Source organism: Novosphingobium piscinae, from assembly GCF_014230355.1.
Taxonomy (GTDB): domain Bacteria; phylum Pseudomonadota; class Alphaproteobacteria; order Sphingomonadales; family Sphingomonadaceae; genus Novosphingobium; species Novosphingobium piscinae.
In genome coordinates this window covers 1-81,428 of sequence record NZ_JACLAX010000015.1, presented here as the reverse complement: position 1 = coordinate 81,428, position 81,428 = coordinate 1, and the positions used below count along the sequence as shown (strand labels likewise).

The following is an 81,428-nucleotide window of genomic DNA, read 5'->3' as shown; positions in this document are numbered from 1 at the left end:
AGCGGGCGCCGCAGCTGCGCGCGGGGCGGCGGCCGGAGCGGCCGGGGCCTCGGTCCGGACCGGTTCGGCGCGCGGCGCGGGCGCGGGCTTGGCCGCCGCCTCGGGCTTGGGCGCCTTGGGGGCCGGGGCAGGGGCGGGCTCCTTCTCGTTCGGCTTGACCGGTGAGGGGCGGGCCTTGAGCCCGAGGCGGTGCGCCTTGCCGATCACCGCGTTGCGGCTGACGCCGCCCAGCTCTTCAGCGATCTGGCTGGCAGTAGCGCCGCCTTCCCACATCTTGGTCAGCTTCTCGATGCGTTCGTCGGTCCAGCTCATTCCAGCCTGTTCTTTCCGTGCCGCGCGCCGATCGGTCGCGCCGACGCTTGCCAATGCCAAAGGGTGCCGATAGTCGCCGCGCTATGGCCGATCAACCCCAGGATACGTTCGCCCCCGCTTCCGCCTCCGGGATCGCTCCCGCACGCCGTTCGCAACGGGCTTTCTCGGAGCCGGGCGTACCACTGATCCACCAGATCAACGGGCTCGGCTTGTGGACCCTCTATATCAAGGAGGTGCGCCGCTTTTTCAAGGTTCAGACCCAGACGATCTGGGCCCCGGCGGTGACCACGCTGCTGTACCTGATGATCTTCACCCTGGCGCTGGGCGGCGGCAGCCGGACGGTGCTGGGCGTGTCCTTCGCCACCTTCGTCGCGCCGGGCCTGATCGCCATGGGCATGATGAACAATGCCTTCGCCAATTCGAGCTTCAGTTTTCTCGCCGGCAAGATCCAGGGCACGATCATCGACTATCTGATGCCCCCCTTCTCCGAGATCGAGCTGATGCTGGCGCTGATCGGCGCAGCGGTGACCCGCGCGGTTCTGGTCGGGCTGGCCCTGGCCGGCGCAATCATGCTGTGGCCGGACGTGCAGCTGGCCGCGCCGCATGCCTGGGCGATCGTGTGGTTCGGGTTGATGGGCTCGATCATGCTCGCCTTCATCGGCCTGCTGACCTCGCTGTGGGCCGAGAAGTTCGACCACAACGCGGCGGTGACCAACTTCGTCATCACCCCGCTGACCATGCTTTCGGGCACGTTCTACGTGATCGACAATCTCGCTCCCGCATTCCAGACCGCCAGCCGGCTGAACCCGTTCTTCTACGTGATTTCGGGCTTCCGGTTCGGTTTCCTGGGGCGCAGCGACATCGGCGATACCAACCTGCACGTGCTGCAGGGGGCGATCGGGCTGGGCGTGCTCAACCTCGTGCTGGGCATCGTGACCTACGTGCTGCTGCGCTCGGGCTGGAAGCTCAAGAGCTGACCGGCGGCGCCGGCCATGGCGCCTGGCCTCAGTGGGTCATCCCGTTGCGCAGGCGGTAACGGCCGCCGGCAAAGCCCTCGAACAGGTCGGCCACGGCCGGATGCTCGACCGGCCCGCCATCGGCGTCACCCACCAGGTTCTGCTGGCTGACATAGGCGACGTAGCTGTTCTCACCGTTCTCGGCGAGCAGGTGATAGTAGGGCTGCTCGCGCTCGGGCCGGATTTCCTGCGGGATCGCCTCGTACCATTCCTCGGTGTTGGCGAAGACCGGATCGATGTCGAACACCACGCCGCGGAAGTCGAAATGACGGTGGCGGACCACGTCGCCGATGCCGAAACGGGCATGGGCATGGCGGGGGGCCTCGATCAGCCGACCGGCCTGAGGCGAGAAGAAGCTGGCGCGCTCGAACGGTTCCATAGCCCGAATATAGGTTGTTGCGGGTGCGAAACAACCCGGCCGCGGCGGACCGGGCGCGATTTCCGCAGCCGCCCGCCACGCAGGGGCTTGGCAACCGCGGCCCCATCCGCTAACGGCGCCGTTCCTCGACCGGACGGCCCGCGCGGCCGCTCCCGACACTTCGCGGAGAGGTGGCAGAGTGGTCGAATGCGCCGCACTCGAAATGCGGTGTACGGGCAACCGTACCGTGGGTTCGAATCCCACCCTCTCCGCCAGGTGACTGCCAGGGGCAGCCAGAGACACTCGGGAAACTTGCGCCGCCCAGGCGTTGACAGGCGGCTGCCCGCAGGGGGGAGTTCACCCCGGCACGGCCATGTCCGGCGCGAGCCGCTGCGGGCCGGGTCGGGTTTCCGGTATCGGGCACCTTCCTGGTGCTGCCGTGTGGCCACGGCGAGCCGCGCGGTGCGGGGACTGCGGTTGCGGGGACTGCGGTGCGGGACGTCCGCAGGGCTCCGCCTTGGGGGCACCGTCGGGCGCTGTCAGCACGGGCCAAGTCCGGCAAGCTGGCATCGCCAGGGTTGCACCGGCTGAGCGTAGACGAACGGGACAAGCAGCGCGAACCCGGCCAGCAGCGCCGCCTGAAGCAGCATGACCACCCCCTCCGGGGGGGCTTTCAGCCGGAGCGCCTGACCGCCCAGAGCATAGCCGCAAATCAGCGGGATGAAGTGATGATAGGCGTAAAGCACGCGGGTGTGTTGCAGCACCACCATGCTGGCCAGACTGGACAGCCAGATGACGACCAGCGCCAGCGGGATGGCCTCCATCCTGCGCGGCAACCTGGCGAGTGATACCAGGACGCCCAGCAAGGAAAGGCACCAGGCCACCCGGTTGGGGACCAGCGCGACATAGGATCGTCCCTCCGGGGACGAGGTCCAGCGGTAGGCGATCGCACCGCCGCCCGCCAGCCACTGGAGCGGGGTCGATCCGTTGGGGTCGTGGCGCGGGACACCGGCCAGATCGGCGGCGATGAACCTCGCATGGTCGGCCACCAGCGCGCCGTAGGCCGGCAGCGTCCACCTGCCGCTCTCGAGGGCGGCGCGATGTGTTGGCGACAGGAAGGCCGCATCCTTTCGCCCCGCGTCGGTCGCCAGATCCGGCGGTCGGGCGGACAGGGCTGCGCAGGTGAGCGCAATGGCCACAAGTCCGGTCGCTCCGCCAGCCAGGCCGGCCGCGGCATGTCCCGCGCTCCTCCGCCACCCCAGCGCCGGCAGCCGGTAGAGCACGACTGCGGCGCCGCCGAGCCCGATCAGGAGACCGTTGGCCCTGACCAGTGCCGCCAGCATGACACACAGGCCGAAGCCGAACCACGCCAACCAGTGCGGGCGGCGCACCGCGGCGATCAGGCTGTGCAGCGCGAGCAACAGAAAGCAGACCTGGAACGAATCGAGCTGTGCGGCGCGGAACTGGACCAGCATGGCCGGGTCGAACAGCATCAGGCCGGTCGCCAGCAAGCCGGTGGACAGGCTTCCGCTCAGCCTGAGCATGAGCAGGAAGAACAGGACCATGTCGAGGCAACCGACCAGGGCCGAGGCCAGCCTCACGCCGACATAGCTGTAGTTGGCCGGGAGCTGCTCGGCCCTGATCGTCTTGGTGGCGGCCACCGCCGTCTGATCGACATGGCGGTTTGTCCCCCAGGCCGTGTCGCCGGCCATGATCAGGATCAGCCCGAGCGGAGGATGCGACGCGAACTGGGCCGTCCCTGCCTGATACCGCGCGGTTGCCGTCAGGTAATAGGCCTCGTCCCAGATCGGGGCGCGCGGCTCGCCCAGCCGGAACAGCAGCAGGAAGGCCGCGACCAGCGCAACGGCCACGGCGCCCTGCGCGATCTGCCGGTGCTCCGACGCTGGCGCGGGACGGCCCGCACGGGCGGGTCGGGCCAGACTGTGTTCCGCAGACCCGACCACGCTCTCTGCCCTATCAGGCCAGACCGACCGTGACCGTGCCGGAATAGCCGGCGCTCGTGCTGCCGGTCAGGCTTGGCGTTTGCTGGGCAATCTGGGCCGAACTGTTGTCGCCGAAGATGTTGTCGCTCGACAGCGTGATCGAATTGTAGGGGTTGACCGAACTGGCATAGGCGCTGGTGGCGTAAACGGCCGTGTTCACGGCGGCAGGCATGCACAGCTGCCCGATGAGCGATGCGGTGCGACCCGTGCTCGAGGTGGTCAGTCCGCTGCGGAACACCTCGAAGTGGATGTGCGGATAGCGCCCCTGATAGCAGCCCGGATAGACTGTGGTGAAGGTGACTTCGCCGTTGGCGTCGGTGATCTGCACGCCTCGCAGCCAGCTCTCGGTCGTCGCGCCGGACGAGTAGAGCGAGTAGAGGCCGGCTGCATTGCAGTGCCACAGGTAGATCGCCGCGCCGACGATCGGCGTGCATCCGCCCGAGACGCTGACCAGACGGATCTTGAGGGTCAACAAGACACCGGAGGTGGTCGAGGTGGACGAGATGAAGCTCGAGCGGATGTCGCTTCGCACAACCCCGCTGGTGGTCAGCACGTTGGAGGTCGCACCGCTGGAGGTGTTGGTGCCGTCGGCCGGGTAGGGCCCGTTGGTTTCGGTGGGATCGGCCAGGCAGGTCCCGCTTGAGGACGAGGAGGAGCTCGAAGACGAACTTGAAGAAGACGAGCTCGACGAGCTGGAGCTGGACGAACTGGAGGTCGACGAAGAGCTGCTCGAACTCCCGCTGCCTTCGCCGCAGGCGGCCAGGGCTGTGGCGGTTCCCGCACTGGCCAGGAACGCCAGGGCCCGGCGCCGTGCCAGGAACCGCGCGTCCATGACGGCGAGATCGTGCATCAGGCCCCGTTCGGTTTCGGAATCGTCGTGGGAATCGTGGGAGTGGCTCATTGCTGCTGTCTCCAGTGGCTGGATCCGACAGGACTGCCGGAACCTTCGCCACCAGGTGTCGGGGTGCCAGTTTGCCAGGCGATTTCGGCCACTTTGCGGGAATGTTGCACCCGCCGGGACAGGTCCGGATCAACCGGCTGGCGACACCTGCGCGGTGAAGAGGTAGCCTTCGTTGCGGACCGTGCGGATCAGGTCATGGCCACTGTGCGCGCTTGCCTCGGCCAACTTCTTGCGCAGGCGCGAGAGCTGGACGTCGATCGCCCGATCGAAGTTCTCGCTCGTCTCGCCGCGCGACCAATCGAGCAACTGGTCGCGCGTCAGCACCCGGCGCGGGTGCTCGACGAAAGCGCGCAGCAGACGGAACTCCCCGTCGGAGAGAGCCACCAACTGGTCAGAAGGATCCAGCAGCAGCCGTGAGCCCAGATCCATGCGCCAGCCGGCGAATGTCAGAACGGTCCGATCCGGCGACCCATCGGGCGCCTTGGGTGCCGCTGGCGCAGCTGGTGTCGCGGGCTGTGCGGGCGCTGTGGCGTTCTGCGCTTGCGGTTCCGCAAGGCCGCCTGCGGCTGCGCCGGCCCGGCGCAGCACCGTGCGGATCCGGGCCAGCAACTCGCGCGGGTTGCAAGGCTTGGCCAGGTAATCCTGCGCGCCCATCTCGAGCCCGACAATCCGATCGATATCGCTGCCCACCGCGCTCAGCATGATGACCGGAGGTCCCGCACTGGCCAGTCCGCGCAGGGCCGTCAGGCCATCCTCGCGGGGCATCATCACATCCAGGACGATCAGGTCGTACCGGTCCTCGTCCAGCCGGCGGCGCATCTCGCTCGTGTCCGCGGCGGTCCGGGTCACGAAGCCGTGCTTGGTCAGAAACTCGGAGATCAGGGTCCGGATACCCTCATCGTCATCAACGATCAGGATGCGGCTCGAATAGTCCATGGGGCATAGTGTGGCGTGCATCGGCGCAACTTGCCACTCCATTTTCGCCGCCGGATTTCACCCGTGTTGCCGTTGGCGCGGCCTGTGCGGGGATGCAAACTTGGCGCAATGCCAGCGAAATTCCGGCGCAATGCGGCAGCCGGATGATACGGCCATGATCCGATGCGCCCTTCCTTCTGCCCACCCGTTGGCCTCCCGCCTGTTCCTGATCGCTGCAGTCGCTGCGGGCATGGTCCCGGCCGTGGCGGCGCGCGGCCAGGTCGTCGAGATCGACAGCCGGGGCCGCGTATTCGTTCCGCGGGGCACGGCTGCCGGGCTGTGGGCTGGCGAACCGCCTGCGGCTGACCAGCCCGCTGCCGCCGGGACAACCGGCCCGGCCCCGGCATCCGACGGGCTGCCGGCCGCGGCCGTGACGATCCTTGGTGCCACTCCCGCTCCGTCCGTGTACCGCGAGGCGCTCGACCGGGCGGCGAACCATGCGGCGATCAGTCCGGATCTGCTGGCCACCCTGGTCTGGCAGGAAAGCCGCTGGAACAGCCGTGCCCGCTCGCCCGCCGGAGCCATCGGGCTGGGTCAGCTGATGCCGGGAACGGCACGCCAGCTGGGCGTCAACCCCCATGATCCGGCGCAGAACCTGATCGGCGCCGCTACCTATCTGCGCCAGCAGCTCGACCGGTTCGACAACAATATCGAGCTTGCGCTGGCTGCCTACAACGCGGGTCCGCGGCGGGTCAGCCGCGCCGGTACCGTGCCCGCAATTGCCGAAACCCGCACCTATGTCGCCAGCATCACCGGACGGCTTGCCGCCCGGGCGCAGGGCGATTGATCCAGACCTGAGGAGATCCAAGATGAAACGCCTTCCTGTCATCGCCCTGGGACTCATGGCGACCGCGATCCCCAGCCCCGCCGCAGCCCAGGGTGCTGGCGGTCCGGCCGGTTCGGGACCGATTGTCTCGGCACTGGCATGGCTGCAGCAGACCCTGCTGGGTCAGGTGGCGACGACCGTCGCGGTCATCGCGGTCGCCATGGTCGGGTTCATGATGCTGACCGGCCGGCTCAACTGGCGGTTCGGGGCCACCGTGATCGTGGGCTGCTTCATCCTGTTCGGTTCCGCCGCGATCGTCGCGGGCATCCAGTCGGCCGCGGGCCTCGCGGGCTGAACCGCCATGTCGATTCCCGGTCAAACCCCCGTGTTCCGCGCCCTGACCCGCCCGCAGATGTTCGGGGGCGTGACCTTCAGCTTCTTCGTGGTCAACATTGCCGTGACCACCGAGGCCTTCCTGGTCACGCGCAGCTTTCTGGCCGTGCCCCTCGCGCTGGTGGTCCATGCGGCCGGCTATCTGGCCTGCCTGCGCGAACCACGGGTGTTCGACCTGTGGCTGACCCGGGTCAGCCGCTGCCCCCGGCTGCGCAACTGGGCACGCTGGGGCTGCAATTCCTATGCCCCATGACGGGAGACGACCGATGAGCCGCTGGAAAGGTCCTGCTGCGTGGAGCCGCCGGGAAGGGCGGGCCGGGGATCGCCTGCCTTATGCGCGGCAGGTGGACGAGGCGACCCTGGCGCTGCGCGACGGTTCGCTGTTGCAGATGCTCCGGATCGCCGGACTGCCGTTCGAGACCGAGGAGAGCGCCCAGCTCGACCATATGCTGGCCGTCCGCGAGACCCTGCTGCGCAGCGTCCTCGATGCGCGCTTCGTGGTCTACCATCATGTGGTCCGGCGCCGCGTGTTCATCGACTTTCCCGCCGAGTTTCCCGACCCGTTCAGCGCCGGACTCGAGACGGTCCGCGCCGAGCAGTTGGCGCGCACGCCGCTGTTCGTGAACGAGCAGTTCCTCACCCTGCTGCGCCGCCCGGCCCGGGGCAAGGCCGGGTGGGCCGAGCGGCTGTCCGGTCGTTTCGGGCGCGGCGACGGTGCCGATCCGGCGATGCATCGCGAGCTTGAGGCCGCCGTGGCGAACCTGCTGGCCGGGCTGGAACCCTATGGTGCGAGCAGGATGACGGTGCGGCAGGGCTCGTCCGAGCCGCTGGAACTGCTCTCCGCCATCTACAACGGGGAATGGCGCCCAGTTTCCCCTGCTGCCGGGGATGCCGACCTGGGGCATTATCTGCCCTATTCGCGGGTGTCGTTCGGGCTGGAAGCGATCGAAACCCGGCGCGCCGGCGAACGCAGCTTCGCCGCGATCATCGGGCTGAAGGAGTACCCCGGGGCCACCCGTGCCGGCATGCTCGACGGATTGCTGCGGCTGCCCTACGAGCTGGTCCTGGCCGAGACCTTTGCCCCGGCCGACCGCCAGATCGCCCGTGAGCGGATCGACCTGGCGGTGCGGCGCCTGAAATCCGCCGATGACGAGGCCCTGGCGGAACGTTCGCAGATGCTGGCGGCACGCGATGCCCTGGGGGCAGGGGAGGCGGCCTTTGGCGATCACCACCTGTCCGTCATGGTCCGCACGCCCGATCTGGCCATGCTTGACGGCGCGGCCGCGGCCGTGGCCGGAACCCTGGCCGATCTCGGGATCATCGCCGTGCGCGAGGATACCAATCTCGAGCCAGCGTTCTGGGCCCAGTTCCCCGGCAATGAAAGCTATGCCGTGCGCCGTGCCCTGGTCTCGAGCGGCAATGCCGCCGGGTTCCTGTCGCTGCACGGTTTTCCGCTTGGCCGCCCGACCGGCAACCACTGGGGCGATGCGGTGACGCCGTTCGAGACCACCAGTGCGACGCCCTACTTCTTCAACTTCCACCAGGGCGATCTTGGCCACTTCACGGTCATCGGACCTTCTGGGTCGGGCAAGACCGTCGTGCTCAACTATCTGGTCGCCCAGGCCCAGAAGTTCGCCCCCCGCACGGTCCTGTTCGACAAGGACCGGGGAGCGGAAATCTTCCTGCGGGCGATGGGGGCTCCCTATCTGCGGCTGGTCCCGGGTGTGCCGTCCGGGCTCAATCCGCTCGCGTTGCCGGATTCGGCCGCGACCCGCGCGTTTCTCCGGCAATGGCTGGCCAGATTGCTCGATGCCCGGGACGCGGCCGAGGAGGCGACGATCGCCGATGCGGTCGACGCGCTCTATGAGCACGACCCCGCGTTCCGCAGGCTGCGTTATCTGCGCGAGCTGCTCGCCGGCGGGCGGCGGCCGGAAACGGACGACCTTGCCAGCCGCCTCGCGCCGTGGGTCAACGACGGGCCGCAAGCCTGGCTCTTCGACAATGGCGATGACTGGCTCGCCTGCGATGCGCGGGTGATTGGCTGCGACATGACCGCCCTGCTCGAGGACCCGGTCCTGCGGACGCCCGCGCTGATGTACCTGTTCCATCGCATCGACGAGCGGCTGGATGGCACACCGGCGATGATCCTGATCGACGAGGGGTGGAAGGCGCTCGACGACGAGGTGTTCTCGGCGCGCCTGCGCGACTGGCTCAAGACCCTGCGCAAGCGAAACGCGATTGTTGGCTTTGCCACCCAATCCGCGGCCGATGCGCTGGAAAGCCGGATCGCCTCGGCCATTGTCGAACAGACCGCGACGATGATCTTCATGCCGAACTCGCGTGCGCGCGCCGAGGACTATTGCCAGGGCTTCGGATTGACCGAGCATGAACTGGGTCTGATCCGCGCGCTGCCGGCCAACAGCCGCTGCTTCCTTGTCCGCCGCGCCAACGAATCGATCGTGGTCCGGCTCGATCTTGCCGATGCGCCCGGGATCCTGACCGTCCTGTCCGGGCGTGAGGCGACGGTTCGCCGGCTGGACCGGATCCGCGCCGAGGTGGGCGAGGATCCACGGGACTGGCTGCCCCTGCTGACCGGGGTGGAATGGGACGGGTTCGACGAGGGGGCCGAGCGCGATCCCCTGCGTGAGGCGGCAGAGTGATCTGCCCGGCCTTCTCGGGGACTGGCCCGACGCTCATTTCCGGAGCGTTGCAGGCTGTCGACTGCCGCGCCGGCATGGCCACCCAGGCTGCCTTCACGCGGCTGTTCGGCGGTGACGGCCAGCTGACCGTCGCCTTGTCGCTGGCACTGACGCTGTATGTTGCGCTGTTTGCCCTCCGCCTCCTGACCGGGCAGGGCCGGCTGGGCCTCGCCGCGCTCACGCCGCGCATGATGGGACTGGGGCTGGCACTGACCTTCGCCACCTCATGGGTGGCCTATTCCACGGTGATCTGGTCCTTGCTGGCCGCTGGCCCCGATTGGATCGCGGCCAGCCTGCTGGGCATCCGGGGATCGGCGACCGAGGCATTCGCGGTGCGGCTCGACGGGCTGTTCGCCGCCGTCGCGAGTGCCGCCGAACAGGCTCAGGTGGCGGTCGGCGAGGCCAAGGGGACGACCCCGGCCGATCTCCTGTCCTATGCCGCGCTGCTGTTGCTGCTGGGCACGGTGGGGGTGCTGGTGACCAGCCGGATCGCCCTTGCGACCCTGCTGGCGCTGGGGCCGATCTTCCTGATCCTCGCGATCTTCCCCGGGACCCGGGGCCTGTTTGCCGGCTGGGTTCGCACCGCCGTGCTCTTTGCCCTGGCCCCGATGTTCGCAACGCTGATCGGGGTTGGCTCGGTGGCCATGCTCGACCCGGTGGTCGCCGGTCTGGAGGGCGGCGACATCGGCTTGGCACAGGCGGCTGCCGTCTTCGTGGCGGCCGCTGTCCACTGCATGCTGATGGCGCTGGCGCTCAAGCTGGTTGGCGCCCTGACGGCCGGCTGGAATCCCGCCCCGGGCCAAGCGGAGGGTCTTTGGCCCGCGCATCGGGCCGGGACCGCTGATCTGACCATCGCGGCTCCGGGACAGCCCTGGCCGGGCGCTGCGGCGATCCAGCCGCCTGCACCCGGAGCGGATTCCCGCTACCGCGACATCACGGCGGCGGTCGGCCGGGTGGGTTTGCCCGGATCGGCCGAGACCATGCCAAACGTGATCCGGCTGCCTGGCCTGCCTTTCACCACCTTGCCGCCGCTTGCGCCGGTCCGGCCGGTGACGGCCAGTCGCCGGCCGGCGCTCGGCCCCCGGCGCCCGGCGCCGAAGCCTGTTTCCCCTGCGAAGGAGCCCCTGAAATGAGACCGTTCACGGCACCCGGCTGGACCTTGGCCGCTCTTGCCGCCCTGACCGCAACGGTGGCCCAGGCCCGCGAAGAGCATGTGACGACGCGGACCTATGTCGCCGACCGGGTCGAGCGCTTTGTCGGCCGCCCGGGGTTCCAGTCGACGATCGCCTTCGCCCCGGCCGAGCGGATCGAGAACATCGCGGTGGGCGATGGCTCCGGCTGGCAGATCACCCCGAATCGTGCGGCCAATCTGCTGTTCGTCAAGCCGACCGGCAGTTCCGCGCGGTTGACCAACATGACCGTCGTGACCGACCGGCGAACCTACCTGTTCGAGCTCCGGAACGATCCCCGCGCCGTTCCTGCCTATCTGATCCGGTTCAGCTACCCGGCCGCCGAGGCCGAGCCATCCCCGGCTCCCGCGCCGGCCGTGATCGCGGCAGCGGAAACGGTGGTCGCCCCATCGGCGCTCCCGCTGGACCGGATGAACTTCGGCTGGACCATGCGGGGCGAGAAGCGGCTGTTTCCTGACCGGGTGTTCGATGATGGCGAAGCGGTTTACCTGGCCTGGTCGCCCGACCGGGCCTTGCCGGCGATTCTCGCGCCCGCACCTGATGGCCGCTCTGAAGGTCCGGTGAACTTCACCGCGCGCGGGCAGTTCCTGGTGGTCGAAGGCCGCCATGCCCGGCTGGTGCTGCGCTCCGGTCGCGACATGGCCGTGCTGGAAGGAGCTGCCGCACCCGGGGAGCCACCCGCCACACCCGCCCGCGTGGCGGCGGCACGGTAAGCCGCCATGGGAGATCTCAGCCACGAGCGCTTCCCGCTGTTTGACGTCGATCCGCGCACCGGATTGACCGATGAGGCCCTGGACAAAGCCAGCCGCAATGCCTTTCCCGTCGTCGCGGGCGATGCCCGGCGCAAGGATCGCGGAGGTCTGCTGCTGGGCGTGACGATCGCTGCGCTGCTCGGGGCGGTGACCTTCACCGGCTTGCGCAGCGCCCCCGCGCCGCGCAGCGGGGCCGGCGCGCCGGACCGGTCCTCGGGCACGGCGGCGACAGCTCAACCCACCGACCCGGAGCAGCCCGACCGCGGTCAGGCCGAGCCGGCCCTCGCGGTCCAGGCCATGCCCCCCACACCCGCACAGGCGGCCGTACTCGCCCAGCCGCCGGGCCAGGCCGCCGGCTTCCCGGCGCCGGCCGTCGCCCCGGTGATGGTCTACGATACGTCATCCCTCGCCGAACCGGCCGGACCCAGCGCGGCGGTCCGGGCGGCGGCCGGCCCCGCACCGGGGCAGGCCGGGCCCCTCAGCGAGAACGAGGCCTTCGGTTCACGGCTCGCGACCACGGGGGGCGAGATCGCCAGTGCGACGCGTATGGCCGACCCGACCAACACCGTCACCCAGGGCACGCTGATCCCGGCGATCCTCGAGACCGCGATCGATTCGGACCTGCCCGGCTATGTCCGCGCAGTGGTCAGCGTGGACGTGAAATCGTTCGATGGCCGCCGCGTGCTGGTACCGCGCTCGTCCCGGTTGATCGGGCAGTACAAGAGCGGCCTCGCTGCCGGGCAGACCCGGGCCTATGTGATCTGGACGCGGCTGATCCGGCCGGACGGGGTTTCGGTGGCGCTGGCCTCACCTGCGGTCGAGTTTTCCGGTCGGTCCGGGCTGTCGGGTGAGGTTTCCGGTCACTTCTTCAAGCGTTTCGGGGCCGCGTCCCTCCTCTCGGTCATCGGCGGTCTGGGCGCCATCGCCAGCGGCGGGGCGGCCGGGCTGCTGATCACCAGCAACAGCCAGAGCGCCGCAAGCGTGGCGGCCCAGCGCGATGCGCAGATCCCGCCCACCATCCGGGTCGCCCAGGGCCAGCCGGTCCGCGTCTTCACGGCCCGGGACCTCGACTTCTCCGGGGTCGCGCCGTGAGGCTTGCCGCGACCGCGGACCCGCTCGGCAGCGACGTGTTCCTGTCGGCCTATCTGGCCCCGCTGCGCCGGTTTCTCGAGCCGCCCGATGTCTGCGAGGTGCTGGTCAACCGCGCCGGCGAGGTCTGGGTGGAGACGGCTGGAGCGGGCCGGATGTCGTGCCACGAGGCTCCGGACATCGACGATCGGCTGCTGCGCCGGTTGGCCGAGCAGGTGGCGCGGGTGACCTGCCAGGGCATTACCCGCGAACAGCCCCTGCTGGCTGCCACCCTGCCGGACGGCGCACGCGTGCAGTTCGTCGCGCCGCCGGCGACCCGGGCGGGCTGGGCGCTGGCCATCCGTCGCCATCGCGCCGTCGACGTACCGCTCGAGGCATGGCGGCCCCGGCTCGGACAGGGACGCGGCCCGCTGGTCCTTCCCGCCGGAGACCTGGCCGATCCGCTGGTCTGGCTGACCCAGCAGGTGAAGGAACGCCGGACCATTCTGGTGGCGGGAGGGACCTCGAGCGGCAAGACCACCTTCATCAATGCCCTGCTGCGCGCCGTGGATCCGGCGGAGCGGCTGGTGGTGGTGGAGGATACGCCCGAAATCCGTCTGTCCCAGCCCAATGCGCTGGGTCTCGTCGCGGTCAAGGGCATGCTGGGGGAAGCGCAGGTCAGTGCCGACGATCTCCTGCAAGCCAGCCTCCGGCTCCGCCCGGACCGCATCGTCCTGGGGGAACTGCGCGGGGCCGAGGCCATCACCTTCCTGCGTGCGGTCAACACGGGCCATCCCGGATCGCTCTCCACGGTCCATGCCAACACCTGCCGCGGCGCGCTTGATCAGCTGGCCCTCATGGCCATGCAGGCCGGTCTCGGCCTCTCGCGCGGCGAGACGCTGCACTATGCGGCCAGCGTGATAGATCTGGTGGTCCAGCTGGAACGCAGTGGTGGCGAACGCAGCATCGTCGATATCCGCAGTGCCCGCGAACTGGTTGACTGACCCGGCCAATCAGCGATGGAAGCAGTCAGGTGACAGAGCACGGGATTTCAGGAATGGCTCGACAACGACCGTGGCGACGCGTCAGCCTGCCTCTCGGGCTGCAACTGATGATCCTGATCGCGCTGGTTCTGCTGGTGGCGCAGGTCGTCACTCTCGCTCTGACCGTCATCATCCCTCCGGCGCCGCAACAGCGCTGGGACCTGGGCGAGGTCGCCTCGGTCCTCGCGAGCGGATCGGGCTCCGACCGGCTCGAGATCACCACGATGGCGGGGCCGCCTGACCTGTCGGGATCGGGCTGGCTGGTCTCCCCGAGTTCGCGCGATGCGCTGGCGCGTCGTTTGGGCCGTCGCCCCGACGAGGTGATCCTCGCGTTCTACACCCTGCTTCCCGTGGGGGGCGTGGCCGGTCCGGACAGTGCCCCCCGGTTGCCCGCTCCGAAGCGGTCGGAGGCAGTGGGCTGGCTGGTTCCGCGCGCCGAGGCTCAGGTTATCCCGGGTGGGCCACCGCCGGGTGGCATTCCGCCCGGGATCGGACCGGGCGGGGGGTTCCCGCCAGGTGGCGGCTTCCCTGGTGGAGGTGGTCCGGGCGGCGGGTTTCCGGGTGGCGGGTTTCCGGGGGGACGCAGTCCCGAGGCCCGCATGCCCGGGGCGGCGGCGCCCCAGACCCCGGGATCGCGTCCGTCCGGCGGGCCCGATGCCCGGCCGGCGAGCGGACCGGCGGGTCCGGTCGTCCAGACCGCTGGAGCGCGGGCCGAGGGGGCGGGGCCGGGCGCCGCTGGCATCCCGGGGGCACCTCGAGCGCCCGCGGGCATAGGGTTTATGGCCGGATCGCAGCCGTTGATCCGGACGCCCGGATTGTCTCCGGAGGCCCTTGCCTTGCCTGACCTCGCCCGGCCGGTCCAGTCTGTCCCGGCGCCTGCCGGCAAGGCGCGGTCGAACCCGGTGGCCGAGGATGCCATCCCCCTTCGCAGCGACGTCGATCCGGCAGCCATCCCGGTCGTCCAGCCGCCGCCACTGGGGGGCGCGGTGCGCAGCGCGAACGCCACCGCCCGGCCCGCCACGCCGCCGCGCGGCCGTCCGCAGGCGCTGCCCTTCCGGCGTGCGAACGGATGGTTCGCCTTCACCACACCGCCCTTCATCGAAGGCGATTTCGTTGCCGCCGTGCGCAACCCCGACGGGACCTGGGCCGCCGTGGCACCCCGGGCGGAATCCTTTCCCACCACGTGGCAGCGGCGCGTGTTCGCCTGGTTCCTGCTGTCGCTCGCGCTGGTCGGTCCTGCAGCCTGGATTTTCGTGCGTCGCATCATTGGTCCGCTGGAGGGGTTCGTCCAGGCGGCCGAGGCGCTGGGGCGCGATCCGTCAGCGACCATCGGTCCGCTGTCTGGACCCGCTGAAATCGGCCGTGCCGCCCATGCCTTCAACCTGATGCGCAACCGTCTGCGCGCCTTCGTCGATGATCGCACCGCCATGGTCGGGGCGATCAGCCACGATCTCAGGACTCCGCTGACGCGCCTGCGCTTCCGGATCGAAAACGTCCCCGAGGACCAGCAGGATGGTCTGCGTCGGGAGGTCGAGGACATGGAGATGCTGATCAGCCAGGTCATTACCTTCATCCGCGATGCCTCGACCCCCGGGCCGCGTGAGCCGCGTGACCTGACCGAGCTGATCCGGCATTCGGTCGAAGGCGTGTCGGTCCTGGGCGGCACGGTCGAATTCGTCGCCACAGGTCCGGTCCCGGTGGAGGTTGATCCGGTCGGGATGCACCGGCTGCTGGTGAACCTGCTGGAAAACGCCATCAAGTATGGTGGTGGCGCCAAGGTGCGGATCCGCCAGGACGTGGATCACGCCATCGCGGAAATCGTCGATCAGGGGCCCGGTATCGACCAGGCCGAGCAGGAACGGGTGTTCGAGCCCTTTTACCGAAGCCCGGCTGCGGTGCGCTCGGGGTTGCCGGGAAGTGGCATCGGCCTGGCGGTCTGCCGGTCGATTGCGCGGGCCCACGGCGGGGATATCGATTTTGAGCAGCGCGCCGACGGCTTCACCACCCGGCTGGTGCTGCCACGCGGGTTCGAGCCGGCCCTGCGGTCGGCCGCATGATGCGTCGACTGGCAGCCGTACCGGCGCTGCTGATCGCCAGCCCGGTCGCCGCGCAGGACGCCGCGCAGGACGCCGCGTCCGCCGCGTCCACCTCGTTCGAGGAGGTTGCCGGGGTGGCCACGCCGATCCAGCCGCGCGCCGCAGTGGCCTGGCTTGCCGGGGCTGCTGCAGGTTACATCGTGCGGCAGGACCTGCCAGACAGCCCCTATGCCACTGTCTCCGTCACCCGCTACCAGAACGACTGGTATCTGCGTGGCGGGCTCACCTTCTACAAGAGCGCGATCCAGCAGGTCGATGCGGCGCTGCCTTCCACCTTCACGATCGCATCGCTCGGCGCGGGCCGGGTCTGGGGCGACTGGTTCGCCGATCTGTACCTTTCGGGGGGGCAGCAACGGTTCGGAATGGTCACCACGCCCGCGGGTTCGCGGCCAAGCATGGTCGGCAACGGCACCGGCTATCTTGCCTTCGGTGCGCGGGGCGGTCGACGCCTGTGGTTGAGCGACCGTACCGCGCTGCTGGGTACCGCCTTTGTCGGCTATGCCGCGACCCGCAGTCTCCGGCATGCGCTGGTTCGTGGTGCGCCCCGGGACCTGCTGGTGGCAGAGCGCGCCGTGACCGGAAGCGGCGCCATCCGGCTTGAGCAGACGCTGGGTCGGACGGGGCGGTCGCAGATCGCGATCAATGTCGAACACTTCCGGTCAAGCAACAGCGGCACAAGGCTGATGACTGTCCCCGGCATGACCCCGGGACCGCCGGGCCAAGGATCGGACGGTGGCCTGCTCGGCCTCCGGACGCCCGACGGGTGGAGCGAAGTGGGCCTGACCGGGACCTTCGGGATCGCGCGTCATTGGTGGCTCGATGCCGAGGTCAGGCGCACCAGCGGCGCGCTTGGCGGCGACGCGACGACGGCGTCCCTGGGTTTGCGGATCAGGCTGTAGCCCTGCGTAGGCGTCAGGTGGCCGCCCGCGATCCCGCCGCGTTGCAGGCACGTTCAGCGTGGCAGAAAGCCCCGGGCAAGAGTTGTGACGAGTTGGCGGGCGATGTCGTTCGGGGCCAGCGCTCCGGTTGGCTCATGCCAGTGTCCGATCCAGTTGAGCGCGCCGGCGAGGGCGAAGCCGAGCAGCTTGGGATCGCCCGGGGCGAGCGAGCCGTCGGCCATGCCATCGGCGATCAGACCGCGTAGCTGGTCGTCGATCTGCCGCTTCAGCGCGCGGAACTTCGTGCGGCTGTCGGGTTCGAGCGCCTCGTCGCGGGTGCGCACCACACAGCGGCCGAAATCGTCCATGTTGATCTCGGCATAGCGGGTCAGGAAGGTCACCAGCCGGTCCGCGCCGGTCCCCGGCAGCGCGCGCGAGGCCGCAGCAGCATCAAGCAGCTGCGTCAGGCCCAGCTTGACGCACTCGAGTAGGACCTGATCCTTGTTGCCCAGATAGTGGTAGATCGTCGGCTTGGATACGCCCAGCCGCGCCGCCACATCATCGAGCGAGGTCTGGTGGAAGCCGCGCTCGTTGAACATCCGCACCGCGGCGCGCAGCACCGCTTCGCGCTTCGCCGCGCGCTCGCGGCTGCGCTGGCGGGCGGTGGGGAAGGGGGAGTCCAGATCGTTCAAGGTCGCTCCGGTGGCCGGCTGGTCCGCTGTTGACATGCGACGCTGTGGAATACAAGTTACTCGTGAGTATAGTCTTTACGCATGGGTTGCGGTCGGCGCACCACGCGCGACACTGCGCCGGTAGCAGCCGCCAACCCCAACCTGCCACAAGGGGACACGTTCATGAGCACCGCCTACATCGTCGAGGCCGTCCGCACCGCCGGGGGCAAACGCAAGGGCGCACTGGCCGGCTGGCATCCCGCCGACATGGCGGGCGAGGTGCTCAACGCGCTGGTCGATCGCAGCGGGATCGATCCGGCGGCGATCGAGGACGTGGTGCTCGGCTGCGTCACCCAGGCCGGCGAGCAGGGCTTCGCCTTTGCCCGCAACGCGGTGCTGGCCTCGAAGCTGCCCGACAGCGTGCCCGCGGTCACGGTTGACCGGCAGTGCGGATCCAGCCAGCAGTGCCTCCAGTTCGCCGCCCAGGCGGTGATGAGCGGCACCCAGGACATGGTTGTCGCGGCGGGCGCCGAGAGCATGACCCGGGTGCCGATGTTCTCGAACATCACCTTCCACGCGGCCGAAGGGGTCGGCATCGGCCCGTTCTCGCCGCGCATCCTGCAGCGCTACGGGGTCAGCGGTTTCAGCCAGTTCGAGGGCGCCGAGATGCTCGCGCGCAAGTACGGACTCGATCGCGAGACGCTCGACAGCTTTGCCCTGCAAAGCCACCAGCGGGCCGCAGCCGCGACTGCGGCCGGGGCCTTCGCGCAAGAGATCGTGCCGCTGGCCGTGGGAGGCGGGATGCACAGCCGCGACGAGGGGATCCGCGCCGATGCCACGCTGGAATCGATCGCCGCGGTCAAGCTGCTGAGCGAGGACGGAGTGATCTCGGCCGCCAATGCCAGCCAGATCTGTGATGGCGCCAGCGCCGTGCTGGTGGTCAGCGAGGCTGCGCTCAAGGCCCATGGCCTGACCCCGATGGCCCGGATCGTCGCGATGGGGGTGACCGCGGGCGATCCGGTGATCATGCTGGAAGAGCCGATCAACGCCACCCGCAAGGTCCTGGCCCGCGCCGGGATGACCCTTGACGACATCGACCTGTTCGAGGTGAACGAGGCCTTCGCCTCGGTCCCGCTCGCCTGGCTCAAGGCGCTGGGGGCCGATCCGGCCCGGCTCAATGTCAACGGTGGGGCCATCGCCCTGGGCCATCCGCTGGGCGCGACCGGGACCAAGCTGATGACCACGCTGGTCCATGCGCTGCGGGCACGCGGCCAGCGCTTTGGCCTGCAGGCGGTGTGCGAGGGCGGGGGAATCGCCAACGTGACGATCGTCGAGGCGCTGTAGCCCGCCGGCACGGCGTGCCGCGGCGGGCGCGACCGCCCGTCCGGCTGCCAGTTTTCCTACTATCCCCCGCAGACAAGGCATCTTGCATGCGGCGCGCGGCGTGGCACCTTTCCTGACCGGCCGGGCAGGGGTGTGCCCGGTAGCCCCCCCCCGCTCAGCCTGCCGGAAGGAGCCCGTCATGTCTGCAACCGCCAATCCCGCGACGCCGGCCCCGCCGCGGCGCGCCAGTTTCGGGCTCAGGGTGCTGATCGGCATCGGCGCCGGGCTGGTGCTGGGGCTGACGGCCGGGGCGATCGGCCCGGCTGCCGACGGCAGCCCCAACGCCATCGCGCAGCTGCTCGCGCTGGTCGGCAGCAGTTTCGTGCAACTGCTCAAGGTGCTGGTGCCGCCGCTGATCTTCGCGGCGATCGTCGCCAGCATCGCCCGGCTCCGGACCTTGAACAACGCGGCGCGGCTGGCCGGGCAGACCCTGCTGTGGTTCGCGCTGACCGCGCTGCTGGCGGTGCTCACGGGGATCGCGCTGGGCCTCGCACTCGAGCCCGGGGTTCACGCCGGCGTCTCGGCGGCGAGCGCCACGGCGCCCAAGAGCGTCGGCACCTGGCTCGACTTTACCCGCAGCCTGGTTCCGGCCAACTTCCTTGGCCTCAGTGCGAGCAGCAAGCTGACCGAGGGCGCCGTATCGACCGGGCTTGAATTCAATGTGCTGCAGATCGTGGTCATGGCGATCGCCCTCGGTTTCGCCGCGCTGCGCTCCGGCGAGGCGGGCGAGCGGCTGCTCGACGGGGTCGGCCAGGTCCTGGTGGTGCTGCGCCGCCTCCTCGGCTGGCTGGTCCAGCTGGCGCCTTACGGTTCGGCCGGGCTGATCGGCAATGCCGTGGTCAAGTATGGCTGGGACACGCTGGGCTCGATCGCCCAGTTCGCGCTGGCGGTCTACCTCGGCCTCGGGATCGTGCTGTTCGTGATCTACCCGCTGCTGCTCAAGGCGCATGGCCTCAGCCCGCTGCGCTTCTTTGCCAAGGCGTGGCCGGCGATCGAGCTGGCCTTCGTGACGCGCTCGTCGGTGGCGGCGCTGCCGGTCGCCGAGGCCATCACCACCCAGCGCCTCGGCGTGCCCGAGGCCTATGCCGCCTTTGCCGTGCCGGTCGGGGCGACCACCAAGATGGACGGATGCGCCGCGATCTATCCGGCCGTCGCGGCGATCTTCATTGCGCAGTTCTATGGCCTGACGCTGGACCCGGCGCAGTACCTGCTGATCGTGCTGGTCTCGGTGCTCGGCTCTGCGGCGACCGCGGGGGTGACCGGGGCGCTGGTGATGCTCACGCTGACGCTCACCACGCTGGGCCTGCCGCTCGAGGGCGCCGGCCTGCTGCTGGCGATCGACCCGATCCTCGACATGGGCCGCACCGCGGTGAACGTAGCCGGGCAGATCCTGATCCCGGTGATCGTGGCGCGCCGCGAAGGCTTGCTCGACCGCGCCGCCTATGACGCGGACGCGACCGGCGAACTGGCCATTGGCTGAGCCGGTCGATCCGGGGGGACGATGCCTATCCACCAAACGGGCTTGTCGCCGGGTCTGTGTCCTGACAACAGCGGGACGGCCGGGCGGCGCGCGAGGAGGCGCGCCGGGCGCCGGTGGACGTGACAGGTGAGGGCATGACGCAGGACCATGTGACCTATATCCGCCGCGAGACGCTCGTCTCGGTGGTGATCAACACCGTGCTGTCGGCCGCGGCCTTCTGGCTGGTGTTTCGCGGGCAGGACCCGGTGCAGGTCTGGGGGCTGGGCTACTGGGTGTTCGATTTCATCCCGCAAAGCTTCATGATCGCGTTGATGAGCACCCTGGTGCCTGGCGCCATCGCGGGGCGCGCGGTGCGGGCGGGGCGGATCCGGCCCGCGGGTGCGCCGGGGCGGCTGCCGGGCAATCTGGTCGTGCGGGCGCTGCTGATGGCGGTGCTGGGCGTGGTCCTGGGCACGGCTGCGGTGGCGGGGCTGGCGGGGCTGGCCGGGCTCTCCGCCCTGTCCCCGAGCGCTGCCCTGGCGCTGAAGATGGTCTATGGAGCGCTGCTCGCGCTGATCGTGACGCCGCTCGGCCTGCGCCGCGCGCTCAGCCGTTAGGCGCGCGGCGCAGGCCGCGATCGCAGGATGCCGCGGACCGCACGTGCAGCGTTACGCTGCAGCGCGATTCCGGCAATGCAAAGTTACTTGGCAGCAGACGCGGTTGGAGGCGATAAGCGAGGCGACGAAGCGGGGGTGGTCAGCCCTGCGCTGCACACCCATATCAGCCAGATGGACGCTCCCGTGTACGAACAACAGTTTGCCGTAACCCGCCTCATGCTGGTCGAGGACGATGGTCCGCTGCGGACGCTGATCACGCGCAATCTGCGCGAGCACGGTTTCGAGATCGCCGCTGTGGCGACCGCCGCCGAGCTGTGGCTGGTGCTGGAGAAGGAGAGCTTCGACCTCATCATCCTCGATATCATGCTGCCGGGGATGAACGGGCTCGACGTGCTGCGGCGCCTGCGCCGCACCCTCGACACCCCGGTGATCTTCCTCAGCGCGCGCGGCAGCGAGGAGGACCGGATCGTCGGACTGGAGCTGGGTGCCGACGATTTCCTGCCCAAGCCGTTCAACACCCGCGAGCTGGTCGCCCGGATCGGTGCGGTGCTGCGGCGGCGGTCGGGCGAGGTCCTGTCCGAGCCGCGCGCGGCTGCCGGCGACATCGTCTTCAGCGGCTGGACCCTGGCCCGGGCAAGCCGCGAGCTGCGTTCGCCGAGCGGGATGCTGGTCGATCTGACCACCGCCGAGTTCGACCTGCTCAACGCCTTTGTCAGCTATCCGCAGCGGGCGATCGGGCGCGAGAAGCTGATCGAGCTGTCGCGCACCCGCCTGGGCGATTCCTCCGACCGCAGCGTCGACGTGCTGGTCAGCCGGCTGCGGCGCAAGCTGGCGGGGCCTGATGGCAGCGCGCCGATCAAGACGGTGCGCGGTGTCGGCTACATGTTCACCGTCCCCGTCACGCGGCAATGAGCGTCTCGGCCACGCTGCGGCGCTGGTATGAACGGATCAGCCTGAGCCTGGCAGCGCGGCTGCTGGCGATCATGCTGGTGATCCTGGTCGCCGACTTCGTCGCCAACTCGCTGATGTTCGAGCGGGCGCGGACCTTCGTGGTCAATTCGGAGGAGGTGGCCCGCGCCGCCGAACACCTCGTCGTGGCCCGTCGGGTGCTGGCCGATGCACCGCGCCACTCGCGCCCGCTGGTGGCGCACCAGCTCTCGACCAGCCGCTTCCACATCGACTGGCGCGCCCGCCGGCCGGCCGAGAACGATTTTGCCGCGCTGCCCTCGCTCAAGGACGAGATCGTCCAGGCCCAGCGCGAACTGGCCAGCGCCGATCTGCAACTGGTGCTGGTGCCGCTGTCGCGCGGGGGTGGGATGGCCGGATCGGCGCTGCTCCCCGACGGGTCCGAGCTGGTGTTCCGGTCCAAGCGGCTGGTGTCGTGGTCGCTCAACTGGGATCTGCTGCTGCGCTTCTCGCTGCCCTCGCTGCTGTTCTTCCTGGTCGCCTGGTGGCTGGTGCGCACCAGCGTGGCCCCGCTCCAGCGGCTGGTCACGGCGATGCGCCAGGTCGGCACCGATGACATGGAACTGCTGCCCGAGGCCGGCCAGAGCGAGGTGCGCCAGCTGATCCGGGCGTTCAATCGCATGAACGAGCGGATCCACCAGCTGCTGACCAGCCGCACCCAGACCCTGCTGGCGGTGGGCCATGACCTGCGCACACCGCTCGCGCGGCTGCAGCTGCGGGTTGATGGCGCCCCGATCGACGAGGCGACCCGCGGGGAGATGGACGAGGACATCTCGGAGATGTCCGAACTGCTCGCCTCGTTGCAGGCCTTCGTCGAGTCCGGTCAGGACAGCGGGCCGGCGCGGGCCATCGATCTGGCCGCGATGGTCCGCTCGCAGATCGACGGGGCCGCCGATGCCGGGCTCGAGGTGACCTACGAAGGTCCGGATTCGCTCGAGATCCGGGCCCATCCGGCCGGGCTGCGCCGGGCCATCGCCAACCTGCTGCAGAACGCCCACCGCTATGCCGGCACCGCCGAGGTGAGCCTGCGTCCCGGCGATGAGTGGGTCGAGCTGGCCGTGGCCGACCGCGGGCCAGGCATCCCCGAGGAACGGCTCGACGATGTGCGCCAGCCGTTCACCCGGCTGGACGATGCACGGGCGCGCAACACCCGCGGCATGGGGCTGGGACTGGCCATCGTCGACCGCGTGATTCAGGCCGAAGGAGGGCGGCTGGACCTGGCCAACCGTCCCGGAGGCGGGTTGGTGGCGACGCTTCTGCTGCCCCGCACAACCACAGAGGCATGACCCTGACAGCTCGTTCAGCAACAAATTGTTACAAAACTGCAATCGACGAGCCGGTTTTCAGCCGATAAACGGAAAAGGTCCCGAGGTACGGTGTACCCGCCAAGCCTGTCCCGGCAGGCTTGGAGGAGAAAACGGCGTCGGTCTCGGGGCGCAGGAGGAACAACCCAAAAACATGAGGGATTGTTCCATGAAGACTATCTTTGCTGTTGCCGCCGCCGCTTGTGCGCTGTGCAGTGCTGCTCCTGCCTTGGCCCAAGAGGCCGATGCCCCCAAGGATATCACGATTTCCGGTTCGGCCACCCTGGCCAGCGACTACCGTTTCCGCGGCGTTTCGCAGTCGAACGGCGGCATGGCGATCCAGGGCGGTGTGACCGCCAAGCACAAGAGCGGCGTCTATGCCGGCTTCTGGGCGTCGAACCTGTCGGGCTGGGGCACTTTCGGCGGCCCGAACCTCGAGCTTGACCTGATCGCCGGTGTGGCCATTCCGGCCGGTGCGCTGACCGTCGATGCCGGTGCGACCTGGTACAACTATCCGGGCGGCGCCGATCGCACGTCTTTCGTCGAGCCCTACGTGAAGGTCAGCGGCGCGGCCGGTCCGCTCAACGTGCTCGCCGGTGTGGCCTATGCGCCCAAGCAGATCGCGCTTGGCAACTTCTCGAACACCACGATCAGCCGCGGCCAGAAGCAGGACAACCTCTATCTCTGGGGTGACACCAGCGCTGCCGTGCCGGGTACCCCGGTCACGCTGAAGGCCCACGCCGGCTGGTCGAAGGGCAACCCCGGCCTCGGCCCGAACGGCACCAGCGTCGCGCCGACCGGCAAGTACTGGGACTGGGCGCTGGGCGCGGACATCGCCGTGGCCGGCCTGACCGTCAACGTGTCGTACATCGACACCGACATCACCGACCGCGAGGCCGCCTACCTGCAGCCCAACTTCTCGTCGACCAAGGACGGCAAGTCGATCGCGGGCAGCACCGTGGTCGTCTCGCTCACCGCGGCGTTCTGAGCCGGGCCTGAGCACACCACCCCGGCTGGCGCCGCCACGGCGCCGGCCGGCTCGGCCTCGCCCCATTGCGGGCCAGGGCCAACAAAGATGGGGAGCCGCGCGGCGGCTCCCCAGTTTGCGACTGAAACGTGGGTGGGACGTTCAGTCAGGGGCTGAGCCCTTGCGTCTGGGCAGTCAGAGGGCGTCAGCCAAAGCCGCATGCTTGCGTGCCTGTCCACCCGGCAAGGACCGGGTTCGGACCTCGGGGAACGGGGCCGGTCTGGCCATCGTCACCAGATGCCGCAGCTGCCATGAGCAACCTTCGCCAGGTCGCTCGCTCCACCCCGGGGACGGAAACGGGGTGTACAGCGCACTGCAGTGGGCATTTCGGACTCCGAAAACTGCGGTGCACGGGATCTACCAGCGGGCGTGTGCGTGATCCGCTCAGCTTCGTAACGTTGTATGTCTGGGCTCGAGCTGCCGGTTGGGGCACGCCACCGGGCGAAAATCGTGCTCCGCGCGGTGCGCCGTGCCATCCACCCGACAAATCGCCTTTTCGCAATGATTTGTAACAATTAGATGGGTGTCGGGAAATGACGGCGTTCGTACTTTGGTGCGATGCAGCAAGGGTGCTGCGTGTCATGGCCCTGTGGAGGTAAGCTCGCCCGATGATCTCAGACCTGGCATTGACCGGTGGATGCGCCACCGTTGCCGGCCACGGTCGAAGCAGCGCGCGCGCGTCACAAACCTTTGCTATAGGAGCCTGAGCCGGCCGCTTCGCAAAGGTCCGCCGGACCGGATCGAGCCGCGATCACCCCCCGTCGCCGACAGGCGTCTTTGAACGATTGAGCAGGAGAGCCGCAGATCATGGCACAGCACAGCGCAGGGCTGCGCGAAGTGGCGGGGTGGATCCGATTGATCCTCGGCCCCGATGCCGTGTTCGTCAAATTCGCCCTCGTCTATGGCGGCGCGATCTCGCTGCTGTCGTTGGCCACCCCGATCTCGGTCCAGCTGCTGATCAACTCGGTTGCCAACGTGGCGCTGAGCGCGCCGTTGTTCACCCTGGCCGGCATCCTGTTCGGCCTGCTGCTGATGGTCGGGCTGCTCAGCGCCCTGCGGGTCCGCCTGATGTCGCTGTTCGAGCGGCGCCTGTTCGCCCGGATGGTCGCGGAAATCACCCTGCGTGCGGTCCACGCCAAGAACCCGTTCTTCGCCGACGCCGGCAACGGTCACCTGTTCAACCGCTTCTTCGATCTGATGACGGTCCAGAAGGCGCTGCCCAGCCTGCTGGTGGGCGGTTTCACGATCCTGCTGCAGAGCGCGGTCGGGCTGATCGTGACCAGTTTCTACCATCCGTTCTTTCTGGCGTTCAACCTGGTGCTGGTGATCGTGCTGATCGTGATCTGGCGGGTCTGGACCCGCAGCGGCATCACCACGGCGATCACCAAGAGCCATGCCAAGCACGCCACGGCCTACTGGCTCGAAAGCGTCGGTGGTTCGAACGGCTTCTACCAGTCGATCCGCCATCTCGACTATGCGATCGACCGCTCGGAGCAGGTCACCAAGACCTACGTGCAGGCTCATGAGCGCCACTTCCGCACGACTTTCGCGCAGACCGTCTGCCTGCTCTTCACCTACGCGCTCGCCAGCGCCAGCCTACTGGCGCTGGGCGGCTGGCTGATCATCCAGGGCCAGCTGTCGATCGGCCAGCTGGTCGCCGCCGAGCTGATCCTGTCGGGCGTGTTCTACGGCGTCGCGCAGCTCGGCAGCTATCTGGAATCGTTCTACGACCTGGTCGCCGGGCTCGAGGAGCTGTCGCTGTTCTGGGATATTCCGCAGCAGACGCCGAAGGGCGACGGCAATGGCCCGGCCGACGGGACGCTGCGCATGAACACGGTGCGCACCGGTCGTTTCCGGTTCGATTTCGCGCTCGACAGCGGCGAGCAAGTGGCGGTGGTCGGCCCACCCGAGGTCCAGCAGGCCTTCATCCTGCTGCTCAAGCGGCACGAAACCGCGGCGCAGGGGCTGGTGGTGATCGGCGGCCAGGACATCTCGGCCTTCGACATGTACCGCCTGCGCGGCGATATCCGCGTGCTCGACCGTCCGACCTTCGTCGAAATGTCGATCCGCGACTATCTCCAGCTTGCAGCGGGCGAGCGCGAGGCCGACATCATGGGTGCGCTCGAGGCGGTCGGGTTGACCAGCCGCCTGATCCACCTGCCCGGTGGTCTCGACGCGATCATCTCGACCTCGGGCTGGCCCCTGTCGGTGGGCGATCTGATGGCCCTGAAGCTGGCCGCGGCGCTGCTGGCGCAGCCCAAGGTGCTGGTGCTTTCGCCGCTGTACGATCTGCTGCCGCCCGACTGCCTCGACGGCGCCCTCGCGCGGTTCCGGCAGCTGGGCACGACGGTGCTGCAGTTCACCCGCCGGCCCGAAGGCGTGCAGCGAGACCGCTACATGTGGTTCGGTCGCAGCGAGCAGCACTTCTGTGCGAGCGTCGAGGAATTGAGCGCGGTGGCCGCGCAGGAGGAGAGCAACGATGTCCGCACGGCCTGATCACATGCGTCGCTTCGCGACGCTGGCCGCGCTGGAGCCGCCGCGGCTGGCTCGGGTCCTGTCGACGATGATCCTGTTCGGCGCCGCGGTGGTGGTGGTGATCCTTTTCGCCGTACCCTGGGTCCAGACCACCTCGGGTTACGGCACGGTGGTGGCGCTCCACCCCGAGGACCGGGTCCAGTCGGTCACCGCGCTGGTGCCCGGCCGGGTCGAGCGCTGGTTCGTGCGCGACGGCGAAACGGTCCGCAAGGGCGATCCGATCGCCCAGGTGGTCGACAACGATCCCGGCCTGCTCGCCCGGCTCGCCGCCGAGCGGGCCCAGGTCGAGGCCGAGATCGAAGCGGCCCAGCAGGCCATGGCCGTAGCCCAGATCGATGTCGGCCGGTCACGCCAGCTGCTCTCCGAGGGCCTCGTCGCGCGGCGCGAATACGAGGCGAGCATGATCAAGGTGGCGGACCACCGGGCCAAGCTGGCGGAATCGCGGGCCAAGCTCAACCGCGTCGACGTGGCGTTGACCCGCCAGTCAGCGCAGATCGTGCGGGCGCCGCGCGATGGCCGTATCCAGTCGATCAACGCCGCCGCCGGGGCCACGCTGGTCAGCGCGGGCGATGTGCTCGCCACGCTGGCCCCCAGCGAGCCGGTGCGGGTGATCGAACTGCTGATCGACGGGCGCGACATCGCGCTGGTGCACTCCGGTCGCTCGGTCCGGATCGAGTTCGAGGGCTGGCCGGCGATCCAGTTCAGTGGCTGGCCGTCGGTCGCCTATGGCATGTTCGATGCCCGGGTCCGCTCGGTCGATCCCTCGGCGCGCACCGACGGCCTGTTCCGCGTGCTGGTTGAGCCTGCCCCGGGCGCACGTCCCTGGCCGGCGGCCGAGCAGATCCGCCTGGGCGCCAAGGTGCGCGGCTGGGTCCGGCTCGACACGGTTACGGTGGGCTACGAACTGTGGCGGCAGCTCAACAACTTCCCGCCCGAGTTCGGCTCGATCCGGCAGGCCGCCGAGGCTGCCGACAGCAAGGGCAACGGCGCCAAGGCCAAGGCCAAGCCGGCCGAGGGCGACAGCGGCAAGGACGGTGGCAAGTGATCCGACGGCTGCTGGCCTGCCTGATCCTGCTGACCCTTGCCGGGGTGGCCCGGGCCGCGACCCCGCTCACCCTCGCGGAGGTGCTGCGTGCCTCGGCGCAGCATTCGCCGGCGATCGTCGAGGCCATGGCGCGCGAGCGCGCGGCGTCCGGCCGCGAGCTGTCGGCCAACGGCGCCTTCGACCTGGTGTTCGATGCCGAGGCGCAGGTCCAGCCGTTCGGCTATTATGACGGCTCGACCTTCGAGACCAAGGTGACCAGCCCGCTGCGCGACAACGGCGGCAACCTCTATGGCAGCTACCGGGTCTCGCGCGGGAACTTTCCCGGCTATGAGGCCAAGGGCTACACCAACCAGCTCGGCGAGGTGAAGGTCGGGGCGCTGTTCGCACTGCTGCGCGACCGGGTGATCGACGAACGGCGGACCACGCTGGGTCTGGCCGCGGCCGACGTCGAACTGGCGCGGCTCGATCGCGAACTGGTGGCGGTGGGCGTCCAGCGCCGGGCCATGGCAGCCTATCAGCAGTGGGTCGCGGCGGGCAACCGCGTGGCGATCTATCGCGAGCTGCTGGCTCTGGCGACCGAGCGCCAGACCTCGATCGATCGCCTGATCGCGCTGGGTGCGCGGCCGGCGATCCTTGGCGTCGAGAACCGCCAGAACATCGTGCGCCGCAATTCGCTGCTGGTCCGGTCGGAGCAGGAGCTGGCGGTGGCCGCGAACGCGCTGTCATTCTTCTGGCGCAACGAGCTGGGCGAACCACAGGTCCCCGGGCCCGAGCGCTTGCCGAACGAGCTGCCGCGGCTCGAGCCGGTGTCGCTCGATCCGGCCTCGCTGATCCGCCCCGACCGTCCCGACCTTTCAGCCCTGATCACCCGGCTCGACCAGCTCGAAGCCCGCCGGCGGCTGGCCGAGAACCAGCTTGATCCGCGGCTTGACCTGCGGGTCGAAGCTTCGAAGGACATCGGGGCGGTCGGGCTGGGCGGGCCGACCCGGACCCCGGCCGAGGGCTTCGTCGGTCTGCGCTTCTCGGTCCCGCTGCAGCGCCGCCAGGCCAAGGGCCGCGTGGCCGAGGTCCAGGCCGAGCAGGAGGCGCTGCAGGCGCGGCGGCGGCTGCTCGAGGACCAGATCCAGGTCGAGGTGCGCGGGCTGACCGTGCAGGTCGACGCGGCGGCCAAGCTGGTCACCCTGGCCGAGGACGAGACCCGCCTCTCGGCCAACATGGCCGATGCGGAACGCCGCCGCTTCACCCTCGGCGCCAGCGACTTCATCCTGGTCAACCTGCGCGAAGAGGCCGCGGCCGATGCCCGGCTGCGGCTGGTCGATGCCCAGCTGCGCGAATCCACCGCCAATGCCGAATTGATCGCCGCCACCATCGACGTGCGCCAGCTCGGACTCTGACCGCGCCCCTTTCTCTCCACCGCGGATTTGCCTAGGCTCGTGCCGCTGATCAGGAGGACCGGATGGCTGGACGGGTGCTGGTGGTGGAGGACGACGATCGGCTCGCCGAGTACATCTCGCGCGGGCTGCTCGAGCAGAACTTCACCGTCGACCGCGCCGCCACCGGGCGCGACGGGCTGTTCCTCGCCACGGACGCGCAGCATGACGTGGTGATCCTCGACCGGATGCTGCCGGGAATGGATGGCATGGCCGTGCTGAAGGCGATGCGCGCCGCCGGAGTGCGCACGCCGGTGATCATCCTGTCGGCCCTGGCCGATACCAACGACCGGATCGAGGGCCTGACCGCCGGCGCCGACGACTATCTCGGCAAGCCGTTCTCCTTTGCCGAGCTGCTGGCGCGGGTCCAGGCCCTGCTGCGCCGCGACAAGGGCGGACCGGCCCAGGCCGAAGCCGCCGTGCTGCGCTGCGGCGAGCTCGAGCTGGACCGGCTGACCCGGCAGGTGCGGCGCGGCAGCCGCAAGATCCCGATGCAACCGCGCGAGTTTCGCCTGCTCGAGTACCTGCTGCTCCATGCCGGCCAGGTGGTGACCCGCACCATGCTGCTCGAGGCGGTGTGGGACTATCACTTCGATCCCGGCACCAATGTCATCGACGTCCACATCAGCCGTCTGCGCCGCAAGATCGACGATGGCGAGCCCGAGGCGCTGCTGCGCACGGTGCGCGGCGCCGGCTACATGATCGCGGCCGGGTAGCGTTCGGCCCGCCATGCTGCGGCGCCTTGCCTCGTCCACCGTCGCGCGGCTGATCGCGGCGATCTTCGTGCTGCAGGTGATTTCCGGCGGCGCGGCGATCGGGCTGCTGCGCGCCAAGATGCTGCAGGTCATCGATCTCGACCGCACGCGGCAGATTGTTGATCTGCGCAACGAGCTGCTCGGCGCCTTCTATGCGGGCGGTTACCGCGAACTGGCCAGCGCCGTTGCCGAGCGGCGCGGCAGCGTCAGCGATCCGTTGCTGTTCGTAGCGGTTTCGGGCCACGGCAAGCCGGTGCTCAGTCACCTCGCCGCGGTGCCGCAGGTGGCGGCGGGCGATCGTCCCGTGCGCATCCGGGCCTACCATGCCAGCGGTGGCCCTCCGGCGGAGGCGCTCGCCTTGGCGGCGGACCTGGCCGATGGCACCCATCTCGTTGTCGGGATCCTGACCACGCCCGATCGGCACTTCGATCTTGCCTTCGTCGAGGCGCTCGCGCTGGTGATCGTGCTCACGGCCGGGTTGGCGCTGGGCGGGGCGATGCTGACCGGCCTGGTCGTCAGCCGCCGCGCCCATGCCATTGCCGAGACGGCCGAGGCGCTGGCCGCGGGCAACTTTGCGGCGCGGGTGGAGAGCAGCGGGTTCGGCGACGGGTTCGACCACCTCGGTCGCCAGATCAACCTGATGGCCGAGCGGATCGACGGGCTGGTGAGCGAGTTGCAGTCGGTTGCCGGCGGGCTGGCGCACGATCTGCGCTCGCCCGTCGCGCGGTTGCGCGCGGCGATCGAGACCGCGCAGGCGGCCGTGCCCGAGGGAGCGGCGCAGGACGCGTTGCAGCTGGCGCTGTCCGACGCCGAGGTGCTCGAGGCGATGCTGGCGGCGGCGCTCGAACTGGCCCGGCTGGAAAGCGGAGCCATGGCTGACCGGCGCGCCCCGCTTGAGGTGCGCGCGCTGGTGCTCGACCTGGCCGAGCTCTATGAGCCGCTCGCCGAACAGACCGGCGTCGAACTTGTCGCAAGCGGGGTCCCGGCCACCGTGCTGGGCGACCGCGAGCTGCTGTCGCGTGCGCTCGCCAACCTCATCGACAATGCGCTCAAGTACGGCGGCGGCCGGATCATGGTGCGGACAGTACCCGCCGAGGAGGCCGTGGTGATCGAGGTCGAGGACGACGGCCGCGGCATCCCCGCTGCCGACCGCGAGCGGGCGCTCGAACGCTTCACCCGGCTCGACAACGCCCGGACACGGCCCGGTGCGGGGCTCGGGCTGGCCACGGTCGCGGCGATCGCGCGCCTGCATGGCGGCAGCTTCTCGCTCGGTTCAGGCGACGGGGGGCGGGTTGGGGACGCTGGCGGGGGACAGGCGGGGGGGCTGGTCGCGCGGCTGCGCCTCCCTCTGGTCTAGCGGGCCGGCCACGGCGCGGTCGCTGACCCGACCCGATCGTTCGAGCTTGCCCCAGCCGATCGCACGGCCCGCCCAGGCTGCGGCCACGGCGCGGATCACCACGACATACATCAGCTGCCGGTAGACGAACCGCTGCGCCAGCAGCAGCAGCGGCCGGAAGCGTTCCCGGCGCACGTCCAGCCGGAAGGCGACGAATCCGCACAGCAGGTCCACCACGGTAAAAGCCAGCCAATAGGCACCCATGCGCAGCACGTCGGTCTGGGTCTGGGCCCAGCCATGCTGCAGCACCCGCAGTGCGGTGCCGCCGATCGATACCGCCAACGCCAGGTCGATCAGTGGCGAGACCAGCGCGAAGGCGATCTGGAACAGCCAGGCCTGCGGCATGCCGACCGTGGCCAGCCCGCCGGGCTGGCGCCGCGCCAGCACCGCGCGATGCTTCCACAGGCACTGCAGCGTGCCAAACGACCAGCGGAAGCGCTGGCGCGACAGGGCGGCGAAGCTTTCGGGCGCCTCGGTCCAGGCCACGGCCTCTTCGTCATAGACCACGGTCCAGCCGGCCCGCTGCACCGCGATGGTCAGATCCTGGTCCTCGGCGAGGGTGTCTTCGGGATAGCCGCCCACCGCATCGAGCGCCGCGCGCCGCCAGGCCCCGACCGCACCGGGCACCACCATGATGGCGTCGAACCGGGCCAGCGCGCGCCGCTCGATGGTCTGGGCCGTGACATATTCGACCGCCTGCCAGCGGGTGACGAGGTTGACCCGGTTCCCCACCTTGGCATGGCCCGCCACGGCCCCGATCGCCGAATCGGCGAACCAGCGCACGAGCCGCCCGATGCAGGCCGGTTCGAACTGGGTATCGGCGTCGAGCGCGACGATTACCTCGCCGTGGGCCTCGGCCAGCGCGCGGTTGAGCGCCGCCGCCTTGCCGCCGTTGGCCAGGGTGAGCAGCCGCATGCGCGGCTCGCTGCCGAAGGTAGCCGCGACGATTGCGCTGGTGCGGTCGCGTGATCCGTCGTCGGCGACGATCAGCTCGATATCGGGATAGTCGCTGTCCAGCACGCGCCGCACCGCGGCGGCGATCACCCGCTCCTCGTTGTAGGCCGGGATGATGACCGTCACGGTCGGCCGGAACGGGACGGCGCAGGCGCGCGGGCGGATCCGCCCTGGCAGGAGCGCAAGCCCGGTGAGCAGCACGGCCCGACCCAGCCCGAGCGCGATGGCGAAGAAGAACAGCCAGTTCAGCCCGGTCAGTCCCGCGCCGATCGCACCGAACAGGAACACATCCGCGCGCACCGCGGCGAGATCGATCCCCTCGACCCGCGGCATGACCTGATCATGCCCCAGCCCCGCCAGGGTCGAGACCGGAACGAGGCGGTAGCCATCATGTTCCAGCCGGGCGATGATCAGCGGCAGGGCGGCCAGGGTCTGGGCACGGTCGCCCCCGCCGTCGTGAAGCAGCACCACGTTACCCGAACGGCCCGGCGCGGGATGCTCGACCCCGGCGATGGTCCGGGCGACGATCGCCGCCGTGCCCGGGCGCTGCCAGTCGCCGGGATCGACGTGCAGGCCGACCACGGTGTAGCCGCGGCGCTGGGCGACCAGCGCGGGTTGCAGCTCGTCGGCGGTGGTCGGCTCGGCATCGCCGAAATAGGGCGCGCGGAACAGCCGGGTGGAGCGGCCGGTATAGGCTTCGATCAGGCGCTGCGTGGCATTGAGCTCGAGCCCGATCCCGGCCGGCGCCTCCTCGGCCATGTTCGGGTGGGTATAGCTGTGGTTGCCGATCTCGTCTCCGTCCTCGGCGATCCGGCGCAGCAGTCCGCGCTGGGCCACGCCGTTCTCGCCCACGATGAAAAAGGTTGCCGGGACATGGAACCGCTCAAGGACGTCGAGGATCCGCGGGGTCCAGGTCGGGTCGGGACCGTCATCGAAGGTCAGGGCGACCAGCCGGGGCCGGTTCCCGGTGCGCTGCACCTCGAAAGGCGTGGGCAGGGCGAGGAAACGCTCGTCGACGATGCGCTCACCGCGGGGTGCATAGGTCAGCTGGCGCCGGCCCGCCTGGGGCGTGGCCGCGATCCGCAAGATCTCGCCGCTGCCCGCGACATCGACCGTCTGCGGCGGGGCGATGGTGGTCAGGGTCGGCCGACCCGCGCCGCTGCGCCAGCGCGCCAGCACGGACCAGAAGCCGGGGTCCTCCGAACCCAGCCGCCACAGCGCGACATTGGCGAGGCCGAGCTGGCGCAGCACGTGCAACTCATTCCAGCTGGCGGCCGCATCGAGCAGCCACACGTCGTGGCGCACCCCGCCATCGGCATAGGAGAAGGCGGCATTGCCCAGTGCGTTAACGAAGCGGGGCCGGGCCTCGCTGTCGCGCGCGGTCAGCCAGGCCTCAGCCACGGTCAGGGCCTCGGCCTGGCCGGCGTGCCAGTCATAGGCATAGTTGCCCAAGGCGACGATCACCCGGTCGGCCGGCAGGCCCGCCACGGTCGCGGCCAGCCGGGCGGCGAACCATGGCTCCGACGCGATCGGACCGGGGGTGCCGCCCTCCCAGTGCTCGTCATAGGCCATCAGCACCAGCTTGTCGGCGGCGCGGGCCAGTGCCCGGGCCGGCCAGGCCGGAGCGTCGATCGGCATGGTCACCGCCACCAGCCGGCCGGCCGGGGCCAGCCGCGCGCGGGTTTCGGCCACCAGCCGCACCAGGTCGGGCAGCGCGGCATCCGGCAGGTTTTCGAGGTCGAACAGGATCCCCGCATCGCCGCTCGCAGCGAGATGCGCGGCGATGTCCAGCTCCAGCCGGCGCCGTTGCCCCGCATCATGCAGCATGCGCGCGGCGGTGGCGCCGCTCCACTCGCCATCCTGCAGGTTCTGGAGCACGGGGATCACCAGCGGACGGTGCAGCGATCCACCGATCACCTGGCGCAGCGCCGGATCGTCGCGAACCTCTAGCCGTCCCGCAGCGGACAGGCCGAGCAGGGTCGGGGCGATCCAGTCGAGCTGGCCGATATGGCGCCGCAGCGAGGGCACGCCGTCCTCGGCCTCGGGGGTGTAGAAGCCCAGCGTCAGCGGGTGGCCGTGGGGCGGGGCGGCACGCACCCCGGCCGGCAGCAGCGCGCTCACCCGGTGGCGCAGGTGGCTCAGCTGGGCAGGCAGGGGTAGGGGCGTCAACCGTTCGTAGCCGATCGGCAGCGGGGCCTGGGTGGGCACGTCGAGCACGGTGGTGGCGAAGACCGCGCAGGCCACGCTCAACAGGGCCAGCAGCGCCAGCAGGATCCGGCGTGCCCGCACCCGGCGCCGGCCGGACGGATCGAAGAACACCGGTCGGATCAAGGCGGAGATCCTGCTGCTGGGCCGGGGCGGGGGTGACGGCCGGGCCTTGCCGCGCCGGGGCTGGTGCGAGGAAGACGCCGTGCCGTCGCCCCGGTCTATGGGCCTGCCAGGACGACCGGACCGTGGGGAGACCATTACGGATTGGCAATGTACCGACCGGCGGGGTGGGGGCGGACCGGCCGTCGCGCTTGCCTGAACCGCGGTTTCTTGGCACCTGCACGTATATGCACGTAAGATTGGGACGAGCACTGCTGCGGTTCTGGGCGTTTGTGACCCTGCTGATCGCCGGCGCCGGCACCGCCCAGGCGGCCAACTGCAACTATGCCACGGCGCAGGGCGCCACCGGACCGTCCAGCTGGCAGACCTACTGCTGGATCGATTTCGCCACCTACAACGATGTCCAGGCCCGCTCGACCGGCGGGCAGAGCTATTCGCTGACCCTGCAGGACGGCAGCGTGATGAGCTTCGTGATGCGCGTCTCGGGCGCGGCGATCACCGCCGTGGCGACGCCCACCTGGACCGGTGGGGCCGTGGGCAACACCGCCTTCCTCGGCATCCCGGGGCGGCCGGCGCTCTACCAGTCGGCGGCCGGCACCACCACGGTGACGATCTCGAACATCGTCATCACCCCGCCGCCCGGCGCCGGTGCGGTATCGAACTTCATGTTCGTCGCGGCCGATGCGGAATCGAGCAATGATGGCGAATCGCTCTCGTTCCAGAGCAACGGTGGCGGCTGGGTGCTGCTCGATCAGGTGGGCCCGATCAGCGGCGCTACCTATCCCGGCGCGACCGGCACCGGCTCGGCCACCTTCACCACCACCGGCGTGCCAGGCACGGTGGGCGCCTATATCGTCGGTTCGACCATCCCGACCACGGTCACCACGACGATCGTCGGCGGCGGCCTGCAGGGTGCGATGTTCGCCGTGCGCTTCGCCTCGATCCGGCTGACCACCCAGATCAGCGGCGCCCGCGCCGCCGCGTCAGACCAGTTCACCTTCTCGATCAATGCCGGGTCCAGCGGCACGGTCCTCGCCACCGGCACCAGCACCGGCACCGGGCTGGGGCCCTTCACCGCGGCGGCGCTGTCGGTCACCTCGTCACTGCCGGTCACGCTCAACCAGGCGATGGCCAGCGGCAGCGCCAGCACGCTGGCCCGCTACCGGTCGACGCTGACCTGCACCAACAGCAACGGCGCCTCGGCCACGCCGCTGCCCAGCGGTGTGGTGACCACCTCCTATGCCTTTCCGGCGCTGCAGTTCGGTGATGCGGTGCAATGCGCCTTCACCGCGACGCCGTTCCCGCAGCTGACCCTGCGCAAGGCGCTGGGTGCCACCGGGCGGCAGTTCGCCAGTGACCAGTTCGTCCTGTCGATCAGTCAGGGCAGCACGGTGATGGCCACCACGACCACGACCGGGACCGGGGCCACCGTCGGCAATGCCGCCACGCCGCAGTTCCAGGCGACCGCCGGCACCCCCTATAGCCTGGCCGAAAGCGGGGCCGGTGTCACCAGCCTGAACCAGTACAATGCCACGATGGCCTGCACCAACGCCGCCAGCGGGACCGGCACAGCGCTGCCCACCACCGTCGGCGGGACGATCACCCCGACGATGGGCGACGTGGTGACCTGCACGATCACCAACACCCGGATCGCCGCCAATGCCCGGCTGACCATCGCCAAGGATGCGGTGCCGCTGTCGGATCCGGTCAACGGCACGACCAACCCGAAGTACATCCCCGGGGCGATCGTGCGCTACACCTTCACCGTCAGCAACACCGGGCCTCGTGCGGTCGACACCAATACGGTCTGGCTGATCGACACCCTGCCGAGCCAGCTCAGCGTCGGCACGGCGGCCAGTCCGGTGTTTACCCAGGGTTCGCCCACCAGCGGCCTGACCTTCAACGCGGCGACCGACATCCGCTATTCCAACGCCGCCGTGGCCCCGACCAGCTTCGCCGGCTGCTCCTATACCCCGGTTTCGGCCTATGATCCGGCGGTGCGGTTCGTCTGCCTCAATCCCAAGGGGGCGATGGCCGGGTCGACCGGCACGCCGCCCAGCTTCACCCTCAGCATCCAGGCGCTGGTCCGCTAGCGCGGGAAGATCCCTCAGCGCCGGCCAAGCCCAAGGAAGCCAAGGCTGTCGCCATCCAGCTTGAGCCGCAGCGTGGCGAAGACCCCCTGGCGGGTGGTGCGTGCCTCGGCAAAATCGCGGTCGCGGTAGCCGGCGAAGGTGTAGCCCAGGCTCAGCACGGTATTCTTCGCCGGGACCACCTGCACCTGCGGGCCATAGGCGACCTGGGTGGTGCCGTCGGCCAGGTTGCTGCGCAGCGTGGCGCTGCCGCCGATCGCCACACGCGGGGTCAGGCCGATGCGCAGGTCCAGCCCGGTCAGCAGGGTGGTCCCGGCAATGCGCTGGTCGTCGAAGCCGTCGAGCTTGGCGCGAACCGCGCCGAACAGGCCCAGCTCGAGCCGCTGCACCGCGGTGTCGTCCTGGCGGGCCCACGGGGTCCAGTTGCCCGACAGGCTGGCGATCACCCGGCGCGACCGGCCCGCGGTGCCAGCGGCGAACAGATCGCCCAGGGCGAGGCGGTCGGTGGTCGTGGTTGCCGCGCCAAGCGTGGCGGTATCGGCACGCAGCTCGAGCTTGGAGAGCAGGGCCATGGTCGCACCGGCCGGCCGCCAGGCCAGGGCCACCGCCCCGTCGAGCAGTTCGCTGCGGCTGCCGTCGGCGCCGGTGGCGCGGGTCCAGGTGGCCCCGGCGCCGAGCATGCGGCCCTCGCCGAGCTGGCGGATCGCGCCGAGGGTCAGGCCGTGGCGATCGGCCAGCTCGCCCTGGCGCCATTCGGCCCGGGCGGTGATCGACCAGCGTTCGGTCCGCCAGCCCGCGCCCAGCGTCAGCGCGGTGAAGCCTTCGACCAGCGTGCCGTTGCCGCCCAGGTGGCCGCCGCTGGCCAGCGGCTGGGCCGGGTTGACCGGGCGCGCCGCGGGCGAGCCGGCAAGGATGCGGTTGGCGTCCAGCGTGGCATCGAGGCTGAGCCGGCTGTCGACCTGCCAGGCCTGGGACAGACCGAAGGCGGCGAAGCTGCGCCGCCCCTCTTCGCCCTGACCAGCCCCGCCCTGGCGCTGCCGGCCGAGCGCGGTGGTGACGCGTCCGCCGCGCCACGGCTGCAGCTCGAACCCGGCGCGCGCGGTGCTGGCCTCGACCGCGCCCACCGCGATCTCGTAGGTGCCCAGCAGCTTGAGCCACGAGGTCACCGCATAGCTCGCCGAGACCTGGTGGCGCGCCGGCAGATCAGCCGCAGTGGTGCCGCCCAGGCCGACGCTGGTCGCGGCATCGACCTGCAGCTTGCCGCCCAGGAAGCGGCGCCCGATCCCGGCTTCGAGCAGCACCGAGGACGGCGCGCTGCCATCGGCGAAATGGTCCTGCATCGCACTCGCTCCGATCCAGGCGTCGGCCGGGCGGGTGCGATACTCGCCGCGCACACGCAGCGCCTCGCGGCGCGAGCCGTCGGTCAGGCTGCGATCGGTCCAGGCGCTGGCGCTGACCGCCAGGGCGCTGGTCAGGGCGACGCGGGCATCGGCGCCGAACTTGCGGCGCCCGGTTTCGGCGCCGTTGAGCTGGCCGAGGCCAAAGTCGGCATCGGCCGAGCGGGCATAGGCGAGCAGGGACAGCCGGCCGTCGCGGCGCTCGGCCTCGACCAGCCAGGCCGAGGCCAGTGCGCCGGAGCGGGTGCTCAGCGCGGTTTCCGCCCGCACCTCGGTACGCGCATCCGGGCGGAAGCGCAGATCGGCCCCGCCCAGCGACGTGCGGGCAGTGTCGCCCTGCTCGCTGAGCCCGGTGGCGCCCAGTCGCAGCCGGCCATCCCGGCTCGTCCAGTCGGTGCGCAGTCCCGCGGTCAGCGCGCCGCCCCCGGCGAGGCCCGGGTCGATATCGTAATCGACCACGATGAACTGGGGGTTGAGCGCGGCATCGCGGCTCAGCACCGGCTGCTTGAAGGTCAGCGTGCCAGCCAGGAGGTCGATGTCGTAGTCGAGGAAGCGGGTCAGGGTGCGGCGCTCGACGATCACTTCCGAACGGAACCGGTCGCGCACCTCGAGCACCACGATCTCGCTGTTGGGGATCACCGCCTCACGGCCCAGGCGGTAGGGACCGGTGATCCCGGCGCCCTGCAGCTCGATCCGGCGGTGGCGTCCGGCCACCCGGGTGGCGAAGGCCTGCGCATGGACGCGGCCATTGTCGTATTCGGCTTTCACCCCCGTTGCGATGCGGTTGTAGCGCGCTAGCTGGGTCTGTGCGAAGCCGGTTTCGAAATCGCCGAACAGCGCGACAAAGGCGCGGCTCTCGATCCGCACGTAGAGCTTGTCGCGGCTGGCGGCATCGAACCGACGGGCCGAGGCATCGGCATAGATCGTGTAGTAGGCGCGCGGATCGATCGCGCCGAGCAGGCGCTGGTCGGCCTTCTGCTTGGCGCTGTCGTAGGCCAGGGTGAGCAGGGTCGAGCCGCGCAGCCGACCCTTGGCATAGAAGGCGACGCGGGCATCGCGGCCGAGATCGCTGTCGAACCGCCCGCTGCGCTCCATCTCGTCAGCGATCGAGCGGGCGCCGGCCGACCCTTCGGCCAGGCCGACCAGCGTCCACTCGACCTTGCCCGGGACCATCCACGATTTCAGCGTGCGGCGGCGCGGTTGCTGCTGGCCGTCGGGGAAGACGAAATCGAGCTGCACCGCGCCGCTGACCATGGTCGGGGCCAGCTCGACATAGGCCACGCCGTCGTCGCCCTTGACCGTCCAGTGCGGGGTGAGCACCGCAGCGCCCGACAGCGCGCGGGTCTGCTGGGCGTCGGCGGTCTCGGCGGTCTCGTAAGGGGCGGAGAGCTGGAACTGCCCCGACAGCCCGGCATGGACCGGGCGGCCGTGGCGATCGACCAGCCGCAGCGCGAGCACCGGCCGGGTTCGCCCGTCGGCCACCAGCCGCGAGCGGTCGGGCAGGAACTCGACGTCGGCCGGGGTTTCGGTGAAGTGGACCTCGCGCGCCAGGTCGGCCGCGAGGGTCCCGTCGGCATTGCGCACCTCGGCGTGGAGCAGGGTGGTCTCACCGCCCAGCGGAATGCCGCGCCACAGGCTGACCCCGCGGGTGCGCGTGGCATCCAGTTTGAGCCCGTCGAAGCTGACCTTGTCGGCCGCCTTGCCGTTGACGGTGAGGGTCACCGTCTGGTCGGCCCGGTGGCGGATCGCGACCCGCACCGAGGGGGAGCGCGGGTTGTGGTCGGCGGCCGGGAAGAGGAACGCGGGCGGACCATCGGCCTGGGCCAGCCAGTCGATCTCGGCACCGGCTGCCACCTGGTCCGACGCGGCGGCGGGAACGGTCGCGCTCCGGGTCTCGGGCCGCGCGCCCTCGGGCAGGCGGGCGTGGAAATCGGCCACCGCCAGGCTACCGCCCTGGCCCCGCACGAAGCGCGAGATCGCGCTTCCGGCGCTGTTGGTGGAGCGCTGGCAATCGACGAAGCGTCCGCCTTCCGGCAGGGTCGAGCGCGCAACCTGAACCACGTGGCTGCCCGGTAGTAGCCCTTCGAAATGATAGCGCCCTTCGGCGTCGGTGACGGCGAAGCTGCCGTCCTCCAGCGTTACCCGCACCCCGGGGATGCCCTGTCCGGTCCCGCGCGCGGCGCAGCCGCCGTCGGTTACGCGGCCAACCAGGGTCATCCGCGCGGTCAGTCCGTCCTCCTCGATCTGCACGACCGCCCCCGTGGCGGCGGTAAAGCCCCGCGAATCGGTCGCGGTGACCCGGTTCTGTGCCGCTCCGGGGATCGCATCGGGCCGGACCGAGGCGGCATAGGTCACCTTGCGGCGGCCGCGCGCCGGGATCGTGCCCAGCCGCAGCGTGAAGGCGCTGCCATCGGGCGTGGTGACCAGCGCATCGCCGGCGGGCTGACCGTCGATCCGCAACGAATCCGCGCGCAGCCGCAGGGCCGCGTCAGGCACATCGCGCAAGGTGACCTCGCGCTTGGCGTGAGCGCTGTCCGGGTTGCCGACCACGATGGTGTAGAACACCAGGTCGCCCGGCTGGGCGCGCGGACGCGAGGCGCTCTTGCTCAGGGTGACCGGCTTGCCGGGGCGGTCGACCGGCACGTCGATCCGCACGGCCTCGGTCGAATTCAGCGTCAGAACCCCGCCGGTCGAGGCGGGGCTGAGCGTGAGCGCGGAGCCGTCGGGCCGCAGGACGCCGGCCAGTTGCGCAGCGCTGGCGGTGGAGGGCGCGACGTAGGGATCGGGCGGCTCGATCAGCAACCGGTATTCGCCCCGCGCGGCCAGGGGGAAGCGGTACTCGCCGGACGGCAGGACATAGCGGTTGCCCGCCGCATCAACGATCGGCTCACCGGTGATCACGGTGGAAGGCCATCGCGTCTGACCATCGTCGGCAAAAACGGTCGCCGGCTGACCGGTTGCCGCCTCGACGAGGGTCACACGCACGCCATCGACCGGGCTGCCGTCCTCGCTGTCGAAGACATAGCCGAACGGATCGGCCAGCACGTCGAGCTGGGCCGTGGCGAGCACCGCCTCGTCGGTGCTCTGGCGGCAGACGATCGAGATCGTGTCGCCCGTGGCCACGCTGAGGTGGCAGTCCTCGGTGCGGGCATCGGGCGGAACCGCGGCCGTCGGCACGCCGCCGACAAAAACCCCGCTGTTGGCCGCAGTCTCGAAGATCACCACCGTCTCGCGATCACCGCTGCTGGTGATCAGGGTGGTCTCTAGCCGGTCGATCGCGGCAGGATCGAGGTTTGCCGCGGCGGCGGTCACGCGGAAGTAGAAGGCATCGCCGATCCGCACTTTCGACGCTGGCGCGACCCCGGCGATGATCTGGACCCCGGCCTCGCCGTTGCCCACGAAGATCGGCGTGTTGCCGCAGTGCGACGGGGTGAAGGCGAGCGATTCGCGCGACGCTGCAGCGGCGAAGGTCTCGATGGTCACGGCGACGGGCGCGACATCGAAGGCGACGGTGTTGGACAGGGTGGAGAAGGTCTGGCCAGCCTGGGTCCAGCTGGCGCTGGCCGTGTTGCTGATCGCCTGGGCGTGCGCCGGTGCGGCGAACCCTGCGAGCAGGGCCCACCACAGGGCGCAGAGCAAGGCTCCCGCCGCTCGCAAGGCGTGGCTGGCTGGCATGAATGGGGGAGGTGCCCGGGCCCGGCACGCGGCCGGGCCCGAGAGGGGTCCTCAGTTGATCGTCACACGGAAGCGCAGCGCCGCAGCGGCGCCGGCGGCGAGGTTGTTGAGCGTGCCGCTGACGGTCGGGGTCGGCGTGGCCGAATAGGTCCCGCCGGCGGTGCCGCCCGTGCAGGTGCTGCCGCTGACCGTGGCATTGACGAGGATGCCGAAGGCCGTGTTGTAGGTGACGGTCGAGGGCAGGGGATCGCTCAGCGCAAGACCCGTCGCGGTTGCCGCGCCGGCCCCGTTCGACACGGCCAGGCAGTATTCCACCACAGCGCCCGGGATCGCCTTGGGATTGGTCGTCCCATTCACCGGATCGCTGATGATCGAACTGAACTTGCTGACCGTCAGCAACGCGCCGGCAACCGTGTAGCTGCCGCGGGCCGAGAAGGCGCCGTCGTTGGCGGCATCGGTGGCACCGGCGGCATCGGCGAAGACCGTATCGATCCCGGCGGTGTTGGCCGTGGTCGTGGCGGTGAGCAGCGCGCCCTGGGTGCCGGCCGCACCGGCCGCCGCAGCGCGCGCGGTCAGGGTGATGCCGGAGGCCTGGGCATTCGTGGCGCCGCCCGGAATGTCGGCATGGACAAAGACCGTCCGGGTCGTATCGGGCGCGATCTCGTCGAGGTAGGTGATCTGCGCGTCGACCCCGGCGTCGTAGACCCCGTTGGTGTTCGAATCGAGGAAGTACGCGAAGTTGGTCACGTCGAACACGTCGGTGCCGCCGTGCACGGTGGCGCCGCCGGCCTGGTTCACCGCAGTGAGCTGCAGGTCGAGCGTGTCGTTCGAGGTGTTGGTCACCTGGAAGGCGGTAACCGCATCGATCTGCCCCGGAGCCGCCGAGGTGGTCGCCGGGGCGCCGGTCACGGTGAGCACGACGCGGCGGTCGACCGTGATCGCGTTGGTCCCGGTCTGGGCGGTCTGGGTGACCCCGCTGACCTGGAAGTTGACCGTCACCGTGTTGGTGATGGTCTGGCCGGCGACCGTGCCGGCAGCGTGGGCAGTTCCCGCGCCGAGGCTGGCCGCAAGCGCCGTGAGGCCCGCCGCAGCCAGCAGCTTGTTGTTGTTTTTCATGATCTTGTCCTCAACTTACAGCATGTCCGCCGGGCCCCGCGGACGAGGGGCACGCAAGCGGTCAGCGAACCGTCGCGTGGTATTCGACAGCGCCATCGGCGCCGGGTGCGATCACCGGGATGGTCCAGCGCAGATGGGTGACGTCGGCCGGGCCGGCAGCGCGGCGGCCCTTGGCGCCATCGGGCACGGTCAGGCTGGCGAGCGGGCCCCAACTGGTGCCGCCGTCGACCGAGACGACCAGCGCGCGGTCGGTGTTGTCGGCCAGCACGACGGCGGCCGGGACCGGGTTGGTCACGACGAAGTTCTGGATCGGCTTGGCCCCGGTGTTGCGGTAACGGGTGGTGAACACCAGCCGTTCGCCGGGGACGACCTTGTCGGGCTGGACCAGCACGTGGCGGGTCGCGCCGTTCTCGGTGACGACGCGGTCGACCTTGACCTCGCCGGTGAGCGCGACCGGACTGGTCGCGGTGTCGGCCGCGAGGGCCGGTGCGGGCAGCAGGGCCAGCGGTGCGGCGAGGGCCGCGGCGATGGCAATCAGCAGGGATCGGAACATGGCTGTGGTCCTCAGTTGATCTTGACGGTGAACGAGATGGTGCGGTCGGGCGAGCCGGCGGCCAGCGTGCCGAGCGCCACGGCCACGCCCGAGGCGGCGGCGGTGCCTGCATCGGCATCGGCAGCGTCGCTGAGTGCCGCGCCGTCGAGCTTGAGCGTGCCGGCCTGATAGGTCGTGCCGGCGGGAATGCCGTCGCTCACGGTCACCCCCTCGGCCGAGCCCGATCCGCTGATCCGGGTGACGAGGCTGTAGGTGACCAGGGCGCCGGGAACCGGGCGGCTGCCGCCAAAGGGATCGGCGATGACCGCGGACTTGGTCAGGCCCACGGCGCCAAGCCGGGCGATGACCGCGGCGAGCGTGGCAGAGCGCGCAGTGCTGGCGCCAACCACGGCATCGACGCCGCCGTCACCGGCTCCGGCGAAGGTGGTGCCGGGGGTGCCCGAGCCGGTTTCGGCCGTAGCGGTGAGCCGCACCTGGCTGATCGCGGCGTCGGCCGCGCCGGCCGGCAGGCCGACCAGAACGAAGACCCGCAGCGCGGCATCGGCGGCGAGCGCCGGGGTGCTCGCGCCGGTGGCGAGGACGGCGTCGACCCCGGCATCGTAGGTGCCGTTGCCGTTGCTGTCGGCGACGATCGCCTGGATCGTTGCGGTGAAGGGATTGCCCGCCACGGCCGGATCCACGGCGAGGGTGTAGGCCTCGCTCCCGTTGCCGCTGTTGGTGACCGCATAGCTGAGCACGGCCGTGCCGCCGGACAGCGGCTGCGGAGCGGTCGAGAGCGTGGCCACGGCGACGTCGAGCAACTCATCGACGCGCAGGCTGACGCGGTTGGACTGGATCGAGGCGGTCCCGGCACCGCTGCTGTACGTCGCGGTGGCGACGTTCTCGATCACGGTGCCGGCGGCAACGCCCGCAGCCCAGGCCGGGCGCACGCAAAGCGCGGCCGTCAGGGTCAGACCGGTGAGGGCAATATTGAACGGTGTTCTCGACATGCTGCGAGAATGCCCCGTTCGTGGTTAAGAAAGGGCAAATACCTACGTAAAGCCACTTAATACGTTTCGAGGCCCCGCGCAGGGGCTGCGCTGCGCAGGGGCGAGCTGGCCCGGCTGGGTCACATCACCGAATGTAAACACTGCCGCCAGGCGGCGGGCCAGCGGTTGCCTCGCGTCGCGGCCCTGTCTAACCCGGCAGGATGATCACCCTGCGGACCGCGGCTGCCGCCGCCCCCTTCCTGTTGCTCGCGGGCTGCGCCGCCGGCCCGGCGCAGCAGGTCAACCTGTCCGGAACCGTGCCGGCCGGTGCGCGCTATGCGCTGGTCCTGCCCGCCGGAGATGGGGCGTCGACGCCGGCTGCCAGCGTGCTCGAAGGCTGTGTCCGTGCCGCCGGGCTGGTTCCCGGCCAGCCTGCCACCGTGCTGCTGCACAGTGCCCATGCGCTCCGCCCGGCGCGCGCCGCCGTGCTGCGGGCCGGCGAGGACCCGCCGCGCGGCCGCAGTCCGTCGCGCCGCAAGGACCGCGAGGAACTGACCCTGACGCTCACCGACCGCACCAGCGGTGCGGTGCTGTGGCGGGGATCGGTGCTGCGTGTGCTGCGCCCCGATGAACCGGTCGGCGATGGCACCACGTTGGCCGCGCCGCTCTGCGCCGCGCTCAAGGCTGCGCCGCAGGCAGCGCCAGGCTGAAGCCGGTCTCGCCCCCGGCGCTGCGGCAGGTCACCGTGCCGCCGTGACGCGTCACCACCGTGTGGACGAAGGCCAGGCCCAGACCCACCCCGTCGGCGCGGCGTCCGCGACCCGGAGCCTGGGCAAAACTCTCGAAGATGCGGTCGAGCTGGTCGGCGGGGATGTCCGGCCCGTGGTTGCGCACGGTCACTTCGGCCTGATCGCCGAGCGTGGCGATTCCGATCGTCACCGGTGTGCCGGCCGCACCATACTTGATCGCGTTGTCGAGCAGGTTGACCAGCACGCGGGCGAGCAGCGAGCGATCGCCGCGCACCAGCACCTCTGCCGCATCGTCGGGCGTCCGCAGGGCGATGCCCCGGGACTGGGCTTGCGGCCAGAGTGCGTCGGCGGCTTCGATGGCCAGATCGCGCAGGTCGATCAGTTCGGTCCCCGGTGCCACCGCCTGTGCCCGCGCCAGATGGACGAACCCGTCGGCCAGCTCGAGCGTGCGGCGGGCATGGGCGCCGATCCGGGTAGCGAGGTCGGGCGGGCAGCCGCCTCCCTGATCGAGCAGCGCGAGGATCGCGCTCTGCGGCGCGCGCATGTCGTGCGAGAGCAAGCGGACCACCGACTCATGCTCGTGGCGCAGCGCCCGTTCGCGCGCGGTCATCTCGGTCAGCAGGTCGATCTGGCGGTCAAGCATCCCGGCCGCTGGCGGCGGGGCGGGCAGACCTGCCTCACGGCTGGCGCGTTCGAGTTCTGCGGAGACCATGCCGCTGGCCACGGCAAGCCGCCGCCACGACCAGACGGCATAGCTCACCGCCAGCGCCACCAGCGGGACCGCCGGACGCAGCCAGAGATTGCCGAGGATCAGCCCGCCGGCGCTGATGGCGACCACCCCGATGGCGAGCAGCGCGGTCCAGGCCAGTCCGCGCCGACTGGGTAGCCAGGCCAGCCCCGCGAACAGCGCCAGCACCGGTGCCAGCGCGAAGGCCCATTGCAGCGCCGGGGAGGCCGGGATGAGCTGGCGCGGGGCAAGCAGCGTGGCGAGCAGGCTGCCCTGGATCTCGACCCCGGGCATCAACTGGGCGTCGGCCGACAGCGGCGTCGCGTGCATGTCGCCCAGCCCGCTCGCGGTCATCCCGACCAGCACCAGCTTGCCGGCGATCAGTGCAGCCGGAACCTCGCCGCGCAGCACGGCTGCGGCCGGGACTGAGGCCAGGGTGCCGGCCGAGCCCGGATAGTCGATCATCAGCGGGGCAGCCCGGGTCAGGCCGGACGCTGGCGGTGCCCGGTCCGCAGGCTGGCCCAGCATGGCCGCGGGCAGGGCCGGCCAGCCCGTGCCATCCGCCTGATAGGTCCGCCACCCGGTGCGCATCACCCCATCGCTGTCCGGGGAGAGGTTGACGTGCCCCAGCCCGGCGCTGGCGCGGACGAAGGCCGGCAGCGGGCGCAACACGTCGACCGCGCGGCCATTGCGGCCGGGCAGCTCGAAGGCCAGCGGCAGGTAGACATTGCCCGCTTCGGCCAGGGCCTCGGCCAAGGCGGCATCGCCCGCCGGATCGCGCGGCTCGGTCAGCAGCACGTCGATCCCGATCGCCTGCGGCCGGGCGGCGGACAGCCGCCGGACCAGTTCGGCCTGGACCTGCCGCGGCCAGGGCCAGGCGCCGATCGCGGTCAGGCTGCGCGCGTCGATCGCCACGATCAGGATGCGGTCGGTCGGCGGTGGCGGGCGGTGCCCCAGCAGGGCGTCGTAGGCGATGTGATCGAGCCGGGCGACCAGGCCGCCGCCCTCCAGCGCCGTGGCCCCGAGCAGGCAGGCCAGCACGGTCAACCACCCGTCGCGGCGCCGGCGCCCGAGCCATCGCAGACCGGCCGGCAAGCTCACCTCGGCGCGGTTACCTCGAAGCCCTGCTCGGCCGACCAGGTCGCGACGATCCGGTCCCGGAAGGGCACCAGCGAGAGCACCCGCCAGCTGTATTCCCCCGGGCGCAGCGCGGTGACCGAGATCTCGCGGGCCGTGCCCAGCGCCTCGTCGACGATCGGCAGGTCGGGCCGGTCCTTGCGGACCAGGCGGAAGCGAAACTGCGGCGTCCCGTCGGCGGCGCTGGTCCACTTGAAGCGGTAGCGCCGGCCCTCGGCGGTGGCCGATCCGGCCACGGCATTGAGCACCCGGTCGAAGGCATAGGTCCGGCCGCGACCTTCGGCCCCCTGGGCGTCAAGCGCGGCGATCCGCACGAAATAGGTGCCGGTCGGGACCCCTGGCAAGCTGAAGCGCGGCGTGCTGCCGCTGGTCTCGTCGATCAGGTCGAGCAACCCGGCGTCTCGGCCAATCTGGAGGCGATATCCCGCAGCCTGATCGTCGGGGACAACAGAAAAGGCAAGGTCCGGCTCGGTCTGGGCACGGTCGGGGTCGACGAGGCGAGGCGAGGCCAACAGCGCCGTGGCGGTTCCGACCTTACCTGGGGTCGCAAGCGCGCCGAACCCGGGGGCCAGCATCGTCTCCGCCCGGGCCAAGTCGGGACGGGCTGCTGCGGGCGCATCGTTCTGACCGAGGGCGAAGGCCACCTGGCCATCCTCGACCTCGGTCAGGGCGCGGGCCGCGGCGGCATCGTAGTTTACCCGGAAGTCGGTGCCACGCACTGCCGAGACCGTGATCGGCGTGGTCACGCGGAACGAACTGGCTGGATCACCCATCGGGGTGACCCGGGCGCGCACGCGTCCGGACTGGGTGGCGAACTCGCGCTCGACCGCCTGGTTGATCAGCAGGCGGCGCAGGCGGACGATGCGCACCACGCTTTGCGACGGCACGGTGATCGTACTGTCGTCTGTCAGGCGGAGCGAGACAAAGCCCCGCGGCCCGGTTTCGATCACGGTCCCTTCACCGAGGTCGACCCCTGCCTTGGCCGGAACCACTGCCGCGCCGTTGCGCAGCGTCACCCCGCCGCTGAAGCTGTCGATCCTTGCGGTGATCGGCTCATCGCGCAGCACACTGCGCGGCAGACGCAGGTCCTTGCCCGCCACGATCAGGCTGTTCGCCGGGATGCGGTTGACCCGGCGGACCCGGACCAGCGCACGCGGTCCGGCCAAATAGGCGCGGCCCAGCTGGTAGAGCGTATCTCCGGGTTGGATGGTGTAGCGGACTTCGGCCTCGGCCGGAGCGCCCGGGGGCGGAGCTGCGGCCAGCGCCGAGGCCGTTCCGAGCAGCAGCATTGCGGCCGCTGTCCGACGCACCGCGCGCGACCTGCTCACGCCAGGTGTTCCTCCAGCCGGTAGCCGTAGCCATAGACCGGAGTGAGGCGGAAGCCGTTTTCCGGACGCAGCGCCAGTTTGGAGCGGATCTTGGAGATATGGATGTCGAGCGTCCGGGTCGAGAGATCGGGGTCCATGCCCCAGATTGTCTCGAAAATGTAGGCCCGCGAGACGGCCCGGTTGAGGTTGCGGAACAGCAGCAGCGCAAGGCTGAATTCCTTGGGGGTGAGGTGCACGACCTCGCCCGACAGCCGCAGGGTCTTGCTGGTCAGCTCGAAATCCAGCTTGCCGTAGGTTTCGGTGGTCCTGCTGAGGTTCATCGTCGAACGCCGGGCAAGCGCCTCGACCCGGGCCAGCAGCACGGCCGGGTGGTAGGGCTTGGTCACGAAATCGTCCGCCCCGGCGCGCAGTCCGGCCACCAGGTCTTCGTCCGACACGCGGTTGGTCAGCAGCAGAACTGGCGGCTGGGCGCCGATCTGGTTTCGGATCCATTCGAGAACGTTGAGCCCTGGCAGGTCGGGCAGGTTCCAGTCGATCACGAACAGGTCAAAGGTTTCCCGATGCAGCGTGCGCACAAGTTGGCGGCCATTGTCGAACGTGGCGCACTGGAAGCCGGCCTCGTCGAGCAACTTGGCAACCGTCTCGAGCACGGCCTTGTCATCATCGAGAACTGCGACTTTCATATCAGGGGGCCGGGGGTGAGCCGGCGCATCTCTCCATCGCCAAGGTTCTGATTACAATCGATCGTTAGCAGACATTTCCGTGGCTTGCGCAAATGCCGGCCCGGCATTTTACAATTGTTCACATGTGGGACAGTTCAGTCCTGTGCGCCCCGTTTCTGTCACCGAGACGTAAGCGACTGACAGAATTTGTAAACATGCATCAATCGGGGGCCAGATCGAGGTAGGCGACCACATCGTTGTCCGTGGCCAGAAACAGGTCCTCCTGGACATGTTCCGGCAGACTGGCAGCCAGGATCAGGGCTTCGTCGAGCGGGCCGTAGAGCAGGGTCTCGGCCTCACCCCCGCCGCCGACCGCATCGACCAGCCGGTAGAGCCGCACGGTCGCGGTGCCGAACGTGCTCCGCATCAGTCCGCCTCCGGAGTGCCGGGCAGTGTGTCCCGCCGCGCACCGGACAGGGTGCGTTCGGTGCGGGCGGCCTCGGCGCGCGCGCGGTCGCGCGCGGCGCGGCTCTGGCCGTGCCGGGCGCGGTTCTCGGCTGCCGTGCGGGCGGCCTCGGCCCGCTTGTGCGCCTTGCGGGCGAGGCGCAGGTTGATGATCTCGGCCATGGCCCCGCCATACTCCGGATCAGTGGGGATCGCCACAGCCTCCCGACGCGGCCGTGGATAAGCCGTGCCCGGCCGTTGAGCGGTGCGGGGTGATCCGCGACAGCACCCCGGTGAGCGCCTCGGTCGTCATCGGTTTGGATTCTGCTGGTGCGTCGGTGCGCGTCGACATCGAGGAACTGCTTGCCACGCGCCTGCTGGTCCAGGGCAACTCGGGGTCGGGCAAGTCGCACCTGCTGCGCCGCCTGCTGGAGGAGAGCGCGGGCCTGGTTCAGCAGGTGGTGATCGACCCTGAAGGTGATTTCGTGACTCTGGCCGAACCCTTCGGCCATGTGGTGATCGACGGCGGCGCCTATGCCAATGACGAGATCGTCCGGCTTGCCGCCCGGATCCGCACGCATCGCGCCTCGGTGGTGCTGGCGCTCGACGGGCTCGACCTCGAGGCGCAGATGCGTTGCGCGGCAACCTTCCTTGCCACCCTGTTCGATGCCCCGCGCGAAGAATGGTATCCCGCGCTGGTCGTGGTCGACGAGGCGCAGATGTTCGCTCCCGCCGCTGCCGGAGACGTGTCGGACGAGGTCCGCCGGATCAGCCTGGCAGCGATGACCAACTTGATGTGCCGGGGGCGCAAGCGCGGGCTAGCCGGGATCATCGCCACCCAGCGTCTGGCCAAGCTGGCCAAGAACGTGGCCGCCGAAGCCTCGAACTTCCTGATGGGGCGGACGTTCCTCGATATCGACATGGTCCGCGCCGCTGACCTGCTCGGCATGGAACGCCGCCAGGCCGAGCAGATCCGTGATCTGGCGCGCGGACATTTCCTGGGGCTGGGCCCGGCGATCAGCCGCCGCCCGGTCTCCGTCCGCATCGGCGAGGTGCGTACCCGCGCGCGCAATGTCGTGCAGGGACTGATGCCGTTGCCAAGTGCCTCCGGCCCCGACATGGAAAGCCTGCTCCTGGCCGAGGTCGCCGAGCCCGTGGTGGCGCCGGCGCTTGTCCTGCCGACGCGCGCCGAACCTGAGCCGGTCGACAGCGCGATCCTGCTCGACCTGATTGAGACCGCCGGGCCGCCGGGCGAAGAGCCTCCGCCGCCGACCGCGCCCAGCCTGTTCCAGCAGCAGGACGATGCCCGCGCCGTGACCGAGACCCTGTTCGAACTGGCGGCCGAGCCCGACTGCACCTTCCAGCCGGTCGCGGCGCTGTATCAGGACTTCACGGTGCGCTGCCGGATGAAGCGGATCGGCATCGGTGGGCTCGACATGGCGGCCTTCCGCCGGCGTTTCGCCATGGCCGTCGCCGGCTGCGATCCCGACGACGCCGGCTGGGCCGATATCCTGCAGGTGGCACGGGACGTGGCTGACGATCTGCTTGCCCCGTTCCTGGCGATTGCCCGTGCCGCCCAGCGGGGCCAGCCGTGCCCGGAGGATGAGGAACTGGCGCGGATCTACGGCACGCAGTCGGCCGGCCGCATCCGCCGGCTGCTTGATCACTATGAGAAGGCCGGGCTGATCGTGGTGCGCACCGATTTTGGCGGGCGTCGCTCGATCGGGGTGCCGGCCCTGGGCGCGACGACCGCGGCGGTGGACTAGGGCGCCCTCGCGCCGCCGCCGTCCGCCCGGTGCCTTGTCTGGCTGGGGTTGGCCATGCATACCGGCCGGGCCCGTTCGAACGACCCGTTGAAGGCCAAGGACATGCCACAGCCCGTGCTTCCCCTCGCGCTCCTGCTGACGACACCAGTGCTCCTGGCGCAGACTGACGTGACGGTGAAGGTTCCGGCTTCAGCGACCCCCGATCCCACATGCTCCGGGCGTTGCTACACGCCGGTCGAGGCTGTGACCCTGGCGTCGCAACTGGCGCCCAGAGGGGCGCTTGCCGGCCGCTTCGCAGTCCAGGTCAAGGCCGTGGGGGAGGCCAACGGCCGGTTTTTCCTCAACTCCGAGACCGACTACCGTGACCGCAACTGCCTGACCCTGGCGCTCACTGCCGATGTGGCGAAAGCACAGGCCGGTCGCGCCGAACTGGCTGCGGTTCGCGACCGCTTCCTCGGAAAGTGGGTCTACGTCGACGGAGTGGCGGCACGCCGCAGGATCATGTTCGTCAACGACGATGGCAAGGCTACCGACAAGTACTATTTCCAGATCCATGTCGTGGTCGGCAATCCGCGCCAGATCCTTAGCGACCCGAACGACCGTCCGGAGTGAAAGGGACGGGGCGCAGGCCCGGCACCGGGTGACCCCCTTGCGGCGGTGACCGGTCTGTCAGCCCGGGCGCCATCAAGCCGGCGCTGCCTTCCAGGGTGCAGCTCCACCCAGACCGTCCCGGACTGCCGCGAGCCTCCGCACGCCTTCGGCCAGCACGGATTCGTCCTTGCAGTGGCATAGCCGGACGACCCCGGTCAGCTCACCGTCAACGCTGAAGGCCGAAAGCGGGATGGTCGCCACGCCGCCCTCGTGAACCGCGCGGCGGCTGAACGCGGCGTCGTCGAGCGCAATGCCCGAGGCGGCAAGGTCAACGCAGGTGAACCACGTGGCCGGGGCCGGCAGGACGGCGAAACCGGCCTCGTCGAGCAGGCGCAGCATGGCCGTCCGCGTGCGGGCCCAGCCGGCGTGCTGACGGGACAGCACGTCATCCCGGGCGAGCCCCTCCGCCACCGCGTACTGGGTCGCGGGCATGGTGGTGAAGGTCAGGAACTGGTGAACCCGGCCCAGTACCCCCGCCAGTTCGGGGGAGGCGCAGAGCCAGCCGAGCTTCCAGCCGGTCAGCCCGAACAGTTTGCCTGCCGAGCCGATCTTGATTGTCCGCCCGGCCATGCCGGTTTGGTCCAGCAGGGAGCGGTGGCCGATCCCGTCAAAGCGCACCCCCTCCCAGACTTCGTCGCAGATCGCCACCAGATCGTGCGCGGCGCACAGCGCGGCCAGGTCGGCCAATTCCTCAGCGCTGGCGACCGAACCGGTCGGGTTGAGCGGATCGTTGACGATCATCGCGGCAGTGCGGGGGGTGATGGCCGCCTCGATCTGGGCGCGCTCGTAGCGCCAGAGCGGCGGACTGAGGCGGACGAACACCGGGATCGCGCCAGCCCGGCGGACCATCGGTGCATAGAGGTCGTAGGTCGGGGCAAACAGCAGCACCTCGTCGCCCGGGCGGACCACGGCGAGGATCGCCGCGGTCAGCGCCTCGGTCGCCCCCGAGGTGACGACATAGCTGTCCGGCGCGAGGTCGAGACCCTGATGGCGCCGGTAGAAGTCCGCCAGCGCGGCGCGCAGCTCGGGGACGCCGGCCATTGGCGGGTACTGGTTCGAGCGCTGCTCGAGCGCCCGCGCTGCCGCCGCGCGCAGTTCAGGCGGGCCGTTGTCGTCGGGGAAGCCCTGGCCCAGGTTGATCCGGCTGCCGTCGCGGCACAGCGCCGACATGGCCTCGAAAACGGTTTCGCCCATCGCGGCGTAGATCGGGTGAACAGAGCGTGTCATTGCGCCCAGCATGGCGCAGGACACCACCGCGGGCCAGAGGCTTTGGCCGCCCTCGGGCGTCTGGTTCATGTGCCCTGACGCAGCGGCGGGAGCGGGCCGGTGCCGCTTCCGCGCTGGCGATGACGCCGCTAGCGGGCGGCGAACAGCAGCCGGCCTTCGCCGAGCAGTTCGAGCAGATCGTCGATCTCGGCCCGGCCGACCGCGAAGCAGCCCTGGCTGCGCCCGACCCGGCCCTGGCTCACCGCCAGTCGCGGATCGACATAGGGCGCGCCATGGATGACGATGGCGCGGGGTTCGGCCATGTCGTTCTGCGGGTCCAGTCCGATCAGCCGGCGCGACCGGCCATGTTCGCCAAAGTAGGTCTGCCCGGTGCGGAAAGCCCCGTCGCACGAGGCGTTCGACCCCGGGCGGTTCGACAGCCGCTCGACCCAGCCGCTGTTCGCCGGGTCCGAGCCCTTGCCATGGGCGACGAGGTGGGTGGAGATCACCTGGCCTTCGCCCATGTCTAGCAGGTAGAAGCGCGCCGCGCGCGAGGGCGCCGAGAAATCCACCAGCCCGACCACGTCGCGCTGCACGATCGAGGCAGCGTGCCGATCAAGCGCGGCCCGGACCTGCGGCAGCAGGACGTCACGGAAGCGGTTGCCTCCCGTGGCGGAGGCCGCGAGGTCGAGCGGCTGGGCCGCGGCGCGTTCCCCGGTGATGCTGTGCGGCAGTCCGAGCGCCGAGACGCCGACCGCCATGGCGCCGACCAGGCGCCGTCGCGTGATGTCCATACCGTTTCCGTGCGATCCCGTCTGACACAGGCCCGCGAGCCTGTCCTTGTTGCCTGTCCTAGTGCGGCGGCAACCGGGCCAGTTCAAGGCACGGCTCCCTCGGTCCGGACGAGCGGAGGCAGGGATGCGATCAGAAGACAGTGGCCGAAGGAACCGGCGGCCGGCGCGCAGGCTGCTCAGGCCGCCAGCTGCAGCTCCATCCGGTCCCAGATTTCCACCAGGGCGCGGGTCAGTTCCACCATCATCTCCTCGGTATGCGAGGGGCCAGGGGTGAACCGCAGGCGCTCGGTCCCGCGTGGGACGGTGGGGAAATTGATCGGCTGCACGTAAACGCCGTACTCGGCGAGCAGGATGTCGCTGATCCGCTTGGCCTTGACCGGATCGCCCACCATCAGCGGCACGATATGGGTGGTCGTGGCCATGACCGGCAGACCAGCCTCGGTGAACAGGCGCTTCAGCGTGGCAGCGGCGGCCTGCTGCCCTTCGCGCTCGATGCTGGATTCCTTGAGGTGGCGGACCGAGGCCAGAACGCCGGCGACCAGCACCGGCGAGAGCGAGGTGGTGAAAATGAAGCCCGGGGCATAGGACCGGATCACGTCGATAATCCGGGTATCGGCGGCGATGTAGCCGCCCATCACCCCGAATGCCTTGCCCAGTGTGCCCTCGATGATGTCGATCCGGTGCGCCGCCTCGTCGCGGTCGGTGATGCCGCCGCCGCGCGGGCCGTACATGCCCACGGCATGGACCTCGTCGATGTAGGTGAGCGCATTGTACTTCTCGGCGAGGTCGCAGATCGCGTGGATCGGGGCGACGTCGCCGTCCATCGAATAGACCGATTCGAAGGCGATCAGCTTGGGCAGGGCCGGATCGGTATCGGCCAGCAGCTCCTCCAGGTGGGCCACGTCGTTGTGGCGCCAGACCTTTTTCTCGGCCCCCGAATTGCGGATCCCGGCGATCATGCTGGCGTGGTTGAGCTCGTCCGAGAAGATCACGCAGCCGGGCAGGATCCGGGCTAGGGTCGAGAGCGTGGCGTCATTCGAGACGTAGCCCGAGGTGAACAGCAGCGCGCCGTCCTTGCCATGGAGGTCGGCCAGCTCGCGCTCGAGCTCGACATGGTAATGCGTGTTGCCGCCGATGTTGCGGGTGCCGCCCGATCCGGCGCCGACGTTGTGGAGCGCTTCCTCCATCGCCGCGATCACCTTAGGGTGCTGGCCCATCGCCAGATAGTCGTTCGAGCACCACACCGTGATCGGCTTGGGTCCATTGTGGCCGGCGAAGCACCGCGCATTGGGGTAGGCGCCCTTGTTGCGCAGGATGTCGATGAACACGCGGTAGCGACCTTCAGAATGAAGGCGATCGATCGCGGCATCGAAAATCTGGTCGTAGTTCACGTCTACCAACGTCCTCCGCCGGACCTGCTGCACCGTTCGATCCACGGGCCCGTTGCCACCGTCGCGATCCCGCCGGGACGGCCAATGCAGCGCCCTCTATCGCATCTGTGGGCGCCTTTCCAGCGTCTAGAAGGGTAGGCCGGGCGCGGCCGGCCTGCCCTCTTGGCCCGGGTTGACCTCAGAATACAGCCACGCGCTCGAGCCCGCGCGCGGCCAGGCTCGGGCCCAGCGCGGCCAGGTCCGGACCGTCGCGGGTGAACAGGGCAAGATCGGGCGCGGTGCGGGCGAAGGCCTGGCCTGCGGTCAGGCTGGCGATCCGCCGGGCGATTCCGGCAGCCCCATCGACGAAGCGGACGCCGGGGCCAAAGGCTGCGCCCAGCTCGGCCGCGACCAGCGGGAAATGGGTGCAGGCCAGCACCACCGTGTCGATCCGCTCGCCCCCCGGCTGGTCGCGCAACCCTGCGGCGGCGCGGGCGAAGACCGCCGGGTCCACCGGCTCGCCGCGCAGCCGCGCCTCGGCCGCGCTGACCAGTTCGGGCGCGGCGAAGCGCAGCAGGGTCTTGTCGCGGGCGAACTCGGCCTCGAGCCGGTCGACATAGCCCTGGCGGATTGTCGCCGCCGTGCCGAGCAGGCCGATCACTCCGGTGGTAGTCAGGGCCGCGGCGGGCTTGATCGCCGGAACCGTGCCGACGATCGGCACCTCGAGCACGTCGCGCACCATGGCGAGCGCGATGGTCGAGGCGGTGTTGCAGGCGATGCAGACCAGCCGCGGGCGCAGCCGCTCGGTCATCCGGCCCAGCAGCCCCGCCACCCGGGCGGCGATCTCGGCCTCGGTCTTCTCGCCATAGGGCAGGCCGGCGTTGTCGGCGGCGTAGATCACCGGGGCATCGGGCCGCAGCCCGCGCAACGCCTCGAGCACCGAGAGTCCGCCCACCCCCGAATCGAACAGCAGGATCGGCGCGGTCGCCGCGGCGGGGAAGGCAGGGGTTTGCGCCATAGTGGCGGCATCCCTATTTTTTCCCTGCACGATTGCAAGAACTCTGGTTAAGGCAGGGCCGCAAGCGCAGCAGAAAGGAACGGTCGGGGGTGGACAGGACGATGCTCGTCGCGGCAGCGCTGGGCTATCTGCTCGGCTCGGTGCCCTTCGGCCTGCTCCTCACCCGGTTCACCGGGGCGGGTGATCTGCGGGCGATCGGTTCTGGCAACATCGGCGCCACCAACGTGCTGCGCACCGGCCGCAAGGGTCTGGCCGCCGCCACGCTGCTGCTCGATCTCGCCAAGGGGGCTGCGGCGGTCTGGCTGGGCCGCTTGCTGGCGACCGATCCTGCCGCGGTGGCCGATCCTGCGGCGGTGGCGGGCGCGGCGGCGGTGATCGGACACTGCTTCCCGCTGTGGCTGCGGTTCCGCGGCGGCAAGGGCGTGGCCACGCTGATGGGCGTCTCGCTCGGGCTCGCCTGGGGCATCGGCGGGGTCTATGCCGCCGTCTGGCTGGGCATGCTCGCGCTCACCCGGATCTCCTCGCTCGGCGGCATGAGCGCCGCGGTCGCCGCGCCGGTGGCGGCCCAGCTGCTGGGCCATCCGGGCTATGTCCCGGTGCTGGCCGCGCTGGCCGCGCTGGTGCTGTGGCTGCACCGTGCCAACATCGTCCGGCTGCTGAACGGCACCGAACCGCGCGTAGGGAGCAAGCCCAAGGCAGGCCCCGCGGAATGACCCCGGCCGCGGCCTCGGCGCTGACCCGCGACGAGGCCTTCGCCCGCATCCGCCTGTTGCGCTCGCCCCGTGTCGGTCCGGTCAGCTATGCCCAGCTGCTGGCGCGCTTCGGCACGGGGGAGGCCGCCCTGGCAGCCTTGCCCGACCTCGCCGGGCGCCACGGCCGGCCCTATGCGCCGGCGCCGGTCGCCGCGATCGAGGCCGAACTGTCAGCGGTGCGCCGGGCCGGGGCGCGCTACCTGTTCCACGATTCGCCCGACTATCCCGCGCTGCTGCGGGCAGCCGAGGGCGCGCCGCCGATCCTGATCGCGCGCGGCGAGGGCGCGCTGGTCCATCGCCCGGCAGTGGCCATCGTGGGCGCCCGCAATGCTTCGGCCGCCGCCGTGCGGCTGGCACGCGACTTCGGACTGGCGCTGGCCGGGGCAGGGCAGGCCGTGGTGTCGGGTCTTGCCCGCGGGATCGACGGGGCGGTGCATCAGGGCGCGCTGGCCGGGACCGCGCCCGGTGGGGGTGGCACGATCGCCGTGATCGCTTGCGGGATCGACGTGACCTATCCGCCCGAACACGCCGCACTGCAGGATGAGGTCGCCGCCCGCGGCCTGCTTCTCACCGAGCATCCCCCCGGCACCGAGCCGTTCGCCCGCCACTTTCCCGCCCGCAACCGGATCATCGCCGGGATCGCGGCGGGCACGGTGGTGGTCGAGGCGACGCCCAACTCCGGCTCGCTGATCACCGCCCGGCTGGCCGGTGACCTCGGCCGCGAGGTGATGGCGATCCCCGGCTCGCCGCTCGACAGTCGCTCGCACGGCTGCAACCAGTTGATCCGCGATGGCGCGGTGCTGGTTCAGCGGCCGGAGGACGTGCTCGAACTGCTCTCCACCTTCGACGGTGCCCCGCGCGCCCCGCTGCGCGAGACCGCCGGGCCGTTCATGCTGGCCGAGACGGCGGATCGCCCGGCGGATATCGCCGGCCTGCTGACGACCGCCCCGGTCGCCATCGATGAACTGGTGCGCCAGTCGGGCGAGAGCGCTGCGGCGGTGCAGCTTGCGCTGCTCGAGCTCGAGCTGGCGGGCACGCTGGTGCGCCATGCCGGGGGGCGGGTGTCCCGGGCGGGGTAGGCACCGGCTGGGCCGGCCCCTGCGGCGCCGGTTGCCCGCAGGGTGCCGCGCGAAGCCAAGGTTCGTGGCGGGACCCCGAAACGTCCGTTCGGGTGATCACAATCACCCCACTCGCCGCTTGACGCCGCCGCCCCACGATCCCCACCCTCGCGTGCGTACACACGTAAGGGCCACAACCAGCATCATGCAGCTTGTCATCGTCGAGTCCCCGGCCAAGGCCAAGACCATCGAGAAGTACCTCGGTAAGGACTACAAGGTCCTGGCCTCCTACGGTCACATCCGCGACCTGCCGCCCAAGGACGGCTCGGTCCGGCCGGACGAGGAGTTCGCGATGGACTGGGAGCTCTATGGCGACAAGGCGAGCCGGGTGAAGGCGATCACCGATGCCGCCAAGGAGGCTGACCGGCTGATTCTCGCTACCGACCCCGACCGCGAGGGCGAGGCGATCTCGTGGCACGTGCGTGAGCTGCTCGCCAAACGCCGGGCCCTGCCGAAGGAGGTCGAGCGGGTCACCTTCAACGCGATCACCAAGGACACGATCCTCGCTGCGATGAAGGCCCCGCGCGAGCTCGACCAGGACCTGATCGATGCCTATCTGGCGCGCCGCGCGCTGGACTATCTGTTCGGCTTCACCCTCTCGCCCGTGCTGTGGCGCAAGTTGCCCGGCGCCAAGAGCGCGGGCCGCGTGCAATCGGTCGCGCTGCGCCTGATCGTCGAGCGCGAGCGCGAGATCGAGCTGTTCCGTCCGCAGGAGTACTGGTCGGTGGTGGCGCGGCTCGAGCAGGGCGGGACCGAATTCCCCGCCCGGCTGGTCAAGTTCGAAGGCCAGAAGCTCGAGCGGCTGAGCATCGGTGACGAGGGCACCGCGCTGCGCGCCCGGGCGATGGTGGAAAACGCGGTGTTCCGGGTCGAGGAGGTCGAGACCAAGCCGACCCGGCGCAATCCCTATCCCCCGTTCACCACCTCCACGCTGCAGCAGGAGGCCGCGCGCAAGCTGGGCTTTTCGGCCAGCCACACGATGCGCGTGGCGCAGACGCTCTACGAGGCCGGGGCGATCACCTACATGCGCACCGACGGCGTGCAGATGGACCCCAGCGCGATTTCGGCTGCGCGTGCCGCGATCACCGAGCGTTACTCCGGGCACTACCTGCCGGAAAAGCCGCGCCACTACGAAACCAAGGCCAAGAACGCGCAGGAGGCCCATGAGGCGATCCGGCCGACCGATTTTGGCAGGGATCGTTATGGTTCCGGCGATGAAGGCCGGCTTTATGATCTGATCTACAAGCGCGCGATGGCCAGCCAGATGGCCTCGGCGAACATCGAGCGGACCACCGTCACCCTGCGCGACGGAACCGGCCAGCACGAGCTGCGCGCCACCGGCCAGGTGGTGAAGTTCCCCGGTTTCCTGGCGGTCTACGAGGAAGGGCGCGACCAGAAGGCCGAGGATGACGAGGACGGTGCGTTGCTCCCGGCGCTGGCCCGCGGCGATTGCCCGGCACGGCGTGGGGTGGAGGCCACCCAGCACTTCACCCAGCCACCGCCGCGCTATTCCGAAGCCTCGCTGGTCAAGCGGCTGGAGGAGCTGGGGATCGGCCGGCCCTCGACCTATGCCGCGACGCTCCAGGTGCTGAAGGACCGCAACTATGTGCGGACCGAGAAGAACCGTTTCTTCGCAGAGGAATCCGGCCGACTCCTGACCGCGTTTCTGGAGCGGTTCTTCGACCGTTACGTGGCCTATGAATTCACCGCAGGGATGGAGGACGAGCTCGACGACGTCTCGGGCGGGCGGGCGGCATGGAAGGACGTGCTCGCCGCGTTCTGGCGCGACTTCAAGCCGAAGTCCGACGAGGTGATGGAGCGCAAGCCCTCCGAAGTCACCGAGCAGCTCGACGCGTTCCTGTCCGACTACCTGTTCCCGCCGAAGGACGACGGCGGCGATCCGCGCCTGTGCCCCAAGTGCGGGGCCGGGCGCCTGTCGCTGCGCGGCGGCCGGTTCGGGGCCTTCGTCGCCTGCTCGAACTATCCCGAGTGCAAGTACACCCGCAAGTTCGCCCAGCCGGGCGGGGAGGGTGCCGAGGGCGGCGAGGATGCCCCGCTGGGCACCGATCCCGCCACCGGGCTGGAGATCACCCGCCGTACCGGCCGCTTCGGGCCCTATGTCCAGCTGGGCGAGGGCAAGGATGCCAAGCGCGCCTCGATCCCCAAGGACATCCCGGAGCTTGACCTCGACTGGGCGATCAAGCTGCTGTCGCTGCCGCGCGAGGTCGGTGCCCATCCCGAAACCGGCAACCTGATCACTGCCAGCATCGGCCGCTACGGGCCCTACCTGGCGCATGACGGCAAGTACGCCCGCCTGCGGACCACTGCCGAGGTGTTCGAGACCGGGATGAACGCGGCCGTGGTCAAGCTGGCCGAAGCGGCCGCCGGGGCTGGTGCGCGGGGCCGCGGGGCGGCGGCCGAGCCGCTCAAGGTGTTCGGGGCGCATCCCACCTCGGGCGGGGCGATCAAGCTGATGGCCGGGCGCTATGGTCCCTATGTGACCGATGGCACCACCAATGCCACCCTGCCGCGCGACCAGAAGCCCGAGGACCTGACCGAGGAGGCCGCGATCGCCCTGATCGACGCGCGCGCCGCCAAGGGACCAGCCAAGGGCAAGAAGAAGCCGGCGGCGAAGAAGGCGGCGGCGAAGCCCGCTGCCAAGAAGCCCGCTGCCAAGAAGCCTGCCGCCAAGAAGGCGCCCGCCAAGACGAAGGCCGCAGAATGAGCGAGAAGGTCGCACGCCACAAGCAGCCGTGGAAGCCCGAGGAGCTGCAGAAGCTGCAAACCCTGGCCGGCAAGGCCAAGGGGCTGAAGGAGATCGCCAAGGCGCTCAACCGCACCGAGGAATCGACCAGGGACGCCGCGCGCCAGCACGGCTTCGCCATCTCCAAACTGCGGTAGGGCCCGATGCTCTGGCTGCTGCTGGCCGCCGCGGGGGTGAGCGGGGACGGGTTCGACCGGGCCCTGCGCCAGGCGCCGTCCGATCTGCGCGCGGTGATCGAGCGCCGCCTGGGGTGCAACCACTGGGGCGGCGAGGAACCCTACGATGCCGAGCGCGCGGCCCAGATCAGCGCGGCGGTGGCGAAGCTGCGCTGCCGCAGCCTGGAGCGCGACGAGGTCCGCATGCGCGCGCGCTATGCCCGCCATCCGACAAGGCTTCAGCTGTTGCGCGCGGCGCAGGACCGGACGGGTTGAGCCCGACGGCCGGTGCCCTCAGCGGGGTACGGCGAACCAGATCGTGTGCTTGGGGCCCTTGCCGTTGGTCCGTGCGGCGACCCGCATTTCGTCGACCATGAAGCCGTTCTTCTCGAGCCGCCGGGCAAAGGCCGCATCGGGACCGGCTGACCAAACGGCCAGCACCCCGCCGGGCCGCAGCGCGCGGTGGGCGGCGCGCAGGCCGGAGGCGGTGTAGAGGCTGTCGTTGCCTTCGCGCACCACCCCGTCGGGGCCGTTGTCGACGTCGAGCAGGATGGCGTCGTAGTCGCCGCGCGCGCCGTCGATGGTGGTCCCGACATCGCCCATCAGCAGGCGCACGCGCGGATCGTCGAGGCAGCCGGCGGCAAGCTCGGCCATCGGGCCGCGCGCCCAGGCAATGATTTCAGGGACCAGTTCGGCGACGACCACCTCGGCCAGCGGACCCAGCGCGGCCAGCGCCGCGCGCAGGGTGAAGCCCATGCCATAGCCGCCGATCAGCAGGCGCGGGTCGGGTCGCTCGGGCAGGCGGCGGATCGTTTCGGTGGCCAAGGCCACTTCCGACCCGCTCATCCGGCTGCTCATCAGTTCATTGTGGCCCATCACGATCATGAAGTCGCGATCGTGGCGGAACAGCCGCAGTTCGGTGCCGCCCGGAACCTGCGCGGAGCCGAGCAATTCGCGCTGGATCATCGTCGGACTACCCCTTGCGCCGGAGCAGGGCGGCGAGGGCCTCGGCGATCGCCGCGTGGGCCTTGACCCCGGGATGGACCGGCGCCGATCCCGCCGGTGCGCTGCTGCCGAACGACCAGGGCTCCGGATCGCACGGACCATGGCGGGCGCTCAGCTGCGAGGCCTTGAGGAGCAGCGCGCGTTCGGCCCGGGCCACGCGCGCGGTGATGGCGGCGAGCTTGACGGCCTCGGCCCGGCTCGCCGCCAGGTCGGCGGCAGACCCGGACAGCGCCGGGCAGGCGCCCCGCGCCGGCAGGATGGTGGGATAATCGATGAACACCAGCCGAGCTGCGGGCGCCCGCCGACGGACCTCGGCAGCGATCGCATGCATCCGCGTTTCCAGGGCGGTCCAGTCTGCCGCGGTCGGCCGCAGCGCGGTGGGACACTGCGCGGGGCGCCCGCCGGATGGCATGGTCGCGCAGGCGGCGGCGAAGAGGTTGCGGACAAAGCCCACGTCGTTCCCGCCCGAGGTGATCGTCACCAGCCGGGTCGCCGGGGTCACCGCCTCGATCTGCGCGGGCAGCTCGTTCCAGGGGCCAAGCACGTGCTCGGTGGTCGATCCGCTGCAGCTGGCGTCGACCAGGGTCAGCGACAGGCGCTGGGCGAGGAGCCGGGGGTAGGACAGGTTGCCGCGGTTGCAGCGCGCCGGGCCGCCGGCCGGCTCACCCACGCCCGGGCCTGCGGCATAGGAACTGCCCAGCGCGACGTAGGTATCACCCGGCGCCAGGGCACCACGCGCCCCGGCCGCATCGCGCGCGGCAAGCGGAACGGCGCCCAGCGCGCAGGCGGCAAGCAGGGCTGGCGCAAGCCGCTTCACTTCACCCACTCCAGGCCGATTTCTTCGTAGATCTCGCGGCTCTCGGCCCAGCCTTCCTCCACCCGTACGTGCAGGAACAGGTGCACCTTCACCCCCAGCAGCTCGGCCAGCTCCTTGCGCGCGGCCTCGCCGATCGCCTTGAGCTTGCTACCGCCCTTGCCGAGGACGATGCCCTTCTGGCTATCGCGCGCGATGACGATCTGCTGGTGGATCTCGATCGAGCCGTCGCTGCGCAGGGTATAGCTCTCCGGGCGGACCGCGCTGTCGTAGGGCAGCTCGTCGTGGAGCTGGCGGTAGAGCTGCTCGCGCGTGATCTCGGCGGCCAGCAGGCGTTCGCTGGCGTCTGAGACCTGGTCCTCGGGATAGTGCCAGGGGCCCTCGGGCATCAGCGCGGCGAGGCGCATCTTGAGCTCGGGCACGCCATCGCCGCTCAGCGCCGAGACAAAGAACACCTCGTCGAAGCCGACCAGGGCGTTGAGCTGCTCGGCCAGGACCAGCAGCGGTTCCTTGACGCACTGGTCCACCTTGTTGAGCGCCAGTAGCTTGCGCTCGGGGCGGTCCTTCAGCGCGGCGAGGATCGGCTCGAGCTGGTCGAGCTTCTTCTTGCGGGCATCGACCACCAGCAGGATCGCATCGGCCTCCTGCGCGCCGTCCCAGGCGGCGTTGACCATGGCGCGGTCGAGCCGCCGGCGCGGCTGGAAGATGCCGGGGGTGTCGGCCAGGATGATCTGGGCGGGCCCCTCCAGCGCGATCCCCATCAGGCGGGCGCGGGTGGTCTGGGCCTTGGCCGAGACGATCGCCACCTTCTGGCCGACCAGCTGGTTGACGAGGGTTGACTTGCCGGCGTTGGGCGCGCCGATCACCGCGACAAGGCCGCAGTGCTGGGGCGAGGGGAGCGCGTGGCCTTCGACAGGCTCAGGCTGAGCGGGAGTGGGGGTGTTGGGCAATCGGCTATCCAGTCAGGGCATGGTCCGCTCGGCCCGGGCCTTTCCGGGGCCATGCTGAGCGGGAGTGGGGGTGTTGGGCAATCGGCAATCCAATCAGAACATGGTCCGCTCGGCCTGAGCCTGTCGAAGGCCACGCGCTACGGTTTGGCTGGGTAACCTATCCGAACTGCTGGAGAAAGGCCGCCGCCGCGGCGGTCTCGGCTTCCTGCTTGCTCGAGCCTTCGGCCTCGACCTCGCCGACGCCGTGGACCTCGACCGCGACGCGGAAGTGGGCGGCATGGTCGGGGCCGGTCCGCGCGATCAGCTTGTAGTGCGGCATGCGGCGGCGATTGCCCGCAGCCCATTCCTGCAGCGCCGATTTGGGATGCTTGCTCTGGCCAACCCGCCCTTCGACCGGATCGGCCCAAAGCTGGCGGACCAGCGCGCGGGTCGCGGCGAAACCGCGACTGACGAAACTGGCCCCGAGCAGCGCCTCGAGCACGTCGCCAAGGATGTTGTCGCTGTCGGCGCCACCGTCGTCGCGTGCCTGCTTGCCCAGCCGGATGTGCCTGCCCAGGCCGATGGTGCGTGCGATCGCGGCATTCATGTCGCGGCTGACCAACGCGTTCAGGCGCTGCGAGAGCTTGCCCTCGTTGCCGGTGCCGCGCTCGTGCAGCCATTCGGCAATGACCAGGCCCAGCACCCGGTCACCGAGAAACTCGAGCCGCTCGTAATTGCGCGGCTCGCCGGTGCTGCCATGGGTCAGCGCCTCGCACCACAGTGCCGGATCGGCCAACGGTTCGCCCAACAGCTGTTCGAGAAAGGCGCGACTGTCCTCGCTGAGCCCGATCTGGAGGGGCATCGGCTCAGAACGTGCCACCGATGCGGCTCCAACGCGTGGCGGTGAACCATGTCCACGGCTTGAGCCAGCTGGCCGAGCCGTCGGTCGAGAACATCATGATCGCCGCGCGGCCGACCAGATTGCCCTGCGGCACCAGCCCGATGCCGGCGCCTTCCATCGCCGGGAACCGGCTGTCCATGGAATTGTCGCGGTTGTCGCCCATCAGGAACAGCGCGCCCTCGGGCACGACCACGGGCAGGGTATCGTCCTGCGGCGTGGCGCCCAGATCGAGCACGTCGTAGCTGCGCCCGCCTGGCAGGGTCTCGCGGAAGCGGGGATAGTGGCACTCGGCCGAGCCGTCGGCGGCAACCGCCGCGAAGGCCGGGCCGAAGCACCGGGTGTTGGCCGAGACCTTCACCACGGCATCGGCGATCCGCACCTTGGGCACCGGCTGTCCGTTGAGGTGCAGCACGCCGCCGATCATCTGCACCTGATCGCCCGGCAGGCCGATCACCCGCTTGATGTAGTCGGTGTCGTTGACCGGGGGGGCCTTGAAGATCACCACGTCGCCGCGCTGCGGCTGCGCGGCGAGAATCCGTCCCGGGATCAGCGGCAGCGAGAAAGGCAGCGAATAGCGCGAATAGCCATAGGGCCACTTGGCCGCGAGCAGGTAGTCGCCGTTCTGCAGGCCGGGCAGCATGGATTCGCTGGGAATGTTGAACGGGGCGAGAGCGAAGCTGCGGAAGGCACCGACGATCAGCACCAGCTTGAGCAGGAAAACGAAAAAGCTCTCCTCCTTGGGCTCGGCCTTGGCCGCCGCCGGATCTGTCCCTCCCGGAGGCGTGCCGGCAGCATCGGCAGCAGCCGGCGGGGTCGGGGCGGGACTGGAATCGGTCATCGTGGTGTCCATTGCTGGCGCGGCGGGGCGCCCGGCCTAAGCCCGGCCATAGTCGACCGGGCCCGTGGAGAAAAGGGCGCTGCGGCGGGAACCGTCGGGGGGCTTCGGGCGAATACGATTGTCGGGCGGCGGCAAGGCTTGCGACCCGGCGGAAGATCGGCCAGCCACGGGCAGACCGGGCCGCCCCGGATTCGGGGCGGCGGCGACATGGCGACACCTTTCGAACAAGACGAGGACCAGACGATGAGCGAGGCGGTAAGGATGGAATGGCAGGCCCTGGCGAACCAGCCGCGCCGCACCCTCGCCGAGCTGTTCGGCGACCCTGGCCGCGTCGACCGGCTGGCGACCACGCTGGACCTGCCTGGCGGGCCGATCCGGTTCGACTGGTCGAAGACCCACCTCGATGCCGACCTCTTGGCCGGCTTCGAGCGGCTGGCCGCGGCCGCGGACTTCGCCGGGCGGCGCGCGGCGCTGCTGTCGGGCGAGCAGGTCAACACCACCGAGGGCCGTGCCGCCGAGCATCCCGCCCAGCGCGGTATGGGCAAGCCGGACACGGTCGACGAGGCTGCAGCGCTGCATGGTCGCATGCACATGCTGGTCGAGGCGATCCACGGCGGCGCCCTTGGGGAAGTCCGTCACCTGATCCACATCGGCATCGGCGGATCGGCGCTGGGGCCGGCCCTGGCGATCGACGCGCTGGCGCGCGACGGCGCCGAGGTGGATGTTCACGTGGTCTCCAACATCGACGGCTGCGCGCTCGAGCAAGCCTTCGCCGCCTGCGATCCCGCCACCACGCTGATCGCCGTCGCATCGAAGACCTTCACCACGATCGAGACCATGACCAACGCCGCTTCGGCACTGGCCTGGCTGCGCGACAATGGGGTGGACGACCCCTATGGCCGGGTCATCGCGCTGACCGCCGCGCCTGACAAGGCGGTGGCCTGGGGCGTGGACGAAACGCGCGTCCTGCCGTTCCAGGAAAGCGTCGGGGGGCGCTATTCGCTGTGGTCGTCGATCGGCTTTCCGATCGCCCTGGCGCTTGGCTGGGACGAATTCCAGGCCTTCCTCGATGGCGCGGCGGCAATCGACCGGCATTTCGCCGAGGCCGATGGCGCGGCCAATCTGCCACTGCGCGCCGCCTTCGCCGATCAGTACTACACCCGGATCCGCGGCTGCCAGACCCGCGCGGTCTTCGCCTATGACGAGCGGCTGGCGCTGTTCCCGGACTACCTCCAGCAGCTCGAGATGGAGTCGAACGGCAAGGCGGTGAAGGCCGATGGCACCCCGGTCGATGGTCCGACCGCTCCCATCACCTGGGGTGGGGTAGGGACCGATGCCCAGCATGCGGTATTCCAGCTGCTGCACCAGGGCACCGTGCTGATCCCGGTGGATTTCCTTGCCGCGATCCAGCCCGGCGACGCGCTCGACCCGGCGCATCACCGCATTCTCCTGTCGAACTGCTTTGCCCAAGGCGCCGCGCTGATGGCGGGCAAGGCCAGCGACGACCCGGCCCGCGCCTATTCCGGCGACCGGCCCTCGACCACTATCCTTGTCGAAGACCTCAACGCCGCCACGCTGGGCGCCCTGATCGCCTTTCACGAACACCGCACCTTCGCGAATGCCGTGCTGCTGGGGATCAACCCCTTCGACCAGTTCGGGGTCGAACTGGGCAAGCAGATCGCCAACCAGATCGAGGCCGGCGGGACCACCTTCGACCCCAGCACCGAGGCGCTGCTCAAGCTGGCTGGGATCGGCTGAGGGGGCGGCCTCAGGTCCCCGCCATCCCATCGCCGGCTGGGATCTTTCGCCGGATTGGGCCACCGTGATGGATCGTGGTGAAGCTCGCGCAGTCTGGTCAGAGATGCCAGCCTCCGCTGGCCCGACGGCCTTGTGATCGCGCATGCCCCGATGCGGATGACAGGCTGACGGGGCCCGCTGCCCTCTGGCAATCCGTTCCCTGCCGCGCCATATCCGCCGCTCCAACGGGAGCACTGCGCCAATGACCGACACCTACGACTACGACCTCTTCGTCATCGGTGCGGGATCGGGCGGGGTGCGGGCCAGCCGGATCGCCTCGGGACATGGGGCGAAGGTGGCGATCGCCGAGGAGTACCGCGTCGGCGGGACCTGCGTGATCCGCGGCTGCGTCCCGAAGAAGCTGTTGGTCTACGGATCGCACTTCGCCGAGGAGCTGCAGGACGCCGCGCACTATGGCTGGTCGGTCGAGGGCATGCGCTTTGACTGGAACGTGCTGCGCGACACCGTGCTGCGCGACGTCGACCGGCTCAACGCCGCCTATACCCAGACGCTGGAGAGCAACCGGGTGGAGCGCTTCCTTGAGCGCGCGACCATCACCGGGCCGCACTCGGTGCGGCTGGCGAGCGGGCGCGAGATCACGGCGAAGGTCATCCTTGTGGCGGTTGGCGCCTGGCCGGTGAAGCCCGATTTCCCGGGGGTCGAGCACTGCATCACCTCCAACGAGGTGTTCCACCTGCCCGAATTGCCGCGGCGCGTGGTGATCCAGGGCGCGGGCTACATCGCGCTGGAATTCGCCGGCATCTTCAACGCGCTGGGCTGCGAGGTGACCGTGGTCAACCGCAGCGACCAGATCCTGCGCGGCTATGACGAGGCGCTGCGGGATCGCCTGCTGCAGATCACCATGGCGCGCGGGATCGTCTATCGCTTCAACTCCCCGATCCAGTCGGTTGAAAAGCAGGACAATGGCAGTCTCAAGGTGGCGATCGGCAAGTCCGCGCCGATCGAGGCGGACGCCGTGCTGATCGCCACCGGCCGCCAGCCCAAGACCGAAGGCTTGGGCCTGGAGAACGCCGGGATCGAACTCGGCGCCAAGGGCGAGATCCCGGTCGATGACTACAACCGGACTTCGTGCTCCAGCATCTATGCTGTCGGCGACGTGACCGACCGGGTCCAGCTGACCCCCGTGGCGATCCGCGAGGGCCACGCCTTTGCCGACACGGTGTTCGGCAACAATCCGCGGACGATCGACTATGACTGCATACCCAGCGCCGTGTTCTCGCAGCCGCCGCTCGCCGGCGTGGGGCTGACCGAGGGGCAGGCGCGCAATGCCTATGGCAACATCAAGGTCTACACCTCGGACTTCCGGCCGATGAAGAATGTCTTCGCCGGGCGGATGGAGCGTGGGCTCTACAAGCTGGTGGTCGATGCCAACACCGATCGCGTGCTGGGCGTCCACCTGATCGGGCCCGAGGCTCCGGAAATCCTCCAGGCTGCCGCGATCGCGGTGAAGGCCAGGCTGACCAAGGCCGATTTCGACGCCACCGTGGCGCTGCATCCGAGCATGGCCGAGGAACTGGTGCTGATGCGGTGAGCGTTGGGGTGGCCGGGCAGCGTGGGAAGATGGGATCGGCGGGTTGCGCGCAAGGAATGGTCATTGAGAGCAAGGCCATTGAGAACCAAAGCCCGCTCAGGCTGAGCCTGTCGAAGCCCACGCGCTATCCAGAGGCGCGGTTGCAGGATCATGGGGCCAATGTCACCGCACGTGCTTCGACAAGCTCAGCCTGAGCGGGTCTGGGGAAAAGGACCATAGGGGCAAGCGGGGAGAGCTGTTCGATTTCGCCCAAAGTCGGTCATTAAGATCCTCCCCGGAACGGGGAGGGGGACCACCGAAGGTGGTGGAGGGGCACCCCGCCTTGATCAACGGCCGAGCCCAAGGAAGGTGCCCCTCCACCATCCCGCGGATGGTCCCCCTCCCCCGGTGGGGGAGGATCAATCAACGTCCGCTCCTCACCCGACACCGCCATTCCCTCCCGCCCTTTAATCGATCGCTTAAATTCAGTTGACGAGCCCCCACGACCGTGGCTTAGCGGTAGCGGAAAACTGCGACGCACTCGGTCAGCACCAGGAGAGGGTAGCCCGGCATGTCCGCCAATATCGCCGAAATGGAAAAGCGCCGCGCCGCCGCCAAACTGGGCGGGGGGCAGAAGCGGATCGACGCGCAGCACGCCAAGGGCAAGCTGACCGCGCGCGAGCGGCTGGAGATCCTCCTCGACGAAGGCTCGTTCGAGGAAGTGGACATGTACGTCGAGCACAACTGCGTCGATTTCGGCATGCCCGAAAACACGATCCCCGGCGACGGCGTGGTCACCGGATCGGGCACGATCAACGGCCGGCTGGTCTATGTCTTCAGCCAGGACTTCACCGTTTTCGGCGGGGCCGTGTCCGAACGGCACGCGATGAAGATCTGCAAGATCATGGACACCGCGCTGAAGGTTGGCGCGCCGGTGATCGGGCTCAACGATTCGGGCGGGGCGCGGATCCAGGAAGGCGTCGCCTCGCTGGGCGGCTATGCCGAGATCTTCCAGCGCAACGTGCTGGCCTCGGGCGTGGTGCCGCAGCTGTCGCTGATCATGGGGCCCTGCGCCGGCGGCGCGGTCTACAGCCCGGCGATGACCGACTTCATCTTCATGGTGAAGGACAGCTCGTACATGTTCGTGACCGGTCCGGACGTGGTCAAGACCGTGACCAACGAGATCGTCACGCAGGAGGAACTGGGCGGGGCGGTCACGCACTCGACCAAGACCTCGGTCGCCGACCTCGCGCTGGAGAACGATGTCGAGGCCCTGCTGACTGCGCGCGAGTTCTTCGATTTCCTGCCGCTGTCGAACAAGGAAGAGGTGCCGGAACGGCCCAGCGCCGATCCTTGGGACCGGCTCGAACCCAGCCTGGACACCATCGTCCCGGCCTCGGCCACGCAGCCTTACGACATGCACGAGGTGATCCGGAAGGTCCTGGACGAGGGCGACTTCTTCGAGATCCAGCCCGGCCATGCCGGCAACATCCTGTGTGGCTTCGGCCGGGTCGAAGGTAAGACCGTGGGGGTGGTCGCCAACCAGCCGCTGGTCCTCGCCGGCGTGCTCGACATCAACTCGTCGAAGAAGGCCGCGCGCTTCGTGCGGTTCTGCGATGCCTTCAACATCCCGATCGTCACCTTCGTCGACGTCCCGGGCTTCCTGCCCGGCACCGCGCAGGAGCTGGGCGGGATCATCAAGCACGGCGCCAAGCTGCTGTTCGCCTATGCCGAGGCGACCGTGCCGAAGATCACCGTGATCACCCGAAAGGCCTATGGCGGGGCCTATGACGTGATGGCATCCAAGCATCTGCGCGGCGACCTCAACTATGCCTGGCCGACCGCCGAGATCGCGGTGATGGGGGCCAAGGGCGCGGTGGAGATCATCTTCCGCGGCCTTTCGCCCGAGGGCATTGCCGAGAAGACGAAGGAATACGAGGATCGCTTCGCGAACCCCTTCGTCGCGGCGTCGAAGGGCTTCATCGACGAGGTGATCCACCCTCACTCCACCCGCCGCCGGATCGCCCTGGGGCTGCGCAAGCTGCGCACCAAGGCCCTGGAGAATCCGTGGAAGAAGCACGACAACATTCCGCTCTAACTCTCCGCTGACCCGCAGCGGTCGCAGCAAGCAGGACATCCCATGACCGAGATCTTCATCGTTTCCGGCGTCCGCACCGCCATCGGCACCTTCGGCGGCAGCCTGGCAGGCTTCCGTCCCGCCGAGCTTGGCACCATTGTCATGAAGGAGGCCATCGCCCGCGCCGGGGTCCAGCCGACTGACATCGAGAATGTGGTGGTCGGCACCGTCGTCCCGACCCAGCCCAAGGACGCCTATGTCAGCCGCGTCGCGGCGGTGAACGCGGGCATCCCGATCGAGGCGCCGGCGATGAACGTCAACCGCCTGTGCGGTTCGGGCCTGCAGGCGATCGTTTCGGCCTGCCAGGCGATCGCGCTGGGCGAGCACAGCCTGGCCATCGGGGGCGGGGCCGAGGTGATGTCGGGCGCGCTGCGCGTGATGCAGGGAACCCGCAACGGACAGAAGATGGGCGACCTGACGCTGGAAGACATGATGCTCGGCGCGCTGCACGATCCGTTCGAGGGCATCCACATGGGTGTGACGGCCGAGAACGTGGCCGAGCGCTGCGGGATCAGCCGTGAGCAGCAGGACCAGGTCGCGGCCGAGAGCCATCGCCGCGCCGCTGCCGCGATCGCCGCCGGGTACTTCAAGGACCAGATCGTCCCCGTCGAGATCAAGACCCGCAAGGGCGTGACCGTGTTCGACACCGACGAGCACGTCCGCGCCGACGCCAGCGTGGAGTCGATGTCCGGGCTGCGGCCGGTGTTCAAGAAGGACGGCACGGTCACCGCGGGCAATGCCAGCGGGATCAACGATGGTGCTGCCGCCGTGGTCCTCGCCAGCGGCGCGGCCGTGGCGGACAAGGGGCTGAAGCCTCTCGCCAGGGTGCTGGCTTGGGGTCATGCCGGGGTCGCGCCCGAGGTGATGGGACTGGGCCCGGTCAAGGCCGTGCCGGTGGCCCTGCAGCGCGCCGGGCTGACGCTGGACCAGATCGACGTGATCGAAAGCAACGAGGCCTTCGCCGCCCAGGCCTGCGGCGTCGCCAAGGAGCTGGGCTTCGATCCGGCCAAGACCAACCCCAACGGCTCGGGCATTTCGCTGGGCCACCCGATCGGCGCGACCGGCGCGGTCCTGACCGTCAAGGCGGTCTACGAACTGCACCGCACCGGCGGCCGCTATGGCCTGATCACCATGTGCATCGGCGGCGGCCAGGGCATCGCCATGGTGATCGAGCGGGTGTGAGCATGAAGCTTGGCCGACTGAACCACATCGGGGTCGCCACCCCCGATCTCGACGCTTCCATCGCGTTCTATCGCAACGTGATGGGGGCGACCGATGTGACCGAGCCCTTCGTGCTGGAAAGCCAGCAGGTGCGGGTGTGCTTCGTCAACACGCCGGGCGAGAACGGTACCGCCGGGACCCAGATCGAGCTGCTCCAGCCGACCTCGTCCGACAGCGCGGTGGGCAAGTGGCTGGAGAAGAACCCGCTCGGGGGCCAGCACCACATCTGTTACGAGGTGCCCGACATCCATGCCGCCAAGGCCTGGTTCGAGGGGCTGGGCAAACGCGTGCTGGGCGAGCCGCGGATCGGCGCGCACGGCACGCTGATCTTCTTCGTCCACCCCAAGGACATGGGCGGGCAGCTGACCGAGATCATGGAGACTCCCAAGGACGGGCACCACTGACGTTCGATCAATAATCGTCACCCTGAACTTGTTTCAGGGTCCATCGCGCCTCGGGGTGCGGCGGCGCGTTGGGTAACTTGGATGCTGAAACAAGTTCAGCATGACGAATGTGCGAGATGGTAGGATGACCGACAAGACTCTGGCAGACTGGCAGGCCGCCGCGGCCAAGGAAGTGAAGGGCAAGGACCTTACCTGGCACACGCCGGAGGGGATCGCAGTAAAACCGCTCTACACCGCCGAGGACGTGACCGCCGATCCCGGCCTGCCGGGCTTCGCCCCGTTCACCCGCGGCGTGCGCGCCTCGATGTATGCCGGGCGGCCCTGGACGATCCGCCAGTACGCCGGCTTCTCCACCGCCGAGGAATCCAACGCCTTTTACCGCCGCAACCTGGCGGCCGGGCAGAAGGGCCTGTCGGTGGCCTTCGACCTGGCCACCCACCGCGGCTATGACTCGGACCACCCGCGCGTGGTCGGGGACGTCGGCAAGGCCGGCGTCGCGATCGATAGCGTCGAGGACATGAAGATCCTGTTTGACGGCATCCCGCTCGACCAGATGTCGGTCTCGATGACGATGAACGGCGCGGTGATCCCGATCCTGGCGTTCTTCATTGTCGCGGGCGAGGAGCAGGGCGTTGATCGCAAGCTGCTCGACGGGACCATCCAGAACGACATCCTCAAGGAGTTCATGGTCCGCAACACCTACATCTACCCGCCCGAGCCGAGCATGCGGATCATCTCGGACATCTTCGGCTACACCAGCCGCGAGATGCCGAAGTTCAATTCGATCTCGATTTCCGGCTACCACATGCAGGAGGCCGGGGCGACGCAGGTTCAGGAGCTGGCCTTCACCATCGCCGACGGCATGGAGTACGTGAAGTACGGCGTGGCCAGCGGGCTCGATATCGACAAGTTCGCCGGGCGCCTGAGCTTCTTCTTCGCCATCGGCATGAACTTCTTCATGGAAGTGGCCAAGCTGCGCGCGGCGCGCGTGCTGTGGCACCGGGTGATGACGCAGCTGGGCGCCAAGGACGAACGCTCCAAGATGCTGCGCACCCACTGCCAGACCTCGGGCGTGTCGCTGCAGGAGCAGGACCCCTACAACAACGTGATCCGCACCACGATCGAGGCGATGGCGGCGATGCTGGGCGGGACCCAGTCGCTCCACACCAATGCGCTCGACGAGGCGATCGCGCTGCCCACCGACTTCTCCGCCCGGATCGCGCGCAACACGCAGATCGTGCTGCAGGAAGAGACCGGGATGACCAAGGTGGTCGATCCCCTGGGCGGATCCTACTACGTCGAGGCGCTGACCCAGCAGCTGGTCGACCAGGCCTGGGCGATCATCGAGCGGGTCGAGGCCGAAGGCGGCATGGCCAAGGCGGTCGCCGCGGGCTGGCCCAAGGCGATGATCGAGGAGGCCGCCGCCGCCCGTCAGGCCCGGGTCGACCGCGGCGAGGACGTGATCGTCGGTGTCAACAAGTACCGCCTCGCCAGCGAGGACCAGCTCGACACGCTCGAGGTGGACAACCACGCGGTCCGCGAGGGCCAGATCGCCAGGATCAAGCGCCTGCGCGAGACCCGCGACGAGGCGAAATGCCGCGCCGCGCTGGCCGCCCTGACCGAGGGTGCGCGGGGCGGGGCCAACCTGCTCGAACTCGCGGTCGAGGCGGCGCGGCATCGCGCCACGTTGGGCGAGATCTCCGACGCGATGGAGGCCGTGTTCGGCCGCCATGGGACCTTCCCGACCCCGGTCAAGGGCATCTACGGCGCCGCCTATCAGGGCGACAGCCGCTACCAGCAGGTGCTGGACGGGGTCGCGGCGGTCACCCGCCGGCTGGGCCGACGCCCACGCCTGCTGGTCGCCAAGATGGGCCAGGACGGCCACGATCGCGGCGCCAACGTGATCGCCTCGGCCTTTGGCGACATGGGCTTCGAGGTGACCTCGGGCCCGCTGTTCCAGACCCCGGCGGAAGCCGCCGCGCTGGCGCTGGAGAACGATGTCGATGCGGTCGGCGCCAGCTCGCTCGCCGCCGGGCACAAGACATTGATCCCCGAGCTGATCGGCCACTTGCGGGAAGCTGGACGGGCCGACATCAAGGTGATCGCGGGCGGGGTGATCCCGCCGCAGGACTACGATTATCTGCGTGAGGCCGGGGTTCAGGGGATCTATGGCCCCGGCTCCAACGTGGTTGAATGCGCCGCCGACATGCTGCGCCTGCTGGGCCACAACATGCCGCCGCTCGGCAGCGAACTCGAAGCCGCCGAGTAGGCCTTGGGCTTCGGCTTCTCCGTTGCGGCGCTGCTGCCCACCGCGCGGGTCTCCGGCCCGCTGCGGATGGGTCTGGTGCGCATTGCGGAGGAGGAGTGGCGCGATCCGGCGCCCGACGTGGCGGCGCGCAGCGCGGTGTTCCGGGCGCACCCCGACGCGGTCCGGGTGCTGCCGGGGAGCGAGGCGGCCATCGCCGAACTGGGCGAGTTGCTGGGGATCGACGGCGATCTGACCGCCATCGCCAGCGCCTGCCACGAGGATTGGAACCTGCTGACCCAGGCCGAGCCCGGCGGGCCCTTCGTGCTGGTCGCCGGCGCGGTCGGTTATCCGACCGACTGGCAGATCGGCGAGAAGATCGGCAAGCCGGTCCATGCCGTCCATGAGCCGACCCATGGCTTTGCCGAACGCCTCGCCAATCCGGTCGACCACTTCATGGACCAGTTGCGGCCGCAGGACCTGTTCGGCCGAACCAACATGTTCGTGCTGGCCAGCAGCGATTATCGCTACATGCCCACCGTCCCGATGGCCCAGCGCTTCGCCCACGTGACCCCTGAAAACGCCGGCGAGACGCTGTACGTGCGCTGCGAACGCGAGACCCTGCGCCGCCTGCCGCGCAGCGGCGCGATCGTCTTCGGCATCGGCATCTATCGCGCGCCGCTCGGCTCGCTCTCGGACGAGAACCTGGCACGGGTGGCGAAGTCGCTGACCGGCTTCATGCCCGGCGAGGACGAACGCCGCGGCGTGCCGCACTATGGGCCGGCGCTGGCGGGCTATCTCGACCGGCGGCTGGGTGTGGAGGTGGCGGCGTGAGCGTCGTGGCCCAGCCCTTCAATCGTCATGCCGAACGTGTTTCGGTATCCATTCTTCCTCACGCTGCCTCGGATCGTGAGGCGCCATCGGCCCTGAACCAAGTTCAGGGCGACGAGGTTGGCGGTTGGGGCCTCCCCGGCTGTCCAAACAGCCGTCACCCTGAACTTGTTTCAGGGTCCATTTTGCCCCCTGCTCGGAGCCAACGGGGCAAAGCCCAGCCCCGGTGCCAGGTCATGCCAGTCCGGGTTGGCGGCTTCGATCAGGTTGATTTTCCATTGGCGGTGCCATCGCTTGAGCTGCTTCTCGCGCAGAATGGCGGGTTCCATCTGATTGAACCGTTCGAAGAAGACGAGCCGGTTGACATGGTGGCGACGGGTGAAGCCGGGGGTGGTCCCTTCGCGGTGCTGCCACAGCATGGCGATGAGGTTCGATGTAACGCCTATGTAAAGCGTGCCACGCGGCTGGCTTGCCAGGATGTAGACGCAAGGCTGGCGTTCGCCCCTCATAGTCCTGTTGTTGTCGAAAGATGGAACCTGAAACACGTTCAGGCTGACGGGAATGGGTCCGTTTCCGAGGCATCTCTTGCGAAGTCGCAATCCCGTCATGCTGAATGCGTTTCAGCATCCATTCCTCCGCATGCGGCTGCGGCGTGTCGGTCGCGCTGGACCCTGAAACGAGTTCAGGGTGACGGCGCTGGTAGCGAAGGCGTTTCCGTCACGGCCGGCCCACGTCATGCTGAATGCATTTCAGCATCCATTCCTCCCCTTGCGGCTGCGGCGTGTCGGGCGCGCTGGACCCTGAAACGAGTTCAGGGTGACGAGCTTGGAGGGCGATGGTGATTGAACGCAGATTTGTTTTGTTCGCCGCTTGGTCGGTGTTGGCCATTGTCCTCACTGGCGGGGCATTGTTCGGGTTCACGTTCGGTGATTGCTTTGGCGACCAAGTTTGCCTCGGTAACTCCAAACGGACGTTATGGCTGACCGTGGGCATGGCATTCACAATTTATTGGACCGTCACAATCGGTCTGTTCCGACGCTGGAGTCGCTGATGTTCAAGAAAATCCTCATCGCCAACCGCGGCGAGATTGCCTGCCGCGTGATCAAGACCGCGCGCCGGATGGGCATCCAGACTGTCGCGGTCTATTCGGATGCCGATGCCCGCGCGCCCTTCGTGCAGATGGCGGACGAGGCGGTGCACATCGGCCCGGCGCCGGCGGCGCAAAGCTACCTGATCGCCGAGAAGATCATCGCCGCCTGCAAGCAGACCGGCGCCGAGGCGGTGCATCCGGGCTATGGCTTCCTGTCCGAACGGACCTCCTTCGCCGAGGCGCTGGCCGCCGAGGGAATCGCCTTTGTCGGCCCGCCGGTGGGGGCCATCGCGGCAATGGGCGACAAGATCGAGTCCAAGAAGCTGGCCAAGGCCGCCGGGGTCAATGTGGTCCCGGGCTTCGTCGGCGAGATCGAGGACACCGAACACGCGGTCCGCATTTCGGCCGAGATCGGCTATCCGGTGATGATGAAGGCCTCGGCCGGCGGCGGCGGCAAGGGCATGCGGCTGGCCTATACCGAGCAGGACGTGCGCGAGGGCTTCGAGGCGGTGAAGCGCGAGGGGCTTAATTCATTCGGCGATGACCGCGTGTTCATCGAGAAGTTCATCCTCAACCCGCGCCACATCGAGATCCAGATCCTGGGCGACCAGCACGGCAACATCCTCTACCTGAACGAGCGCGAATGCTCGATCCAGCGGCGTCACCAGAAGGTGGTCGAGGAGGCGCCGTCGCCCTTCGTCACGCCGAAGATGCGCAAGGCCATGGGCGAGCAGTGCGTCGCCCTGGCGCGGGCGGTGGGCTATTACTCGGCGGGCACTGTGGAACTGATCGTCTCGGGCGCCGACCCGAGCGGCGAATCGTTCTATTTCCTCGAGATGAACACCCGCCTGCAGGTGGAACACCCCGTCACCGAGGCGATCACCGGGATCGACCTGGTCGAGCAGATGATCCGCGTCGCCGCCGGCGAGAAGCTGGCGATGACGCAGGACGACATCACCATCGACGGTTGGGCGATCGAGAACCGCGTCTATGCCGAAGACCCCTATCGCGGCTTCCTGCCCAGCACCGGGCGGCTGGTCCGCTACAACCCGCCGGTTGAGGGCTGGACTGACGACGGAGCCGCGAACGGACGCCGCGGCGTGGACGGCGTGCGCGTCGACGATGGCGTCTACGAAGGCGGCGAGGTGTCGATGTTCTACGACCCGATGATCGCCAAGCTGGTCACCTGGGGCCAGACCCGCGACGAGGCGGCGGACAAGCAGATCGCCGCGCTTGACGCTTTCGAGATCGAGGGGCTGGGCCACAACATCGACTTCGTCAGCGCGATCATGCAGCACCCGCGCTTCCGCTCGGGCGAGCTGACCACGGGGTTCATCGCCGAGGAGTATCCCGACGGCTTCACCGGCGCGGCAACCTCGGACGAACTCAAGGCGAAGATCGCCGCGATCGCCGGGTTCATCGCCACGGCGCGGGCCGACCGCGCGCGCAATGTCGATGGTCAGCTGGCCAACCACCTGCCGCCTCCGGCCGAATGGGCGATCAGGCTGGCCGGTTCTGCCTTCGCGGTCGAGGTGAGCGCCGACGAGGTGACCGTCGATGGCCAGCCGATCGACCTGGCGATGGAGTATACCCCGGGCGACCGGATCGTCGCCGCCGAGGTGGAGGGCGAGCCGATCGCCCTGAAGATCGAGCCGACCCGCACCGGGCTCAAGGTGACCACCCGCGGTGCGATCCACAAGGTGGAGATCCTGCCGGCGCGGATCGCACATCTGGCCGGGCACATGATCGAGAAGATCCCGCCAGACCTTTCGAAGTTCCTGATCTGCCCGATGCCGGGACTGCTCGTTTCGCTCAACGTGAAGGAGGGTGACAAGGTCGAGGCCGGGCAGCCGCTGGCCGTGGTCGAGGCGATGAAGATGGAGAACATCCTGCGCGCCGAGAAGTCGGCCACGGTCAAGAAGGTCAACGCCAAGGCCGGCGAGAGCCTGGCCGTCGACGCGATTATCCTTGAGCTCGAATGAGCTTTGCGGCGATCCTTGCCGGTGCGGAGGCGCTGGACGACGGTTTCGCGGTCGTGGTGCCCGAAACCTGGATGCAGGGGCGCACGACCTATGGCGGGTTCACCGCCGCCCTGGCCCTGGTCGCCGCCCGGCAAGTCGGAGGCGAACTGCCGCCGCTGCGCTCGGCCGTGGTCTCGTTCGTCGGCCCGGCTTCCGGCCGGGTCGAGGCCCGCGCGCGCGAACTGCGGCGGGGACGCAATGCGGTCTGGGTGGAAGCCCGGGTCGAGGGCGAGGGTGGCACGGCCCTGACCGCGACCTTCGTGTTCATGGCCGCCGTGCCCAGCGCGCTCAGCCTCAACGATGCCGCACCACCGGCGGAGCTAATCGCGCGGGACGAGGCAATGCCGTTCAATCCGCCGCCGCTGGCGCCGGCTTTCCTGCGCCACCACCTTGAGGTTCGCTTCGCCCTGCCGCGCCCGGCAGAGCGGCGGGCTGACCTGTGCCACTGGGTGCGGCTGAAGCCTGCCAGCGCGGTCGAACCGATGCTTGAGCTGGTGCTGCTGGCCGACGCGCTGCCTCCGGCCGCCTTGCCCTTGATGAACCCGGCCACGCCGATCAGCTCGATGACCTGGCAGGTCAACCTGCTGACCGCCGCGCCGCAGACCGAAGATGGCTGGTGGCTGCTGCGCTCCACGGCCGATTATGCGCAGCATGGCTGCTCCAGCCAGCGCATGCAGGTGTGGAACAGCGCCGGCGAGCCCATGGCGATCGGGATGCAGTCGATCGCGCTGTTCGGCTGAGCCGGGGGGAGCCCGGGGTCAGGTTCCGGCCAACAAAGCGCGCTTAGCCAGCCAGCTGTTCATCCAGGAACGCGGCCACATCGTCCAACGCCACATCCCGGGCCAGGAAAGCCTCGCCAATGCTGCGCAGCAAAAGGAAGGGCAGGGTGCCTGCGTCCATCTTCTTGTCGTGCAGCATATGCGCGACCAGCCCGCGGCCGTCAGTGTCGAGGCCCAACTCCGCCAGCTCCGCGCGCAGGCCCACCGCCGCGAAGTGGACCGGGATCCGCTCGGCCTCAGCCTCCGCCAACAGCCCGCGCCGCGCCGAATAGCGCGCTGCCAGGACCATGCCCAGCGCCACGCCCTCGCCGTGCAGCAGACGATTGGAAAAGCCGGTCTCGGCCTCCAGCGCATGTCCGAAGGTGTGACCCAGATTGAGCAGCGCGCGCAGCCCGTTGGTCTCGAATTCGTCTTGCGCCACGATCCGCGCCTTGGCCTGAACCGAGCGGGCGACCGCCTGTTCGCGCAGCGCCGGATCGCCGTCCATCAGCGCGGGGCCGTGGGCCTCGCACCAGGCGAAGAACGGCGCGTCGCCGAGCAGGCCATACTTGACCACTTCGGCGTAACCGGCTCCAACCTCACGCCGGGGCAGGGTCTCCAGCGCCAGCGGGTCGGCCAGGACCAGCGCGGGCTGGTGGAACGCTCCGACCAGATTCTTGCCCGCCGCGGTGTTGATCGCGGTCTTGCCGCCGACGCTGGAATCGACCTGGGCGAGCAGGGTGGTGGGCAGCTGGATGAAGCGGCAGCCGCGCTTGAGCATCGAGGCGGCAAAGCCGACCAGGTCACCGATCACCCCGCCGCCCAGGGCTAGCACGTGGTCCTTGCGCTCGACCTCCTCGGCCAGCAGCCAGTCCACCACCTCGGCGAGGTAGCGCCACGACTTGGTGGCCTCGCCGGCGGGCAGCACCTTCCAGCGCGGCTCGAACCCGGCGCGCCGCAGCGCGGCGTCGACTGTCTTGCCCCAGGCCGCCTCGACATTGGCGTCGGTCACCACCGGGACACGCGCCTTGCGCAGCAGCGGGGCGCACTGGTTGCCGGCGTCGGCGAGCAGGCCGGGGGCGACCCGCACCTCGTAGGGACGGCCGGCGATGTCGACCGGGACTACAGCCATGCGGCAATTCCTTTCAGCACCTGGTCGAGCGTGCGGCTATGCGGGCCGTTGTGGCTGGTCACCTTGATCGGCGCCTCGGCGTAGCACGGTGCGCGTTCGGCATGGAGGCGGGCAAGGATCTCGCGCGGATCGCCCCCGCGCAGCAGCGGGCGGGTATCCTTGCGGCCGACCCGTTCGACCAGGGTGTCGACATCGGAATCGAGCCATACCGCGATCGCCCGGTCGAGGATCAGCCGGCGCGTCTCGGGATTGACGAAGGCGCCGCCGCCGGTGGCGATCACATAGGGTCGGCCGTCGTGGTCCTGTTCGATCAGGCGGGCGATCACCCGCCGCTCCCCGTCGCGAAAGTAGGCTTCGCCGTAGGTCGCGAAGATCTCGGCGATGGTCATCTTGGCAGCCTGCTCGATCGCCTCGTCGGCGTCGACGAAGGGCAGTCGCAGCGCATGGGCCAGCTTGCGCCCGACCGAGCTCTTGCCCACTCCCATCATGCCGACCAGCGCGATCGGCTGCCTGACACGCCGTGCCAGGTCCGCGATCTGCTCCGAGGTCATGCGCGGTTCGTCGACTTCCATTGCAGCGCCGCCTATAGTTGGGCTAGGCGCCGGTGCAAGCGTTGCGCCATGCCGGACCCCGGTCCACCCGGGGCGGATGCCGGTGGCTCGGTCGGGAAGCATGTGGTGGTGGTGAAGCCAGGCAGGACACGGATTGGGGCGATGGTGGCGATCGGCGTGGTGGTGATGGCGGTTCTCGCCTGGGCCTGGGTCGATGGCGGCCGCGAGCCGCTGCGCGAGATCGCCGTGCCGGTGGCGGTGCCCGAGGCGGCGCGATGAGCCGCGCCGGCTGGCTGATGGGCACCGCGCTGGCGATCAGTTCGGCGCTGGCCATGGCCCAGGACGCGCCGGAATCGCTGCTGCCGCCTGGCTTTGACCGACCTGCGCCGCGGCCGAGCCGCGCTCCCGCCGCACCTGCGCCGGCTGCCGCCGCGCCCGCGCCCGCTCGCCCGGCGGCGGCGCC

Annotated in this window: 69 protein-coding genes, 1 tRNA gene and 1 pseudogene; 42 read left to right on the top strand and 29 right to left on the bottom strand. The window is 69.6% G+C overall.

The genetic code is table 11. From position 1 onward, the window contains the following. A partial coding sequence (locus H7F53_RS13720; RefSeq protein WP_221773741.1) for a GcrA family cell cycle regulator occupies nucleotides 1-312 on the bottom strand: 312 nt, incomplete at its 3' end. A gap of 83 nt (nucleotides 313-395) precedes the next feature. Here H7F53_RS13720 and H7F53_RS13715 point away from each other — a divergent pair. Beyond that, nucleotides 396-1,289 carry an ABC transporter permease gene (locus H7F53_RS13715; RefSeq protein ID WP_185680063.1) on the top strand — a complete coding sequence of 298 codons (894 nt, stop codon included), beginning with the start codon at nucleotides 396-398 and terminating at the stop codon, nucleotides 1,287-1,289. A 28-nt stretch (nucleotides 1,290-1,317) separates the two neighbouring features. Here H7F53_RS13715 and hspQ read toward each other — a convergent pair whose 3' ends face one another. Then, a complete protein-coding gene (gene hspQ, locus H7F53_RS13710) occupies nucleotides 1,318-1,707 on the bottom strand; it encodes a heat shock protein HspQ (RefSeq protein ID WP_185680062.1) in 390 nt (129 codons plus the stop codon). Between the two features lie 164 nt (nucleotides 1,708-1,871). On the opposite strand from hspQ, the gene H7F53_RS13705 reads away from it, so the two are divergent. Continuing rightward, nucleotides 1,872-1,961, top strand: a tRNA-Ser gene (locus H7F53_RS13705). Between the two features lie 264 nt (nucleotides 1,962-2,225). On the opposite strand, the gene H7F53_RS13700 is transcribed toward H7F53_RS13705, so the two are convergent. The 3 genes from H7F53_RS13700 to H7F53_RS13690 form a co-directional block, all read right to left on the bottom strand. After that, nucleotides 2,226-3,557: a phospholipid carrier-dependent glycosyltransferase gene (locus H7F53_RS13700; RefSeq protein ID WP_185680061.1), complete on the bottom strand. Its 1,332-nt coding sequence runs from the start codon at nucleotides 3,555-3,557 to the stop codon at nucleotides 2,226-2,228. 106 nt (nucleotides 3,558-3,663) lie between these two features. Continuing rightward, nucleotides 3,664-4,590 (bottom strand): dioxygenase family protein, encoded by a 927-nt coding sequence (locus tag H7F53_RS13695; protein ID WP_185680060.1) that lies wholly within the window; start codon nucleotides 4,588-4,590, stop codon nucleotides 3,664-3,666. A gap of 129 nt (nucleotides 4,591-4,719) precedes the next feature. Further along, entirely contained in the window at nucleotides 4,720-5,526 is an 807-nt protein-coding gene (locus H7F53_RS13690) for a response regulator (RefSeq protein ID WP_185680059.1), read from the bottom strand. A 187-nt stretch (nucleotides 5,527-5,713) separates the two neighbouring features. Between H7F53_RS13690 and H7F53_RS13685 the strand changes: the two genes are divergently transcribed. The 10 genes from H7F53_RS13685 (at nucleotide 5,714) to H7F53_RS13640 (ending at nucleotide 16,471) form a co-directional block, all read left to right on the top strand. Next, nucleotides 5,714-6,352, top strand: coding sequence for a lytic transglycosylase domain-containing protein (locus H7F53_RS13685; protein ID WP_246438904.1), 639 nt, complete (start codon nucleotides 5,714-5,716; stop codon nucleotides 6,350-6,352). 22 nt (nucleotides 6,353-6,374) lie between these two features. Continuing rightward, nucleotides 6,375-6,686, top strand: coding sequence for a TrbC/VirB2 family protein (locus H7F53_RS13680; RefSeq protein ID WP_185680058.1), 312 nt, complete (start codon nucleotides 6,375-6,377; stop codon nucleotides 6,684-6,686). 6 nt (nucleotides 6,687-6,692) lie between these two features. Then, nucleotides 6,693-6,977, top strand: a complete 285-nt coding sequence (locus tag H7F53_RS13675; protein ID WP_185680057.1) for a VirB3 family type IV secretion system protein — start codon at nucleotides 6,693-6,695, stop codon at nucleotides 6,975-6,977. 13 nt (nucleotides 6,978-6,990) lie between these two features. Next, nucleotides 6,991-9,384: a VirB4 family type IV secretion/conjugal transfer ATPase gene (locus tag H7F53_RS13670; RefSeq protein ID WP_185680056.1), complete on the top strand. Its 2,394-nt coding sequence runs from the start codon at nucleotides 6,991-6,993 to the stop codon at nucleotides 9,382-9,384. A 74-nt stretch (nucleotides 9,385-9,458) separates the two neighbouring features. Further along, entirely contained in the window at nucleotides 9,459-10,556 is a 1,098-nt protein-coding gene (locus H7F53_RS13665) for a TrbL/VirB6 family protein (RefSeq protein ID WP_185680055.1), read from the top strand. Then, nucleotides 10,553-11,326 carry a TrbG/VirB9 family P-type conjugative transfer protein gene (locus tag H7F53_RS13660; RefSeq protein ID WP_185680054.1) on the top strand — a complete coding sequence of 258 codons (774 nt, stop codon included), beginning with the start codon at nucleotides 10,553-10,555 and terminating at the stop codon, nucleotides 11,324-11,326. Before H7F53_RS13665 ends, H7F53_RS13660 begins: the two co-directional genes overlap by 4 nt. A gap of 6 nt (nucleotides 11,327-11,332) precedes the next feature. Beyond that, entirely contained in the window at nucleotides 11,333-12,457 is a 1,125-nt protein-coding gene (locus H7F53_RS13655; protein ID WP_185680053.1) for a TrbI/VirB10 family protein, read from the top strand. Continuing rightward, the gene (locus H7F53_RS13650; RefSeq protein ID WP_185680052.1) at nucleotides 12,454-13,437 is read left to right on the top strand and encodes an ATPase, T2SS/T4P/T4SS family; all 984 of its coding nucleotides are present in this window, start codon (nucleotides 12,454-12,456) and stop codon (nucleotides 13,435-13,437) included. Before H7F53_RS13655 ends, H7F53_RS13650 begins: the two co-directional genes overlap by 4 nt. A 107-nt stretch (nucleotides 13,438-13,544) precedes the next feature. After that, nucleotides 13,545-15,533, top strand: coding sequence for a sensor histidine kinase (locus tag H7F53_RS13645; RefSeq protein WP_246438903.1), 1,989 nt, complete (start codon nucleotides 13,545-13,547; stop codon nucleotides 15,531-15,533). Beyond that, nucleotides 15,530-16,471 carry a hypothetical protein gene (locus H7F53_RS13640; RefSeq protein WP_185680050.1) on the top strand — a complete coding sequence of 314 codons (942 nt, stop codon included), beginning with the start codon at nucleotides 15,530-15,532 and terminating at the stop codon, nucleotides 16,469-16,471. The genes H7F53_RS13645 and H7F53_RS13640 overlap by 4 nt, the downstream gene beginning before the upstream one ends. A gap of 53 nt (nucleotides 16,472-16,524) precedes the next feature. Here H7F53_RS13640 and H7F53_RS13635 read toward each other — a convergent pair whose 3' ends face one another. Continuing rightward, nucleotides 16,525-17,142 carry a TetR/AcrR family transcriptional regulator gene (locus H7F53_RS13635; RefSeq protein WP_246438902.1) on the bottom strand — a complete coding sequence of 206 codons (618 nt, stop codon included), beginning with the start codon at nucleotides 17,140-17,142 and terminating at the stop codon, nucleotides 16,525-16,527. Nucleotides 17,143-17,304: 162 nt separating this feature from the next. Here H7F53_RS13635 and H7F53_RS13630 point away from each other — a divergent pair, with 162 nt between their 5' ends. From H7F53_RS13630 to H7F53_RS13580, 11 genes are all read left to right on the top strand, one after another. Next, nucleotides 17,305-18,465: an acetyl-CoA C-acetyltransferase gene (locus H7F53_RS13630; protein WP_185680048.1), complete on the top strand. Its 1,161-nt coding sequence runs from the start codon at nucleotides 17,305-17,307 to the stop codon at nucleotides 18,463-18,465. Nucleotides 18,466-18,643: 178 nt separating this feature from the next. Beyond that, nucleotides 18,644-19,984: a dicarboxylate/amino acid:cation symporter gene (locus H7F53_RS13625; RefSeq protein WP_185680047.1), complete on the top strand. Its 1,341-nt coding sequence runs from the start codon at nucleotides 18,644-18,646 to the stop codon at nucleotides 19,982-19,984. Between the two features lie 134 nt (nucleotides 19,985-20,118). Further along, the gene (locus H7F53_RS13620; RefSeq protein WP_185680046.1) at nucleotides 20,119-20,580 is read left to right on the top strand and encodes an MHYT domain-containing protein; all 462 of its coding nucleotides are present in this window, start codon (nucleotides 20,119-20,121) and stop codon (nucleotides 20,578-20,580) included. A gap of 171 nt (nucleotides 20,581-20,751) precedes the next feature. After that, on the top strand, nucleotides 20,752-21,492 hold the full coding sequence (locus H7F53_RS13615) for a response regulator (RefSeq protein WP_185680045.1): 741 nt from the start codon (nucleotides 20,752-20,754) through the stop codon (nucleotides 21,490-21,492). Next, a complete protein-coding gene (locus H7F53_RS13610) occupies nucleotides 21,489-22,832 on the top strand; it encodes an ATP-binding protein (protein ID WP_185680044.1) in 1,344 nt (447 codons plus the stop codon). The genes H7F53_RS13615 and H7F53_RS13610 overlap by 4 nt, the downstream gene beginning before the upstream one ends. 187 nt (nucleotides 22,833-23,019) lie before the next feature. Next, on the top strand, nucleotides 23,020-23,838 hold the full coding sequence (locus H7F53_RS13605) for a TorF family putative porin (RefSeq protein ID WP_185680043.1): 819 nt from the start codon (nucleotides 23,020-23,022) through the stop codon (nucleotides 23,836-23,838). A gap of 846 nt (nucleotides 23,839-24,684) precedes the next feature. Then, a complete protein-coding gene (locus tag H7F53_RS13600; RefSeq protein WP_185680042.1) occupies nucleotides 24,685-26,373 on the top strand; it encodes an ABC transporter transmembrane domain-containing protein in 1,689 nt (562 codons plus the stop codon). After that, on the top strand, nucleotides 26,357-27,457 hold the full coding sequence (locus H7F53_RS13595; RefSeq protein WP_185680041.1) for an efflux RND transporter periplasmic adaptor subunit: 1,101 nt from the start codon (nucleotides 26,357-26,359) through the stop codon (nucleotides 27,455-27,457). Before H7F53_RS13600 ends, H7F53_RS13595 begins: the two co-directional genes overlap by 17 nt. Next, nucleotides 27,454-28,851 (top strand): TolC family protein, encoded by a 1,398-nt coding sequence (locus tag H7F53_RS13590; protein ID WP_185680040.1) that lies wholly within the window; start codon nucleotides 27,454-27,456, stop codon nucleotides 28,849-28,851. Before H7F53_RS13595 ends, H7F53_RS13590 begins: the two co-directional genes overlap by 4 nt. A 62-nt stretch (nucleotides 28,852-28,913) precedes the next feature. Continuing rightward, on the top strand, nucleotides 28,914-29,603 hold the full coding sequence (locus H7F53_RS13585; RefSeq protein WP_185680039.1) for a response regulator transcription factor: 690 nt from the start codon (nucleotides 28,914-28,916) through the stop codon (nucleotides 29,601-29,603). A 13-nt stretch (nucleotides 29,604-29,616) separates the two neighbouring features. Then, entirely contained in the window at nucleotides 29,617-30,999 is a 1,383-nt protein-coding gene (locus H7F53_RS13580; protein WP_185680038.1) for a sensor histidine kinase, read from the top strand. Here the strand turns inward: H7F53_RS13580 and H7F53_RS13575 are convergent. Further along, nucleotides 30,916-34,323 (bottom strand): trifunctional glycoside hydrolase family 18/polysaccharide deacetylase/glycosyltransferase family 2 protein, encoded by a 3,408-nt coding sequence (locus H7F53_RS13575; RefSeq protein WP_185680037.1) that lies wholly within the window; start codon nucleotides 34,321-34,323, stop codon nucleotides 30,916-30,918. The two genes, H7F53_RS13580 and H7F53_RS13575, sit on opposite strands and share 84 nt — an antisense overlap. A 224-nt stretch (nucleotides 34,324-34,547) precedes the next feature. Here H7F53_RS13575 and H7F53_RS13570 point away from each other — a divergent pair, with 224 nt between their 5' ends. Next, entirely contained in the window at nucleotides 34,548-36,413 is a 1,866-nt protein-coding gene (locus tag H7F53_RS13570; RefSeq protein WP_185680036.1) for a hypothetical protein, read from the top strand. Nucleotides 36,414-36,427: 14 nt separating this feature from the next. On the opposite strand, the gene H7F53_RS13565 is transcribed toward H7F53_RS13570, so the two are convergent. The 4 genes from H7F53_RS13565 to H7F53_RS13550 all read right to left on the bottom strand — a co-directional run bounded on the left by H7F53_RS13565 (nucleotide 36,428) and on the right by H7F53_RS13550 (nucleotide 44,140). Then, nucleotides 36,428-41,446: a DUF11 domain-containing protein gene (locus H7F53_RS13565; protein ID WP_185680071.1), complete on the bottom strand. Its 5,019-nt coding sequence runs from the start codon at nucleotides 41,444-41,446 to the stop codon at nucleotides 36,428-36,430. Between the two features lie 87 nt (nucleotides 41,447-41,533). Next, complete coding sequence (locus H7F53_RS13560) at nucleotides 41,534-42,598, bottom strand: hypothetical protein (protein ID WP_185680035.1); 1,065 nt, start codon at nucleotides 42,596-42,598, stop codon at nucleotides 41,534-41,536. 61 nt (nucleotides 42,599-42,659) lie between these two features. Then, entirely contained in the window at nucleotides 42,660-43,151 is a 492-nt protein-coding gene (locus H7F53_RS13555) for a hypothetical protein (protein ID WP_185680034.1), read from the bottom strand. Nucleotides 43,152-43,162: 11 nt separating this feature from the next. Beyond that, nucleotides 43,163-44,140 carry a DUF11 domain-containing protein gene (locus H7F53_RS13550; RefSeq protein ID WP_185680033.1) on the bottom strand — a complete coding sequence of 326 codons (978 nt, stop codon included), beginning with the start codon at nucleotides 44,138-44,140 and terminating at the stop codon, nucleotides 43,163-43,165. Nucleotides 44,141-44,340: 200 nt separating this feature from the next. Here H7F53_RS13550 and H7F53_RS13545 point away from each other — a divergent pair, with 200 nt between their 5' ends. Next, on the top strand, nucleotides 44,341-44,829 hold the full coding sequence (locus tag H7F53_RS13545; protein WP_185680032.1) for a hypothetical protein: 489 nt from the start codon (nucleotides 44,341-44,343) through the stop codon (nucleotides 44,827-44,829). Here the strand turns inward: H7F53_RS13545 and H7F53_RS13540 are convergent. The 5 genes from H7F53_RS13540 to H7F53_RS13520 form a co-directional block, all read right to left on the bottom strand. Beyond that, nucleotides 44,798-46,696: a CHASE2 domain-containing protein gene (locus tag H7F53_RS13540; protein ID WP_221773740.1), complete on the bottom strand. Its 1,899-nt coding sequence runs from the start codon at nucleotides 46,694-46,696 to the stop codon at nucleotides 44,798-44,800. The two genes, H7F53_RS13545 and H7F53_RS13540, sit on opposite strands and share 32 nt — an antisense overlap. Further along, nucleotides 46,693-48,060 (bottom strand): FecR domain-containing protein, encoded by a 1,368-nt coding sequence (locus H7F53_RS13535; RefSeq protein ID WP_185680030.1) that lies wholly within the window; start codon nucleotides 48,058-48,060, stop codon nucleotides 46,693-46,695. Before H7F53_RS13535 ends, H7F53_RS13540 begins: the two co-directional genes overlap by 4 nt. Further along, nucleotides 48,057-48,743: a response regulator transcription factor gene (locus tag H7F53_RS13530; protein WP_185680029.1), complete on the bottom strand. Its 687-nt coding sequence runs from the start codon at nucleotides 48,741-48,743 to the stop codon at nucleotides 48,057-48,059. The genes H7F53_RS13535 and H7F53_RS13530 overlap by 4 nt, the downstream gene beginning before the upstream one ends. 199 nt (nucleotides 48,744-48,942) lie before the next feature. Beyond that, nucleotides 48,943-49,149 (bottom strand): hypothetical protein, encoded by a 207-nt coding sequence (locus H7F53_RS13525; protein ID WP_185680028.1) that lies wholly within the window; start codon nucleotides 49,147-49,149, stop codon nucleotides 48,943-48,945. After that, the gene (locus H7F53_RS13520; RefSeq protein ID WP_343062073.1) at nucleotides 49,149-49,385 is read right to left on the bottom strand and encodes a DUF4169 family protein; all 237 of its coding nucleotides are present in this window, start codon (nucleotides 49,383-49,385) and stop codon (nucleotides 49,149-49,151) included. The genes H7F53_RS13525 and H7F53_RS13520 overlap by 1 nt, the downstream gene beginning before the upstream one ends. Nucleotides 49,386-49,459: 74 nt before the next feature. Here H7F53_RS13520 and H7F53_RS13515 point away from each other — a divergent pair, with 74 nt between their 5' ends. Then, a complete protein-coding gene (locus tag H7F53_RS13515; RefSeq protein ID WP_185680069.1) occupies nucleotides 49,460-50,932 on the top strand; it encodes a helicase HerA domain-containing protein in 1,473 nt (490 codons plus the stop codon). Nucleotides 50,933-50,980: 48 nt separating this feature from the next. Beyond that, nucleotides 50,981-51,544, top strand: coding sequence for a hypothetical protein (locus tag H7F53_RS13510; protein WP_185680027.1), 564 nt, complete (start codon nucleotides 50,981-50,983; stop codon nucleotides 51,542-51,544). A 72-nt stretch (nucleotides 51,545-51,616) separates the two neighbouring features. Here H7F53_RS13510 and H7F53_RS13505 read toward each other — a convergent pair whose 3' ends face one another. From H7F53_RS13505 to murI, 4 genes are all read right to left on the bottom strand, one after another. After that, complete coding sequence (locus H7F53_RS13505; protein WP_246438901.1) at nucleotides 51,617-52,810, bottom strand: aminotransferase class I/II-fold pyridoxal phosphate-dependent enzyme; 1,194 nt, start codon at nucleotides 52,808-52,810, stop codon at nucleotides 51,617-51,619. Nucleotides 52,811-52,938: 128 nt separating this feature from the next. Next, nucleotides 52,939-53,583: a murein L,D-transpeptidase catalytic domain family protein gene (locus H7F53_RS13500; RefSeq protein WP_185680026.1), complete on the bottom strand. Its 645-nt coding sequence runs from the start codon at nucleotides 53,581-53,583 to the stop codon at nucleotides 52,939-52,941. A 176-nt stretch (nucleotides 53,584-53,759) separates the two neighbouring features. Beyond that, nucleotides 53,760-54,974 (bottom strand): 5-aminolevulinate synthase, encoded by a 1,215-nt coding sequence (hemA, locus tag H7F53_RS13495; protein WP_185680025.1) that lies wholly within the window; start codon nucleotides 54,972-54,974, stop codon nucleotides 53,760-53,762. A 178-nt stretch (nucleotides 54,975-55,152) separates the two neighbouring features. After that, on the bottom strand, nucleotides 55,153-55,971 hold the full coding sequence (murI, locus tag H7F53_RS13490) for a glutamate racemase (RefSeq protein WP_185680024.1): 819 nt from the start codon (nucleotides 55,969-55,971) through the stop codon (nucleotides 55,153-55,155). Between the two features lie 101 nt (nucleotides 55,972-56,072). Here murI and plsY point away from each other — a divergent pair, with 101 nt between their 5' ends. From plsY to H7F53_RS13465, 5 genes are all read left to right on the top strand, one after another. Beyond that, a complete protein-coding gene (gene plsY / locus H7F53_RS13485) occupies nucleotides 56,073-56,684 on the top strand; it encodes a glycerol-3-phosphate 1-O-acyltransferase PlsY (protein WP_185680067.1) in 612 nt (203 codons plus the stop codon). Next, nucleotides 56,681-57,802, top strand: coding sequence for a DNA-processing protein DprA (dprA, locus tag H7F53_RS13480; RefSeq protein WP_185680023.1), 1,122 nt, complete (start codon nucleotides 56,681-56,683; stop codon nucleotides 57,800-57,802). Before plsY ends, dprA begins: the two co-directional genes overlap by 4 nt. 184 nt (nucleotides 57,803-57,986) lie before the next feature. Further along, the gene (gene topA, locus H7F53_RS13475; RefSeq protein ID WP_185680022.1) at nucleotides 57,987-60,566 is read left to right on the top strand and encodes a type I DNA topoisomerase; all 2,580 of its coding nucleotides are present in this window, start codon (nucleotides 57,987-57,989) and stop codon (nucleotides 60,564-60,566) included. Further along, nucleotides 60,563-60,742 (top strand): hypothetical protein, encoded by a 180-nt coding sequence (locus H7F53_RS13470; protein ID WP_185680021.1) that lies wholly within the window; start codon nucleotides 60,563-60,565, stop codon nucleotides 60,740-60,742. Before topA ends, H7F53_RS13470 begins: the two co-directional genes overlap by 4 nt. A gap of 6 nt (nucleotides 60,743-60,748) precedes the next feature. Further along, complete coding sequence (locus H7F53_RS13465; protein ID WP_185680020.1) at nucleotides 60,749-61,036, top strand: hypothetical protein; 288 nt, start codon at nucleotides 60,749-60,751, stop codon at nucleotides 61,034-61,036. 18 nt (nucleotides 61,037-61,054) lie between these two features. On the opposite strand, the gene H7F53_RS13460 is transcribed toward H7F53_RS13465, so the two are convergent. From H7F53_RS13460 to lepB, 5 genes are all read right to left on the bottom strand, one after another. Continuing rightward, on the bottom strand, nucleotides 61,055-61,726 hold the full coding sequence (locus H7F53_RS13460) for a spermidine synthase (protein WP_185680019.1): 672 nt from the start codon (nucleotides 61,724-61,726) through the stop codon (nucleotides 61,055-61,057). A gap of 7 nt (nucleotides 61,727-61,733) precedes the next feature. Continuing rightward, complete coding sequence (locus H7F53_RS13455; protein ID WP_185680018.1) at nucleotides 61,734-62,582, bottom strand: GDSL-type esterase/lipase family protein; 849 nt, start codon at nucleotides 62,580-62,582, stop codon at nucleotides 61,734-61,736. Then, nucleotides 62,579-63,529 (bottom strand): GTPase Era, encoded by a 951-nt coding sequence (gene era / locus H7F53_RS13450; RefSeq protein ID WP_246438900.1) that lies wholly within the window; start codon nucleotides 63,527-63,529, stop codon nucleotides 62,579-62,581. Before era ends, H7F53_RS13455 begins: the two co-directional genes overlap by 4 nt. A gap of 157 nt (nucleotides 63,530-63,686) precedes the next feature. Beyond that, entirely contained in the window at nucleotides 63,687-64,370 is a 684-nt protein-coding gene (gene rnc, locus H7F53_RS13445) for a ribonuclease III (RefSeq protein WP_185680065.1), read from the bottom strand. A 4-nt stretch (nucleotides 64,371-64,374) separates the two neighbouring features. Then, nucleotides 64,375-65,247 (bottom strand): signal peptidase I, encoded by an 873-nt coding sequence (gene lepB, locus H7F53_RS13440; RefSeq protein ID WP_246438899.1) that lies wholly within the window; start codon nucleotides 65,245-65,247, stop codon nucleotides 64,375-64,377. A gap of 243 nt (nucleotides 65,248-65,490) precedes the next feature. Here lepB and pgi point away from each other — a divergent pair, with 243 nt between their 5' ends. The 7 genes from pgi (at nucleotide 65,491) to H7F53_RS13405 (ending at nucleotide 75,416) form a co-directional block, all read left to right on the top strand. Next, nucleotides 65,491-67,005 carry a glucose-6-phosphate isomerase gene (gene pgi, locus H7F53_RS13435; protein ID WP_185680064.1) on the top strand — a complete coding sequence of 505 codons (1,515 nt, stop codon included), beginning with the start codon at nucleotides 65,491-65,493 and terminating at the stop codon, nucleotides 67,003-67,005. 241 nt (nucleotides 67,006-67,246) lie between these two features. Continuing rightward, complete coding sequence (gene gor / locus H7F53_RS13430) at nucleotides 67,247-68,596, top strand: glutathione-disulfide reductase (protein ID WP_185680016.1); 1,350 nt, start codon at nucleotides 67,247-67,249, stop codon at nucleotides 68,594-68,596. Nucleotides 68,597-69,146: 550 nt separating this feature from the next. Next, a complete protein-coding gene (locus tag H7F53_RS13425; RefSeq protein WP_185680015.1) occupies nucleotides 69,147-70,673 on the top strand; it encodes an acyl-CoA carboxylase subunit beta in 1,527 nt (508 codons plus the stop codon). A 42-nt stretch (nucleotides 70,674-70,715) separates the two neighbouring features. Next, nucleotides 70,716-71,894, top strand: coding sequence for an acetyl-CoA C-acyltransferase family protein (locus tag H7F53_RS13420; protein WP_185680014.1), 1,179 nt, complete (start codon nucleotides 70,716-70,718; stop codon nucleotides 71,892-71,894). Between the two features lie 2 nt (nucleotides 71,895-71,896). Further along, nucleotides 71,897-72,337: a methylmalonyl-CoA epimerase gene (gene mce, locus H7F53_RS13415; protein WP_185680013.1), complete on the top strand. Its 441-nt coding sequence runs from the start codon at nucleotides 71,897-71,899 to the stop codon at nucleotides 72,335-72,337. Between the two features lie 124 nt (nucleotides 72,338-72,461). Next, on the top strand, nucleotides 72,462-74,606 hold the full coding sequence (gene scpA, locus H7F53_RS13410; protein WP_185680012.1) for a methylmalonyl-CoA mutase: 2,145 nt from the start codon (nucleotides 72,462-72,464) through the stop codon (nucleotides 74,604-74,606). Nucleotides 74,607-74,609: 3 nt separating this feature from the next. After that, nucleotides 74,610-75,416 carry a heme-dependent oxidative N-demethylase subunit alpha family protein gene (locus H7F53_RS13405; RefSeq protein WP_185680011.1) on the top strand — a complete coding sequence of 269 codons (807 nt, stop codon included), beginning with the start codon at nucleotides 74,610-74,612 and terminating at the stop codon, nucleotides 75,414-75,416. 170 nt (nucleotides 75,417-75,586) lie between these two features. On the opposite strand, the gene H7F53_RS13400 is transcribed toward H7F53_RS13405, so the two are convergent. Beyond that, complete coding sequence (locus H7F53_RS13400; protein ID WP_185680010.1) at nucleotides 75,587-75,922, bottom strand: GIY-YIG nuclease family protein; 336 nt, start codon at nucleotides 75,920-75,922, stop codon at nucleotides 75,587-75,589. 208 nt (nucleotides 75,923-76,130) lie between these two features. Continuing rightward, nucleotides 76,131-76,301 carry a hypothetical protein gene (locus tag H7F53_RS13395; RefSeq protein ID WP_185680009.1) on the bottom strand — a complete coding sequence of 57 codons (171 nt, stop codon included), beginning with the start codon at nucleotides 76,299-76,301 and terminating at the stop codon, nucleotides 76,131-76,133. A gap of 162 nt (nucleotides 76,302-76,463) precedes the next feature. On the opposite strand from H7F53_RS13395, the gene H7F53_RS13390 reads away from it, so the two are divergent. Further along, nucleotides 76,464-78,485 carry an acetyl-CoA carboxylase biotin carboxylase subunit gene (locus H7F53_RS13390; RefSeq protein WP_185680008.1) on the top strand — a complete coding sequence of 674 codons (2,022 nt, stop codon included), beginning with the start codon at nucleotides 76,464-76,466 and terminating at the stop codon, nucleotides 78,483-78,485. After that, complete coding sequence (locus H7F53_RS13385) at nucleotides 78,482-79,264, top strand: acyl-CoA thioesterase (RefSeq protein WP_185680007.1); 783 nt, start codon at nucleotides 78,482-78,484, stop codon at nucleotides 79,262-79,264. Before H7F53_RS13390 ends, H7F53_RS13385 begins: the two co-directional genes overlap by 4 nt. A 43-nt stretch (nucleotides 79,265-79,307) precedes the next feature. Here H7F53_RS13385 and aroB read toward each other — a convergent pair whose 3' ends face one another. Together aroB and H7F53_RS13375 are read right to left on the bottom strand one after the other, a co-directional pair. Continuing rightward, nucleotides 79,308-80,414, bottom strand: coding sequence for a 3-dehydroquinate synthase (gene aroB / locus H7F53_RS13380; RefSeq protein WP_185680006.1), 1,107 nt, complete (start codon nucleotides 80,412-80,414; stop codon nucleotides 79,308-79,310). Next, entirely contained in the window at nucleotides 80,405-80,986 is a 582-nt protein-coding gene (locus H7F53_RS13375) for a shikimate kinase (protein WP_185680005.1), read from the bottom strand. Before H7F53_RS13375 ends, aroB begins: the two co-directional genes overlap by 10 nt. A 254-nt stretch (nucleotides 80,987-81,240) precedes the next feature. Here H7F53_RS13375 and H7F53_RS13370 point away from each other — a divergent pair. Beyond that, nucleotides 81,241-81,428: pseudogene (locus H7F53_RS13370) on the top strand (hypothetical protein); the annotation flags it as partial.

What these genes read in the sequence shown, in the direction of transcription:
- H7F53_RS13595 (WP_185680041.1), top strand. Translation starts at nt 26,357, where the DNA reads ATGTCCGCACGGCCTGATCACATGCGTCGCTTCGCGACGCTGGCCGCG.
- rnc (WP_185680065.1), bottom strand. Translation starts at nt 64,370, where the DNA reads ATGCCCCTCCAGATCGGGCTCAGCGAGGACAGTCGCGCCTTTCTCGAA.
- H7F53_RS13500 (WP_185680026.1), bottom strand. Translation starts at nt 53,583, where the DNA reads ATGGACATCACGCGACGGCGCCTGGTCGGCGCCATGGCGGTCGGCGTC.
- H7F53_RS13545 (WP_185680032.1), top strand. Translation starts at nt 44,341, where the DNA reads ATGATCACCCTGCGGACCGCGGCTGCCGCCGCCCCCTTCCTGTTGCTC.
- H7F53_RS13470 (WP_185680021.1), top strand. Translation starts at nt 60,563, where the DNA reads ATGAGCGAGAAGGTCGCACGCCACAAGCAGCCGTGGAAGCCCGAGGAG.
- H7F53_RS13425 (WP_185680015.1), top strand. Translation starts at nt 69,147, where the DNA reads ATGTCCGCCAATATCGCCGAAATGGAAAAGCGCCGCGCCGCCGCCAAA.
- H7F53_RS13625 (WP_185680047.1), top strand. Translation starts at nt 18,644, where the DNA reads ATGTCTGCAACCGCCAATCCCGCGACGCCGGCCCCGCCGCGGCGCGCC.
- dprA (WP_185680023.1), top strand. Translation starts at nt 56,681, where the DNA reads ATGACCCCGGCCGCGGCCTCGGCGCTGACCCGCGACGAGGCCTTCGCC.
- topA (WP_185680022.1), top strand. Translation starts at nt 57,987, where the DNA reads ATGCAGCTTGTCATCGTCGAGTCCCCGGCCAAGGCCAAGACCATCGAG.
- H7F53_RS13525 (WP_185680028.1), bottom strand. Translation starts at nt 49,149, where the DNA reads ATGCGGAGCACGTTCGGCACCGCGACCGTGCGGCTCTACCGGCTGGTC.
- H7F53_RS13715 (WP_185680063.1), top strand. Translation starts at nt 396, where the DNA reads ATGGCCGATCAACCCCAGGATACGTTCGCCCCCGCTTCCGCCTCCGGG.
- hspQ (WP_185680062.1), bottom strand. Translation starts at nt 1,707, where the DNA reads ATGGAACCGTTCGAGCGCGCCAGCTTCTTCTCGCCTCAGGCCGGTCGG.
- H7F53_RS13530 (WP_185680029.1), bottom strand. Translation starts at nt 48,743, where the DNA reads ATGAAAGTCGCAGTTCTCGATGATGACAAGGCCGTGCTCGAGACGGTT.
- H7F53_RS13605 (WP_185680043.1), top strand. Translation starts at nt 23,020, where the DNA reads ATGAAGACTATCTTTGCTGTTGCCGCCGCCGCTTGTGCGCTGTGCAGT.
- H7F53_RS13610 (WP_185680044.1), top strand. Translation starts at nt 21,489, where the DNA reads ATGAGCGTCTCGGCCACGCTGCGGCGCTGGTATGAACGGATCAGCCTG.
- H7F53_RS13665 (WP_185680055.1), top strand. Translation starts at nt 9,459, where the DNA reads ATGGCCACCCAGGCTGCCTTCACGCGGCTGTTCGGCGGTGACGGCCAG.
- H7F53_RS13690 (WP_185680059.1), bottom strand. Translation starts at nt 5,526, where the DNA reads ATGGACTATTCGAGCCGCATCCTGATCGTTGATGACGATGAGGGTATC.
- H7F53_RS13465 (WP_185680020.1), top strand. Translation starts at nt 60,749, where the DNA reads ATGCTCTGGCTGCTGCTGGCCGCCGCGGGGGTGAGCGGGGACGGGTTC.
- H7F53_RS13390 (WP_185680008.1), top strand. Translation starts at nt 76,464, where the DNA reads ATGTTCAAGAAAATCCTCATCGCCAACCGCGGCGAGATTGCCTGCCGC.
- H7F53_RS13555 (WP_185680034.1), bottom strand. Translation starts at nt 43,151, where the DNA reads ATGTTCCGATCCCTGCTGATTGCCATCGCCGCGGCCCTCGCCGCACCG.
- H7F53_RS13615 (WP_185680045.1), top strand. Translation starts at nt 20,752, where the DNA reads ATGGACGCTCCCGTGTACGAACAACAGTTTGCCGTAACCCGCCTCATG.
- gor (WP_185680016.1), top strand. Translation starts at nt 67,247, where the DNA reads ATGACCGACACCTACGACTACGACCTCTTCGTCATCGGTGCGGGATCG.
- aroB (WP_185680006.1), bottom strand. Translation starts at nt 80,414, where the DNA reads ATGGCTGTAGTCCCGGTCGACATCGCCGGCCGTCCCTACGAGGTGCGG.
- murI (WP_185680024.1), bottom strand. Translation starts at nt 55,971, where the DNA reads ATGGCGCAAACCCCTGCCTTCCCCGCCGCGGCGACCGCGCCGATCCTG.
- H7F53_RS13670 (WP_185680056.1), top strand. Translation starts at nt 6,991, where the DNA reads ATGAGCCGCTGGAAAGGTCCTGCTGCGTGGAGCCGCCGGGAAGGGCGG.
- H7F53_RS13375 (WP_185680005.1), bottom strand. Translation starts at nt 80,986, where the DNA reads ATGGAAGTCGACGAACCGCGCATGACCTCGGAGCAGATCGCGGACCTG.
- pgi (WP_185680064.1), top strand. Translation starts at nt 65,491, where the DNA reads ATGAGCGAGGCGGTAAGGATGGAATGGCAGGCCCTGGCGAACCAGCCG.
- H7F53_RS13460 (WP_185680019.1), bottom strand. Translation starts at nt 61,726, where the DNA reads ATGATCCAGCGCGAATTGCTCGGCTCCGCGCAGGTTCCGGGCGGCACC.
- H7F53_RS13580 (WP_185680038.1), top strand. Translation starts at nt 29,617, where the DNA reads ATGCTGCGGCGCCTTGCCTCGTCCACCGTCGCGCGGCTGATCGCGGCG.
- H7F53_RS13620 (WP_185680046.1), top strand. Translation starts at nt 20,119, where the DNA reads ATGACGCAGGACCATGTGACCTATATCCGCCGCGAGACGCTCGTCTCG.
- lepB (WP_246438899.1), bottom strand. Translation starts at nt 65,247, where the DNA reads ATGACCGATTCCAGTCCCGCCCCGACCCCGCCGGCTGCTGCCGATGCT.
- H7F53_RS13660 (WP_185680054.1), top strand. Translation starts at nt 10,553, where the DNA reads ATGAGACCGTTCACGGCACCCGGCTGGACCTTGGCCGCTCTTGCCGCC.
- H7F53_RS13395 (WP_185680009.1), bottom strand. Translation starts at nt 76,301, where the DNA reads ATGGCCAACACCGACCAAGCGGCGAACAAAACAAATCTGCGTTCAATC.
- H7F53_RS13675 (WP_185680057.1), top strand. Translation starts at nt 6,693, where the DNA reads ATGTCGATTCCCGGTCAAACCCCCGTGTTCCGCGCCCTGACCCGCCCG.
- H7F53_RS13385 (WP_185680007.1), top strand. Translation starts at nt 78,482, where the DNA reads ATGAGCTTTGCGGCGATCCTTGCCGGTGCGGAGGCGCTGGACGACGGT.
- H7F53_RS13420 (WP_185680014.1), top strand. Translation starts at nt 70,716, where the DNA reads ATGACCGAGATCTTCATCGTTTCCGGCGTCCGCACCGCCATCGGCACC.
- plsY (WP_185680067.1), top strand. Translation starts at nt 56,073, where the DNA reads ATGCTCGTCGCGGCAGCGCTGGGCTATCTGCTCGGCTCGGTGCCCTTC.
- H7F53_RS13695 (WP_185680060.1), bottom strand. Translation starts at nt 4,590, where the DNA reads ATGAGCCACTCCCACGATTCCCACGACGATTCCGAAACCGAACGGGGC.
- mce (WP_185680013.1), top strand. Translation starts at nt 71,897, where the DNA reads ATGAAGCTTGGCCGACTGAACCACATCGGGGTCGCCACCCCCGATCTC.
- H7F53_RS13600 (WP_185680042.1), top strand. Translation starts at nt 24,685, where the DNA reads ATGGCACAGCACAGCGCAGGGCTGCGCGAAGTGGCGGGGTGGATCCGA.
- H7F53_RS13505 (WP_246438901.1), bottom strand. Translation starts at nt 52,810, where the DNA reads ATGACACGCTCTGTTCACCCGATCTACGCCGCGATGGGCGAAACCGTT.
- H7F53_RS13645 (WP_246438903.1), top strand. Translation starts at nt 13,545, where the DNA reads ATGATCCTGATCGCGCTGGTTCTGCTGGTGGCGCAGGTCGTCACTCTC.
- H7F53_RS13570 (WP_185680036.1), top strand. Translation starts at nt 34,548, where the DNA reads ATGCACGTAAGATTGGGACGAGCACTGCTGCGGTTCTGGGCGTTTGTG.
- scpA (WP_185680012.1), top strand. Translation starts at nt 72,462, where the DNA reads ATGACCGACAAGACTCTGGCAGACTGGCAGGCCGCCGCGGCCAAGGAA.
- H7F53_RS13550 (WP_185680033.1), bottom strand. Translation starts at nt 44,140, where the DNA reads ATGTCGAGAACACCGTTCAATATTGCCCTCACCGGTCTGACCCTGACG.
- H7F53_RS13630 (WP_185680048.1), top strand. Translation starts at nt 17,305, where the DNA reads ATGAGCACCGCCTACATCGTCGAGGCCGTCCGCACCGCCGGGGGCAAA.
- H7F53_RS13560 (WP_185680035.1), bottom strand. Translation starts at nt 42,598, where the DNA reads ATGAAAAACAACAACAAGCTGCTGGCTGCGGCGGGCCTCACGGCGCTT.
- H7F53_RS13655 (WP_185680053.1), top strand. Translation starts at nt 11,333, where the DNA reads ATGGGAGATCTCAGCCACGAGCGCTTCCCGCTGTTTGACGTCGATCCG.
- H7F53_RS13680 (WP_185680058.1), top strand. Translation starts at nt 6,375, where the DNA reads ATGAAACGCCTTCCTGTCATCGCCCTGGGACTCATGGCGACCGCGATC.
- H7F53_RS13640 (WP_185680050.1), top strand. Translation starts at nt 15,530, where the DNA reads ATGATGCGTCGACTGGCAGCCGTACCGGCGCTGCTGATCGCCAGCCCG.
- H7F53_RS13585 (WP_185680039.1), top strand. Translation starts at nt 28,914, where the DNA reads ATGGCTGGACGGGTGCTGGTGGTGGAGGACGACGATCGGCTCGCCGAG.
- H7F53_RS13400 (WP_185680010.1), bottom strand. Translation starts at nt 75,922, where the DNA reads ATGAGGGGCGAACGCCAGCCTTGCGTCTACATCCTGGCAAGCCAGCCG.